We start from the raw sequence: 115,343 nt of genomic DNA on the forward strand, positions 1-115,343 counted from the left end.
CAGCTACAAGTAGCTTTTGTAAAAGTAACATTTTCAACTATATCCAAAGCACAACATCTGACAGTTTTTATGGAGTTACTCCCAATTTTTTACCAATATAACGAATTTAAAAGCTATTTTTGCACGATTTTTAAATGTAATAGGATAATTATATAATGGGTTTTACGGAAGAAATTAAAAGAAGACGTACATTCGGAATTATATCGCACCCCGATGCGGGTAAAACAACGCTTACCGAAAAATTACTGCTTTTCGGGGGTGCTATACAGGAAGCCGGAGCTGTAAAAAGCAATAAAATAAAGAAAGGTGCTACGAGTGACTTTATGGAAATAGAACGCCAAAGGGGTATCTCGGTAGCTACATCGGTACTGGCTTTTAATTATAAAGACAAAAAAATAAACATACTCGATACGCCCGGTCACAAGGATTTTGCCGAGGACACTTTTCGTACCCTAACGGCGGTTGATAGTGTTATTGTGGTTATTGACGTGGCAAAAGGGGTTGAGGAACAAACCGAAAAACTGGTACAGGTATGCCGTATGCGAAACATACCCATGCTGGTATTTATCAATAAGCTTGACCGTGAGGGTAAAGATGCCTTTGACCTGATGGACGAAGTGGAACAGAAATTGGGGCTTACGGTTACGCCACTTAGTTTCCCCATTGGTATGGGCTACGACTTTCAGGGTATTTATAATATTTGGGAAAAGAACATTAACCTTTTTAGTGGCGACAGCCGAAAAAATATTGAAGAAACCATTGCGTTTTCGGATATTGAAAGCCCTGAACTGGAAAAATTGATAGGCACTAAACCTGCACAAACATTGCGTGAGGAACTGGAACTTATCAATGAGGTATATCCTGAATTTGACAGGCAACAGTATCTTGACGGAAAGCTGCAACCGGTATTTTTCGGTTCGGCATTAAATAACTTCGGGGTGCGCGAATTGCTGGATTGTTTTATAGAAATTGCTCCTACTCCGCGACCAAAGGCTTCTGACTCCAGAACGGTATCGCCTGAAGAAGATAAATTTTCAGGATTTGTATTTAAGATTCATGCCAATATGGATCCGAAGCACCGTGACAGGATTGCTTTCGTAAAAATTGTATCAGGTACATTCGAAAGAAATAAACCGTATCTGCACGTAAGGCACAAAAAGAACTTAAAATTTTCCAGCCCTAATGCTTTTTTTGCTGAGAAAAAAGAGATTGTAGATATCTCCTATCCGGGCGATATTGTGGGGCTTCATGATACGGGAAACTTTAAAATTGGCGATACGCTTACCGAAGGAGAGCAAATGAGCTTTAAAGGTATTCCGAGTTTTTCTCCTGAGCATTTCCGTTACATAAATAATGCTGACCCATTGAAAGCCAAACAGCTTGAAAAAGGTATCGACCAGCTTATGGACGAAGGTGTTGCACAGCTATTTACTTTAGAGATGAACAATCGTAAAGTAATTGGTACTGTGGGCGCACTGCAATATGAAGTTATACAGTACAGGCTGGAGCATGAGTATGGCGCAAAATGTTCGTACGAAAACTTCCCTGCCTATAAGGCTTGCTGGGTAAAACCTGACGACCCGAAAAATGAAGAGTTTGCCGAGTTTAAAAGAATAAAACAAAAGTTTATGGCAAAGGATAAATACGGGCAACTGGTGTTTCTGGCTGACTCTGAATTCTCCATACAAATGGCGCAACAAAAATATCCAAGCGTAAAACTGTTCTTTACATCAGAATTTGATTAATTTTTTTATATAAATATAAAAAAAGCTCCGTGCATTGCACGGAGCTTTTGGTTTTATAAAACTATATTACTTAGTTTTTCACTACTTTAAACGATGTCGTTTTGTTATCGCTGGCTGCTCTTACTATGTAAGTACCTGCTGATAGCGTTGACATATTTACCTGTACGTTAGTCCCATTTGTGCTTCTTTCCATTACCATCTGACCCAATACGTTATATATTGTTACTGATGTGATGTTTTCTTTAAACTCTATGTTTAATACATCTTCTACAGGGTTTGGATAGTGGGTAAATTTAGCATCTTCAATTACAGCAGTTCTTAATACTTCATCTACTGTTATTGCCAATGCTTCACTCGCACAATCTCCGCTATTTGAAACAGCATAATAGGTCATTCCGTCTTCAAGTACAGTAGTGGTTTCAATCATTACAGTAAGCTCTGCATCACTAAACCAGATTACGTTAGTACCGTCAACCTCAAGATCAGCGATAGTTTCGCCTGCTGTAAATTCTTGGATAGCCTCACCCACAGGTGTTGTTATATCAGTTACAGTTACATCAACTGCTACTCTTGCACTTTCACAACCATTAAGTGTTTGTGATACGTAATAGGTTCCTGTCATAACAGCAGCATCCACAGCAAGAGCTGTTCCGCCTGTTGCAACATCATACCACATTGGCATCTCACCGTTCACTACTGAAAGGTCGGCTACAGTAGCTGTTCCACAAAAATCAAGAGCTTCTACCGTTGGTACAGATGTTACGCTAAGAACAACGGCAACGGCTGTTCTTGTACTTTCACAACCGTTTACGGTTTGCGAGGCGTAGTATATTGAAGTACCTTGGGCTAATACCATATCATCAGCTACAACTGAACCGCCTGTAGGGGCATCATACCAAGTTATATTGTTTCCTGTTACCTCTATATCCGATACGGTAGCTTGACTACATAATGTTTGTAGTGCATCTGCCGTTGGAGCAACGGGTATTGGGTTTACTGTTACCTCAACCATGGTTCTTTCACTTTCACAACCGTTAACGGTTTGCGATACATAGTACATACCTGTAGCAAGTGCTGCATCCATAGTAAGTGCCTCACCTCCTGTTTCTGTTGTGTACCACATTGGCATTTCTCCGCTTGTTACTGATAGGTCAGCTACAGTAGCCGAACCACAGAATGTAAAATCATCTGCTGTCGGAGCAACAGGTGTTTCATTAATGGTTACTTCTACCATTGTTCTTTCACTTTCACAACCGTTAACAGTTTGTGACACATAATATGTACCTGTTGCAAGGGCTGCGTTTGCAGCAAGTGCCGTTCCGCCGGTTGCAACATCATACCACATTACCATTTCACCGTTTACTACTGAAAGCTCTGCTACAGTAGCCGAACCACAAAATAGTTGTGCCTCTGCTGCCGGAGCTACAGGTGTTTCATTAACGGTTACAGAAACTGCAATTCTTGGGCTTTCGCAACCACCTACTATCTGAGATACATAGTAAAGTCCTGTAGATAATTCAGCATCAACTGCAAGTGTTGTTGTTGTTGTTGCATTAGCATACCATATTGCAGCTCCTTCGGTAGTAGCTGTAAGGTCTGCCGCAGTGGCCGAACCACAGAACATCATTGCGCTTGCTGTTGGAACAGATGGTATAGGGTTTACCGCAACTTCTACGGCTGTTCTTTCACTTTCGCATCCGTTGATTGTTTGAGAAACGTAATAAGTTCCTGTTGCAAGGGCTGTGTTTGCAGCAAGTGCTGTTCCGCCGATTGCAACATCATACCACATTGGCATTTCGCCTGTTACTGCAAGATCTGCCACGATAGCCGAACCACAGAACAGTTGTGCTGCTGCTGTTGGGGCGGCAGGTATCTCATTTACTGTTACCTCAACCACAGCTCTTGGGCTTTCGCAGTTGTTTACTGTTTGTGATACATAATAGGTTCCTGTTGCAAGGGCAGCATCTGTTGCAAGGGCAGTACCGCCTGTAGCAACATCATACCATGTTACGTTTTCTCCTATGTTTACTGTAAGGTCAGCAACAGTTGCTTCACCACAGAATAGTTGTTCATCTGCCAATGGTGCAACGGGTATTTCGTTTACGGTTACTTCAACCATTGTTCTTTCGCTTTCACAACCATTTACAGTTTGTGAAACGTAATAATTTCCTGTTGTAACAACCAAACCGTCAAGAAGAACAGTACCTTCTGTTGCAACATTATACCACTGTAGGTTTTCTCCTGTTGCCATTAGGTCAGCCACAGTAGTTAAACCACAGAATAGTTGAGCATCTGCTACCGGAGCAGCAGGTATTTCGTTTACGGTTACCTCAACCATTGTTCTTTCGCTTTCACAACCGGCTATTGTTTGCGATACATAATACATTCCTGTAGCAAGGGCAGTATCAGTAGCAAGTGCAGTTGTAGTATTTGCGTCAGCATACCATGTAGCTGTTCCTTCTATTGCAACAGCAATATCTGCAATAGTAGCCGAACCACAGAACATTTGTGCATCTGCTACGGGAGCAGCAGGTATTGGGTTTACTGTAACACCAATAGCGGCTGTTTCACTTTCGCAACCATTAATAGTTTGCGATACATAATATAAACCTGTGCTTAGCGCATCAGTACTTGCCAGTGCATTATTAGCTGAATCGTACCAATTAAGGTTATAAGATTCTGTTATAACTTGTACATTATCAATCTCCCAAGCTTTAGCATTGTTTGAACCTGTAGAGGAAGTATATTTAAATGCAACAACAAGGTCTGAACCAATTGCACTTGATACATCTAAATCACCGGAGTTAACCCATGCCCAACCTCCTGAGCTTAATGTTGGGGATAAGGTTTGCCAATCTGTAGTTGCTACATCTCCTGTATAGTTTGTAGTATAGAAAACTTCCAGAGTAGGACCATTATAGTTAGATGCTGTGATGAATTTTAAAGTTGCTCCGATAGCATCATCCGAGATTGCAATCGGATCAGAAACCAACCAGTCTAAGTTGTTTTGCTGAAAACCGTTAAGCATCACATACGGAGCGTTAGATGGGTTTCCGGCACTGCTTATTGCCCATACATTTGCACCTTGAAGGTTAATTACATTCCAGTTATTAAGGTTATTGAAGTTATCTGAGAAAATAGTTTCAAATATACTTGTACCTTCTGCTGATAAATCAGCAACTGTTGCCTCTCCGCAGAAAAATTGTGCGTCAGAGGTTGGTGTAGCAGGAACAGGATTGATTGTAACGGTAGCGGCAACTCTTGGGCTTTCGCAGCCGTTTATAGTTTGTGATGCATAATACGTTCCGCCCGTTATAGCTGCATCCATAGCAAGAGGCATACCTCCTGTGGCAACGTTATACCACTGGATGTTTGTTCCCTCAGCCATAAGATCGGCAACGGTAGAGTTACCACACAGGGCAAGATTTTCAACAACCGGAGAGGCTGTAACATTAAGCACCACAGCTACAGCTGTTCTGGCACTGCTTTCGCAGCCGTTAACAGTTTGAGAAGCGTAGTAAATAGAAGTGCCCGGGTTAAGCGCCATATTAGCCGGAAGTGCAGTACCTCCTGTGGCGGTGGTGTACCATAGCACACCTTCACCTGTTATGTTAATATTGGCAAGTGTAGCGTTATTACAAAATGTTTGTATATCATCAGCAATTACAGGTGCGGCAGGTAGCGGGATGAAGGTAACTTCAACCGGTATTCTCATACTTTCGCAGTCGCCTATACTTTGAGAAGCATAGTATGTACCTTCGGATAGCATTGTATCAGGAGCCAGTTCCGTACCACCTGTCTCGGCAGTGTACCAACTGATACCTTCTCCTGTAGTTACCTGTAAATCGGCAACTACTGAACCTACACAAACAGCTTGATTTTCTGCTGTAGGCAGCTCCACAATAGGAACATTAATTGTTATAGGTGTGGCAACGCTGTTAAGCGCGTCAACAAGGGTAACTTCTATAACTAAATTACCGTAGCTCATGCCGGGCTGAGGATCGAATTGTACATATACGGTTACAGTCTGACCATCCTGAATATCTTCCACATAAAAACTACCTGCATCGTAACTCTCTACAGGAAGACCTTCTGTGCCAAAATTAAACCCATCAACCAAAGTAAGTCCGGGTCCGCCAATGTTGGCTGCAGCAAGGTTGGCATTACCGGTTACCGTGAATGTAAATGAGCCAACGATATCTTGTGGTTCTGCATTTAAACATACCGGAGCAAAGTTAAGGTTAGTACTAACAAGGGTAAGTACCGGATCTTGTATGGTTACTTCTACCGCGGTTCTGTCGCTTTCGCAACCATTTACGGTTTGTGATATATAATAAGTGCCTGCAGTTACAGCAGTATCATCAGTCAGTGCAGTACCGCCTGTAGCCTGTGTGTACCACATTGCGTTCTCTGCATTCCCTTCATTAAGATTTTCAACCGTAGCTATACTTGTTAGTGTTTGAGTAATGTCAACAGTTGGTGCGGCAGGTATATCATTAGCGGTTATTTCAACCGATGTCCTTAAACTTTCACATCCGTCAACGGTTTGAGAAAGGTAATAATTGCCCGTTGTTAAGGCATCACCTGCTGCTAAAGGCATTCCGCCTGTCGCTGTATCATACCAGTTATATACAACATCAGGATATCCGGTAAAAACTATATTTTTAAGAATTTCATAATTCGAAGTTTCACCCGGTACATCACTGCTTACCAATTTAATTTTTATATTACCGCTTGGGTCATTTATCGCTACTGTATAAGGATCAAAACCACTTGGGTCTCCAAGGGTACCCGGTTGAAGATTAACCGTAGTTACAAGACTTTCTACACCATTAACTATTTTTATAACCGATAAAGTACTTCCTATTGTTCCTTGTGACATACCATCAAATGTTATTGATTGGATACCATCAAAAGAAGGTGATATTATATGCGCATCAGCCGGATTAGTTGTAAATAATATTACTTCCTGTCCGGAGCCTATAGCTGTATTTTTAACATTCCATACACCCAGAGTATAAGTATAGTTTCCTGTATTAATACCTGTTGGTGCTCCTGCAAAATTTTCGGGTAATAATGGGCTTTCAGGTGTTTCAGGAAGTAAATCTGCTATAGTGGCAGGTCCACAAAAATCCTGAGCATCTGCCAAAGGCGAAGCGGGCAAACTCCCCATTCCTGTTACAGGAATATTAAGTTCTGCTTCAGAATCACTTCCTTGCCCGGCAAGTACTATATTACCGTTATAATTCTGCATTACTGTTGGGGTAAAGTTAACCCATACTGTAATCTCCTCTCCGTTATAATTTGAGATCGTTAAAGTTTCTTCATAAGTCCCTTCCTGAGTGAGTGAATAAGTGAAACCTTCCAGAGCAGCTACCTGTATTGTAGCGTTAGTGCTAAAGTTATCTCCTGTAAAGGTAAAGTAGCCATTTTCCGGTTGATCCAGACAAACATCGGCAAAAGCTAACGAGGAGCCTTCAAGATTAAAATCAGGAAGTGTAGGCGTTACAACACCACTTACAGCAAGTGTTTTAACATGGCTGTATCCGTTGCCTGAAGGTCCACCTTGAGGATAACGTGGTATATTTATAGTAACTGTGCTATTTTCTGTTACTACCTGTGTGTTCGGAGCAAAGCTAAGTGGGCTTATAGTAGTACCTCCTGAACAGCTACTGCTTGAACCAACATTGGTTTCACTACCATTTATTGTAGAACCATTGTTAACTAATTGAAACTTGAACATATTAGACCCCGCATTACTTCTTACTCCCGTACCGGTTACCGAAGTAATGGTAAACTGGTATCCTGGCAAAGCCTTTAGTACCAATGTAGTTACAGCATTAGCCCCATTCTGGCTTGTGTTGCAAGAGGTCTGTCCGTTATACGAAACTACCTGGATACCCGTAGGTACACCCGATGGTCCGCCAAAAGCATGATTTAGGGTATAGGGAGTTTGCCCTAACATTACACTACCCATCATCACAAAAGCAATGACCAGTAATTTCTTAAATAGTCTTTTTCGTAGAAATTTCATCATAATTTTTTTAATTTAATAATCTGTTGTATTTGAATTAATAAATGCAACCAAAATTACGATTATGAGGTTCCCTCGAAGTTTCCTTGAAATAAAATAAACATTAAGGTATTGTTAATCAACTGGTTTTCATACTATTTTCCAGACCTGAACCCAATATGGAGGCAGTACTAAAGTGTACCCTCCCTTTGGAAATTTATAGTTGGCGGAACCCATTATTGATTGTAACTTTTGCAACGGAAGTGTCGTATCGGTTATAGAAACGACTTGCTGCGACCCTGATAAATTTATCATAACAAATATTTTTTGCCCCCCTCCTTCTCTGGTAAAAGATATTACATTATCACTGGTATTAGATATGTTTTTATAATTGCCTAACGCTATGGCAGGCTGCCTGCGTCTTAATTTTATAAGTTCTTTATAAAAGTCCAGTAATGAGTTAGGCGTTTTTTGCTGCTCTTCCATAGAAAACCCATCATTAGTACTCATTAGGTGTTTATCTTTCCAAGGAGCATTATCCATATACCACAATGCTGTTCCTGTGCTTGTTGTATCGGCATACCATTTATAAGATTGTCTTACGGGGATATTCTCTCCGCTTTCAGCAATTTCTGTTTGCTTGCCATAAGTTCCTATTTCCTGACCGTAGTATAATGAAGGTACACCACCCATAAAAAAGTTTAGTGCTGCCATAGCCTTGAGTTTTCCTGATTCAACTCCTTCTGATGAAGCAAACCTGTCCGTTTGAGAATTTTCCAGAAACACTATTTGTTGCTTACCTTCGGTAATAGCTGCAAATGTGCTGTCAGCAGCAGTTATAATTTTCTTTTTGTCAGAAGCAACTATGGCTTCACGAAGTGGGTTAGCATACACTCTGTCGGCACTGCCCTTTGTCAGGCAATCAAAACCATAGCTGTCTTTATCTGCCTGAAGTGCTATTATCTCCAATTCAGGATTTACTTTTTTAAGTCCCTCTGCTAATGGTTTCCAAAATACTGTTAATTGATTTCCCGACATACCTTTCGAAGTATCTCCATCGCCCATGCCTATAAACCTGAAACCATCTACACCCTCTTTACCCATAGCGTCTTCATGTACATATACTAAATGCGAAAGGGTTTCAAGAAAATATTTTTGCACTTTGGGGTTACTAAGGTTTACAGTAACCACCTGCTCTTGTATTCCTTTATACGCAGTATGTTTTTCCTTATCGTTAAGAAAAACGGGGTTTTTATTTTGTTTATCAGTATAATGGATATAGTCTGAATATTGAGAATCAGGATTATTATATGAATCTTTATACCATATATGGTTACCCGAAATATAGCTAAGCTGTACATCCTGATATATCTTCATCTTCCTTAGATGTACGGCTTTCACTAATGATTTATAATCGTCCCAATTACCATAGGCAGTATCTATCTTTTCCAGGTTATGGGGATAATAGTTATGATAAAAATCTGATTGATATATTGGAGAAAGCACTATGGCAGTTACACCCAGTTTGTAGAGCTCATCCAGTTTTTGCTCTACGCCTTTCAGGTCGCCATGCCTGTCGCCATTACTGTCATAAAAACTTCTTATAAACACTTCATACATTATTTCTTGTGCCGAAGTTTCTATCGAAAAGGAGAATAATAAAAATAAAAGTAGTATCTTTTTCATAGCTTATATTGTAACGTTTTTATTCAAATATAAGGTTATTTCTTTTCTCACATAAAATCATTTATCCACACTATAATAATTACTGTAGATTAAATATTTGTATAAAATGAGGTTTAACGTAAAATGCCTATTGATAATTGCTACTTTTGCAAAAACATAAAAACAATACTTTCTACAAATGCTTATCATAGGAATTGCAGGCGGAACCGGAAGCGGTAAAACTACTGTTGTACACCAGATAATGAATGAACTGCCACTGACAGAGGTAGGGATAATATCTCAAGACTCTTATTATAAGGATAATTCATCACTTAGTTTTGAGGAAAGAGCTAAAACAAACTTTGATCACCCAAGGGCTATCGACTTTGAATTACTGGCAAAACACCTTAAAGAGTTGAAAGCAGGAAAAACAATAGCACAACCTGTATATTCGTTTGTTACACACAACAGGACAGAGGACACCGTGATAACCCACCCCAGGAAAGTAATGATAGTAGAGGGCATACTTATACTTGCCGACCCAAAACTAAGGGAAATGTTTGATATTAAAATATTTGTTCATGCCGACTCTGATGAAAGACTTATAAGAAGGTTAAAGCGTGATATTGCCGAAAGAGGGCGTGATATGGACGAGGTATTAAATCGTTATCAGAGCACCTTGAAACCCATGCACGAACAATTTATAGAACCTACCAAAGCACATGCCGATATTATTATCCCTAATGATAAGTATAACACGGTAGCCATTGATGTAGTAAGAGCAGTGATAAACCAGAGGATATTATAAATAATACAAGAAAAAAGTATTACTTTGTATTAGTTCGTAAATTTACAATATGAGATTCTTAGGCAAATTAACCGAAAAATACCCTTTCCTTAAAATAATAGGGAACAGGTACATACTGGTTATTATTTTCTTTGCCGTATGGATGATTTTTATAGACAACTACTCCCTTTATTTTGAGCATCCCGTTTTGGATAAAGAAATTAATGAACTGGAAGAGAATAAGACTTACTACATTCAGGAAATAAAAAAAGACAGTACCAGTATAAAACAACTGAAAAATCCTGACCAGACTGAAAAATATGCGCGTGAAAAATATTATATGAAACGCGAAAATGAAGATATATATATAATAGAGTTTGAAGAAGACGTACCCGAAGAGGAAACAACCAACAAATCACTCTAAAAAAACTTTTGTGCATGAGTAAACATCTTTTTGACGGATTTGAAAAAGTATCGTCTAAACAATGGAAACAACAAATACAATTTGAATTAAAAGGAGCAGATTATAATGAAACGTTAGTATGGGAAAGTCCTGAAGGTATTAAGGTAAAACCCTTTTATCATAATGACGAATTTATACCTGCTGCACCCGCAGGCACAAAAGCTGCTAATTTCAGTATCTGCCAAAACATTTTTGTTTTTGATATCGACAAATCTATAGCAAGAGCAAACGACACGCTGAATCGTGGAGCCGAAAGCATCCGATTTACCATAGATAATGACAAAACAGATGTAGAAAAACTACTTAACGGCATTACTGCTAAGGAAACTCCCGTTTATATAAGTTTAGGCTTTCTTTCAATCGATTTCGTAAAACGTATTGATGCTGTTGCAAAACAAAAAAATCTAACCATATATGTTCAGCTCGATCCCATTGGTAACCTTGCTAAAGAGGGTAACTGGTTCCATAGTATGGAAAAAGACCTCGATATACTAAATACTGTAGCCATAGCGTGCAGTAATATTAGTTTTCTAAGTATCGACGGAAGCCTATACCAAAATGCAGGAGCCGGCATTGTACAGCAAACAGCATATACCCTTGCCCAAGCCAATGAGTATTTTAATACAATAGCCACCATAAACAAACCTATAGTGCTGCAAGTAGCAATAGGCACCAATTACTTTTTTGAAATTGCAAAACTACGTGCTTTAAGAAAACTATTCAGGCTTATTGCCAATGAATACAACCATACCGAAGATTGCCATATAATAGCTACTCCGTCCAAACGCAACAAAACATTATATGATTATAATGTAAATATGCTGCGCACCACTACCGAGTGTATGAGTGCTATATTGGGTGGTGCAGATGCCGTTGCCAACCTGCCTTATGATGCACTGTACCATAAAGATAATGAGTTTGGTGACAGGATAGCCCGTAACCAATTGTTAGTATTAAAACACGAAAGTTATTTTGATAAGGTAGATAATCCTGCCGATGGCGCATACTATATTGAAGAACTAACACAGCAAATCGCAGAAAAAGCATTGACACTATTTAAAGACATAGAAGCCAACGGCGGATTTTTGCACCAGCTAAAAGAAGGCACTATACAACGAAAAATACAGGAAAGTGCAGCAAAAGAGCAGGAACTGTTTAATAACGGAAAGGAAGTACTGCTGGGTACAAACAAATACCCCAATAAAAACGACAAAATGTACCACGAGTTGGAGTTATATCCGTTTGTAAAAACCGATCCCCGAAAAACACTCATAACGCCTATTATAGAAAAACGTCTTGCGGAACAAATGGAACGTGAAAGGCTTAACGAAGAAGAAAAAACCTGCTGTTAATTATACGAAAGTTATGATGAAAAGAAAAGATATACAACATATTCAACTTAAAGACACCCTAACTAATACTAACGCATCAGGAGTAACAGATAACTTTACGACAGCCGAAGGCATTGAACTGAAAAAACAATACACTCTTGATGATATTAAAAATTTAGAGCATATAGGCTTCGGGGCAGGATTTGCACCCAACCTGCGGGGCCCATATACTACTATGTACGTACGTCGCCCTTGGACAGTAAGACAATATGCGGGTTTCTCGACCGCCGAAGAGAGTAATGCGTTTTACAGACGCAACCTCGAAGCAGGACAAAAAGGACTATCCGTAGCATTTGACCTTGCCACACACCGAGGGTACGACAGCGACCACGAACGTGTAGTGGGCGATGTAGGTAAAGCCGGAGTAGCAATTGACAGTGTAGAAGACATGAAAGTGCTTTTCGACCAGATACCATTAGGTGAAATGTCAGTTTCTATGACTATGAATGGCGCGGTACTCCCCATTATGGCATTCTATATTGTAGCAGCCGAAGAACAGGGCGTAGCACCTGAACAACTTTCGGGAACAATACAAAATGATATTTTAAAGGAGTTTATGGTGCGTAACACCTACATATACCCTCCTACTCCATCTATGAAAATTATAGCTGATATATTTGAATATACCAGTAAAAATATGCCTAAGTTCAACTCCATCAGTATATCGGGGTACCACATGCAGGAAGCCGGGGCTACCGCCGATATTGAACTTGCTTATACCCTTGCCGATGGTTTGGAGTACATCCGCACAGGGCTTGCTGCCGGTATGAAAATAGATGAGTTTGCCCCTCGCCTTTCTTTCTTTTGGGCTATTGGCATGAACCATTTTATGGAAATTGCCAAAATGCGTGCCGGGCGCATGCTTTGGGCAAAACTATTACAGCAATTCAATCCGCAAGATCAAAAATCGCTTGCACTGCGCACCCATTGCCAGACAAGTGGCTGGAGCCTTACGGAGCAAGACCCGTTTAACAACGTGGCACGCACCTGTATAGAAGCTGCTGCTGCTGCCTTTGGCGGAACACAATCATTACATACCAACGCCTTAGACGAGGCAATAGCACTACCAACCGATTTTTCGGCACGTATAGCACGTAACACACAAATATTTTTACAGGAAGAAACCAAAATAACTAAAACGGTTGACCCCTGGGCAGGCAGTTATTATGTAGAAAGCCTAACCAAAGAAATTGCCGATAAGGCATGGGCACTAATTGAAGAAGTTGAAGAACTGGGCGGTATGACCAAAGCTATAGAGGAAGGCATCCCTAAACTGCGTATAGAAGAAGCCGCAGCGCGCAAACAGGCGCGTATAGACAGCGGACAGGATATAATAGTAGGTGTAAACAAATACCGCCTTGAAAAAGAAGACCCGTTGCATATACTGGATGTAGATAACCAAATGGTACGTCGCCAACAAATAGAGCGCTTAGAGCAGATAAAAACAAGCCGTGACAACCAAAAGGTAGCCGAATGTTTAGAAAAATTAACCGAGTCGGCAAAAACAGGCAAAGGGAATTTATTATCTTTAGCAGTAGAGGCTGCACGCCACAGAGCCACACTGGGCGAAATAAGCGATGCACTCGAAACGGTATATGGCAGGTATAAAGCACAAATAAAATCATTTAGCGGTGTGTATAGTAAAGAGATAAAGAACGACGAGAGCTTTGAAAAAGCCAAACAGCTTGCCGATCAATTTGCAAAGCTGGAAGGTCGCCGTCCGCGTATTATGATTGCTAAAATGGGACAGGATGGTCACGACCGAGGTGCAAAAGTAGTAGCTACAGGCTATGCCGATGTAGGTTTTGATGTAGATATAGGTCCGCTATTCCAAACCCCGGCAGAAGCTGCCAAACAAGCGGTAGAAAACGATGTTCACATTCTTGGAGTATCTTCATTAGCTGCGGGGCATAAAACTTTAGTACCACAGGTTATTGAAGAATTGAAAAAATATGGTCGTGAGGATATAATGGTAATTGTGGGAGGGGTTATTCCTGCGCAAGATTATCAATATCTTTTTGATTGTGGTGCCGTTGCTGTATTTGGTCCCGGTACTAAAATAAGCGAGGCAGCCATTAAAATTTTAGAAGTACTGATTAAAGGGTTTGAAGAGTAAACTATAAAGTTTTTACAGTTTCGACACAAACTGAAGCACGAATTAGTATCTATATAAAAGCAGTGTTTTTTGCCATAAAAAATAGTTTTTTGTAAATTTGGAATATTACTAACATTCAAATTTTAAACTTTATGGGAAAAGGAGATGTAAAAACAAAAAGAGGAAAAATTTGGCGTGGCACTCATGGTGTAAGGCGACCTAAAGACAAGAATGCTGACAGCAGTAATTCAAAATCTTCTGATGATTAATTCAGCGTATAATGAAAGGTAGCCACAAGGCTGCCTTTTTTTCATCATAAAATATATTTAGAAATGGAAAAACATCATCTTGAAACTCTTTATCTTACAGGTATTGCTCTTCCGCACAAAACTTCTAATACTAACGGACAGTCGATGAAAGATTGTGGACAGTTATGGCAGGAATTTGAAAAAGGTGGATGGTTTGTAAAAATACCCGAAAGGATTGAAGATAAAGTATATGCAGTTTATTATGACTATGAAGGCGACCATACCCAGCCTTACTCTTATTTTATCGGTTGCAGGGTAGCTCCCGGCGCGCCTGTACCGGAAGGCATGGAGAATATAGTGATACCGCCGCGCGATTTTATAAATTTTACCGCCAAGGGTAAAATGCCCGATTGTGTTGCTAAAGAATGGAAAAACATTTGGGAATCGGGAATGCAAAGAGCCTACAAAGCAGATTTTGAAGTATATGACGAACGCAGTCATGATTGGTACGATGCCGAAGTAGACATCTTTATTGGTGTGTAAAGATAATTTTAAGCCAATGTTTATTTTTTATATAAAAACTAATATATTTGCACTCCTTTACAGATTAGGGAATCGGGATGTAGCGCAGCCTGGTAGCGTACTAGCATGGGGTGCTAGGGGTCGCTGGTTCGAATCCAGTCATCCCGACAACTTATAGAAAAACCATCTAAGAGATTAGGTGGTTTTTTGTTTATTTTACTATATAGATATATTTCTGGAATTTCTCATTTTTATTGAGTTTTCTATAAACTAGAGAGCATAATTCAAAATTCTTTGCACTTTTTTCTAACTGATGTTTTAAAAATTAATTCAATATTTAAATTAACCATAGTGTATTAATTTATCGTTATTAATATTATTACTTATTTAATTAAAAAATAAACCTTTTTAAATAACAATACCTAACGTTGGGTATTGTTATTATTCAATTTATTTATATAAACATAAATTTAAAGTTAATTTATTTAACAATTTCATAATAAATAAAAAATCACCTAAAATATTCGCATTGATTAATTGAACCAGCAACAATAAAAATAATTATACGAAAGTTATATTTTTATTTAATAACCAATTAATTAATTATGGAACATCCGATCACTAGTACACTGTTCAGGTTTGTTAAGCTTAGAAGCCCACAGCTTCAAGATGAAACCAAAAAAAACACAACAAATGTTATTCCCGCATTAGAAGGCTATTTTTTTACCGCTTGGGATAATGCCCCCATAGGGACAATTAAAGCCAGTGCTATGAGGCAAGCTGCCGAGAGCTTTTCTTCTCCTTATGAGTCTGTAAACGATGTTAAGGATATATCTGAGAGTCTATATAATTTCTCTCAATGGTTGGCAAAAAATAAAACCAACTATATCGATACCGACTTAGTTGATGAATATGAAAAGGTTACAAAAGGATTAACTGCGCAAGAGCGGGAAATAATGTGGGATAATTTTTATTATCAAGCCATAACCCAAAAATCCTTCTACGTAAAAGAAGCTCTTTCAGAGATGCTGCTTGCTGATCATGCTTACAGACTGGTTGATACTGATATTGAACACTCTTCAGATTATAACAGAGAAGTGGTGAATGCAAAATTGGTATTACCATCTGAACTTTTTTCAGATTACATTAAAGTAGCGACAGACTCAGAAACATCAACAAAATACCAACCGAATATACCAACGGGCTTTTTAAAGTCGCAAATAATAGTTAGTAGTGCTAAAATGAGGATTGAGAATTACGGTGGACTGATAAAAGAACTAAATCGTTCTGAAAATAAATACCGTGAATCTTATTCAGCTACTTATAGTCAGGCATATAAACAATATGAAGAAGACATAGCACCTACCCTCGAAACATATCGCCAAGACCTTGAAAATGCCAAACAGGCTTATTGTTCGGTTCAGAATCCTGATATTCCTTACGACCCTAAAAACCCTTGCCACCAACCTGCTTATGTTCCTTATCCATCGTTACCGGAATTTTCCTTTTCTCATGAGGATGAGATTACTGCTGTTAAAATGGAGGAGGAATTGACTGAAAAAAGCCTTAATGTACTATTGGATGTTTTAGGGTATGACTTTGAGAATGATACACCGGAGGGAAGAAGCGATTTATTAAAATCCTATCCTACCTATAATAGTATTTATCCTGAAGTAGAATCTGCACGAAGAAGTGCAAGTACAGAACTTGTCGAAAATATTTATCCTCTCAACACCACAGTTAATTTTGCTGGCTATGACTATTCCGTAAATAAGGGTTCTCGAATGAAACCTGACAGCTTTAATTTATGCGCAGCGAGAGTAAATAGGGTGTATAACGCATTTACATTAACCATTGGTGTGCCTGATAACACCTGGCAGGTGCTAAAAATAGTAATAACGGTAACAAAGCCTAGTGATAATACATATCAGGAAACTATTAATGCGCCAGTAGTGACTTATAATAATGGAGTTTTATCATTACAAAGCTTCTATACTTATTCAATTCCTCAAATTGGCGGAGATGATAATGATATTCTTGATTTTGAAATTATTTTCACTAACGGAAGTATAAGAAATATTGAAAATATTGATGCTGAAATGACTTTATGTACTTCAGGTACCGCGCTGGGTACTGATCCTGCGTATAATGAGGTAAATACTAATCCACCTTTTGTACCTAGTAAGTTTGGATTTAGAGATCTCGGGGTGGCAGATTACCTAAAAGTAGAACAAACTGTCCAGTGTTATGTTGAGGGAGAAGTCTCGCATATAGAAAATATTATGGCACGTGAATATAAAGAGCGAGCCACCCGAATGTTGAGGAGAACTGAAGAGACAACAACAGTTAGTAGTGAAACGGAGCAGGAAAGGCTAACTGACACAACGACTACAAACCGCCATGAATTACAATCCGAAATAAGCAGGGTAATCTCTGAATCTAAAGATTTAGGAGCATCCGTAACAGCTAATTATGATGGAGGTGGTAGCTTTTCAGTATCTACAGGGCTTTCTTATGCTACTAATACATCTCAGGAAAATAGTTCCCGGCTTGCAGAAACTACTGCACAGGAAATTACAGAACGTGCTACAGAGAGAATAGTTTCTAAAATTAAAGAAGAACGGATTTCCAAGATTATAGAAGAGTATGAAGAGAACAACAAGCATGGGTTTGATAACCGTTTTGGTAGCCAGCATGTTGTAGGAGTATACCGTTGGGTAGACAAATTATATAAAAACCAGATTTGGAATTACGGTAAGCGTATGATGCTTGAGTTTATGATACCTGATCCTGCTGAATTACATCTTTTAGGAATGGAAGAAGAAGGTGTTCAAAATAATGAAATAGAAAAACCTAGAAATCCCAGAAAACCAAATGATCCTGCTCTTGATCCATATGCAATAATTAATTACGCCTCTTTAACCGAAGAAAAAATTGCTTACTGGACAGGGTATTACAATGTAGAAATAGAACCAAAGCCAGCGAATACTATTAAAGTAGGGGAAGGATTTAAAATTCGAAGTGATTCAAAAGAGAAAGGAGCAGCCGAATCAGACGCTGGAAAAGTAACTATCCCAGAAGGATATAAATCTAAAAAGGCTTATGCTTCTTTTTCAGCAGTAGGAGACGGTAGTACTCCTGCAGCATTCGATCTAAGAATTGGAGGTGTAGGTAGTACAATAGCAGGCGATGGATGGTGGACGCAGGGTGAAATTATGAATGCCTCAATAGAAATCCCTGGATTCAGAGAAGAAGTACCTATTTCATATTTATTAGGTGGTTATACTGCAGGAGATATAAATGTTACTATTGAGTGTGATGTCACTCAAGAGGCAATAGATAATTGGAAAATAAAAACTTTTAATGCACTTATCAATGCATATGAAGAAGCATTAGCCGAATATAACGATAAGTTATCAGCACAACAACCAACCGTAACACAAAAAGAAACAAATCCGGGATTTTATAGGCAGATTGAGAATTTAGTGTTACGTAAAAACTGTATCTCATATCTTATTAGACAGATTGCAGGAGGCTTTGCCTATGGTGCTAATATGACAACAGGTGATTCTTTCGGAAACTTTGAAGTAAACCTTAGCCAAGGGCTGGATAATTACACCAATACGGTTAAATTCTTAGAACAGGCATTTGAATGGGATATAATATCATACAATTTCTATCCTTATTTCTGGGGCAAGCGCGATAACTGGGCTAAAATGTATCAATTTGATAAAAGTGATGATCCGCTCTTCCGTAGCTTTATGCAGGCAGGTATGGCAAGGGTTGTGGTTACAATAAGACCTGGTTTTGAAGAAGCTGCTGCCCTTTACCTGACCACAGGTTTTATATGGAACGGTGGTACAGTACCTACAATTGGAGACCCTCTGTATCTTGACTTGGTAGCTGAAGTAACCAGAGAAGAACCACCTAAAAAAGAAGGCAAAGCATGGATAACAAGGCTACCTACTACACTTACCATACTGCAAGCCGATAGTATTGGCTTGAAGGTAGAAAAAGCATTGCCTTGTAATTGCGGGGAGGAAGATGAATTTGAAGAAGGAACTGTAATACCTTGTAATTCTAACTTTGAAATTACCAATGCACAATTAGGTAATGAAGGGCAAACCGCAAAAATACAATTTATATTTCATGATCTTGACCATTTGAGAGTGGAGGATGGTGATGTTTATGATGTTGGCACTTATGATGATAGAGGTTACTTCCCAAGAATATACGAATCTATGGGGGAAATTATAACCATAAATCGTGATGCCTCATGGCAGCCGGAAGACAGCGTATCAATAGTTTATGAGCAACTTGCCCAGCAGCTTTCAGCTATAAACGGTATAGAAGCTCAACAGCTATTTGTTAATAGCTCTCAGGGACATAACAACCCTGATGGTATTAAGTTTACAATAGATACTGCTGTTATACCTGATTTTATGTTTATCAAAAAAAATTCGGAGGGAGGTTTTGACCCAGACTACGATATGCTAAGAGTTATAACCGGTAACGAAAGTGTTAGGATAATATATGGTGGCTATAATGTAACAGGACGACTGCAGGATAAATCGGGTATTCCGATATACGATTTCGAGTTAAATACTTTATTGCCTATAGCCAAATTTAAAGTATGAGTTTAAAAAGAGAAAATTTAATATGGCAGCCCGATAAGGTGCTGCGATACCTTTTTGGCGAACTTAAACAGAAAATAGAAGTAATATCTCCTGTATATAATATATACCTTTATGGCAGCAGGGCACACACAGCTTACGGCGACTGGGGCACTGCGCTGGACGGTAAAGACTGGGATATACTAATTGTTTGCCGCTTTCCTATTGTTAATACTAAAGTATGGACTACAGATCTTGGTTATTATATAGACCTTAAAGTAACTGATAAAAAGGGAGCGGATACTTTTTTTAAATATCAAAAACACTGGATTGAGATGTATCCGGAAAATAATTTAAAGAACAGTGAGTAATTTTGATGATATTTTTAGTGGAGAAAACCAGCCTTTTCTCAATTCCGGTAGCGAGTTCCTTTCATTCGAAAATTTGGGTTTAGGATCTGTCGGGAATAACAGTTTCGAAGATATACAAGGCTATAGAAGTATCTTGGAGATAAATAACGAGTATACTCTAAACAATTCCCCGTTTGGTAAAAGCAGCTTGTTTTATGAGCCGGACTATGAAGATAAGTATATTGATTTTCCAACATTAATTGAATTTCTTAAAATAGATAAAGATGCTAAGTTTGATTACCGCAATTTTATTGGCACTTCTGAACGATATATTACTAAAAATGTATCTTTTGGGAAAGATGCTATATTTGACCGTATGGCAGGAATATCTACAAGCTATACTATTAAAGAAATATATGAGGCAGAAAAACCTATAACAAATAGATTGGGCTCAAGATATTTACAGTTAGAGGGTAAATTAAATAAAGAAGAAGGCGTTATAAATCTTAAAAAAGATTCAGAAAATGATGTAACTGTTGGGCTTGATTTTGAATTTGACCTTTCCAGAAGGAAAGTTATATACAAGGCTTATTTTTATTATGTTGGCACTACTCGTTATCTAGTAGAGAAAGACAGTAAAGGAGAAATTGCCGTCATTATAAAATCTTCTATTTATGAGGATTTCGAAGAGTTATTAAAATTATGTAATCTTAATAGTAACAGCAATTTTCAAAATAAAGTTAAAAATGCCTTTTTGGAAGCATTAAAGAAAACAGAAGAACTTGATAATAAAGGCTATTACGGAGACTATAATTATGAAAAGTTTTTCAGGTTAAACTGGTTGTACGAGTACATACCAAGATTTGTTGCCGAGGAGCTGGACTTTGCTAATACTTTAAGCAATGTATTTGCCCTGACTGAGTTTGACCATAGGGATAGGCTTGGGAATGATACCACTAGAGGGGTAGCAAAAATATTAACTAAACTAAACCCTGAAACGACGTATGATTACTTTAATAAAAATCCGCAACAGTTAATAGATTTATTTCATGAGTTTGACGACGAAAATGCGATTAAGGAGTTTTGTACTTACTTTACAGGACTTTCCTTCCTTAAGGCAGGGGAAGATATAAACCCGAGGACATTTACCGTTAGTGAAGATGGGAATTCCCATATTGAAACTAATATTTTGTTTGGTGATGAAGAAGGAAAAGTAGAAATTACAAATGAACTTCAACTACCTGTTTTTAGGTTTGATGGTTTAGGAATATTTACGTACTTGTTTGGAGAAGATGTTGAATTAAATAATCCTGACAGCAAATCGAACCAATTCCACCCCCTTGACATCATATACATTAAAAAATTTGATGCAGACCTTAATGAGGTAGAAATTATACCTACCATTGCACTATATGGTAAATACTTAGGCGATAAAAGGGAGTGGAGTGATGTAACAGATGTGGCATTGGCCGTAGTAGATATTATTAGTATTATTACCAGTGGTGGGGCACTCTCGGCAGGAGTGCGCGGGGCAGCACGATTATTTGCTGTAATTGATATTGCCGTTAGCACAATTAACTTAGGCATAACTATACCCGGTGTTAAGGAAGAGCTGAATAAAACAGAAGCCGGCAGGTGGTTTGTTTCTCATTGGGGAGTTCTAAGTTTTTGTTTTAGCGCAGGTACAATTTCTTACTATCTTGCAAAAGGTATTATTAAGCATGCTGCAAAGTTTAAAGAACAGGTAAAAAACAACAAACAACTTACAAAGAAAGTAGATGATTTAGTTCAAGAGAGTGAAAAAGTAATTGATAATGCTGATGAATTAGACTTTTTGGCTAAATGGGGAGATGATGTACCTGTGAGCAGAAAAGGTTATTTAGGTAGTCCTACGCTTAGAAGAAGTAGAATTCAATACTGGTATAAAGAAATTAAGGCATTAAATAAGGAAACCGAATTAGTAATTTTGCCTAAAGAGCATAAATTACTAAAGGGCAATAGAGCAGCATTTAATCCATTTACAAACAAGATATATGTTCAAAAAGGAATGACAGAATATGAGATTTTCCATGAATATAAGCATCTAGAGGAATATACAAAATTAGGTAAAGAAGAATACATAAAAGGCTCAAAAGCTTTAGGAGGAAGTCCTGAGCAGCAACTAATAAGAGAATATAAAAGGGAGAATTATGTTTATCAAGAAATTCTTAAAAGCAACAATAAGTTTAGTCAAAAAGAATTAGACAACGCAAGAAAATATATAAATAAGATTATTAAAGATTGTGAAATGAATGGCATCAACATTGATAAACTTTAAATTTTAAAATCATGAATATAAAAGAAAAATTAATAGATGATATAAAAAAGTTTTTAGAAAAGCATGATTATAGTATTGAAAATCGATTTGAGTTTTATGATAAAGAAACCGAAGAGTTGAGAGATGGTGTTTCAAAAGAAGTATATGTCATATCATTTTCCTTCGCAGACTATATAGAATATGATTCTAAAGGTAATATTGCAGATTATATTGAAGGAAAACGTGCATTTGCTTATTATGATGCTGAGACTTTAAAATTGTTATATATATTAAAAAATAACGGTTATTTAGAAACGGATGGTACGTTTTAATCAGAATAATTTTAACAATATAAAAGCTATCAAATGATAGCTTTTTTTATAAAAAAACACAGCAAGCTCTTTACCTGCTGTACGAAAAGAACTGGAAAAAACAGAAGGCGGGCGATGGTTTTTAACCAACTGGTCTATTATAGATTTATGTTTTAGCGGGGGTACAATTTCTTATTATCTTGCAAAGGGTATTGTTAAGTATAGTAACCAACTTAAGAAAGTTAAAAATAATAAGTTTGTAGAGCAAATTGATGAGTTAGTTGAAGAGAGTAGAAAGGTTGCAGATGAAATTGATGAATTAGACTTTTTAGCTAAATGAGGAGATGATATTCTTGTAAGTAGAAAAGGTTATTTAGGTAGCCCTACGCTTAGAAGGATTAGAATTCAATATTGGTATAAGGAAACTAAGGCATTAAACAAGGAAACTGAATTAGTAATTTTGCCTAAAGAGCATAAATTACTTAAGGGCAATAGAGCAGTATTTAATCCATTTACAAACAAGATATATGTTCAGAAAGGAATGACAGAGTATAAGATTTTTCATGAATATAAGCATCTAGAAGAATACATAAAAGGTTCAAAAGCTTTAGGTGGAAGTCCTGAGCAGCAACTGCTCCATCATATTTTGCATCGGTTACTTTAAATTCGCCATTCTCCTGCTTAGCGATTGCAGCAAAAACTTCGTTCATCTCTTTAGATTTATATAAAAGAAATTAAATATAGATTTTTTTCTTTAAAAATCACCCTCACAAAACATTATGTAAGCATAACACTATAATTATTATCTTTACGATATAACATAATCCTATAAAAGAAATGAACTATACCAATAAAATGCTGCGCGATGGCGCACTTAATGATAAAGTTATTGTAGTAACCGGTGGCGGAAGCGGACTGGGCAAAGCCATGACAAAATATTTTATGGAGCTTGGTGCTAAAGTGGCAATTACATCACGCGACTTGGAGAAATTACAAAATACCGTAAAAGAACTGGAAGAAGAAACAGGCGGAAAGTGCCTTGCTGTGCAATGTGATGTACGCCATTATGATGAAGTTGAAAACATGCTAAAGGCAGTGCTTACTGCTTACGGACGTGTTGATGTATTGCTTAACAATGCTGCGGGTAACTTCATCTCTCCTACCGAGAGGCTTTCGGCTAATGCGTTTGATACTATTATAGACATTGTGCTTAAAGGTTCTAAAAACTGTACACTTGCATTTGGTAAACACTGGATAGATATAAAACAGGAAAACTCCAACATACTTAACATTGTTACTACCTATGCCTGGACAGGTTCGGCATACGTAGTGCCAAGTGCTACCGCCAAAGCAGGCGTGTTGGCAATGACGCGAAGCCTTGCGGTAGAATGGGCAAAATACGGCATACGCACCAATGCTATTGCTCCCGGTCCCTTCCCTACCAAAGGCGCATGGGACAGACTGCTACCGGGTGACCTGAAAGATAAATTTGACCTTGCTAAAAAAGTGCCGCTAAAACGTGTGGGCGACCATCAGGAGCTTGCTAACCTTGCAGCCTATTTGGTTTCTGATTTTTCAGCCTATATAAATGGCGAGGTAATAACTATAGATGGCGGCGAATGGCTGAAAGGTGCAGGGCAGTTTAACCTGCTGGAAGCGATACCCGAAGAGATGTGGGACATGCTTGAGGCAATGATTAAAGCCAAGAAAGACAAATAATTAGCTGTAAACAGCCGCATAATAGCTGATATTTAAAAAAATATCAGCTATTTTTTTTATTCTATTTAGATTTGATATAAATAAATATAATATATTTGCACCGAGAATACTATTTTTAATAAATCTAAATAAATCATTTGTCATGAAGAAAAATTTACTTCTGTTCGCTTCATTATTTACAGGATTATTTGCATCTGCACAAGAGGATTATACAGCAGTAACTATTCCGTTACAACCCTCTTATACCAATCAGGTATTTTTCCAATTTTCAACTAATACACAAACGGCTGCAGCAGTTGATAGCTGGGATTTGGCCTTTTTAAGAATTTCTTCAATGGATATTGGCATTCGCGTTAACGATAGCCGAGGCACACAGGTTTTTGAAGCATCAAACGATGTTAATGACTGGGCTGCCATTGATGTAACTGAAGAGGCTAACTGGACACCACTATACAATTCAGAAACTACATGGTTAACAGGAGCTTTTGACACAGGATCTGCTGATTATGGCTGGGGCAATTATAACCCGGTAAACCACCATGTAACAGGTGCTGTAATTTTTGTACTTAAATATTCAGCAGAATCATACAAAAAGCTGATTATTGAGGATTACTTTGGTGGATATACCATCAAATATGCAACTTGGAACGGTACTGCATGGGGAGATGACGTAACAAGCGTTATCCCTAACGGAACTTCTAATTATACTTTCAATTTCTTTTCGCTTGATACAGATGAAACTGTAACAGTGTCTCCTGAAGATTCTGATTGGGATCTTGCTTTTGGAAGATACTACGGTAACATAGGGACTGATGAAGAGCCTACTATGTATTTGGTAAACGGAGTATTAAACAACTCCACTACAGTAATTGTAGCACAAATGGATGAAACCGCAGTTACTGAAGATGAGCCTACAGCTCCCGCTGAAGAGGCTTATACAGAAGAAATCAATACTATTGGTGACGACTGGAAGACATTTAACATGGAAGCTACCCCTCCTGCTTATGATATTGATCCTGAAACAACATACTATGTAAAACATACTGATGGTAACATTTACAGAGTATATTTTACTTCTTTTGAAGGATCAAGCACAGGTAACCTTAGCTTTAACTACAAGAATATTACAGCAACAGCAGGCTTAGAAGACCTTAACAATAACGTAAGCTTTGGCTTCTACCCTAACCCAACTACTGATAAAAGAATTACATTGATGTATGATCTTAAAAACTCAGTAGCTGAGAAAAATACCGTAAGCATCTACTCTGTAACAGGTGCAAAAGTATTTGAAACAGAAGTTACCAACAACTCCGGTTTTTATACTAAAGAGGTAAACCTGTCATCTTTAACATCAGGTATATACATTGTACAAATGCAATCGGGTAACTATACCGAATCTAAAAAATTAGTGATACGCTAAGGCGATATAACACTTTTTACTATCAAAGCCGGAGGAAATATTCTCCGGCTTTTTTATTTCTTAATGTTAACAAATTCCATTTTCAGAAACCATAAATAGTTGTATTTTTACGGTTCAAAATTTATAAGCGCTAATGGGTAAAATCATCGCTATTGCCAACCAAAAAGGCGGCGTAGGCAAAACAACAACATCAGTAAATTTAGCGGCATCGCTGGGTGTATTGGAAAAAAAAGTACTCTTAATAGATGCTGATCCTCAGGCAAATGCAAGCTCCGGTCTTGGCATTGATGTCGAAGCCGTAACTGTGGGTACTTATCAATTGTTGGAGCATAGCATCACACCCGAAGAAGCAATTGTATCTTGTACGGCTCCTAATGTTTCTGTAATACCGGCACATATAGACCTTGTAGCTATAGAAATAGAGCTTGTAGATAAAGAAAAAAGAGAATATATGCTGAAACAGGCATTAGAGAACATAAAAGACAAGTATGATTATATCCTGATAGATTGCGCACCATCATTAGGGCTGTTAACCCTTAATGCGCTTACGGCAGCCGACTCTGTAATTATACCCATACAATGCGAATATTTTGCACTGGAAGGTTTAGGAAAACTATTAAACACTATAAAAAGTGTACAAAAAATACACAATCCTGCGTTAGATATAGAGGGACTTTTACTAACTATGTATGATGCAAGGCTACGACTGAGCAACCAAGTGGCAGAAGAAGTGCAAAAGCATTTTAGCAATATGGTTTTTAAAACCCTTATACAACGAAATGTAAAGCTAAGCGAAGCGCCAAGCTATGGCGAAAGCATTATAAATTATGACGCTACCAGCAAAGGAGCAAGTAACTATCTGCACCTGGCAGAAGAGATAATAAAGAAAAACAGTACCGTAGGTTTATGACAAAAGCAGTAAAAAAACAAGCACTGGGCAGAGGATTATCAGCATTATTAAAAGATCCTGAAAACGATATTAAATCGGCAGAAGATAAAAATGCAGATAAAGTGGTAGGCAATATTATTGAGCTTGATATTGATGTTATAGAAATAAACCCTTTTCAGCCCAGAACTAACTTTAATGAAGAATCGCTCACCGAGTTAAGCTCTTCTATTAAAGAATTGGGTGTAATACAACCTATTACCGTAAGGAAACTCGATTATAATAAATACCAGCTAATATCAGGAGAGCGACGTCTTCGTGCCTCTAAAATGGCAGGGCTTACACACATACCTGCTTATATAAGGCTGGCTAACGATAATGAATCGTTAGTTATGGCATTGGTTGAAAATATCCAGCGTCATGATCTTGACCCTATCGAGATAGCACTTTCTTACCAGAGACTTATAGATGAAATACAACTTACACAGGAGCAAATGAGCGAGCGTGTAGGCAAAAAACGTTCTACTATAGCCAATTACCTGCGCTTATTAAAACTTGACCCAATAATACAAACCGGTATTCGTGATGGTTTCATAACAATGGGGCATGGCCGTGCTATAATTACTATAGAAGATCACGATGCGCAGGCTGATATCTACCAAAAAATAGTGAGCCAAAATCTTTCGGTAAGAGAAACGGAAGCATTAGTAAAAAACTATCAGGAAAGCCTTAAACCTGCTACGGCAAAACCCGCAGCAAAATCGAATGCTTTTGCAGTAGAAGAAAATCAGCAAAAAGCAATTACTGAATTTTTCGGGGCAAAAGTAGATGTAAAAATAGATACTAAGGGAAAAGGAAAAATAACAATACCTTTCCACTCCGAAGAAGATTTCAACAGGATTATAAAACTTATACAGCGTTAGTGAGAAACAAGCTTTTCATATTCATACTACTTTCAGTATTCTCATCTGCCCCACTATTGGCACAGGACGACGATTTAAAAACCAATATTGTGGTTAAGGATTCCGTTGCGCTGAAACCTTATACTATAGACCCGCTTGCACCCTCTAAGGCCGCCTTCTACTCGGCAGTATTACCGGGGCTTGGGCAGGTGTATAATAAAAAGTACTGGAAAGTACCCGTTGTTTATGGGGCTATGGGGCTTAGTTTGTATTATTATAACTTCAATAATAAAAAATATCACGAATACAGAGATGCCTACCGAGATAAGCTCGCCGGACGTGAAGTAACGGGCGAACTGGCTCCGCTTACCGAAGACAGGCTTATAAGCGGGCAACGCTTTCATCAGCGTAATCGCGACCTCTCTATGCTGATAACCGTAGGGCTTTATGTACTTAATATAGTTGAAGCCAACGTAAATGCACACTTAGGGCAGTTTAACGTAAATGAAAACCTCTCTTTATATCCTAAACTGGATCAAAACGAAATAGATAATAACTATCATATGGGGCTTACCGTCAACTATCAATTTTAGTACATTATGAAAATTGCACTTTTAGGTTATGGGAAAATGGGCAAAGTGATAGAACGTATTGCACAGGAAAGAGGTCATGAAATAGTATTGCGAAAAAAAAGTACTGATTGTTTTGAGGGTTTAGAAAAAGCTGATGTTGCTATAGATTTTAGTGTACCCAGTGCAGCAGTTAGCAATATAACAGCATGTTTTAATAAAAACATCCCCGTAATAAGCGGCACTACCGGATGGCTGGAACATTATGATGAAATGGTACAGCTTTGCGAAACTAAAAAAGGAGCTTTTATATACGGCTCAAATTTTAGTTTGGGAGTCAACATTTTTTTTGAGCTTAATGTACAGCTTGCCAAAATGATGTCGAAACTGGAACAGTACAATGTTTCGATGGAAGAGATACACCACACCCAAAAACTTGATGCACCAAGCGGCACAGCTATAACACTTGCTAACAGTATTATTGCCAACAGCAATTATTCGGGCTGGGCTATTGAAAACAAAAAAGAAAACGATATTTTTATTGATGTAAAAAGGGAGGAAAACGTTCCCGGCACACATACGGTAACTTATAATTCTGATGTTGACAGCATCGAAATTAAGCATACCGCCCACAGTCGCGAAGGTTTTGCTTTGGGTGCCGTTATTGCTTCCGAATGGCTGATTGGTAAACAGGGCGTATTCAGTATGAAAAATGTTTTAGGGTTACATGAGTAACAAATTAGTATAAAAAGATACTTATATAAAAAATACACATAAGAGATGACACTATCAGAATGGTTAATATTTATACTGGCGGTACAAGTAGTACACTTTTTGGGTACATGGAAGTTATACCAAAAAGCGGGCAGAAAACCTTGGGAAGCAGCCGTGCCTATTTATAATGGCGTAGTACTAATGCGTATTATTAACCGACCCCGCTGGTGGGTTTTGTTATTGTTTGTACCTGTTGTAAACCTTATCATGTTTCCTGTAGTATGGGTAGAAACGCTGAGAAGTTTTGGTAAAACCTCCATTACAGATACATTACTGGGCGTTCTTACATTCGGCTTATATATTTATTATATAAACTATAGTGGTAATGCAGATTATCGTCCTGAAAGGGAATTAAAAGCCAAAAGCAAATCGGGCGACACGGTAAGCTCCCTACTCTTTGCCATAGTAGTTGCTACAGTTGTGCATACCTATGTGATGCAACCTTTTACCATACCCACCTCATCGTTAGAGAAAACCCTCCTTGTTGGTGATTTCCTTTTTGTAAGCAAGTTTCATTACGGAGCAAGAACACCTATGACTACCGTAGCTGCACCAATGGTGCACGATACTATACCGTTGGCAAATATAAGATCATATACTAACAAACCGCAGCTACCCTATTTTAGATTTCCCGGATTTGAAGAGGCTGAAAAAAATGATATTGTAGTTTTTAACTGGCCTGTAGATACCGTTCGGTTTTTTAGAGATAAAAACAGTATTGGGGTACGTAAACCCATCGATAAAAAGTCGAACTATGTAAAACGCTGCGTAGGCAGACCGGGCGATACATTGAGTATAAAAAACGGTATAGTGTATATCGATGGTAAACAGCTTATTTTGTCAGATAGAGCAAAACCGCAGCATTTTTATCCTTTAGAGGCAAAAGGAACAATCACTCAAAATTTTCTTGATAAGTATGACATTACCGAAATAAGGTATTATTATACGATTAAGGAAAAACTTTGGGACAACCCTGATGTTAAAAAATACCTGACCAGCGAAGAAGTAGATGCAACGCTTATTGAGCTGCAAAGAGATTCTGTAAACGTAGAGGTTTTTGGATACATTAAGGATGAGTTCTTACAAAAATTGGGCATGAATATGTTGAGGAACAAACTCCAGGTAAATGTTACTGATGATAAAGTAACTGCCCTTAAAGCTGACCCTTTTGTAAAAGAGATAAAGGATACTTATATGTACCCGCCATCGCCGGAGATATTCCCTTACACAAAACCTACATGGAGTGTAGATAATATGGGACCCATATATATACCGCAAGAAGGTAAAACCGTAGCGCTTAATGAAGAAACCCTGCCGTTTTATAAAATGATTATTACCGAATATGAAAATAATGACCTTAAAGTAAACGGTAATGAAATAAGGATAAACGGAGAGGTTGTTGACAGTTATACTTTTAAACAAAACTATTACTGGATGATGGGAGATAACCGTCATAACTCCGAAGATAGCCGCTATTGGGGCTATGTACCTGAAGACCATATTGTGGGTAAACCTGTATTTATATGGCTGAGTCTCGACCAAAACGAACCCTGGAGCAACTTTGGTAAAAAAGTTCGCTGGAACAGGATGTTTACTACTGTAAGCGGTACAGGCGAGCCGGTATCTTACTTTAAGTACTTTATAATTGCTCTTGTAGCTTGGTTTACGTATGATTATTTCAGAAAAAACAAAAAGAAAACGAAAGATAGTTAATCTGTTTTTTTGAAAATTTGGTAATCTGAAGATGTACACATTTTCCTTTGAAAAATTAGAAGTTTGGGTAGAGGCAAAAGCTTTTACAAAGGTTATCTATGAGATTACCAATTCATTTCCTGATTCCGAGAAGTTCGGATTAACTTCACAAATTCGCAGAGCTTCTGTTTCTGTTTGCTCAAATATAGCTGAAGGTTCAGCAAGGCATTCATTTAAAGACAAAGCCCATTTCTCGACAATGGCGTTTAGTTCGGCAATAGAAGTTCTGAACCAATTAATAATTTCATCTGAATTAAATTTAATTATTGAAACCGATTATATAAAGTTAAGAAGTATGCTTGAAAGCATTACCAATAAAATTAATGCTTTAAGAAATTATCAAATCCGCCAAATAACCAAATAATCAATTTCAAGAAATGCACATTCTACTACATCCTACCTACTTCCCTTCTATCAGTCACTTTGTGGCTATGGCAAAGGCAAATGCGGTAACTTTTGAGGTTGAAGACAACTTCCAGAAGCAAACCAACAGGAACAGGATGTATATATATAGTCCAAACGGTATCCAACTGCTCAATATTCCTGTAAAGCACAGCAAAACGGCACATCAAAAATTTAAGGATACTAAAATAGAGCAGGCTTTTGACTGGCGTAAACAGCATTTTAAATCGCTTGAAGCTGCTTACAGGACTTCGCCCTTCTTTGAATATTTTGAAGACGATATACGCCCGTTATTTGAGAAAAAGCATACATATATGATGGATCTTAACTTTGAAGCGATGGAGATTGTTACCGATTGTTTGGGAATGGACTTTTGTTATAATAAAACCACAGAGTATTTTCATGAAGTGAGTAATCTGGACGATTACCGCCATCTAGCTAATGGTAAAAAAGATAGTGGTGTTTTTGAACCTTACACACAAGTTTTCGGAGAAAAGCATGGTTTTATTAACAATCTCAGCGTACTCGATCTGCTTTTTAACGAGGGTCGCCATGCAATGGATTATTTAAAAAGCCAAGTATTGTAGGTTTTATTCTTTCTGTCTCTCCGTTACCGGAGTAATAGCCATACGTGCCATTATAGGAAAATGATCAGAGTTTACTATGGTATCAAAAGTGGTAAATGATTTTATTTCAAAATTATCATCAGAGAACACATAATCTATCCTTGCAGGATAATATTTAAAATTATACGATTTTCCAAACCCGCTGCCTACCTCCTCAAAAACATCATTCATATCTCCTTTCACGCTTCTATATACATAGGAGAAAGCACTGTTGTTAAGATCTCCGCAAATAATAACAGGATATTTACATTCTTTTTTATGCTTTTCTATCAGTTCTGCCTGTAGCTGCTGTTTAGTAAACGCTTCGCTAAGTCGTTTAAAAATAACTTTCGATTTCTCTTCATCTATTGTTTCATGAATATCGGGGCTTATTTTTATAGACTGCATGTGCATGCTGTAAACCCTTATAGTATCATTCCCTTTTTTCAAATCGGCATAGATAACATTGTTGCTGGAATTAGGAAATTTAATATCTCCTTTACTCACTATGGGAAACTTTGAATAAATAGCCTGACCTGTTTTATGAGTGTCCTCGCTTGAAAAAATGTACTTATGTTTATAGTTATTAAAATATACATTATCTAACGGTGCATATTCCTGAAAACACAATACATCGGGATTATGCTTACGCACAAAACTTTTTATACTGTCAGTAATATTTGCATTCGGTACCCATTTGTATAAATTAAACATTCTTACATTATAACTCATCAATGTAAAATCGTCTTGGTGTACGGGTAGCTCCTCCTGAGAAAATTTATAAAACTTACTTATAAATGTAATGCCCAGAAGCAGGACAATGCCCGAAAGCAGCATTTGTTTTTTAAACTGTAGCAACCAATATAAAAAAAACAGGAAATTAAATACCAACATTAACGGCAAGAGCAGTGTAAATACTGATAGTATAGGGAATATATTTGGGGCTAAAAAAGGTAAAATATAAGCCACGAACGTCAACACGGTTAGTACCATATTGAAGAAAAGCATAACTTTATTAAACCAAGAAAGTTTTTTCATTATAACTGCCTTTGCAAGCCCAAAGCTACTTATTTATTTGCCAACTTTAAATAAAAATTCTTTTTCCTCTTTGGTAAGGCTGTCATATCCTGATTTACTTATTTTATCCAGTATATCATCTATCTGCTGCTGCGTAAGATCTTTAGGTTGAGTAGTTGTTTTTTTATTATACGGCGCAGGATTGCGGTGTACTTTTTTAAAAGTATGTTTCTGTTTAGGCTTAAAAATATTTTCAAAAAAAGTAATACTATTAGAAACTCCCTTGCTCAGATCCGTTCCGTTTTGAAGTAACTTTATATAAATATAACCAAACAATGCACCTGCCAAGTGAGCAATGTGCCCGCCTGTATTTTCTACAGAAACATATATTAAATCAGACACTATAAAAAAAGCAGCAATATGCCATAGTTTAATAGTCCCTATAAGAGGCATGCGCACCGGGTAATATGGAGCATATACGGCTGACGCAACAAGTATTGCCATTACTGCTGCCGAAGCGCCTACCATAGGCGCTTTAACCCCTCTTACAAGAGGGAGTAATTCATAACCCAGAATAAACACTAATCCTGCAAATATTGCCGATAGAATATAAAGTCCGAAAAGTTGCTTTTGCGTAAAAAAAGTCAGGAACATCCTGCCTGCAAAAAAAAGCCATAACATATTGAAAAAAACATGCAGAAATCCGCTGTGTAAAAATGCATAGGTAACAAGCGTCCAAGGCTTCCATAGCAAATCAGCAGGATCGGATGATAAACTCAACCAGTTTTGAGTTCCGCCCACAGTCCAGTCTAAAGCAGGTACCAAAATACCTCCCAGCTTTAAAAGGCTGAATACAATAAAAGGAATTATAAACAAGCCTACATTCCAAAAAATAAGCCTTTGGGTTATGCCCCCTATTTTATATTCTGATTTTAAATCGTCTAAAAGTCCCATGACATTAATTCCAACGGTTATTATTAAACTGGTTCTTTTTCCAGTACCACATTATTATAAAACCTACTATTGCTCCGCCAAGGTGGGCAAAATGCGCTATCCCGTCACCGCCACCGCCTCCAAAAATAGATTGTCCTCGCAAACCAAGAAACAAGTCCATTATTAATAATCCCGGTACAAAATATTTTGCTTTAATAGGAATTGGTAAAAATATAAGCATTAATTCGGCATTCGGAAACATAAAAGCAAAGGCAACAATTATACCATACAAAGCTCCTGAAGCACCCAGCATAGGTGTTTGATTCAATACAGCACCGTTAAACAGGCTATCGTAGCTTTCTTGATTTAATGCATTTAATTTTCCTGTTTCTTGAAGTATCGGAATCAACTTATTTTTAAATAATTCGCCATCATAACGGTTGCCAACTACAAAATCAATATTTAATACCTGATGTAATGTTGTGTCAGACAAATTCATACCCGCAGCTCCCTCTAAAATATTTTGCATTTCAAAATAAGTAACTCCTAAATGTAATAAAGCTGCTCCCAAACCACATGAAATATAAAAAAACAAAAACTTCTTAGTCCCCCATTGTTCTTCCAGCGCACTGCCAAACATCCACAAACCAAACATATTAAACAGTATATGGCTAATACCGCCATGCATAAACATATGGGTCAATATTTGCCATACTTTAAAATCATTATTTTGAGGATAATGAAGTGCTAAATACTTATAAGCAACTTCAGCACCTATAATCTGAGTTCCTATAAAAAATATTACATTTATAATAATTAACTGCTTAACAGTTTCGGTTATTCGCATCATATTGCAAATCGTTTATCTAAGTCTTCCACACTTACCGTAATGAAAGTTGGTTTATTAAATGGAGATATACCGGGTTCTTTACAGGCAAACAATGCGTTTACCATATTCTCCTGTTCTTTTTCGCTAAGCAATGTTCCCGTTTTTACCGCAAGGCTGCGTGCCATCGATTTGGCTATGCTGTCTGTTTGGCTAAAACTGCTGTCCGGCACCTCCTGTTGCAGGTCGCTTATCAGCTCTTCCAACAGTATCGATACTTCGCTTTCCGGTACATTTACGGGTAACCCCGAAACCACAATGTGGTCGGTATTCATTTCCGAAAAAACAAAACCTGTATTTTCCAGTGCAGCCTGCATCTCTTTTATTAAATCGAGTTCCGTTTTATTATAATGCAAGATTAACGGAAACAACAACTGCTGGCTTGCTCCCTGCTGTACGGTGATGTTCTTTAAAAACTGCTCATACAATACACGCTGGTGCGCCCGCTTTTGGTCGATAATAACCATGCCCGACTTTATAGGGCTTACTATGTACTTTTTATGTATCTGATACGTTCGGTGTATCGTTTGCTCAACATCACTATCATTAAACAGCGAACCGGTTACTTCATCCTTTTCAAAATCTATGCCTTCCGCTTCCTCGGTAGCCGTTGTCAGTCCGGTATATAAACTTTCCCATGATGCGCTACGGTCGGTTTTACGAAAAGCAGGTAATGAATAATTTGAGGATGAAGCTGCTTGCGATGTTTTTACAGGCTTTTCATCTGCAAACGGGTTAAAGTTCCTATCTACATTTACAGTAGGCAGTACAGCCTCTTTATTTTCGTAGTTGTAAGGTGTATCAAGGTTAGCATCCCTTTCAAAATCGAGTACCGGAGCTACATTAAACTGCCCCAAACTATGTTTTACCGACGAGCGAAGTATGGCATACAGCGCATGCTCATCATCAAACTTTATCTCGGTTTTGGTAGGGTGTATGTTAATATCAATCGTATGGGGCGGTACTTCGAGGTAAATAAAATAACCGGGCTGACAGCCGTCTTTCAACAACCCTTCATAGGCTGCCATAACGGCATGGTGCAAATAACCACTTTTTATAAAACGGTTGTTTACAAAAAAGAACTGCTCGCCCCTGCTCTTCTTGGCAAACTCAGGTTTTATTACAAACCCCTGTATTTGCACAATTTCTGTACTCTCATTTACAGGTACTAATTTCTCATTAGTACGTCCGCCAAATATACCCACAATGCGCTGGCGTTGATTCGTCATGGGCAGGTTAAACATTTCGCTGCCGTTATGGAATAGTGTAAATGCAATATTAGGGTGCGCCAATGCTACACGCTCAAACTCATCTACTATATGGCGGAACTCAACCGTATCTGATTTCAGGAAATTGCGACGTGCGGGGATATTAAAAAACAGATTTTTTACCGCGAACGAAGTCCCTTTGGGTACTACCGCCACATCCTGGCTTACAAATTTGCTGCCTTCTATAACAATGTGTGTGCCCAGCTCTTCCTGCTCCTGCTTGGTTTTCATTTCTACATGGGCAATAGCGGCAATACTTGCCAGTGCCTCCCCCCTGAACCCTTTGGTATGCAGGTCGAATAAATCTTCGGCATGGCGAATTTTACTGGTAGCGTGGCGTTCAAAACACAATCGGGCATCGGTTACGCCCATACCCTTACCGTTGTCTATAACCTGTATAAGGGTTTTACCGGCATCTTTTACAATGAGTTTAATATCGGTACTGCCGGCATCAACTGAATTTTCCAGTAACTCTTTTACTACCGAAGCCGGACGCTGTACTACCTCGCCGGCAGCTATTTGGTTAGCAACATGATCTGGAAGTAATTGAATGATACCGGACATAAATGATGATTGATGATTTTTTTTTAAACGGACATCAAAGTTACGGAAATATTGTGAAATGGGGAAAATACTTGTTTTGCATTATTGCGGGAAATACGTAATTTGATTTAGAGGAAATTTTGTAGGTTTAAAAAAATTAAATAATACTAAAAATGAATCCAAAAGACACATTTAAAGACAATTCTTCACATTCAATAGAATGGGGTGAAGCAACATGGGATAACAGTGAATTCTCAATAAGAAACAGATATGATAATCCAAAGACAGGAAAATTCAATTATGCTGGATCAGCAGAAATTCCATGGGAAGATTTTAAAATGATGATTGAACAAAGTATCACAAGAGGTCATTTTACAGAGCCAGAATTAATTGAAATATTAAAAGAGATTGCTAAAAAATTATAATTAAAAACAAAAAAACCACTCTTTCGAGTGGATTATATATTCATATATTTTGAGCTAATTAAATTATTTTTGCTTTCTACCTATCCTGTGAGCCTTCTTCCGGGCTTTTCTCATGGGGCTTGACTGTGGAACGTATAACCATAACCTTATTCAATACATCAAACCAGTAAGGAGTACCCAGCATTGCAGCAGCGGCTGTTATAAGCCAGCCTAAAATAGAATTCATAACTCTACGCCAGTCAGTAGATGTATCATCAGTAGATTTACTCCAATAATTACTAGGTTTATCCCACCCGATGGGTAACTTTAACTCTTCCATAGCTTTCTGAGCCTGTTCATAACTAAGGGCAGATTGCTCTGTTTGGGCATTTTTATCCAATTTTTCAGCTTTCTCTAATATAAGTTTCCTCGCATTCTCATCATTAGATAGGTACTTCATAATCTTTATGGAATCAATATTTAGCCCTATTGTTACTACTAATGATATTATAAGTATTATCCATTGCGTAGATCGCTTATACCAACCCGAGACCCTATCCATAGCACTGTTATACCAGTTTTCAAGGTTAGCCTGGGTTTTATCAATGTCATCCTGTGCCATATCTAATGCATTCAGCAGTACACGCTCTATTTTAGGGTTTTTTAAATTAGAGATATTTTGGCGTATGCTGTACGTCAATTTTTGAGTTGAAGAGACCTCTCCCCGAACATCTGTGTCAGCTCCTTTAGCGGCAATATCCATAATAGCGCGGGCGAAGTTTTTGGAAGGAATATATGATGGCATATTTTTCCCTCTTACGCCGCTACTTTCTGTATAATCTCCTTTAAACAGTCCGAAGATAAGAGGGTGCTCATAGAGGTTCTTTGCAGTAACTGAGCCCAACAATTCCCTGATACCCTGCTCCAGATAGGCAGCACGGGTTTTCAATATCGATTCGATTCCTTCGCGGATAACCGCGCAAATAGTGCTTACTAAGATAAAGATGACTATTAACCCAATAGCGATTTCAATAGTAACAGATCCAAACATATAGTGTATTATTAATGATTACTAAACAACTGGACATCAAAGAAATATCAAAATAAAATTAGATTAAAAAAGAATGTTAAAATATACCCATCAGTAGGTATATTTCAAAATCGATACACTGTATAAATCTGTTTTGTAGGTATTATATAAAAGTAAAAACCCTTTCATTTCTGAAAGGGTTTTTTGCATTCTGTAACTTTATATTACGCCTGTCCGGCAGGACCAAAACTAAGCGGAAGCGAAGGCTGTTCCGTATCGTTTATTGTGCCATGGGCACTTTCAAAACGACCTATGTTTTCGCCTAACGCTTTTAGCAACCTTTTGGCATGCTGCGGCGTTAATACAATGCGCGATTTTACTTTGGCTTTAGGTGCACCTGGCATCATCGCTACAAAATCGACCACAAACTCTGACGAGGAATGGTTTATTATAGCAAGGTTAGAGTACGTTCCTTCGGCTGTTTTTTCGTCCAGTTCAATATTAATTTGTCCCGGTTGTTGTTTTTGATCACTCATTGTATTTAGTATTTAATAGTTTACTTCCTCTGTTGCAGGAATCAATAAATCATTCATCTCTTCTTTAGAGCCTACTATGATGTTATCATACTCTCTCATACCTGTACCTGCAGGTATTCTGTGTCCTACAATAACATTTTCTTTAAGACCTTCAAGACCGTCCACTTTACCGGCTACCGCAGCTTCGTTAAGTACTTTGGTAGTTTCCTGGAACGATGCCGCAGAGATAAACGACTTGGTTTGTAACGATGCCCTTGTAATACCCTGAAGTATCGGGGTAGCCGTAGCAGGAACAATATCTCTTGCCACTACCTGGTTTTTATCGTTACGTTTCAGTAGTGAATTTTCATCTCTCAACTCACGTGGCGAAATAATTTGCCCCGGTTTAAGATTTTCAGAATCACCTGCATCTTCTACTACTTTCATTCCGTATAACTTATCGTTTTCTACGATAAAGTCGCTGGTATGTATTAACTGGTCTTCAAGGAACAGCGTATCGCCCGGATCTTGTACCTGTACTTTACGCATCATCTGACGGATAACAACCTCAAAGTGTTTATCATTAATCTTCACACCCTGTAGCCTGTACACTTCCTGAATTTCGTTTACAAGATATTGTTGTACTGCAGATGGCCCTTGTATTCTTAATATATCTTCGGGAGTAATAGCTCCGTCAGAAAGTGGCAGACCTGCTTTTACATAGTCATTCTCCTGTACTAATATCTGGTTAGACAGTTTTACAAGATATTTCTTGATTTCACCAAATTTCGACTCGATAATAATCTCACGGTTACCCCTTTTAATTTTACCGAACGAAACTACACCGTCAATTTCTGATACAACAGCAGGATTAGATGGGTTACGTGCTTCAAGAAGCTCTGTAATTCTTGGCAGACCACCGGTAATATCACCCGCTTTGGATGAGCGTCTCGGTATCTTAACAAGTACTTTACCTGCTTTAATTTTCTCGCCGTTATCTACCATAAGGTGGGCTCCCACCGGAAGGTTGTACGAACGGATAAGCTCGTTATCTTTTCCGTAAATCAGTAACGTTGGTATCAGCTTTTTATTTCTTGCTTCTGAGATTACTTTCTCCTGGAATCCGGTTTGCTCGTCAATTTCAACCATATACGATTGTCCTTGCTCGATATCTTCGTAGGCTATCTTACCTGTAAATTCAGATATAATTACACCGTTATACGGGTCCCATTTACATATTATGGTTCCTTGTTCTACAAGCTGTCCGTCTTTTACATAAATGCTCGAACCGTATGGTATATTATGTGTATTTAAAAGTATTCCTGTGTTCTCGTCAACAAGTTTCAACTCTGTAGAACGCGATACAACAATATCTGTTTTGTTACCATCGTTATCTTCGCCCACAACAGTTTTAAGGTCTTCGATTTCAAGCCTACCTTTAAATTTAGTTATAATACTTGATTCTTCAGAGATGTTACCTGCAGTACCCCCAACGTGGAATGTACGAAGTGTAAGCTGTGTACCCGGCTCACCGATAGACTGTGCTGCAATTACACCAACAGCCTCTCCTTTTTGTGTCATTTTACCGGTTGCAAGATTACGCCCGTAACACTTAGCACAAATACCTTTGGTAGCCTCACAAGTTAATGGGGAGCGTACCTCTACTCTTTCTATAGGAGCTGCATTTACTGCTTTTACTTCAGCTTCTGTTATTTGCTCGCCCGCACGTATTATTACTTCGGATGTTAGCGGGTTAACAACATCTTGCAATGTTACACGCCCCAGTATTCTTTCTCCAAGTGATTCTACTATCTCTTCATTTTTCTTTAATGCCGAAACTTCAATACCTCTCAGCGTACCGCAATCTACAGAGTTTACAATAACATCTTGAGATACATCGTGCAGCCTTCTTGTTAAGTAACCGGCATCGGCTGTTTTAAGAGCCGTATCGGCAAGACCTTTACGTGCACCGTGTGTAGAGATAAAGTACTCAAGAATTGAAAGTCCTTCTTTAAAGTTAGAAAGAATCGGGTTTTCAATAATTTCACCACCACCGGCAGTCGATTTTTTAGGCTTAGCCATCAAACCACGCATACCTGTAAGCTGGCGTATCTGCTCTTTACTACCCCTCGCCCCGGAGTCAAGCATCATAAATACCGAGTTAAACCCTTGCTGGTCTTCACGGATATTTTTCATGGCAAGCTCTGTAAGCAGTGCATTGGTAGAAGTCCATACATCAATAACCTGGTTATAACGCTCGTTATTGGTAATAAGACCCATGTTATAATTCATAGAGATAGCTTCAACCTGCTCGTTCGCATCGGCAATAAGCTCTTGCTTTCTTGGCGGGATGATAATATCACCAAGGCTGAAAGATAGTCCTCCGCGGAACGCGAATTTATATCCCATGTCCTTCATACTGTCAAGGAATGCAGCAGTTGTAGGCACATTGGTAACACTTAATATCTTACCTATAATATCTCTTAATGATTTTTTAGTCAGTACCTCATTTATATATCCTGCAGCTTCAGGTACTACCTCGTTAAAGAGTACTCTTCCGGCTGTGGTTTGTATAATTTGATATACCAGCTCACCTTTATCATTAAAATCCTTAGCACGTATTTTTATACGGGCATTAAGGTGTAATTTTTCTTCGTTTATAGCAATATTAACTTCTTCGGCAGAATAGAATGTAAGTCCTTCTCCTTTTATCTTTTCTGTTTCGGTAGAAAGTCGCTCTTTGGTCATATAGTAAAGACCCAATACCATGTCCTGAGATGGTACAGTAATAGGTGCACCATTAGCAGGGTTAAGTATATTGTGCGATGCAAGCATCAATAGCTGCGCCTCGAGTATAGCCTCCGGCCCAAGCGGTAAGTGCACCGCCATTTGGTCACCATCAAAGTCAGCATTAAATGCCGTACATACCAATGGGTGTAACTGTATCGCTTTACCTTCAATAAGTTTTGGCTGGAATGCCTGAATACCCAAACGGTGAAGCGTAGGAGCACGGTTTAGTAATACAGGGTGTCCTTTAATTACGTTTTCCAGGATATCCCATACTACAGGCTCTTTCTTGTCTATAATTTTCTTAGCTGATTTTACTGTTTTTACAATACCACGCTCTATCAATTTACGGATAACGAATGGTTTGTATAGCTCGGCAGCCATATCTTTTGGAAGACCGCACTCAAAAAGTTTCATTTCGGGTCCAACAACAATTACCGAACGCGCAGAATAATCAACACGTTTACCTAACAGGTTTTGACGGAAACGTCCTTGCTTACCTTTTAATGAATCTGATAATGATTTTAGAGGTCTGTTTGATTCTGTTTTAACAGCAGATGCTTTTCTTGTATTATCAAAAAGTGAATCTACAGATTCCTGTAGCATACGCTTCTCGTTACGAAGAATAACCTCAGGAGCTTTTATCTCCATTAATCTTTTAAGACGGTTGTTACGTATAATAACCCTTCTGTAAAGATCATTAAGATCTGATGTTGCAAAACGACCACCATCTAGCGGTACAAGCGGACGAAGTTCCGGCGGTATAACAGGTATTACTTTTAGTATCATCCACTCAGGACGATTCTCTCTGTTCATGTTACTTTCGCGGAACGATTCTACAACCTGAAGTCTTTTTAAAGCTTCCGTTTTACGTTGTTTAGACGTTTCTGTATTAGCACTGTGGCGAAGGTTGTATGACAGCTCGTCAAGATCTATCCTTGCCAAAAGATCCATAATACACTCTGCTCCCATTTTAGCAATAAACTTATTAGGGTCAGTATCATCTAAATATTGATTTTCCTGAGGAAGTGTATCCAGTATGTTCAGGTATTCCTCTTCTGTAAGGAAATCCATTTTACTAAGCGGTTCTCCGTCAAGCCCTTTGGCAATACCTACTTGTATAACTACATACCTTTCATAGTATATAATCATATCCAGCTTTTTAGATGGTAAGCCAAGTATGTAGCCTATTTTGTTTGGCAACGAACGGAAATACCATATGTGTGCAATAGGCACAACAAGGTTAATATGCCCTACCCTGTCACGTCGAACTTTCTTCTCGGTAACTTCTACACCGCATCGGTCACAAACAATTCCTTTGTAACGAATTCTTTTGTACTTACCACAGGCACACTCAAAATCTTTTACCGGACCAAAGATACGCTCGCAGAACAAGCCGTCTCTTTCCGGTTTATGGGTACGATAGTTAATGGTTTCCGGTTTAAGAACCTCACCTCTTGACTCAGCAAGTATAGACTCCGGCGATGCCAGTCCTATAGATATCTTGTTAAATCTTTTAACGGTATTTTTATCTTTTAATCTCGTCATGTGATATAGATCTATCGATTTATTAAAAACACTATAAAAGGGAATGGCACAATAGTGCCACTCCCGTGGAAATTTATTCTTCTAATCTGATGTCAAGCCCAAGTCCTTTCAACTCATGCATTAACACGTTGAAAGACTCCGGTAATCCCGGTTCCGGCATGGTTTCTCCCTTAACGATAGCCTCGTAAGTTTTAGCCCTTCCGATAACGTCATCCGATTTAACAGTAAGGATTTCTCTAAGCGTGCTTGACGCACCATAAGCTTCAAGAGCCCAAACCTCCATCTCTCCGAAACGCTGACCTCCAAACTGTGCTTTACCTCCAAGAGGCTGCTGTGTGATAAGCGAGTACGGACCTATAGAACGTGCGTGCATCTTATCATCAACCATGTGACCCAGTTTCAGCATATAAATTACACCTACTGTAGCTGCCTGGTGGAAACGTTCTCCTGTACCTCCATCATAAAGATAGGTGTGACCGAAGCGAGGAATACCTGCTTCGTCAGTCAACTCATTGATTTCATCAAGTGATGCACCGTCAAAAATAGGGGTAGCAAACTTTCTGCCTAAATTCATACCTGCCCAACCTAACACGGTTTCATATATCTGACCGATGTTCATACGCGATGGTACACCAAGTGGGTTAAGTACAATATCTACAGGTGTTCCGTCTTCAAGGAAAGGCATATCTTCATGACGTACAATTCTTGCAACAATACCTTTGTTACCGTGACGTCCTGCCATTTTATCTCCTACTTTCAGTTTACGTTTTTTAGCAATGTAAACTTTGGCAAGTTTTAATATTCCTGACGGAAGCTCGTCTCCTACCGTAATGGTAAATTTCTCTCTCCTTAATGCTCCCTGAAGATCATTCAGCTTAATTTTATAGTTGTGGATAAGATCATTAACCATAGTATTGGTTTCATCATCTGTAGTCCACTGACCTTTAGTTAAGTGAGCGAAATCTTCAACAGCATAAAGCATTTTTTGGGTAAATTTCTTACCTTTCGGAAGTACTTCTTCTCCAAGATCGTTCATTACACCCTGAGATGTTTTACCATTGATGATATTAAACAACTTGTCTATAAGGCGATCTTTCAATTCATTGAATTTCACCTCAAACTCCATTTCAAGTTTGGTTAAATCATCTTTATCTTTAGTACGCTTACGCTTATCTTTTACAGCGCGAGCAAATAGTTTTTTATCTAATACTACACCGTGTAATGATGGTGATGCTTTTAATGAAGCGTCTTTTACATCACCTGCTTTATCACCAAATATGGCTCTTAGCAGTTTCTCTTCCGGTGTTGGGTCGCTTTCTCCTTTAGGAGTAATTTTACCAATAAGGATATCGCCGGGCTTAACCTCTGCACCAATTCTTATCATACCATTTTCATCAAGGTCTTTAGTAGCTTCCTCGCTTACGTTTGGTATATCGTTGGTTAATTCCTCGTTTCCTAATTTGGTGTCTCTTACTTCAAGCGAGTAGTCATCTACGTGTATTGATGTAAAGATATCATCACGAACTACTTTTTCGGATATTACTATCGCATCCTCAAAGTTATATCCCTTCCATGGCATAAATGCCACTTTTAGGTTACGACCAAGAGCAAGCTCGCCATTTTGTGTAGCATAGCCTTCGCAAAGTACCTGTCCTTTAGTAACCCTGTCGCCTTTTCTTACAATAGGTTTAAGGTTTATACTGGTACTTTGGTTAGTTTTTCTAAACTTGATAAGCTGATATGTTTTCTCATCCGAGTCGAAGCTCACGCTACGTTCACGGTCAGTTCTGTCATACTTAATAGTAATCTTGTTAGCATCTACATACTCAACAGTACCGCTGCCTTCGGCATTAATAAGTACCCTTGAATCTGAAGCTACCTGGCGTTCCAGACCTGTACCTACAATAGGCGCTTCCGGGCGCAATAGTGGTACTGCCTGGCGCATCATGTTCGATCCCATCAATGCACGGTTTGCATCATCATGTTCAAGGAACGGAATGAGCGATGCGGATATTGAGGCAATCTGGTTAGGAGCAACATCAGTATAATGTACTGCTGACGGCTCTACAACGGGGAAGTCACCTTCTTCACGAACAATAACTTTTTCAGACGTAATGGTACCATTATCGTCCATTTCAGTATTGGCCTGTGCTATAAGTTTGCCTTCTTCTTCTTCCGCACTTAAATAAGTAGGTTCAGATTTAAGATCTACCACACCATTTTCTACCTTACGGTAAGGTGTTTCTATAAAGCCCATGCCATTTACCTTTGCATATACACCAAGCGAAGATATCAAACCAATGTTTGGCCCTTCGGGGGTTTCTATAGGACATAAACGACCGTAGTGGGTATAGTGAACGTCACGAACCTCGAAACCTGCACGCTCTCTGGAAAGACCACCGGGACCTAATGCCGATAATCTTCTTTTGTGCGTTATCTCTGCCAATGGATTTGTTTGATCCATAAACTGCGAAAGCTGGTTAGTACCGAAGAATGAGTTGATAACTGACGACAATGTTTTGGCATTGATAAGGTCTATAGGTGTAAACACCTCGTTATCTCTTACGTTCATACGCTCTCTTATGGTTCTTGCCATACGGGCAAGACCTACGCCAAACTGGGCTGATAATTGCTCGCCTACTGTTCTTACACGACGGTTTGACAAGTGGTCGATATCATCAATCTCAGCTTTGGAGTTGATAAGCTCAATAAGGTATTTTACAATGGTAATGATGTCTTCTTTGGTAAGCACTTGCTTTTCCATAGAAATATCAAGACCAAGTTTTTTGTTCATTCTGTAACGACCAACTTCGCCTAGGTTATAACGCTGATCCGAAAAGAACAATTTATCTATAATGCCACGAGCAGTTTCCTCATCAGGCGGTTCTGCATTTCGCAACTGACGGTATATGTGCTCTACAGCTTCTTTTTCTGAGTTTGTAGGGTCTTTTTGTAATGTATTGTGGATAATGGCATAATCTGCCTGGTTGTTATCCTCTTTATGGAGCAGTATCGTTTTTACACTGGAATCAATGATTTCCTCAACATTATCTTTATCAATAATAGTATCCCTGTCCAGTATAATTTCGTTACGCTCTATCGATACAACTTCTCCTGTATCTTCATCAACAAAATCCTCATGCCATGTGTTAAGCACACGAGCAGCGAGTCTTCTGCCAATATATTTTTTAAGACCTGTTTTAGATACTTTTATCTCTTCAGCAAGATCAAATATTTCAAGAATGTCTTTATCTCTTTCAAATCCGATAGCCCTGAATAATGTAGTTACAGGAAGTTTTTTCTTCCTGTCGATGTAAGCATACATCACACTGTTAATATCAGTAGCAAACTCTATCCAAGAACCTTTAAATGGTATAACCCTGGCAGAATACAGTTTTGTTCCATTGGCGTGGAAGGACTGACCGAAGAAAACGCCCGGCGACCTGTGGAGCTGGGATACAACTACACGCTCTGCACCGTTGATAACAAAAGTACCACTCGGAGTCATGTAGGGTATAGTACCCAAATAGACGTCCTGTACAATTGTTTCAAAATCTTCATGCTCAGGATCTGTACAATACAGCTTTAACCTTGCCTTGAGCGGCACGCTGTAAGTAAGCCCCCTGTCAATACACTCTTCAATTGTATAGCGTGGCGGGTCAACAAAATAATCAAGGAACTCCAGTACGAACTGATTTCTTGTATCAGTAATCGGAAAGTTTTCCATGAAGGTGTTATAAAGACCTTCGTTGCCTCTTTCATCTGACTTTGTTTCAAGCTGGAAAAAATCTTTAAACGATTTTACCTGAATGTCGAGAAAATCCGGGTAATCAGGGATGTTTTTTGTTGAGGCAAAATTTAATCTTTCAGTCTGATTTGTTATCATCAATGGACAAAATTTTGATTAAAATAATAATATAGAACCGTACAAAATGTTATTATACGAAAAATGGTTTAGGCCTTTGAGAGTTCTTCTCAAGGCCTAAACCTGGAATTTTTAAACTAAGAGGGCTTATTTAAGCTCAACTACAGCTCCGGCTTCTTCTAAAGATTTTTTAAGGCCTTCAGCCTCATCTTTAGATACACCTTCTTTTACGTTTGCAGGAGCACCGTCTACTAAGTCTTTTGCATCTTTAAGACCAAGACCTGTAAGTTCTTTAACAGCTTTTACTACAGCAAGTTTAGAAGCACCTGCTTCTTTAAGTACTACAGTAAATTCTGTTTGCTCTTCAGCAACAGCAACATCGCCACCACCTACAGCAGGACCGGCAACAGCTACAGCAGCAGCAGCAGGCTCAATACCGTACTCTTCTTTTAATATTGTAGCAAGTTCGTTAACTTCTTTAACTGTTAAGTTAACTAATTGTTCTGCGAATTCTTTTAAATCTGCCATTTTTCTATCGTTTTAAATAGTTTGTAATATATAATTTATTAAGTGCGTACACATTTTTGTATTATATTATCCTTCTCTCTCGGATAATGTTTTAACAAGGCCTGCAATAATGCCTCCACCCGACTTAAGGGCAGATATAACATTTTTAGCAGGAGATTGAAGTATAGTAACAATCTCTCCGATAACCTCGTCTTTTGATTTAAGGTTTATCAATGCATCAAGTTGGTTATCACCAATGAATACCGCTTCGTGGATGTAAGCACCTTTTAAAAGAGGCTTATCAGACTTTTTACGGAACTCTTTAATAACCTTTGCAGGAGCGTTACCGTTCTCTGCAATCATGATGGAAGTGTTTCCTTTAAGTATTGATGGCAATTCGCCATAGTTATTATCAGAAGACCCCATTGCTTTTTCAAGTAATGTGTTTTTAACAACTTCCAACTTAATGTTTGCTTTAAAGCAAGCTCTTCTTAAGTTTGAAGTAGTTTCTGCATCAAGTCCCGAAATATCAGCAACGTAAACTACGTTTGTCTCAGCCAACTGTGCAGTTAAATCTTCAATAACTCTTGATTTTTCTTCTCTGGTCATAATAAATATTTTTAACTACCAATTATACCGCTTTAGGATCTAAAGCAATAGCCGGACTCATGGTACTAGAAAGGTGAATACTCTTTATATAAGTACCTTTTGCAGCAGTTGGTTTTAATTTTAGCAATGTTTGAATAATTTCGTGGGCATTGTCTGTAATCTTATCAGCATCAAAAGATATCTTTCCGATTCCTGCATGAACAATACCGGTTTTATCAACCTTAAAGTCTATCTTACCGGCTTTAACTTCCTGAACAGCTTTTGCTACATCCATAGTTACAGTACCGGTTTTAGGGTTTGGCATCAAGCCACGAGGACCTAATATTCTACCTAAAGGACCTAATTTACCCATAACGCTTGGCATAGTGATGATTACATCAACATCTGTCCATCCGTCTTTTATCTTTTGTAAATACTCGTCCAAACCTACATAATCAGCTCCTGCAGCAGTAGCCTCAGCCTCTTTATCAGGAGTTACAAGTGCAAGTACTTTTGTATCCTTACCTGTACCGTGTGGTAGTGTAACAACACCTCTTACCATTTGATTCGCTTTTCTTGGATCTACACCCAAACGTACTGCGATATCAACAGACTCATCAAATTTTGCCGAAGCAACCTCTTTAATCAAAGCAGAAGCGTCTTTCAAAGAGTATAATTTGTTCTTCTCAATTTTTGAAGCAGCCTCTTTTTGTTTTTTTGTCAATTTTGCCATTTGTCTTTTGTCTTTTTACGATTAAAAAGGAGCATCTCCTGATACTGTTATCCCCATAGACCTTGCTGTACCGGCAACCATGCTCATTGCGCTCTCTATTGTAAAAGCGTTTAGGTCGGCCATTTTGTCTTCAGCAATACCTTTGATTTGATCCCAAGTAACACTTGCTACTTTTTTACGGTTTGGTTGTCCCGAACCTGACTTTAGCTTGGCAGCCTCCAGCAACTGTATTGCAGCAGGTGGCGTTTTAACGACAAAATCGAAAGATTTGTCTTTATACACAGTAATTTGTACTGGTAAAACTTTGCCGGGTTTATCCTGAGTTCTGGCATTAAATTGCTTACAGAACTCCATGATGTTAACTCCAGCAGCCCCCAAAGCAGGTCCAACCGGTGGCGATGGATTCGCAGCACCTCCCTTAACTTGTAGTTTAACTACTTTACTAATTTCTTTAGCCATTTCTTTAAAAGATTTAGCACATCTTCAATTGGAAGCGAATGATGTGATTTATATATGTAACAAAAAATTATACTTTTTCTACCTGCATAAAGCTAAGTTCTAACGGTGTTTTTCTGCCAAAGATTTTCACCATAACTTCCAGCTTACGCTTTTCTTCATTTATTTTTTCAACAGTACCGTTAAAGCCGTTAAAAGGACCATCTATTACTTTTACGGTTTCACCCATTGTAAATGGTATGGACATTGTATCTGTTTTAACAGATAATTCATCTACTTTGCCTAACATTCTGTTTACTTCGGATTGACGTAAAGGAACGGCATCTCCACCTTTTGTCTCTCCCAGAAAACCAATTACACCTGTAATAGATTTTATGATGTGAGGAATCTCGCCTGTTAAATTAGCCTCAACCATTATATAACCCGGAAAATATACCTTGTCCTTTACTATTTTCTTTCCGTCGCGTACCTGTACTACTTTTTCAGTAGGAACAAGCACCTGCGATATATAGTCTGACATTCCCAGTCTGTTAATTTCCGTTTCAATATAGTTTTTAACTTTATTTTCCTGACCGCTGACCGCTCTTACTACATACCATTTATTCACACTGTTATCAGTCATCTCAAAAAAATTATTTATTTAAAAAACTATAAATATTCGCTACAAGAACCTCGAAACCGCGGTCTATACCAAAAGTCATTAAAGAGAATACTATCGAAAAAACAGCCACAATAATGGTTAGGCGTTGTACTTCTGCCCATTCAGGCCAAGTTACATTAACCTTCAACTCTGTAAATGCCTCTGATATATAATTAGTAACCTTCATTGTATTACGTTTTTTTTTGCACGGGTGGAGAGATTCGAACTCCCATCAACGGTTTTGGAGACCGCTATTCTACCCTTGAACTACACCCGTTTGTTATTAAAAGCCAGCCGATACTTTGGCACCGGATGGCTTTTATTTTATTTATCTAAATCCTGAATTAGTCAAGAATTTCAGTTACCTGACCGGCACCTACTGTACGACCTCCTTCACGGATAGCAAAACGAAGACCTACGCTTAGTGCGATTGGGCTAAGTAGTTGCACCTCGATAGTAAGGTTATCTCCAGGCATAACCATCTCTACTCCTGCAGGAAGAGAAATAGTACCTGTTACGTCAGTTGTACGAACGTAAAACTGAGGACGGTAGTTATTATGGAATGGAGTGTGACGTCCGCCTTCTTCTTTCTTAAGGATATATACCTCTGCTTTGAAATGAGCGTGCGGTTTAACTGATCCCGGTTTGATAATTACCATACCACGACGGATATCTTCTTTTGCAATACCTCTTAAAAGGATACCTGCATTATCTCCTGCCTCACCTCTGTCAAGGATTTGACGGAACATTTCGATACCTGTTATAGTAGAAGTTAGCTTTTCAGCTCCCATACCAATAATTTCAACTGCATCACCTGTATTAGCAATACCTGTTTCGATACGACCTGTAGCAACAGTTCCACGACCAGTAATTGTAAATACATCTTCTACAGGCATAAGGAATGGTTTCTCGATATCACGAGCAGGTAGTTCAATCCAAGTATCAACAGCAGCCATTAATTCTAATACTGTATCAACCCATTTTGGCTCACCGTTAAGTGCTCCAAGAGCTGAACCTTGAATAACCGGTCCGTTATCTCCATCATACTGGTAGAAAGAAAGTAAATCTCTGATTTCCATCTCAACTAGCTCAAGAAGCTCAGCATCATCAACCATATCTACTTTATTCATAAATACAACCATTCTAGGCACACCTACCTGGCGACCTAAAAGGATGTGCTCACGAGTTTGTGGCATAGGACCATCAGTAGCCGCAACTACAAGGATAGCACCGTCCATTTGCGCAGCACCTGTAACCATGTTCTTTACGTAATCCGCGTGACCTGGACAGTCAACGTGAGCGTAGTGACGGTTAGCAGTTGCATACTCTACGTGAGATGTATTAATGGTAATACCCCTTTCTTTTTCTTCAGGAGCATTATCAATTTGATCAAATGATCTTGCTTCAGAAAAACCTGCATCAGCCAAAACTTTAGTAATAGCTGCTGTAAGTGTTGTTTTTCCGTGATCCACGTGTCCAATAGTACCAATATTCAAGTGGGGTTTGGAACGATCAAAAGTTTCCTTTGCCATGATTTAATAATTTAATCTTAGTTATATAATTAGTGTTCAAATTTTTCTAAACTTGAGCCAATGACGGGATTTGAACCCGTGACCTCTTCCTTACCAAGGAAGCACTCTACCCCTGAGCTACACCGGCCTAAATACCTTAAGCTTTCGCTTAAAATTGTGGGGAGAGCAGGATTCGAACCTGCGAAGACATAGTCAGCAGATTTACAGTCTGCCCTCGTTGGCCGCTTGAGTATCTCCCCTTACCTTTATTTTCAGTTGCTTTCAAAAAAAAAATTGAGCCGATGGAGGGACTCGAACCCACGACCTGCTGATTACAAATCAGCTGCTCTAGCCAGCTGAGCTACACCGGCAACTTACAATAAAAAAAGCCCGCTATTTCTAACGGACTGCAAATGTATATAATTTATTCTTTAATCAAAACATTTTTAATGAAATTTTTATCATTAAGCGTTTGCTCTTACTTTCTCTTTTCTCTTTACCAGTAAACGTTCCATAGAGTCGGCTGCAAGTTCTACTGCTTCCTCAAATGTTTTACACTGTTTTTTAACTATAAATTCATTACCGGGTACATTAATTTTTATCTCTGCTATTTTATTCGTTTTAGCGTTAGTATTATCTAACTTAAAAAAAACATCTGAGTAAACAACTTTGTCGTAGTATTTTTCAAGCTTATCTAATCGAGCTTGCACAAAGCCAACCAATTTTCGATCGACATTAAAATTAACCGCATGAACATTTACTTTCATAATCAATACTTATTTATGGTTAAACACTATAAATTATTTCGGTTACGCGGATGCGCCTCCCCATACACTTTTTTAAGTTCAGCCAAACTGCTGTGTGTATAAACTTGGGTAGATGCTAAACTGGCATGACCTAATAATTCTTTTACTGAATTTAGATCGGCTCCGTTATTAAGAAGGTGTGTGGCAAAGGTGTGCCTCAAAATATGAGGACTCTTTTTAACCTTACCGGAGACAACACTAAAGTAACAATTTATTAACCTATAAACAAAAGATTCGCTTAATTTATTTCCACGATTATTTAAAATTAATATTTCGGGGGCTGTTATTGTTTCGAGTTGTTTTCGCTTTTCAAGATATTCCGTTATAAGCTGAGCGGTACACCCCAGCACGGGCAATATGCGCTCTTTATTGCGCTTACCCAATACGCGCAACGTTTTAGTGCCTGAGTCATAACTATTCCATTTAAGCCCTATAAGTTCGGCTCGGCGTATGCCTGTAGTATAAAATAGATCTACAATAAGCCTGTTGCGCACTCCTTCAAAATCATCAGGATATTCTATTTTGTCAACAACATCCTGTAACTCTTTTTCAGAAAAAGGGACTTGCACTTTTTTCTCTGTTTTGAGCGACTTGTGTTGCTGTAATGGATTTACTGTTATTTGCCTGGAACGTAGAAGAAATTTATAAAAGGACTTTAAAGATGATACTTTCCTGTTTACCGATGTATTGGATATATCTTGCTCTACCAGAAAAACTATCCAGCTTCTTATCTGGCTGTAGTTAACAGTTTCGAGCACAGCATCGGTATCATGTTCTTTTATAAATTTTTCGAAAGAGGCAACATCATCACTATATGCCCTGACGGTAAGCAGGGAATAATTTTTTTCCTTCAGCAGGTAGTCGGCATATGCTTGTTTAGAATTGATCATAAAAAAACCGTTACCTGCAAAATTAAACTTTTACAGGTAACGGTTAGTATTATTGATCCTTAAAATTAAGGATTAGTTTTCTTCTGCGTCTCTTAATCCTTGGATATAAGATGCTTTTTGAATTTGAGCCCTTCTTACTACAGATGGTTTCGTAAATTGCTGACGGCTTCTTAGCTGACGTACAACTCCTGTTTTGTCAAACTTTCTTTTATAGCGCTTTAATGCTCTATCTATGTTCTCGCCGTCTTTAATTGGTATAATTAACATATATAACACCTCCTCTCGTTAAGGGTGCAAATATACAAAGCTGTCTTAACCTGGCAAATATTTATTGCATTTATTTTACAGACCATACGGTATAGCTGTTTGGCGGTGCTTGTATTTTAACCCAAGAGTCGCCCTGAGTAGTAGGCTCCCACCCTGAGTTGCCTGTAAAATCTTTAATTACGGTGTTAGACCAGTTAGTATCTACCCAACGCTCCTGCCAGGAGTTACTGATGTTTATATACACAATAAGCCCGGGGCTGCCATTACGGCGTGCCACATACTCATCATTATCTGCATATAGGTAGCTCGTGCCTCCTGATGCTTTATTGTTGTGTATCCATATCAGGTTATTTAGTTTATTTTTATCCAGCCATTCCTCATAATCTCTATAAAAAACACAGGGGTAGCCTTCATGGGTTAATATATAGGCATAGGCTAACAGTTTGTTGTTGTATATCTCATCTGTATCATGGTTTGCCACAAAGGTTACGGCTCTGTATGAGTTACGCTTTAGCAGCATATCGCCATTAAGTTGGGTAAGGTCGTTATTACCAAAAGCATCGCGCATTTTATAGTAACATGCAAAATCAAAAGCACTGGCTTCCGCCTGTCCTGTCCACCAGTCCAGTGTGGCAGCATTACCGTCCCAGTACTCCCCTACGGCAAAACCGCCTGCGGCATTTTTAAAGTTTTTAACTACCCAAGGCTCAAAGCCTTTTACATAATCAAAACGCCAACCGTCGAAACCCATTACATTCTTATAATATTTAGCAATAGAGTTACTGTTATTATAAAGCCAGTTTTGCACATATACTTTATCATGGCACAGGTCGGGGAATCCTCCGAAAGACCCCGAATCATAGGCATGCACATCATTAGGATGGAAATCATAATACGAACGGGTAAATAAGCCTGATGCAGGCTGAAAATCAGTATATGTGCTTCCGCTTGTAAAAGGGTTGTACTGCGATGCCCCGCCACTGTTATGGTTAATAACAATATCGGCTATAACGCTAAGGTCGTTATTATGAGCCGTACTGATTAACGACTGGATTTCGCTAAGCGAGCCGAAACGGGTTTCGGTGCTGCCCATTTGGTTATAACTCCCAAAATCATAATAATCAAAAGGGTCATATCCCATAGAGAACGGACCATTTTGTGCTTTGGTAGCAGGCGGTAGCCAAATAGCATCAATACCGGCACTTGCCCACGAGGGGACTTTACCGGAAACGGTGTTCCACCAGGTACCTCCGGCGGGTACATCCCAATAAAAAGCCTGCATCATTACCTTTGATCCGATAGAGCGACCTGCGGTTTCAGGTTGTGAAGTTTCAGAAGGTAATTTGTTTTGTTGTTCGCCCTCATAAAGGGCATCTGAATCTTTACTGCACCCCGATAACAATAGGGCTGCGATAAGCATTGTAAATATACATTTCATAATTAATAATGTTTTAGTTTATGAAATATATAAAATAATAACATAAAAATTAACACATTACAAAAACAAGCAAAACTATAACGTTGTAATGTTAATAACTTGTAAAAAAAAGAGCAACTTAATATAAGTTGCTCTTTTTCAGTTATTTAATTTTTAAATATCCTATTCTTTTAATAGATTACGGGATATAACCAGTTTCTGTATCTCTGTAGTACCTTCGCCTATGGTACATAGTTTAGAGTCTCTGTAAAATTTCTCAACAGGGTAATCTTTGGTATAACCATATCCGCCATGTATTTGTACCGCTTCATTAGAAACACGTACACATACTTCAGACGAATACATTTTACTCATTGCTCCTGCAACGGTCATTTTCCTGTTGTTATTTTTAAGATAAGCTGCTTTGTGCAACAGTAGCTCTGAAGCTTCTATTTCGGTAGCCATATCGGCAAGTTTAAAAGCAATCCCTTGGAAGTTGCTTATGGGCTGCCCAAACTGGTAACGTTCTTTAGAATATTTCAGGGATGCTTCATAAGCTCCTTTGGCAATACCTAATGACAAGGCCCCGATAGAGATACGACCGCCATCTAATATTTTCATTGCTTGTATAAAACCATCGCCTACTTCGCCAAGCCTGTTAGCATCAGGAATACGGCAATTATCAAATATAAGCTCGGCTGTTTCGCTGGCGCGCATACCCAGTTTATCTTCTTTTTTACCGCTGGTAAAGCCTTCCATACCCTTCTCGAAAACAAAAGCAGTCATTCCGCGAGAGTCTCCTTTTTCGCCTGTACGAACTATAACTACTGCAACATCTCCTGATTTTGCATGTGTTATAAAGTTTTTAGCTCCGTTTACTATCCAGTGGTCGCCATCTTTTACAGCGGTAGTGTTCATTCCTCCTGCATCAGATCCTGTGTTGTGCTCTGTTAACCCCCAAGCGCCAATATGTTCGGCTGTAGCCAATTTAGGTATCCATTTCTTTTTTTGTTCTTCGTTACCAAAAGTAAGAATATGGTTAGTGCAAAGGGAGTTGTGTGCCGCAACCGATAGTCCGATAGACGGATCTACTTTTGATATTTCTTCTACTATAGTAATATATTCATGGTAGCCTAAGCCCGAACCGCCTAATTCTTCCGGAACAAGAACTCCCATAAAGCCCATTTCGCCTAATTTTTTGAATAAATCTACGGGAAAATACTGAGTATCATCCCACTCTCTCATAAATGGACGGATGTGCTGTTCTGCAAAATCCCTGATTGACTGTGCAATCATTGCCTGTGTTTCGCTATAATCGAAGTTCATTTTCTGATTGTTATTTTAGAATTCCAAATATAAGGCAATTATTTTTTCTTTTTCAACAGGAAAACCATTAATTTTTGTTAATTCTTCAATATTATTAATCTTTCCCTGCGCCTCTCTTTTGGCAATGATATTGGCTGCAATGGTTTTATCAAAGTAAGGAAAAGAACTTAGTTTATTTAAGGATGCCGTATTAATATTTATGGTAATAACTTGTGGCTGCCCCATAACGGCAAAGCGCTTTTTAAGCTCATTGTTAGTACCGGGAGAGTAGTCCCTGAAATCGAAATCGTCCATTTGCTCCATACTCACGTATGCCCCAAGCTGTTCTCTTCGTTCTAATATCCGTTTTGAATATACAGGACCAATACCGTAAATAGCCGTTAGCTGGTCGGCGGTAGCTTTATTAATATCCAGTACTGTTGCGTTATTTTTGTTATTAACCCAATCAGGAAACTTAAAGTATGGCGATATGGCTTTTAGTAAACTATCGGATACTTTTGTGACTGCCTGAAATTCTTCGGCACTATTTACATACTTATTTTTTGACCTGAAATCCCTAATACGTTGTAACTCTTTTGGCGATAAGCCTATGAGTTGTGCTTTATAGTCGGATATATAATTAGGATTAAAAGGGTAAATTTCTACAGTTTTATTTTGCCTTTCTGTTACCCAATCGGGGAATTTAAAATAAGGTGCTATCTTTTTTAAGCGGCTGTCAGATATTCTTGTAACCTCCTGAAAATCTCTAGCACTATTTATATATTTATTCGTTTTCCGAAATTTGCGAATGCGTGCCAATTCTTGTTTTGATAACCCTATAAGCTTTGCTTTATAATCTGATATATAGTTTGGGTTAAAAGGGTAAATCTTAGTATTCTTACTGCCCTTTTTGTTTTTAACCCAACTGGGGAATTTGAAATAAGGCGCTATGCTCTCTAAAAGACTATCCGATACTTTTGTGACTTCCTGAAATTCCTCAGCACTGTTTACATACTTTTTTGTTTCGCGAAACTTATGCAGCCTATCTATTTCGGCACTACTCATGCCTAATACATAACCTTTATAATCGGTAATATAATTAGGGTTAAAAGGGTATATTTTATATGCTGACTTTGCCTGTCGGGCTTTCAGGGTGTCAATTTCAGTTTGCAAGGCAAGCCACTCTTGTTGCTCGGCAGACTGCTCGGTCTCATTTTGCCAGTTGCGGGAAGTAACAACAAAATAAGCAACTTGTGCAATAATGATAAGGAGTAACAATGCTACAATGCCTTTTCGCTGCCCTTTGGTATAATGAAAGAAAAAACGGAATGGCTGCATTGCGGTATATTTTTATAAATCGAATACTGAGCTTCGTTTTGTATAAACCATATCTTTAAGTCGCAGCCAAAAAGCCAGTGTAAGATATACGCCAAACCAGAGCCCTACGGTTACAAACGATATATAGATGAAAAACAAACGTACATTGGTAGCCCGCATACCCAATCTGTCGGCAAGGCGCGATGACACGTGAAAGCCGTTGCGCTCAAAAAAATGACGTATTTTGGTTACTAATGACATTGTTTGGTTTTATTCTATAAATTAAGTTCTCAAATTTACACAATCCTGTTTAGGGTACATCAAAAAAATTACTTTTTCAGCAATTCCAGCCCTATACCGCATTGCATACAGCGTTTGTGGTTACAGTATTCATTTTTAAGCTGTAATAAAGCCTGTGTATCATAAGCGGAAGTAACGGGCATTTTAAACTGCCTGAATTTCTCTATAATCGAATTCTTTTCAGGGGGCAGTTGTTGCAGTAATTGCAACAGTTCTTCGCTCGTTTCCTCTCCCCTGCTTTTGGCATAGGCAAATCTAAACGGGATTATGGTGTTTATAATAACAAGGTCGATAAACGATTTGGTAAGTGCTTTTCGTTTTTTCGGGCTTGCTTTATCAAACGTATAATGGGTTTGCCAATAAGGCGATACCATTACCGAAAATATTTTATAAATATCCTCTATCGAGTTAGAAGCTATAATTTTTGAAAACAGGTTTTGATGGTTATGATACAGTTGTGCCAACTGCGAAAGGCGAATAGTGGGGAAATTGTCCGGGCGATGCCTAAAAAATTCCGGCTTATTGATGTGTGCCGGTTCCAAACGATGTTTAGTAATTATATAGCTGTATCTTGCCATGAGGTCTTTCGGGTAAACATCTTCATACTTCTCATCCAGAAGTCCTGCCCTGCCCAATAGCAACGCCTCTATATTTTCGGCTTCAAAACTTTCTTTACGCACTACGCTAAAAGGCAATGATTTTGCAAGAGCATAAAATGTTTCCCCGTTAGTATTCAGCCCAAAGTTTTTAGCAAGGAAACAAAACAGCACCGCCTCCCAGTCGCCATTGGTTGCCGCCGCAAGTTGCAATATGGGTAATGCTTTACGTTCTAACCTTTCAAAAAACAAACGCTCTTTCCAGTTTTCCAATACAAAACTATTCAGCGTTTCGAGTTCCTTTTCGCAATAAATCCAGGTTTTAGCAGATATGAGTGCATTGTAATTATTGAGTACGGGAGCTTCTACATAATTTTTTAATTCTAAAACAGGTATCTCGGTAGCATCGCTACGCATTACCTCTGTATCATGTTCCCACACTACGTGTAGTATTACGTTATCATAAGCAGCATCACGCTCATGGCTGTGCAAATACCAGTCGGACGACTTGATGTGTATCTCTACATTGCCCGCCCAAGTCTGTTCGCCAATGCGCAATTGTGCATTAAAAAAATCAGGCCCTGATTGTTGCAGGTATTGCCCTGAGTTGATAATCTCTATAGGTTCGCCCTGTACAGTGGTTAAGTGCTGTATGTTGAATTTTTTAAACTGCCAGATGTGGTGTAGAAAGTCTTCTTTCATTTTGCTGTCGGATTGCAGCTAAAATAAAAAAATTTATAAAACAAGACAGAAATTTATAACCGTAATTGCATTTGATTATTATGCAGCATATACAACTTGGCACACGCCCGCGCATCTGATAATGCCTCGTGGTGGTTTAAGGCTATACCATGCCTGTCGCTGCACGCTTTCAGGTTGGCAGGCTTGTAGCCCTTAGCACGGTATATACGGCAGGTACATTCCCATCTGTCAGCTATTTCAAGTTCATCATAATACAAACCATACCAACGCATGGTTTTGGCGAGTACATTTCGGTCAAAAGCTTCATTATGGGCTACAAGCTTCCTCCCGAACAAACGCTTGTGAATTTCCGGATATAAATCGTCAAACATGGGTTTATCCAATGTTTCAACAGGTTTTATGCCATGTACCATTATATTCCTGTACCAGTATTCATTATCGGGTGGCTGAATAAGGGTGTAGTACTCCTCTGTAATAATGCCGTCATTTACGGTTACTATACCTACAGCGCAGGCACTGTGCGGATGCCCTGTTGCAGTTTCGAAATCTATAGCTGTAAAATTCATCTAAACAAAAAAAGAGCCTTTTCGGCTCTTTAAATATAAGGAATTATTATTTATTTGATAGCACCGATAATATCGTGTTTGGTAATAATGTGGTGTTTACCATCACCTAAATCTACCAATACTGCCTGATTATCTTTGTTTATCAGTTTTGATACTTCATCGATAGAAGCATTGGCATTTACTATAGGGTATGGTGCGCCCATTATATCTTTTATCGGTTTTTCGGCAATGTCTTTATCCTCTACATAGCTCCTGAACAGATCGGTTTCGTCTATCGACCCTACAAAGCCTGTGGTATCTATAACCGGAATTTGTGATATTTTATATTTACGCAGGCGTTCTATAGCATGCGATACTAATTCTTCCGTGCGCACCACTACCAATGGTTTATCAGCATGGTCTTTAATAAGGTCTTGCGCTTTAGTAATCTCTTCATCAAGAAAGCCACGCTCACGCATCCAGTCATCATTAAACATTTTGCCCACATAACGGCTACCGCTATCGTGGAATAATACCACAACTACATCATCAGGTTTAAAATGGTCTTTTAGTTGTAATAAACCTTTTACGGCTGCCCCGGCAGAGTTACCTACAAAGATGCCTTCTTCCAATGCCAGCCTGCGTGTATATACGGCAGCATCTTTATCAGTTACTTTAGTAAAGCCGTCTATCAACGAAAAGTCAACATTTTTAGGCAATATATCCTCACCAATACCTTCGGTTATATAGGAGTAAATTTCATTTTCGTCGAAAATACCTGTTTCATGATATTTTTTAAATACCGAACCATACGTATCTATACCCCATATTTTGATATTAGGGTTTTTCTCTTTCAGGTACTTTGCAACGCCTGATATGGTTCCGCCTGTACCTACGCCTACTACAAAATGCGTTATTTTGCCTTCGGTTTGTTCCCAAATTTCGGGACCTGTCTGCTCGTAGTGGGCTATAGCGTTAGATGGGTTATCATATTGGTTTACATACCAAGCGTTCGGCGTTTCTGTAGCCAAACGTTTTGATACGGAATAGTACGAACGCGGGTCGGTAGGCTCTACATCGGTTGGGCACACCACAACCTTAGCTCCTACTGCCCTTAATATATCCATTTTTTCTTTTGACTGCTTGTCGGAAATTACGCAAATAAGTTTATAGCCTTTTACAATAGCGGTGAGTGCAAGCCCCATACCGGTATTGCCCGATGTACCTTCTATAATAGTTCCGCCGGGTTGTAGCCTGCCATCAGCCTCTGCATCTTCTATCATTTTAACCGCCATCCTGTCTTTAACAGAGTTACCGGGATTAAAAGTTTCTACTTTTGCCAATACCAAAGCCTCTACATCCTGTGTAACTTTATTAAGTTGTACAAGGGGTGTGTTACCTATGGTTTCCAGTATATTTTTTGCGTATTTCATTTGTAACCTTTATTGTCTTTATAAATAATTGTGCAAAGATATTATATCTTGTGTAAAGAAAATAGTTAATTGATACTCCTTAACGCTTAGGTAAAGAAATCCCATATTACACCGAACCTGATTGTAAAATCGCGATAAGGCTGGTTGGGTGCAGCATAATAGTCATAACCTGTAAAGTTTGAATTAAAATGTTCTGCTTTAAAAAACACTCTGAAGGTTTGTATTTTAGCATTGATAAAGAAGTCGATTAACGGGTAATCGCCTATCTTCTTTTTTTCCTGTATGTAAAATTCGCCGATAAGCGGGTTATAATCATTAGCATAATAGGATGTAAAGTACTGAAATGTAAAACCTGTTTGCAGGTACAGTGCCTTTTTAAAAAAATGATCGGAAAAATATAACGTATTCCTTGTCACAAACTCCGGCACATTCAATATCTTATGTGACTGATCGACTTGCTGGTACAACACGGTGTTATCTAAAGCCAGCTTCCAAAACTTAAATTCTTTATTTACTTTTAAGGATAAATAGTTAATAGTATTATCATATTGTTCAGGCTTAACCAAAAGGCTATCAATATCTGCAGGATTGGTATTATCGGCTTCGTTAAAAAAGTACAAATGATCTTTAAGAATACTGTACTGTAGTGATGCTGATACCCATTTTGTTTTTGCTTCTACTTCAAAATTATTTATTTTTTCATTTTTTAAATCCTTTTCATACCAATTATAGTTTTCGTAATCACTTTGAAAAAGCCTGAAATTAAGATTAGGCAGCTTGTTCATGTTTTGATAGCGTAACGAAACACTGTTTTTTTCATCAAAAGTATATCGTGCTGATGCATCGATATTTGCTAATGACTGGTCGGTAATCGAATTGGATAGTAAAACACTCCCTTTCCACTTATCTTTTTGGTAGCTGTAGCGAGCGCCATAGGTGTTAATCCTATCACTTAATGAATTGGGTATTGCAATTCCACCTTCAGGGTTAAGAACAATACTATTGTAGTAATAGTTATAGTTATAATCTTCTATATAAAACTCAATATCGCCTATTGTTTTATTAGAATAAGCCGCTCCAAACATATTATACATTCTGTTATATCTGGTTTTATCATAAATAGATGATGTAAGTGCGCGCCCAAAACGAGCGGATGGAGTTGGTTGCGTATATTCAAAAAGCTTATGCTCATAATTGAATCTATGGTGCAGCACTATACTGTTAGGATTACTTTTATTAAGCCGGAAAGTATGATCTATAAAATAACGATTCCCTTTTAGTAATGAGTAGGCATCATTAAAGTAGACTTCCAGCCGAGCACGCTCGTCAAAAGGAGGCTCACTACTTTCAAAATCTGCTGTATTTACAATACCTCCGTTTTCCTGATTGGAAAAATCCTGTGCCGTCATATGCAGTTTAAGTATATAACGCCTGTCAGTAGTATTATAACTGGTAATGAGCCTGAAATTTCCGTTACTGGATAACGAGTTGATATATTTGCCAATAGAACGCAAGCCTTTATAGCCAACAGTAAGGTTTAAATTATCAGATGTATTTACGGTAACAGAAGCATCGAGTATTTGCCCCTGCTCTAAAACCGAACGATAAAACAAATCTGTAAAGGGAGTAGCTACATGATAGTAGTTTATGTCTTCAACCTCCATGTAGGCAAAATGCTTTGCTCTAAAACCAAATTCCGGAAAAGGGGTATAGTCATTCAAGCCATAATCAAGCGTATTGTAAGTTTGCCCAATATTATGGAATGGCAATAACCCGAAAATATCCTTACAAAGGTAATTCTCGGCATATTCGTTTTGTATTGTTAATGAGGTATCAACATAAGTAGTATCCCGCTCAATACTAATAATTTTATACATATCAATAGTAGCAATACTATCCGAAACTGTTGGAACTGCAGTTGTCCTATTATTACGAGATACACTGGTGGTATCTTTAGCCCTTAGGGAGTCCCTTTTTTGTAATACCTGGCTAAAGACCATAAAGGGCAGAAAAAAGAAAAAACAACCTAAAATAAACTTCTTATACATGAATAGCCTTATAATTCATCGCAAAGATAATTTTTTATACATTAAAGTGCATAAAAAAGCCCGCTTATATAAGCGGGCTTTGATTTGTAAAATAATTCTTACTGTTTAGTCATCTCAAGAGTTATAACGTTGGTAACTGCTTCGGCAGGTTCACCAGCAACTAAGAAAAATCTAAGATTAATTTTAGAATCACAAGAGTCAAATGTACTGCTTGTGTTATCCTCATTAGGGAAAAATGTAGCAAAATCGTTACTAACAAAAATATCACCTGCTCCTGAATCCGTAAAAAGGTAATTTCCAGAAAAATTAGGAAAAGAGATATTTGCATTTGAACTAACCGCATCTAAAAATATATGCGTTTCAGAATTCGCATCTTGACCAAACACATTAGAAACAACTAATTCATTTGGCTCTTCGCCTGCAACCACTACAGTTTGATATTCAGAATCACCATCTTGTATAGCACTATATGTACCAATAAAAGAGTCTCTACCCTTTCCAATCACTACGGCATGAGTTGTTGGTCTTAGACCATCATCTAAACCTATCTGAACATTATCCCTGCTTGTAGAAGCTAAAGTTACAGTAAATTCTATACATGATGTTAAAGCTGAATCTGGCAGTGTAAAAACAATATCTCCCGTAAGTTGACCTGAAGGTATATTCATTTCTCCACTATAGTCAACAATACCTTCAGTACTACCGCTAACATCCGTAACTGTATAAGCAACATCTAGACCGCTTGTATTTACAGCAGAATGTAACATTACAGGAACTCTAAACTCCGTAGTTAATCCTGTTACAACATAAGTAGTTCCTTGGGTTTCGAATTGTACCCAGCCACTTTCAGTATCTGCTCCGAACTTATCTTCGTTCGGATCGTGATAATCACAACTTACAAAAGCAATGGTTACAAAGCTTAACAGAAGTGCTAATATATTTTTTTTCATAAACTTGGTTTAAAATTAATTTACTTTCGTTAGTCTTATTGTTGTCTGTCTAGCAGCATCAGCACAACTAGCATCCGGGTCTTCCGTAACAGTAATATCAATTACACTACCATCATTAACATATGTAGCATTACTCAATCCAGGAAGGATTTTCAAGGTAGCTTCAGTACAACCTATACCTAAGTCAATTTCTCTGGACAGAGATGTTTCGCCACAAGTAAGTGTAAATCTAAACTCATTTTCAAGACCTGAAACAGCTGCAGAATAAATATCCGCAGCAAAATAACGCTCAAAGTCCGAATCTCCCACTTGAAGCTGTACAATAGAATTGTCTTCAAAAATGAATACATTACCTGGATTAATAGGCATTCCTGCTGTCAATTGATTAACTCTATAGTCTCCTGTGAAATCACCATCAAGAGGGCAAACCTCTACAATAGACACAGTGATATTCTCAACGTCTGTGTATTCATCAGTTCTGTTACTGATTCTAAACACTAGTTTGTCAGGATTCGTATCAACAAGATTATTATCAACACCTGTTATCGTCATAAACCCTTGGTACTTTCCTGCCGGTATGGTGATTGATGTAGGCAGTGTATAGGTTTCAGGTATAGCATCTGTCTCCTCTTCCACAATCTCGATCTGATAAGTTCTGTCTACAGACGAAACTGTACTTGAATTCAAGGTAACTTCAACACTTCCTGTATCATCAATTCTTACCGGTAAAGTATAACTTGATGCTGAAAAGCTAAGAAAAGTATCATTGCTCTCAGCGCCATTGTAAACAACGGGCTCAACGTCCCCACAGGATACAACCATAAGTGAAGACAATAATAATAAAGATTTGAATATATTTTTCATTTGCATTTTTTTTTAATAATTAGGATTCTGTTGAATCGTATTATTTGCGTTAAGTTCGCTATTTGGTATAGGCATTGTGAATAAGTAGCTTGTAGGAGCTAAATCACATGGTGCCTCAAAAGAACCACAATCACGAGAATCTCTATTGATACCTACGTTAATTTCTGCACCAATTCTCTTGATATCTAAATATCTATGCCCTTCATAACATAGCTCTTTACGTCTTTCTACCATTATATCAGCCAATGCTACATTAAGATTGGCATAATTAGGAAGGGCAGGAGTACCCGCAATTCTGGCATCTCTTAAAGATCTAACACTTTGAGCAGCTCCTGTAAGGTTACCTTGTCTTGCCTGAACCTCAGCTTTTATTAGCAACATTTCTGAAGACCTGAACAGTTTACAGTGGTTTGATAACAGACCGTTACTACTACCCGGATATTTATTTATTAATATTACTCTATTAGCTCCAGATAATACACTACTATTATCGACAAATACCTGTTTTCTAACATCGTCATCAGCGTATAGATCAAATAGCTCATTAGACATTTCAAAGAAAGGACTACCTGAAATATTTGTTTCATTAGCATAGAACATACCCGCAATATTATTATCAGAAACACCTCTAAACAGAGTGAAAACATCCTCATCAACTGTTGATAGATTAGCATCACTCCAAAAGCCTGAATATGCTTCAAAATCAGTGATAATAGGATGGTCTTCTAATATTGAATCAGCAATTGCCTCTATTGAAGCATAATCAGATGTATTACCTTGGAAAAGTAAGACTCTTGCTCTTAAGAATTGGATTGCATTCTGAGTGATATAAAAATTATCTGTCGCCGTAGGATTTACAAGTGCCTGGGCATCATTTATATCATTTAAAATAAACTCAAAACATTCACCTACTGTATTTCTTGGATAAACTTCACCTAGAGGTGGTACAAAATCCATTATAATCACACCTGGAGAATCCGGAGCTTTATAATCCACGACAAAATATTGCATTAATTCAAAATGACATAAAGCTCTTAATGCAATTAACTGTCCTTTTATATGATCAGCACGGGCAATATCAGCTTCAGAAGCATTTTCTAATACTCTGTCGATATTTCTTAATACCCTGTTAGCAAAGTTGATTGTTCCATATCTGCTATTCCATATTGAATTAGGAAAACCTGTATTAGTGTTTACAGTAAAACCGTAAACTTCACTACCCTGATTATTATTTTGAATACCTCTTTTTATATTATCAGTAATAACTGCATTTAATAAAAATGAGTTACCCACACCATTACTCGCAGCATCGGGTGCATAGGTAGCATATACTCCGTTGAGACCCGTTTGGAGATCATCAACATTTCTATATGCGGCTTCTTCACTCAGTTCTCCATCCTGAATGATATCCGTTGCATCTTCACATGAAGTGAAAGATACGAACAAAGCCAATAAACATAGATTGAATATTTTTTTCATATTTGTTTTTTTTTAAAAATTAATTACAGCTCCAAAAGTGTAAATTTTTGGTGTAGGATAGTTACCTCTGTCAGTAGTCCTGAAGCCTCCTTCAGCATCCCAACCTCTCCAAGAACTAAAAGTGATAAGATTTTCACCTTGAACATATAGTCTAAGACCGGAAATTGGAAGCTCTCCCAACTGCTCTTTACTAAACGAATAACCGAAAAGAATGTTTCTTAGCCTTAAGAATGATGCGTCTTCAAGATATCTATCGCTCTGGTTAATATAAGTAACTGCACCTATTGGGCTTCCTACTCTTGGAACGTCAGTAATATCTCCCGGCTGTTGCCAAGCTCTTGTCAAAGATGTTGTTCTGTTTCCATCGTCATTTACTGATGAAGTTTCTTCTAACTGAGCATAATCAAGATTGTTTCTATAAACGTCAGCAAAATAACTCCATTGTGTGTTAAATTCAAAACCTTTATATCTTATGCTACTCCCAAAACCTCCCTGCCATACAGGATAAATAGATTTACCGGTTGAAACCCTGTCATTTTCAGGATCTAAAGTCTCTGTTAAACCTCCATCCTGAGTATAGAATAACGGGTTACCATTTGATGGGTTAACTCCGGCATATCTAACGAGATAGAAAGTACCAATAGCTTCGCCTTCGATTAAAGCATTTGATCCTCCTTGGTTAAATATTCCATCATAACTTTCAGGAAGGTCGCGAATTTCGTTTTTGTTATAAGAAGTATTTGCGTTAACAGATATATTCCAATCTGCATCATCATACACTACGTATTTAAGTGTAATTTCAAGACCTTCATTTTGCATAGCCCCAATGTTGGCATCAATACTTGTAGTACCATTAACTGGAGACACAGGAGTTGTCTGGAAAAGATCAGTAGTTAACTTTCTGTAAACATCTACACTACCAGATAATTTATTATTCCAAACTCCAAAATCAACACCTATATTTGTCTGCTCAGTTTGTTCCCATCTTAAATCAACGTTACCAAACTGTGCAGGCACCGTAGACACTGTATTATTATATCCTGAGCCCGCAGTATATAAACTTCTTGTTAGACTAAGAGCGGAATACTGAGCATTGTTTATCCTCTGATTACCGGAAGTACCATATGATGCTCTTAGTTTAAGTTCATTCACAGTGGCACCTTGCATAAAATCTTCACCGTCAATATTCCAACGTCCACCTACAGACCAAAAAGTACCCCATTTATTATCATCGATAAACCTGAAAGAAGCATCTCTTCTTACTGTAGCTGTAATACCGTATTTGCCCTTATAATCATAATCAGCATTCGCAAAGTATGAGAACAAGCCTTCCTGTACTTTGAAAGAACCAACAGTAGGAATATATGGTTGAGCAAGCTGGTTATTAGGATCATTATCAAACTCTTCCTCTACAGTACCGTCAATAAATGCGGCACCTACACCAACAAGCCTTGGATCAAGTCCAAACTGAGTAAAGTTTATTCCTTCAAAATGGGCTTTATTATACTCTGTAAAAAGGGTAAAATCAATTGTGTGATCAGTAAAAGTTTTATTATAATTTAAACTTACAAGAGAATTGAATCTAAAATCTCTTGTCGCTGACTCTGATTGAGTACCTCCAAATTCAGCCCTCTGATCTGTTTGAAAAGGACCTAGTAAACTTTCCGGATGTAATATTTCTTTTGTATTGAATGCCGAATAATCTACACCCAACTGAATTCCTGCAGTCACGTTATCCATAAACTGGTAATTTGCATTGAATCCTGCAAGAATTTTAACTTCATCCTCAATATCTGTATTCATTTGTGATGAATTCAACAACACGATAGGAACTTTCTCAACAGTAATAGCATCAGGATCGCCTGGAGTTAAACCTCCATCTCTGGTTATTGAACCATCAGGATTATAAGGGTTTAAATAAGGAAGACCTCTCAGCGCAGCTGTAAATGGTGCAAAAAATACAGCATTGCTACCTGCTCCGTCTATACCACTTGAACGAGAGAAATTAACGTTCATATTCAACCCATAAGTAAATTTATCATTATCTGTCTTACCTGAAAAATTATTTCTTACAGTAAAACGTTTAAGGCTAGTGTTTATAAATACACCCTCCTGCTCAAAATAACTTATAGAGGTAAAATTATTAGTATTTTCAGAACCTGAAGTTATAGCTAAGTCATGAGATTTAGTAACTCCTTTTCTAAAGAAAACATCTGTCCAATAAGTATTAGTTTGTCTCGATAACGCATCTATTTCTTCGTCAGTCAGCGTTGCTCCGTAACCCTGTCCATATTGTTTCTGAAGATTTAAGAATTGTCTCGAGTCCATCAATTCAATATTCAAAGGTTGCAATTCTGTGTAACCGAACTGAGAAGTATATCTAAACTGTGTTTTTTGATTAAAACTCCCTCTCTTTGTTGTTATAACAATCACACCGTTAGCACCTCTGTTACCATAAATTGAAGTAGCAGCAGCATCTTTAAGCACCCTGAAAGTAGCAATATCATTCTGATTAATACTCCTAAATCCATCTTCATCAACAGGAATACCATCTACTACAAAAAGCGGCTCAACATTACCATTAATAGTACCAACACCACGAAGGATAATAGTACTATCTGCTCCGGGCTGACCTGAACCAGTTGCTATATTAAGACCTGCAATCTGACCTTGAAGACTTTGTAAAACAGAGGCATTTGCTCTATCCTCTATAGCTTCTATAGTTAAGGTTGTTACTGCACTAGAGTTTTTTCTAACAGTAGTACTACGATAAGCATCCTTAATTACTACATCGAGCTCTTTAGCTCCAAGCACGACGTTAATAACATTAGAACTCTCTACAGTAACACTTTCTGACTGAGAGCCTGCATAAGAGAATATTAAAACATCACCCGTATTCACATTAATGGAATATTTTCCATCAATATCTGTTTGCGCGCTACGCTGTGTCCCTTTTATAAGAACACTGGCACCTGGCAATGGACCTACATTGTCCGAAACGGTACCTGTCACGGTTCTCTCTTGCGCAAAAGAGAAACCAAATGAAAACGCCAATAAAAGCGTCATAATCCAAGTAAACTTCGATCTCATACTTTATTAATTTGAGTTAGTTAACCGCAAACTTCTTAATAATTTATTAATAAAACAAATATTACTTCGGAATAATAATGTTAAATTAAAGAAATTAAATTATCCTGAAATTATAAGTATTACAATAAAGATTCAAAAAAATCAAAAAGGTTGCGTAGAATAGAAATTAAATTTTTAAACATTATCTGCTTTAATACAACAAACTATATTAAATTGACATATTTTTATTGTAGCCAATAGTAATTCTAATAACTAAAAAATTCGGGGTAAAAACCCCGAATTTTTTAGTTATTTAGATATTATAAATATTTTTTATTACTTAATTGTAACCTTCTTAGTTGTAGTCAAACCATCAGAATTCATATTGAATATATATATCCCTTTAGAGAGGTCTGAAACTTGAATTACATCCATAAATTCGTCATAATGCTTTACAATTCTGCCTTGAAGGTCATAAATTGTAATTGAAGTTTTTGAAAGATTACCATTAAAAGAATCTGATATGGAAATATTCAGTATATCATTTGCAGGATTAGGCCATACGGTAAACCCTGAAAGATTGTTATCTTTAATTCCTGCCGCTTCATCTATACCTGAAATTATTATCGAAAAATCTTGACTACCACCAACTAATGATCCCTTGTTAGTCACAGTTATCGTGTATATCTCTCCTGCAGGAGGTATAAAGTTTTCACCATCAACGGTAGGCAACTCTACCTTCTCAATATTATCTACTTTATTATCTGCTTTCTGAACAAGTCCTGTAAGTAAACCTGTATTCAGCCTCCATGGCATATAATCCGTACCATCTTTACTTATTCTAAGATCAAGATCATTAACAAGTACAGGAGTATTATCATCTATGGTACCGGAAGTATTTGGGGTACCTGGACGGTCAGTCCATGAAATAGTAGCCTTTAACGGGTTAATTCCATCTGTAACCACCTGCCTGGTATAAGTTTCACCTTGGTTCAAAGTGGTCTCTAAAACAACTGAAGACACCCCATTACCCGAAATAACAGCAGCACCTGCTTCTGCATTCATTAGTCCCCATCCAAATTTAAAATCAGGCCCAAATGCCTCTCCGGCTTCATCTGCAGTATGAGCCATTATACCTCTTAATGTAGCAGAGAGCATAAAATCATCATTAACATTATTATAATGCTGTTGTAATAAAAGTAAAGCTCCTGCAACACCCGGAGAAGCCATTGATGTTCCATTTATTGAATTATATGCTGTATTAGATGTACCCCAAGTAGATAGTACGCCTACTCCTTTTGAAGAAATATCCGGCTTAACCCTCCTATCATCAGTAGGACCCCAGTTACTAAAATCACTCATAATAACACTTGAAGGACCATTATAATTAAACACTTCATTTATTGCTGCAACAACAACAACATTTTTAGACACCCCCATTTGCGTAAGTAAATCCATACCTGATTTTGAAGGATTCATAGCAGGATCTGCATTTCTGTCATTACCTGCAGCAACTACGGGTTGATAATAAGGAGCATTGTATACTATATTATCCCAAGAATAACTCTCTCCTATATAAGCCCCAAAAATATATGTTACCGGTACTGAAGCCAATCCATAAGAGTGATTTGATACAAGTAATCCTTGAGCTGCCTGAGCTGCCATCTCGCCGGTGTCATTATTCCAATCATTTGCCCACAAATCTGCTTCGGGAGCCATTCCTTTAGCCGACGAATTACCAACACCTGATCCAATCATAGTACCCGCCACATGTGTGGCATGGTTTCCTATTTCGTTAGCAGAGTCCATCTGATTAGCACGCCCTGTAAGATCTTGATGAAATTTTCTAACAGCATCATCATCCCATATACCGATAAGCATATCTTGACCATCTAAACTCAACCCTGCGGAACCACCTGAATTAATCCTGTCAACTCTGGAAGTTCTTGCAGATCCCGTATTATAAGTCATATAATAAACAGGCTCTCCTTCAATTACCTTCATAATCTCTTTCACTGTACCATCTTTATCGACAAACTTAATAGGCATGCCTTTTAATTTTGCCAACGCAACAGCTTCTTCTTTCTCTTTCCTGTTTTTTTCAGTAAGCTCAGTCTCTATTTTTTTGAGCTCAACCAAATCATAATGCTTTATAATCTCAGCTCTTTGTTCCGGGGTTTGTGCAAAAACAGTAAAGCTACTGCCTAAAGCCAAAGTCAGAACAAAAAATTTCACAGTATTCTTTTTCATTTCTTAATTAATTAATAGTTAATAGCGTATTTAGTGAGAAAAATTTAATTAATAATATTTTCCTACTATAAAGGTTAGCAAAAATATAAATTAAAATCATTCTACGTATGTTAATTTTTTATTTTAATACTTGATATCTATATATTTGTACGGTATTTAATCGTAATCAGTTTTATGTTATTGCCAAATCATTCAGGAATTTACTACGAAACAGGTACTGACGAAGCCGGAAGAGGTTGTCTTGCCGGTCCCGTTACTGCCGCTGCAGTTATACTTGCTAAAGATTTTGAGATGGAATTACTAAACGATTCCAAACAATTAAACGAAAAAACCCGAAATTTATTAAAACCCATTATTGAGAAAAAAGCCGTATGTTACTGTGTCACAAATATCGAGCCTAAAATAATTGATAAGATAAATATTTTAAATGCATCAATTAAGGCAATGCAGGAATGTATAATAAAACTTAACCCCAAACCTTCCTATATTATAGTAGACGGCAATCGCTTTAAAGCTATTAACGATATACCTTTTAGCTGTATTGTAAAAGGCGATAGTAAATATAGCAGTATAGCAGCAGCCTCAGTACTTGCAAAAACATACAGGGATGAGTACATGGATAAAATTCATGAAGAGTACCCTATGTACAACTGGAAGAAAAACAAGGGATACCCCACTAAAGAGCATCGGGAAGCCATAAGGAAATATGGTATTACAAAATACCACCGCAAGTCTTTCAGGCTATTGCCTGAGCAACTGGAACTGGATTTTAAATATCATGAAAATATTTAAATCCCGTTTGCTGATGCATTTGCATTAATAAGCACCTCTGCTTCAAAAAGGGTGGCAAAGTGTTTTACTATTTTTTCTTTAACCTCATCTTCATTCACTTTATCTACACCAAGCTCTACATTTAAAGAGGTAACCCCTTTATCTTTTATACCGCACGGAATAATGTTATCAAAATAACCAAGATTAGCATTTACATTAAAGGCAAAACCATGCATGGTAACCCAACGGGAAGCCCTTATGCCCATAGCGCATATTTTTCGGGCAAACGGGGTTCCTGCATCCAGCCATACGCCTGTTTCTCCCTCGCTTCTCGTTCCGGCAAGCCCGTACTCTGCCATCGTTAGTATAATTACTTCTTCAAGCAATCGGAGGTATTTATGGATATCTGTAAAAAAATTATCCAAATCTAAAATAGGATATCCTACTATTTGCCCCGGACCGTGGTAGGTAATATCCCCACCCCGGTTTATTTTATAAAATACAGCTCTCTTTTCGGCAAGCTGTTTTTCATTAAGCAACAGGTTTTCTATATCGCCGCTTTTGCCAAGCGTATATACATGCGGATGTTCGACATATAAAAAATAGTTAGGCGTTACAACATTAGTTTCTTCCCTCCTGTTTTTTATTTTTATATCGAGAATATCTTTAAAAAGCATTTCCTGCCTGTCCCAAGCCTCTTTAAAATCCATCTCTCCAAGCTCCAGAAGCTGTACTTTCTTATTCATTATGTATATCCTTTATTTAATGCACAAAATTACAAAACTTTTACATAGCACCCCTACAATAAACCTGCTGAAAGTAAATTAACCGGATTGCTTATTTACTAATTATCATTATCTTTGCGAGCTTAAAAAACCTATATAAATCATGCAGCTTTCAGAACAAGAAATCATTCGTAGAGAAAAACTGGATGCGCTGAGAAAACTCGGCATAAATCCATATCCCGCCAACCTTTTTCCTGTAACGCATACCAGTAAACAGGTAAAGAATGATTTTGCTGAAGGTAAGAAGGTTGTTATTGCCGGTCGCCTGATGTCATTCCGCATACAAGGTAAAGCATCGTTTGCAGAATTACAGGACAGCGAAGGACGCATTCAGGTATATATTAACCGAGACGAAATATGCCCCGATGAGGATAAAACCCTATATAACGAAGTTTTTAAAAAACTACTCGATCTTGGTGACTTTATAGGGGTAGAAGGCGAACTTTTTACTACAAAGGTAGGAGAGAAATCAGTACGGGTAAACAATTTTACCGTACTGAGCAAAACGCTTCGCCCATTACCACTTCCAAAAACAGATGCTGAAGGCAATGTGCATGACGGCTTTACTGATGAAGAGCTGCGCTACCGCATGCGCTATGTAGATCTTGTGGTAAACCCGCAGGTTAAAGAAGTTTTTGTAAAGAGAACAAAACTCTTTAATGCCATGCGAAACTTTTTTAACGAGAAAGGTTACTTTGAAGTAGAAACACCAATATTGCAGCCCATAGCAGGTGGCGCGGCAGCACGCCCGTTTGTAACACACCATAACTCGCTGGATATGCCATTATATATGCGTATTGCTAATGAACTGTACCTGAAAAGGCTTATAGTAGGCGGGTTTGACGGTGTATATGAATTCTCGAAAAACTTCCGTAATGAGGGTATGGACAGGACGCATAATCCTGAATTTACCGCTATGGAAATATATGTAGCCTACAAAGACTACAATTGGATGATGGAGTTTACCGAAAGCCTGCTGGAGCATTGCGCCATATCCGTTAACGGTACTACCGAGACTACCTTTGGCAAACATAAAGTAGATTTTAAAGCACCGTATGCAAGGGTAACTATGACGGATGCTATAAAGCAATATACAGGGTTTGACATTACAGGTAAAACCGAAGAAGAACTATTTGAAGCTGCCAAAGGCATGGGTATCGATGTAAATGATACTATGGGTAAAGGTAAGCTGATAGATGAGATATTTGGTGAGAAATGCGAAGGCAACTTTATACAGCCTACTTTTATAACCGATTATCCTAAAGAGATGAGCCCGCTATGTAAAGAACACCGCGATAACCCTGAACTTACCGAGCGTTTTGAGCTTATGGTGTGCGGTAAGGAGATTGCCAATGCGTATAGCGAACTTAACGACCCTATAGACCAAAGGGAGCGTTTTGAAGCTCAGTTAAAGCTAAGTGAGCGTGGTGATGACGAAGCAGGGCAATTTATAGATTTTGATTTCCTTCGCGCGTTAGAATATGGCATGCCGCCAACTTCAGGGCTTGGTATAGGTATGGACAGGCTTATTATGTTCCTGACCAACAACCAGTCGATACAAGAAGTATTGTTCTTCCCGCAAATGCGTCCCGAGAAAAAACAAATACAGCTTGATGATGATGCCAAAGAATTATTAGAAATCATAAAAAGGTATGACAGGGCATCACTGGTTCAGATAAAAGAGACTGCCAATATGAGTAATAAAAAATGGGATAAGGCTCTTAAAACTTTAACCGGAAACGGTATTGTAAAAGTGGTAAAAACAGATGACTCTTTAGAAATACACATGGCATAAACTAATGTCGTTTTATACTAAAAAAGCTGCCCCGATGAAGGGCAGCTTTTTTATTTTGTTTTTTTATTTCTTGATAATCCTTTTGGTATAAACCTTATTCTGGTTTTTAATTTCTACAAAATAAATTCCGCTCTTTAAATCGGCAATATCAATCTCTTTTTTATTAAGTAATGAAGTATCGCCATATACAATCTGCCCCAACGTATTAAATATTTTAATTTCAAAACCGCCATTGCTGTTTTCTAACGAAATTGTAAGTTTCTCGTCAGCAGGGTTAGGAAACAGGCGTAGCTGCTGCCCGTTTAGCGAATATTCTTTATTGCTCAGCAAGTTCGTATTAATATATGCTATTGCCGCCTCCATATCAGGCAGAGGACCAATGGGTTCAAAAATAGTATCAACACCCTGAGAAATGCCCGTTTGCACTAAAACATCTCTTATTTCCTGGCTTGTTAAATATTCTCCGCTTCTGTCATAATAATACGATTGCAAAACTGCCGCGCAGGAAGCAACAATAGGCGTTGCCGAGCTTGTTCCGCTAAACAAGGTATAATACTGATTAAAATCGTTTCCTATGGCATAAAGATCTCCGTAACCCGTAGTTATAACATTTTGTCCCCATGCCTGTACATTTACCCTGCTGCCATAGGTGCTAAAATAAAGACGGTCGTGGTTGGTATCATAAGATCCTGCGCCTACTATAATTGCACCGCTGTCTCCCCTGTTGGTATATGAATTAAACATTGCTGAGTCCAAATTTTGGCTTCCGTTTCCTGCCGCTGCCACTATAACTATTCCGGCATCAGTAGCTGCTTTGGTTAAATCCCATACCACATTGTTATATTCGGCAGGCACAAAATCATTCTCAGTAAATGCCGATGCCTGCATTTCATACATTATAATATCGCCTGCTACTGAATTGTTTATAGCCTGCGTTATGGCGTACATCCGGTTATACCCGTTTTCTTCTGTCCATTCAGGAAACAAAATCACTTCATCCACTTCGTGAGCCATACCCGAAATACCGTATTCGCCATTATCTGCATATATAACCCCGATAGATGCCGTTCCGTGTTCGGTATAAGCTGATGATACTTCCGAAAAAACTGTCATATCATCGGCCAAAGATGTATTTGTTGCGTTAAGCTCTTCGTGGTTAACGTTTACACCATATTCTATGTCGCGCACTCTTATTCCTTCTCCCGCATAACCTATATCCCATGCATATTGCATGTTTACTCCCGGATTACTTTGTATATATCCTTGCGAAAAGAAATAACTGGGGGTAACAGGAAGGATGTCGCCCGGAGGAGGCGGTGGCAACTGTGTATTTGCTTTAACAGCATACTCAATCTCGTCAAACAAAGACAATTCCTCTAACGATTTGTTCAGTAACGCTTCATTTTCGTAAAAAAGGGTAATGTTGTAAATTCTGTTCAGTTTTTCTACGGAATCACTATTTCCTCTCAGTTTTTGCGATTGCTTTTTCAGATATTCAAACTGATTCTCAGGTATTTTTACAGCTTTTGCTATTGAAGCATTATTTGCTGTTAAAAAAGATTGAAACACATCAGTAGCATGAAACTGAGAATCTTTAAAACAAACATAAACTGTACATTTTTCGGTGGGCTGTGTTTGCGAAAAAGCCTCAGCAACGAAAAGAAAGAGAGCTAATAATACTAGTTTTGATTTCATAACAATGTTTTTATACAAATCTGTAAAAATATTAATATTATTTAAATCGATGCTATCTGTTAGCATCTCTTTTTCAGTTCTTTATTTTTAATACCTTTTAAAAAATAATTGTTTCAGCATATTGTATCATGATATTCCGCTTTTTTTGAGAATTGCTACAAACTATAATTAATATTAACCGACCAGCGGTAATTAGCCTCTACTTTACCCCCTGTAAGGTTTTGACTTACGGGCAACATTGCATTAACTCCTGCCGAAAAACTACCATAGCCCGCCTCTATTCCTGCTTTACCAAAAAGGATATTACCTTCGGTATCAGGCAATGTTTCACCAAATTGTTTGTTGGCTTCATAAATTTCTCCTGCCAGTCCTATTTGCGGTACTAATGTATATTTCGGCTTTTCAATAACATAAAATAATGTAGCAGCATAATTCCACTGATTACCAAACCTATAGTTATCATTATTTTCTGTTTTAAAAGTATAATTTATCATTGCGTTAAGCCCTAAACTTTTATGCTTCACTATGTATTCAGCAGCCAGTAAATAATCCCAACTGCCTGTGCCCACCTGAAAACTGGGGTTAACACTGCCATTATTTGCACTGTTATATTCACCCGTAGGCATTTTTATGCCTGCTCCTGCCTGTAGTGTATGATAGTATGCAGCCGTATCCTTTTTAGTTTGGTAAACGGTATATAAACCCAGAACGGTAATATCGCCCAATCCGTTTATTTCCTGATGTCCTGTTGTGAGTTCACGGTTGTGCGAATGATAAGGCACTAACGCCGATACCTGAAAGTTTTTAAATACAGGAATACGCGCCCAAAGCTGCAGGGTATTAAAATTCTCATCTATCCATGGCGAATTGTTAAACACCCCGTCACGACTGGTATAGCTTTGATAAAAATAACGCACCCCAACAAAGTTTTGGTTCAGCATCGAGCTGAAACCCATTCCTCCGCCACTTGCCGAACAGCCGCAAGCATCGCAATCATCAAAGCGATAGAGATATTGTTTAAAATCGGGTGGTGGCGTACCGGCTCTCATAAACTGAGATACCAACAGTATAAATAACATGATGTATTTTTTCATGGTAAATTATGTTTTATAGTAAAATAGTGGATTATTGATAAACTCTTCATCCGTAAGGGTATTCAAAAACGCAATAAGTGCTTGTTTTTCTTCTTCCGATAGCGGTATGCCCACTGCCCCACTATTGTGCAACAAAGGATCGATAGTCTCGGTATAAATCATACCCGACGTATAAAAATTAAGCACTGATTGTAGTGACCCAAAGCGACCGTCGTGCATGTAGGGTTTAGTCAAAGCCACATTGCGAAGGCTGGGTACTTTAAATTTATACCGGTCAGCAGCAAATCCGGTTACTGTTTCGCGCCCTAAATCGTTCAGGTTAGGGTTGGGCGGTAACCCGTTATTACGGAAACTGTTATCGGTAAACAAGTCGGTGGCGTGACACGAGGCACATTTTTGCTGAAAAGTAGTTAATCCTTGTAATTCCTGCTGTGTCATCGCTCCTCCGGGTTCATTTCTCACATATTTATCATAGCGTGAATTTGCCGAAATCATCATAGTCATAAACTGCCCTAACGCTTTCAGTATATTACCCGACGTGACTCCGCTACCATCAAAGGCTTTGTTAAATTGCTGTACATAATCAGCATCTTGCTTTAATTTCTCGGCAATACGCTCCAGTGTTTCATCCATTTCCTTGGGGTTGTGTATGGGCACTATGGAAAGCATTTCGATACTGTTAGAGGCTCCGTCATAAAAATATTCAGATTGGAAAGCCATATTTTGTACCGAAGGTGCATTACGTGTACCCTCTTGGTCATAAATGCCGTGACTAAAGGTATGCCCATGATGGGTAAATGCCGAAGCCTGCTCATGGCAAAAGGAACAGGATATTGTATTATTTGCCGACAGGCGGGCATCATAAAACAGTTTTCTGCCTAGTTCAAACCCTTCCTGAGTAGGATAGTTTTGCGAAATATCCTGAACGGGAACAGGGAAATTTGCAGGAACACGAAATTCCATTTTGGTATCAGTTACTGCTTCATAATCATTATCCTTACTGCACGATACGAGTGTTACTGCCACGAATGCGGCAATGGTTGTTTTTCTCATAATTAAAACGAGTTATAAGGGACTGCCTCAAAAGTGTCGTTCTGAACGAAATGAATAATCCTACTCCATTAAAAACAAGAGATTCTTCCTTCGTCAGGATGACAAAAAATGCTTTTTTTAGTACTCTTGAGACAGCCCCTTAATTATTGTAACTATTCGTGAGTATGTCCTGATGCGTTATGCACGTGATCTATAGCAAACATTTTTGTAGAGTTGTCGGCTATTTTTATAAGGTTCTCACCTCCCATTATGGCAGTACTTGTGCCTGCTTCGTTACTATTATCATACAAGGATATTTTAGTATCGCCATCAAGCAACACATTAGCATCTGCTATAAAATGAATGCTTGGTGTTTCGTTTTCTCTTACACGCGCTGTAGTGGGTAATTGCAGGGTAACTTCTCTATAGTTATCCGTAGCGGTATTACTGCCCTGATGTACCTGAAATGCTTTATCTCCCTCGGATTGAGTGGTAGTATATGTTCCTTCAAAATTAATAAAGCGGTAGCCCGTACTCCATGTCCAGGTTAAATCATTGGCAGCAGCCAAATCCCAAAAACTTTGCTGGGCGGTTTCGCCTTGCAGGTATCGCTGGGCATCTACCCCTATACCAAATTTTATGGTTTTATAATCGCCCGCCGGGAAATTTTCTAAATGAATGGTTTTCAGTCCATTTTCTTCGCTGATAACAAAGTAGCTCTCTTCTTTAGGATAAACTACTTCGTTACCATCAGCATCGGTCAGTACAAAGTTGCTTACTATATAGTTAAGACGGTTTACGGTTAAACTTTCGTTGTTAGCGTTGGTATAAGTATTGCCGAGTATAAGGGCATCGCCCGCCATACCGTTATCAAAGTAAAGCTCTACTTCGCCGTAGGTACCTGCTATCACTTCATTAGTATCATCATCATTACTGCAAGAAAGGGTAAAGAAAGTAATTGCCGACAATGCAGCCAGTTTTATATATTGAAATTTCATTTTGTTTTTATTATTTAAGTTAATTTAAAAATACAGCACATAGTTTTGCATGAGCACACAACAGCGTTGCAGCCCGCACAAAAATGCGCACACAGTTGTTGCAAAGCATCTATATGCTCTGCGGAAAAGAATTGAGATTAACTTAAATAAAAATGGGAGGGTGAAAAACAGATACTACAGCCAAATGCGAATAGAAGTTAGCGTATGCCGGTGATTGAACAAAATGAGCAACGGGAGCATCACTCTTAAAGGTAAAAGCAAAAACCGACTGGTAAAAAAGCACTTCTGTTTCCTGATGCAGTGATTTTTTTTCAGATATCGGTTTCTCGTCTTCCGATGCCTTGGCAAGCTCTTTCACAAGGTGGCACTTACCGTTACAATTCAGTTCCGGCACAGCCTTGTTTTCGCATAGTTCATTGGCTATATATTCATAATTAATAATGTAGTCAAAAACAGGTAAAACCGGTTTTATCAACAATAATAATGCGACTATGAACAATGCTTTTTTCACACTGCAAAAATACCTCACAAAAGCTTTAAAAAAAAATAATATGATATAAATTAAACCTTACATTTTGTTTAATGTCTTATAACTATAAACTTTAAAAAAATAACAGTATGAAAACATGGATTTTAGCAACAGTTATGATGATCGGGCTATCTGCAATGGCACAACCGGGAGAGAGAAACAGAGAGCGACTGACTCCTGAACAAAGAGTAGAACTACAGGTAAAAAAAATGACTCTGGAATTAGACCTTAATGACAAGCAACAACAGGAAGTAAAGCAACTGCTTACTAAAAAGAGTAAAGAACATGAAGAGGCAATAGCGCAACACAAAGCCAAAAAAGAAAAAGGAGAAAAGCTTACCGCAGATGAACGCTATGCCATGCAAAGCAACAGGCTTGATGAGCAAATTGAAATGAAAGGAGAAATGAAAAAGATACTTACTCCTGAGCAATATGAGAAATTTGAAGCAAAGCAGGAGAAAAGGCAAGAAAAAATAACAAAAAGAGGTGAAAATCTTAAAAAACGCGATAGAGAGTAATTTTTAATATAAATATCTTTTATGTATGCGTTTTATCACTCAGAGCAAAGAAAATTATAGCACCTATCTAAAAGATAAGCAGCATATTCTATTTAAAAATATCTGTAACAAATTTAAAATTGCTTTTTCTAAAACTACTGAAACTAAAGCTACTATTTTTAGAATGTGAGTATAAAGATTAACGTTAAGATAATATTGATAAACAATATTTGGTAATATGTATTCGTTCAAATAAAAACCATTTAATTATTTATATTATGAAAATTACTAAAATTCTAATTGTGGCTTTCAGCCTAATTCTGTTCTCATGTAGCAAAGAAGAAAATGATGTAACCGGCACTTCTGAAGCTGAATTCATGCTTAAAAGTGGCGGTCTTACACAAACAGAAGTTGACCAGTTAAAATCTGACTGTTTCACTTTCAGTACTAGTTCTGCATTTCTTAATATGCGAGCAAAAGCAAAAGCATTTGCTGAAAAATTGAATTATAATGGAGACCCTAATCTATCATATCCATCGTCCCGACGCGATTTAGAAAGCTGGCTTGATGTTAATTTGAGCATAACGCAATTTATAACTGTACAAGAAGGTCTTGATATGTATGATGATTTAGAAAATTTATCTGGAATTTTTTATACCGCCAATGATAGTTTTTTCAAAACTTTGCCTAGAGCTACGGGTGCACAACTTCAAGTTATTCTTGAACCGATAGAGCCAGAGTTACCTCCGGTAGAAACCAATTCAGCCTGTGATCAAGATTGTGTTGAACAAGGATTGAATTATGTCGATTTTGCAGTTAGTAATTATAATAACACAGTGGCTTTTGCAAACGGGTCAGATGAATTGATAGGTATTGCAGAGTCTAATTTAAGCAGTTCAATACAGTTCGCGGCTTATCTTACAACGAGTTGTTTTGAAGAATGTGATGCACAGTAATTATAAAAAGAAAAGCCCCTAACACTGGGGCTTTTCTTTTGGTAAATAATTTTTCTAAATTCTTACCATGCTTAAAATGGTAGCCTGCCTAAAATTTTGTTTATCCTCTGCGAATACTGTACTTCCACATAAAACTCACAATAGTATAAAGTACAGTAGATAAATTACTCCCTCTTGTGTAACTGCTTATATATGCTTTCTAATCTTCTGAGCAATATTATAAATTTGAAGCAAAGCAGATGAAAAGACAATAAAAAATAACAAAAAGAGGCTAAAATCTTAAAAAACGCTATAGAGAGTAATTTTTTAATGTTAAAGTTTTGTGTTGTTTTAAATTTTAATTAGATTTGAATCTATAAACACTAAACAAATATTGGTTTACTATGAAAAAAATAATTGCTCTTTTTGCTATGATGCTTGCTTTTGGCTATACTGCCAATGCACAGCAGAGAAAAGCTGCAGCTCCTGTACAACAGGCAAGCGCAGACGAAACCGCTATTCAACAAGCTGCGGTAAAGGATGTTAAGGCATTAGCCGAGTTTATAGAACTTACTACTGATCAAAAAACAGCTTTTAAAGATCTATTCGCACACAAACACCGTACTCTTGCTGACAAAAATTTAAGCCAAGAACGTAAGGATATTCTCGCGGAGCAGATAGAAATGAAAATCAAAGCTACAGTATCTCCTGACCAAGTTGGGAAACTGGATGATAATCCTAAATTAATGAAAATACTTACTCATTAATAGTTTAACAAAACAATAAGAAAAAGCTCCCGAAATTCGGGAGCTTTTTTTATGTAAGGCTGTTTGCAACTTTACCAACAGCTTCTATAGTATAATCAATATCTTCATACGTAAGTGCATCGGTAATAAACCACGTTTCGTATGCCGATGGCGCAATGTAAACCCCTTCCTGCAAAAGCCCGTGAAAGAACTTTTTGAAAGTTTCATTATCTCCGTTTGCCGCAGTGCTAAAATCAGTAACAGGCGTTGCATCAAAGTGTACCGATATCATAGAGCCTAAACGGTTAATCGTGTAAATCACACCTGCACTGTCAAGTTTTTCCCTAATACCTTTTTCCAGATAAGCCGTTTTTTCATCCAACCTTTGGTATATGGCATTATCCGCCTCTAATGCTTTTAGCATTTCAAGTCCGGCAGCCATAGCCAACGGGTTACCCGATAGCGTACCCGCCTGATATACGGGTCCTGATGGCGCAAGATAATCCATAATTTCATGACGTCCGGCAAAAGCTCCCACAGGCAGCCCTCCGCCTATAACTTTACCAAAAGTTATAATATCGGCTTTTACGCCAAATAGTTCCTGCGCTCCGCCTTTTGCCAAGCGGAAACCCGTCATAACCTCATCAAATATTAATAACGTTCCATAGGCATCACAAAGTTCGCGCAATCCTTGTAAAAATCCCTCCGCAGGAGGTATGCACCCCATATTACCTGCTACAGGTTCTATAATTATAGCTGCTATATTGTTAAGGTTTGCCTCAAATAGTGCTGCTACATTATCCAAATCGTTATACTTAGCCAATAATGTATCCTGTGCAGTACCCTGTGTTACACCGGGACTGTTGGGTGTGCCGAAAGTAACCGCACCGCTACCCGCCTGTATCAGGAAAGAATCAGAGTGACCATGATAGCAGCCTGCAAATTTTATTATTTTATCGCGCTTGGTATAGCCGCGTGCTAAGCGCACAGCACTCATACAAGCCTCTGTTCCCGAATTTACAAAACGTATTTTATCAATATTCGGTACCATTGCTATGGCAAGTTTTGCAATTTCGGTTTCCAACGCAGTAGGTGTGCCAAATGATGTACCTTTTTTTGCACGTGCTATAACAGCATTTACAACAGGTTCATAGGCGTGCCCTAATATCATAGGTCCCCATGAGTTTATATAATCTATAAACCTGTTATCATCTTCATCATAAAGATAAGCACCTTTGGCTTCTTTTATAAAAATGGGGGTTCCGCCTACGGCTTTAAATGCACGCACGGGAGAGTTGACACCACCGGGTATTACCTGTGATGCTTCGGCAAACAGGCTACTGCTTCTTTGATATAACATTTTATTTTACTTTTAATATCTGACCTATCGAAAGGGCGTTATCGGTAAGCCCGTTAAGCTGTTTTAGCTCATCTACGCTCAAATTATATTTTCGGGATATGGAGTATAAGGTATCTCCCTGCTCTACTCTGTATGAACTTGCTCCTATAGAGGTTTGAGTTACCTGATTGTCATTTTCAATCGTGTTTGGTTTGGGGGTATATTTATTGCCTAATACTTCAGCGTCATACCTGTCAAGCTCATAACGTTCTATAATTCCTATCAGCTTATCAGGATATTTAGGGTCGGTAGCATAGCCTGCTGCTTTAAGCCCGTGTGCCCATGCTTTGTAATCGTCTTTATCTAATTTAAATAGCGATGCATATCTGCCACGCGTGGTTAAAAATAAAGAGTGGTCGTTATACGATTCGGCAGGGTCATTATACTTCCTGAAACACTCCTGCGCTGCATCATCGTCATGATATACGGCTTCGCCTTCCCAACCGGTATGGCATTTTATACCAAAATGATTGTTGGCGGTAACACACAATGTGCCTCTGCCCGCACCGGACTCTAATATACCTTGTGCCAATGTAATACTGGCGGGTATGCCGTGATTGCGCATATTATCTTTAGCTATATCTTCAAAATCAAGCACATATTGTTTTACAACATCAGCATATACTACCGTTTTTGAAGTCGATTCGAGTACTTCCTGCTTCTTTTTTCCTTTATTGGAGTTTGCAGTTGCAGTATTTCGTTTAGTAGCTATTTTGGTTTTTCGTGAAGTGTTTGTTTTGGCAGTGCTGTTTTTCCTTCTGCTGCTGTAGGATGAACCACAGCTAACCAGTAAACTTAAAACTACAAGTGCTAAAATCTTTTTTATCATCTATCTCCGATTTTAATTATGGGGAGTTTCTTTCTGGCTAACTCCCTGTTCATTCCTGAAATTCCCTGCAATCCGCCGGTGTGGATTAATAAAATATGAGCATTATCAGGAAAAAAATTATTGTTAATTAAATCTATAACGCCAAAAACCATCTTTCCCGTATATATAGGGTCAAGCGGAATGCCGGTTTTTTCAAAAAAATCATTTATAAACTCAATTAATTCGGCATTTACTTTAGCATATCCACCAAAATGATAATTTTCAATAAGCTGCCAGTTGTCCCGCTTCGCAAATTTAATAATATCTGCTGATAATCCTGCATTTTTAAGGGCAGGAAATCCCAAAACTTGTTGATGTGGCTGTGCTGTATTTATAATTCCCGAAATAGTACCTCCTGTACCTACTGCGCAGGCTATATGGGAAAATTTTTCATCATCTGCCGTGAGTATCTCCTCGCAGCCTTTTACAGCAAGCAGGTTAGTACCTCCTTCGGGCATGAGATAAAAATCGCCAAATGTTTCAGTGAGTGATTTTATGTACTCAGGGTTGCCTTTATCTCTGTAGGTCTCGCGGGTTATGAAATGGAATTGCATTCCGCACGCTGCGGCAAAAATCAATGTAGGGTTATCATCTGTCTTACCTTTAATCTCTTCACCCCTTATTACGCCTATGGTTTTTATACCGTATTCTTTGCCTGCGGCGGCTGTTGCGGCAATATGGTTAGAATATGCACCGCCAAAAGTAAGTATTTGTGTAGCACCCTGCTTTTGTGCTTCGAGTAGGTTGTATTTTAATTTCCTGAATTTGTTACCCGATATGTGAGGGTGCAGTAAATCTTCCCGTTTTATGGTAAGCTTTATACTTTTAGGAAATTGCAGCGGTACAGACTGATTCATTTTTATTATTCTCTAATAGCAAAAATACTATAATATTATCCTAAAAGATATACTTGGCAGTAACATTTACTCCCCATAATCGTGTATAATAGCAACACCATTTTTTTGTAACTTTGCCCATAAGAATGAGGACTACCATGAATGATATAGAACAGTTTGAAAGCAGCCCCTTTTACGTAAAAATTTCTTTTCATAAAGTTTTAGAAAGCCTTGAGGAAATTGCTGCATCGGATATTGACTACAGGTCGGACTATGCCAAGGCATTACTGCGCCATGCAGAACCTTTTCCCGAACTGCGTGATGGGATTACTGATCCAAAACTGCTTGAGAAACACAAAGCCTTAATTAAAAATTTGTTGGCAGACTTATTTCCTACTGGGCTTACCAAAAACGAAATTAAGGCGGCTACTATACCTTTTTATAACATTACTTTTAACTATACCGAAAGGCTGCGCAGCATTATGGATAATGCGGGAACGGATTTCGATATGAGTATAAGGGACTTTAGCGACCATGAGTTTTATGTAATGGGGTGTTGTCTTATACTTAATAGTTATTATGGCTATCATTTTGATTTCAGCCGACCTCTTTTTTATGATATTCCTGATGCCGAAGGTATTATGAAGCATTACAGGATTTTATATAACGCTGATTTTGTTGAAATTTTACCTACCGAGAAGTCAGTAAAAATAACGGAAGAGGATGTAAAAATCCTGATGGACAACTTTAATAACATTAACTTGTGGAAAGAGAAGTTTCCTGAGGGAAGTTGGATATTAAAAGGTTTCGGTATAGTATCACTTTTTGATGCTACTACAGAGAGTGCCATATCTAACTTGAAAACAAACTTGCTGAAATCAGATGATCTTGATAAAAAGGATATTAAGGCAAACCAAGAAGATATATTTCGCTCCATATACAAAATACCTGACCTTAAAATTGGGTTTACCGAAGTAAATGTAGAGGAAAACGTATTTAAAGCAGCACCCTTCGGTCATATAAAAAGCTATATACTAAAAGATAAAGCAGAGATTAACTGCAACGCTGTATTTTGCGGCAATTCTTTAAAAAACATGACTACAGAACATAACTACTTTGTTATATCCGATGTAGAAAATTACGTATGCAGCAAGAGTACTTCTGATTCTGATTTTGCAGAACATTTATTGTCACAAGGGATAAAAAGCTGCATTTTGGCTCCACTCATAAAAAATGATACCCTTATGGGGATTATAGAGTTGGTATCGTCTAAACCCGGTGAGCTTAATAGTATAAATGCTAATAAACTAGCATACATATTACCATTTCTTACAGACAGGATAGACAGCTATTATTCTGAATTACAAAACCAGATAGATGCTATTATACAAAAGGAATATACTGCGATACACCACAGCGTTTACTGGAAGTTTCGTGAAGAAGCATTGCGACACATAAATAACCGGGATAATAAAAACAACACTTATAAAGAAATTGTTTTTAAGGAAATTTATCCGCTTTACGGACAGATAGATGTAAAAGGTTCTTCTACTGCACGAAACAAATCAACAGAGCAAGACCTTGTTAAACAAATAGAAAAACTGCTGTCGCTTTTCCGATATATTGCCGCAGTTGAAAAATTACCGCTTATAGCACAGCATATTTATGAGCTTGAGAGTATGGAAGAGCGCATTAAAAAAGATTTGCAAGCCGACTCCGAAGCGATGATTCAAAATTATATAAAGCACGAAATACATCCACTCCTGGAACATTTTGATACGGTAAAACCGGAGGTACACCAACGTATCGAGGATTATTTTAAAACGTTGGACAGCAAAGTGAAGATGGTATATGACCACAGGAAAGACTTTGACGAGGCCCTTTCCATAATCAACAAGCATCTTGCCGAAATACTGGACAGAAAGCAGGCAGAAGCCCAAAAATTTTACCCGCACTATTACGAGCGTTTTAAAACGGATGGCGTAGAACACAATCTTTATATAGGCGCTTCCATCGCGCCAAAACAGCCTTACAGCCCGCTATATCTCGAAAACTTAAGGTTATGGCAAATACAGGCTATGTGCGAAATGGAAAACGAATATTACAAGCTAAGCCCCGCCCTGCCATATCAACTGGATGTAACCTCGTTAATATTAGTATTCAGCACCCCCATATCCATACGCTTCCGGATGGACGAAAAGCGTTTTGATGTAGATGGCACTTATAATGCTCGCTATGAGGTGGTAAAAAAACGTATAGACAAATCGAACATAAAAGGCACCAACGAGCGTATTACCGAAAAAGGAAAAATAACCATTGTATATTCGCAAAAACAGGAAGAAGCAGAATACAGGCGTTATATAAAATTTTTACAACACCAAAATCTTATCGGCAGTGTTATAGAACAGTTTGAGGTAGAGGATTTACAGGGTGTTACAGGGCTTAAAGCGCTGCGTGTACCTATTATATACAACATTAATGAAACCCCCGATACAACTTACAGCTATGATGATTTACTAAAGGAACTGACAGACGTAGAGACAAGAAACAACGATACTATTTAAATACGGCTGAAAGCATATATAAATACACCTACCGAAATAATAATACCAATCATAAAAATATTATACGTGATACGCAATAGTTTATATTTTCTGTTGAGTACCAACCCTAAATAGTAAAGATCTTTTATCATCGAATCATACAGGTATTTCCTGTCTTTCATCATTTCATTTACCGCCCAGTCATATTCCGATAGCGGCATTTTATAAAAATTACCGAAAAACAAAAGGTTTACTTTCCTGTTGTTTATATCCTCTCTTGTAAATGTGCCTTGGGTAACCTTAGGTCGGGTGGAAAGTATTGCAAAAATTATACTTACTACACTAAATAGTATTAATATAAGTGTAGGTATAATAAGGTGTTTATTATTGGGGCTATCTAATTTCGGGATAAGGGTTGTTAAGGCTACAGAAATAATAATCGCATTTACCGATATCATTATGTTTGCTTTACTATCCGCTATTTCGCTAAGGCGCGTATGGTTATTAAGCGTTACCCGAAACATAGTATCAATACCCCTTTCAGGGCGCGACAGTTGTTCCAGTTTTTTTGTGTTTATCTTCTCTTTGGAGTCTTTCTTTTTTTTAGGTTTTTGCAAATCATTTATAGTAGCCTGCAACAGGGCTATGTTATTTTCTTTTATGGGCTGCAACTCTCTTTTGGCATAATCAGTATAAAACCGATGCTTGTACATCAGTATATTTCTGTTTGTTATTGCCCATTCCAAATCGGTAAATACTTTTTCGTGGGTAATGCGCCACTCCTCGCGCAGCAGTTCGGCAAGGTCAATATAATTTTTAGTGGCAAAGTGAGAACAATCAGCATCTTTAATAATATTTTCAAGAGGCGTTACGGGGGTTGCCCCAATTTTTGTAACACGTATAAGACTGCATACCAAAGCTGTTTTTTCGGCAGGATAACCTTGTTCTGTCAAAAACTGCTCTGCAATAGCACAGCTTGTTTCTTCATGATCAATATCTCCTTCTACATAACCCGCATCATGAAGCCATGCCGCTACCAGTAAAATCTCTGTATCTCCCTCATCAACATTCTCTTTATCAGCCAATACTATGGTAGCATTTACTACTCGTAAAGTATGGTTGAAATTATGATAAATATAATCCGCAGATAGTTTATCTTTGAATAAATTGAACACATAATCTTCAGCTTTTTTAACAGTAATCATCATACAAAAAATTAACTATACCAAATTATGAAATTCTTTTGGACTAAGGCAAATAAGTATATAATAGTTTTTTGTATAAGCCTCCTGCTAACATCCTGTGCCACACACTATCCTCAGTATGGCAAAGCAGCGAGCAAAACTAACAGTAACACGATAATAGCCGACTCGACCCTGCACCATCGTTTTTACCTTATAGGCGATGCCGGATATGCCGAAAAGCCAAATGCACAGGCTTTACTGAAAGCAGTGAACAAAAAACTGAGTACCGAAGGTAAAAACACCTCTGTATTATACCTTGGCGATAATATATACCCACTGGGTATGCCTCCAAAAGAGAAAAAAGAAGAACGCAGAAAAGCAGAAAATAGTTTGGACAACCAAATGAAACTTGCAAAAAGTTTTAACGGTAAAGTTTACTTTATACCCGGTAACCACGACTGGTATTACGGACTGGAAGGACTGGAAAGAGAAAATGATTACATAGAAGACAAGCTAAAAGACAACAAGTCGTTTATACCCGGCAAAGGCTGCGGAATAGACAACATAAGGATAAACGACAGTATAACGCTTATTGTTATAGACAGCCAATGGTATATAGAGGACTGGAACAAGTACCCCACCATAAATAATGATTGCGATATAAAAACACGCGAAGCAATGTTTACAGAACTGGAAGACTTGCTTAACGACAATCAGGAAAACCTGATTTTACTTGCCATACACCATCCATTAATGAGCAATGGTTCGCACGGAGGGCAATTTTCGATAAAAAAACAACTGTTCCCTCTGGAAACCAATATACCCCTGCCAATACTCGGTTCGTTTATAAACCTTGCCCGTAAAACATCAGGATTAAGCACGCAGGACAGGCAAAACAAAATATACAGTACCCTTGTTAACCGTATAAAAACACTTATACAAGGCAAAAACAATATTATAGTAGCTTCGGGGCACGACCATAACCTGCAATACATAAATCATGATAATATCCATCAGGTAATAAGCGGTGCAGGCTCTAAAACAGAAGCGGCACGCGCCATATACCCCAACGATTTTTCGTATGGCGGTACTGGCTATGCCATGGTCGATTTTTTTAAAGATGGTAAAGCAAAAATAAGCTATTATGCCACCAACACACAGGGCGAAGAAAAGCTGTTTGAAACCAGCATCAACTTAAAACCCAAAACAATTATTGAGGACTACCCTACTGATTTTCCGGCAACAGTGCAAACATCGATTTATACGCCTGAAATGACTGAAAAAAGCAAGGCTTATAAGTTTTTATTCGGAGACCATTACAGACCCTACTACAGCAAACTGCTCACCGTAAATACGGTAAGGATAGATACACTTTACGGAGGGCTAACTCCTGTTAAGGCAGGCGGCGGACACCAATCAAAATCATTACGACTGGCAGACAAAAACGGTAAGGAATATGTAATGCGCGGTCTTAAAAAAAGTGCTACCCGTTTTTTACAATCCGTTGCATTTAAAACAAAATATATGGGCAACTCTTTTGAAAACACGTTTGCCGAAAGTTTCCTTTTAGATTTTTATACCACGGCGCATCCGTACACCCCTTTTATATTAGACAATTTGGCAGAAACAGCAGGTATATATCACACCAATCCAAAACTGTATTATGTACCCAAGCAAGACAGCCTTGTAAAGTATAATATAGATTATGGAGATGAACTGTATATGATAGAAGAGCACCCGGGCAAGGAGCATTATGACCTGGCAAGTTTTGGCAAACCTGATGATATTGAAAGTACAGATAACATGCTTGAGGATTTAAGAAAAGATAAAAAATATACGGTTGATGAACGGGCATATATAAGAGCAAGGCTTTTTGATATGCTTATAGGCGACTGGGACAGGCATGAAGACCAATGGCGATGGGCTAAATTTAAGGAAAAAGACTCTGTACTGTATAGACCGATACCACGCGACCACGACCAGGCATTTACTATGTATGACGGCGCACTACTCTCGATAGTAATGAATATACCGGCATTACGCCATATGAAAAGCTACAAGAGCAAGATAGATAATGTAAAGTGGATGAACCGTGAAGCCTATCCGCTTGATCTTGCTTTGACCAACAATTCAACCTTAGAAGTATGGTTGCAGGAAGCTGACTTTTTACAATCTAAACTTACGGATGATGTTATAGATGCTGCTTTTAAAGAACTTCCTGATGAGGTACAGGATATTACCACAGAAGAAATTAAAATGAAACTGAGAAGACGAAGGGATGACTTGCAAAAATATGCTATCGAATATCACAACACACTCCTCAAAACGGTATTGCTTACCGGTACTGATGACAAAGAAAAATTTGTAATTACCCGCTTGCCTGATGGCGATACAAAAATAGAAATATACAGCCTGAAAAAGGATAAACAAACCCTTATGCAATCGCACCTGTACAACAGAAAAAAAACAAAAGAAATATGGATATACGGCTTGGATGATGATGATGAGTTTGAAGTAAAAGGCAAACCCGAAAAACCCATAAAGTTAAGACTCATGGGCGGACAAAACCATGACATATATACTATAGAAAATGGCAGAAGGGTGAATGTATATGACTTTGAAGGGAAAGAAAACACTTTTAGCACCGATAAAAAAGCAAGACTTGTATTGCTTGACGATTATGAAACCAACAGTTATGATATGCACAAACCGCGTTATAATGTTATTGCAGGATATCCTTCGGCAGGATATAACCCTGATGATGGTTTAAAACTGGGTGCGCTGGCTAACTATACCATAAACAACTTTAACAGAAGACCGTATTCGCAAAAACATTCCTTTCAGGCAGATTATTTTTTTGCTACCTCTGGGTTTGAATTGCAGTATAAAGGAATATTTGTAAACGTTGCCAGCGAATGGAACATTGCACTTGATGTGCGATATACAAGCCCTACCTACAGCATTAATTATTTTGGCTATGGTAATGAAACGCCCAACTATGATGATAATCTTGGCATGAATTACAACAGGGTAAAATTGCAAAACTTCAGTGTATCGCCTTCCATATTTAAAAATAACAGAAACGGCAGTACCCTATCAGTTCAATCGGTTTTTGAAACAATTGAGATTGAAGAGTCCAACGGTCGGTTTATAAATGCTCCCGGAGTAGTTCCCGAACGACTTTTTGAACACAGGTTGTATGGAAGTATAAATACTAAATACAGTTATGAAAATTATGACAGACCCTCGCTGCCCACCTTGGGTATGGCGTTTTGGTTATCGTTAAACTGGACGACAAGTTTTGACCAGTTCGACAGAAATTTTGCCGGAACAGAGGCTTTCATAGATTTTGTACATAAAATAACATCTGACGACCGCCTTGTTTTCGAGTCCAGAGCTAAGGCAAAAGTATTATTTAACAATAACTTCGAAATATATCAGGCAGCTACTTTGGGTGGCGGCAATGACTTGAGAGGGTACAGACGCGAGCGTTATACAGGGAAACAATCGGTTTATCACAGTTCTGACCTAAGGCTTACGCTGGCACGCTGGAAAAGCAGCTTTATCCCTATGAGTTATGGTGTTTTTGGCGGATATGACTATGGTCGTGTATGGATTGAGAATGAAAATTCGGACAAATGGCATCAAAGCGTTGGTGGCGGGTTTTGGTTAAACGGCGTTGATACCGTTACTGCAAAAATATTTTACTTTTATGGCTCTGACGGAGGGCGTATTGCTGCCGGGTTACAATTTGGGCTTTAAGTCGGATATTTTCAGCTCATATAAAAAGGCTTTACCTTTCTTCTCCTTTTCATCAACTATAAACAGTGTATTTTCATCTGTAAAGCAGATGCCTTCTTTTTGAGTGTAGTGGTCTATTTCATATTCCTGCATCATATCCTGATTAAATCCTTTTTCGGTAAAATCTTGTAACAACCATATTTTATCGCCCGACAGTAACACGGCTGTTGTACCGTCGGGGCTTACATCTGCTGCGGTTATGGCACATTTTCTGTACACGTCACAACTGTTCAGGGTAGCCAGCAATTCTGCTTTATGCCTGCCTTTGGTATTAGGTATTTTATATACATTAAAACTCCCGTCAAAACCCGCACTCCTGTTTTTCGTAAAAAGATAAAAGTTTCCTTGCAACTCAAAAAAAGCTTCTGCATCATAAAAGCGTTTTGATTTTTTTGGCGGAAATTTATCCTGTTCAGGATAATAAAATGAAACTTTATACTCTGCAACGGCTTCCTCTTTGTCGAGGTCATTTTTATTAACCTTATATATAGCCAGGTCTTCCCTATCATTATCGTTGTTGCCAAAATCGCCTATATACAAGTTACCTCTTTCATCCGATGTAATATCTTCCCAATCTGTATTTTCAGCATTTTTTACAGTAATGGCATGCTCTGTTTTTCCATCTTTGCCCAGCCCGTATATTTTGTTTTTATTACCGCTGTCCTCAATAACCCAAAGCCACTTGCTGCCTGCTGTATATTCTATTCCCGAAATTTCATCTTTATCCAATTCGCCAATTACTTTTATATACTTTCCGCTGTCAGAACATGAAAGGAGCAGGACCAAAAAAGACAACACTAAATTTTTCATGTATACTTTAGTTAATACTTTAAAAGTACAACAAAAAAGAAAACCACCGAATTAACGATGGTTTTACACTACTAAAAAACTAAAAAAATTAGAATAATGGGGCATCATACCATTGAGAAAAGGATGAACATGCCGGAGAATATCCTTTAACGGTAGATATCTCAATCCTCCATTTATAACATATCGAAGGTATTTGTGAAGGATTAATAATAATATCAGGAATATTAGAAGTATCAATTACTGAGTAGGGTAAAGTAATAATGGTTGGGTTACCAATATTGCTGTTCAAGTCTTCACAATCTTCTATTGGCTGGAGGTGCAGGGCTACAGTATAGGGTTTGTTAGGATTTATAAAGCCTGAGTTTACCTGTGTGCCAAAATGAACTACAGGATTACCGAGACCATTTGAAATATCTATGCTTATCGAGCCTATAACCCAATCTAAACACTTACCAGGATCCTTGATGTTTTTCTGATAATTTTTCTTGGCACCATTTGTCAACACACTCTGCTCGTCTGTTATAGCGGTATCATCGGTACTGCAAGAAGCAAAAAGGAATGCAGCTAATAAAAATGTACAAATTATTTTCATCTTATAAATGTGTGGTATTGAAACAAATCTAATAATGACATCACACAACCATTAAATAAATATTAAAAAAACGTTAAGCGCAGTGTTTTCATCGACAAGATGCACTGTATGTCCTCTGCTGTATAATTTTAATGTGAAAAATAGGTTAAATCATAAAAAAATTGTAACTTTAGGTAATTCAAAATCAAACGGTTATGAAAAACACTACTTTTAATCATTGGGAGTCAGAAACCCCCGATGTAAACGACAGTAAAGCAGCATTAAATTATTATGGCGATATTATGCCGTATGAAGATCCTGCAATCGTTAATCCTGATGAGCTTGCAACCTTCCCAAAACAGGTTACAAAAAATAATGTACATCACAATCACCACCACCATCATCCATTACACATTAAAACAACACCTGTTCGGGACGGAAGAAACATAACACGTACTGACAACCATCCTGAAAGGAATGGTTTTATCTGACAAACAAAAAATATCAAAAAAAAGCAGGAGGTACTCATCGGTACCTCCTGCTTTTTTTTAGAGCAATTAGAAAATTACAGTAGAAAGCTATAAAATCATATCATTTTTTGACATTATAATACAGAAGGCAAACTTCGTTTTTAATTACATTTACTTTTTTAACTACATAAAATGCATTATTTACAAAAAATAACACTTCTTTTTATAGCATCTGCTATCTCATTATCTTGTATTAAAAAGGATAATTCCGAAAAAGTAACCTACGTTGTAAAAGGTCGTACAGAAAAACAAGGCGATAAAATTATACTTATTGGTTCGGCTTCATCAGTATCATTTGGCTTTAGTGGCGAGAAATGTATCTTACACTTAGAGGCTCAGGATACTTTTGAACATCATAACTACGTTTCACTGGTACTCGATGGGAAATATATTGGGAGGCAACGTATAGAGAATGGTGCAGGAACATACCCTGTAACCGTAAAAAGTAACGCCAACGACAGCCACACATTAACTGTATATAAAGCTACGGAAGCAGCCAATGGCAATATTATTTTTTCGGGTGCTGATGCTGAACTTATGGCCAGCCAAATAGTTCCTAAGAAAAAAATTGAATTTATTGGCGACTCCATTACTTGCGGTATGGGCAATGACACTGAAGAAATACCTTGCGACACCGCCGAATGGTATGACCAGCACAACGCCTACTTTGCTTATGGCCCTGTGGCAGCACGAAAGCTCGATGTTGACTTTATGCTTAGCTCTGTTTCGGGCATTGGCATGTACCGCAACTGGAACGACGAGCATAAAGATGAAGCAATTATGCCTGATGTATATGAACATCTTTACCTTAAAAGAGAAAACACAAAACCTTACGATTTCAGTTTTAACCCAAGCGTTACTTGTATAGCACTGGGTACTAACGATTTTTCTGATGGTGATGGCAAAAAACCCCGTTTACCATTTAATGAAGATAAATATGTAAATAACTATATCGCCTTTATAAAAATGCTGTATAGCCATAACCCTGATACACAAATAGTATTACTGGACAGCCCTATGGTAAATGGCAAAAAACTGGAAACTTTCCATAAATGCCTTAACCGCGTAAAAAACGCTTTTAAAGACGATAAAAAGCATAAAGCAATTAAAATATTCCATTTTAATTCGGTTACGCCACATGGTTGCGGTTATCATCCTGATATTGATGACCATGCAGCTATGGCATCACAACTGGCTCCCTTCTTAAAAAATATTTTAAATGAAGAATAGTAATTTTTATTTATTTGTAATAATTACCCTGCTTATAACGGGTAATGCTATGGCAAATATAACCTTGCCCGCTTTTTTTGCAGACAATATGGTACTGCAACGCAACACCACTATAAAAATATGGGGCTGGGCAAACCCAAAAGAAGAAATAAAACTAACTGCAAGCTGGGCTAAAGATACCTACACCACTACAGGCAATAATGAAGCTTATTGGGAAATAGAAATACCAACCACCAATGCCGGAGGCCCATATACCATAAACATAAAAGGGTATAATCAAGTAACATTAAATAATGTAATGCTGGGCGAAGTATGGTTGTGTTCAGGGCAGTCGAATATGGAGTGGACTCCCAGTGCGGGTATAGACAATGCCAAAGCCGAAATTGCCGCTGCCAATTATCCTAACATACGCCTCTTTACAGTAGGCAAAATGAGCAGCCAATATCCTCAACTTGATGTGAAAGGAAACTGGCAGGTATGCACACCCGAAACCATGCAATACTTTAGCGCAGTAGGCTATTTCTTTGCCAAAACCCTAAAAGACGAGCTTAAAAATGTACCCATAGGCATTATTAATTCCAGTTGGGGCGCAACTGCTGCCGAAGTATGGATGCCTGCTGCTTATATAGCTAAAGACCCTGTACTTACCGAGGCAGCTACAAAAATCCCTGCTGAATCTGGATGGTGTCCTGTAAAACCCGGATATACCTATAATGCTATGATATACCCTTTAGCAGGTTATAAACTGGCAGGGGTGCTTTGGTATCAGGGCGAAACCAACACAGGTTCATCTGTTTATAATAAAACACTTGGCGGTCTTATAAATGCCTGGAGAGAAGCATGGCAAGACAACTTTCCGTTTTACTATGTACAAATTGCACCATTTAACTATGAAGGCGGAAGCTATCAAGGTGTAAATGTGCGCGATGCACAACGCAGGTTATTAAACGAATCAACCAACACAGGAATGGTGGTTATAAGCGATGTAAGTAGTACAGATGATATTCACCCCCGTAATAAAAAACCTGTTGGAGAACGCTTGGCAAATTTAGCTTTAAGCGAGCATTATAAAATAGACAAAGGCATTGTTAACAGTCCGTTGTTTAAAAATGCTGAGGTAGCCGGTAAAAAAATTACCGTACACTTTAACTATGCCGACGGGCTTTACTGCAAAAGTAAAACTTCTGTCCTGTTTGAAGTAGCGGGCGAAGACGGTGTTTTTTATCCTGCTACAGCAAAAATAAAAGGCAATACAGTAATTGTAACAAGTAAAAAAGTAAAAAAACCTGCACAGGTACGCTACGCATGGCATAACACGGCACAGGCAGACATCTTCAATAAAGCCAACCTACCCGCCTCGTCGTTTACGGCACAAATAAAATAGAAATATGAAACAAACATTTTTGCTACTGGCTATGCTGACATTAGGTTCGGCACAAGCGCAAAAAAATAAACCAATGAATAAAGAACAGGAAATAGAGCAAAAAGTAGATGCTCTTTTAGCTAAAATGACCCTCGAAGAAAAAGTAGGGCAAATGAATCAGTACAATGGCTTTTGGGATGTTACGGGCCCTTCGCCAAAAGAGGGCAATGCAGCATTAAAATATGAACACCTCCGTAAAGGCTGGGTAGGCTCTATGCTTACCGTGCGCGGTGTAAAAGAAGTGCGTGCCGTGCAAAAAATTGCGGTTGAAGAAACCCGACTGGGCATTCCGCTTATCATTGGTTTTGATGTAATACACGGTTATAAAACATTAAGCCCTATACCGCTTGCCGAAGCTGCAAGCTGGGATATGGAAGCTATACAACAATCAGCAACTACGGCAGCTTCTGAGGCTGCTGCAAGCGGTATTAACTGGACTTTTGGTCCTAACGTAGATATATCGCGCGATGCCCGTTGGGGGCGGGTAATGGAAGGCGCAGGCGAAGACCCGTTTTTAGGCAGTAAAGTAGCCGAAGCCCGCGTAAAAGGCTTTCAGGGCAGTAACCGCAGTGACCTGGCATCACCGCTTACTATTGCTGCCTGCGCCAAACATTTTGCTGGTTATGGCTTTGCCGAAGCAGGTCGCGACTATAACACTGTAGATATGGGCAATGCCACATTATACAATACTGTACTCCCTCCGTTCAAAGCAGCTAAAGAAGCGGGAGTACGAACGTTTATGAACTCTTTTAATATACTAAACGGTGTGCCCGCAACAGGTAACAGCTTTTTACAGCGCGACATCCTGAAAGGGAAATGGGGTTTTGACGGCTTTGTTATTACCGACTGGGCATCTGTCAGAGAGATGATTACACACGGTTTTGCGGAAGACAGAGCCGAAGCCACAGTAAAAGCAGTAAATGCAGGCGCTGATATGGATATGGAATCGTATGCTTATGTAAATGAACTTGTACAATTGGTAAACGAAGGCAAGGTTGATATTGCTCTGGTAGATGATGCCGTGCGCCGCATATTGCGTGTTAAATATGAATTAGGACTATTTGACGACCCATACAAATACTGCGACGAAAAGCGCGAAAAAGCTACCATTGGCAGTAAAGCCAATAACGAAGCGGTATTGGATATGGCTAAAAAATCTATCGTGCTGTTAAAGAATGATAATCAATTATTGCCTCTAAAAAAGAAAGGGCAAAAAATAGCCTTGATTGGTGCGCTTGCCGCCAATAAAAACAGCCCCTTGGGTAGCTGGAGGATAGCCTCTGATGATAATACCGCAATATCGGTATTAGAAGGTATGCAGCAGTATAAAGGTAACGAGCTGGTATATGAAAAAGGTGCTGACTTAACCATAGGTAAAACTACTTTCCTTGATGAATTAGTATTTAATACTGCCGACAGAAGCGGTTTTGAAGCGGCTAAAAAAGCTGCCAAAGAAGCTGATGTAGTAGTAATGGTATTGGGCGAGCACGGTTTCCAGAGTGGTGAAGGACGCAGCCGTACCCACCTTGACCTGCCGGGACTGCAACAAGAACTTTTAGAAGAAATATATAAAATAAACCCAAATATAGTTTTGGTATTAAATAATGGTCGTCCGTTGGCACTGCCTTGGGCAGCCGAAAACATCCCTGCCATTGTAGAGGCTTGGCATTTGGGCACGCAAACCGGTAATGCGGTAGCACAAGTATTGTATGGCGATTATAACCCAAGCGGTAAGCTCCCAATGAGTTTTCCGCGTAATGTGGGGCAAGTGCCTATCTATTACAACCAACATAGCACAGGCAGACCTATTGATAGTGATAACAACGTGTTTTGGTCACATTACAGCGATGCAGAGAAAACACCGCAGTTTGCTTTTGGGCATGGGCTTAGTTATACTACTTTTAAGTATGGCACTGTACAACTTAATAAAAAAGAGTACAGCAAAGGCGAACCTGTAAAAGTAAGTGTTGATATTACCAACACAGGTAATTATGATGGTAAAGAGGTTGTACAGCTTTATATAAGAGATATTGCAGCCAGCCTGTCGCGCCCTGTAAAAGAGCTAAAGGGCTTTGAAATGGTTTCGCTTAAGAAAGGGGAAACCAAAACCGTAACTTTTACATTAACTGATAAAGAGCTTGGGTTTTACAACAACGAGGGAGAATACTTGGTAGAGCCCGGAACATTCAAAGTATTTGTAGGTACAAGCTCTGACAATGTACAAGAAACAACTTTTAAATTAAGGTAGCTTTTTTTCACGCATCTATTTTACTTCAAAAAGCATTGAATAATAATATTCAATGCTTTTTTATTTTCCTTATTCTGACGAAGGAAGAATCTCTTATTTTTCAAATGATCGAGATGTTTCACTCCATTTTATTTCGTTCAGTATGATACTTTTAAACCAGTCCCTTTTTTACTCCTTTACTTACCTTAAATTTAAGTTTTATACAACCAAAGAGCTTCTGTTATATATAAAAAGAAACCCCGTACGCACTCGTACAGGGTTCCGCCCAAAATTACAAAACTAACTCAACTTAATCTTTTATTTATTTAGTCGTTTTAAGTAGGCACGGGTTTTTAAACCGCTCTCTTTAATATCTTTATCTTTCCAGTTCCCTGTAGATTTTGCCGATGTTTTCAGCACACTGCATGTCTCATCTTTATCGGATACCGACCATGTTATCCAGCTCAACCCCCTATCTTCCATCCAGTTTATCCAGTTGTCCCATTCGGCTTCATCCAGAGGTCCGTCGCCTGTGGCTTCCATACCGGCACTTTCTGATATAAACACGGGTAGTCCTTTTGCCAATGCGGCATCAGTACGATCTCGAAGGTATTTATCATGTGTAGCTGCATAAAAGTGTACGGTGTACATTAGGTTATCAAAACCTGTAATAGGGTCTTCGGCAGGCAGGTTAATATCCTGATCCCAATGCGGGCAACCTACCAGTATTATATTATCAGGGTCGTTTTTACGAATTACTTTTATTACTTCTTCGCTATAGGCTTTTACATCTGCCCAGCTTTCAGCGTCAGGCTCATTAAATACCTCATAGATAACATTAGGCGTATCGCCATATTCTTTTGACATTTCGTCAAAAAAAGTCTTAGCTTCTTTCAGGTGTATGTTGTGGCTATGAAAATCGATTATCACATAAATACCCGCATCAATAGCACCATCAACTACGGCTTTAATTTTAGCCTTGCTGTCCTTTGGATTGTTTTTGTAGCAACGTTCGTCTAAATCAACTCCCATTGCTGCTCGGACGATATTTACATTCCAATCGTCTCTCAGCCATTGTACGGCTTGCTTATTGTAAAATCGTGGCCAGAAATTATGCCAGCCAAAACTCATACCGCGCAGCATTACATGCGCTCCGCTTTTATCTGTCAGTTGTGTTCCTTTTACACTTAGTTGCCCATGCTCTTTTACAGGTTGTGTATAACCTATGGCGGTAAGCAATAGTGCAGCAAGGGTTATTTTAAACTGTTGTACCATAATTATTTATTTTTTGTAAGCCTTAAAGCTACTACATCATGAGGGGCTACTTCGGTTTTAAATGCTTTTTTAGTAGTTCCTGCTTTTTTAGTATTCCAAATATCCTGAATAGTATAAACTGTATTACCAAAATTAGCTTCAAGATTGTTTAAATCATCTTTTATGATATGCTTTGCCCAATCAAAATTTATTTTCTTTTCGGCATCACTGCGGTTCAGGAATGTTACCGCCCAATCGCCATCGCTTAAAGGTTTTACCCAAACTTCAAGCCCGTCTTCTGCAGAATATCTAAAACCTTGTATGCCCAATTTATCCTGATTAATGGCTATCATATCTTTATTGGTAAGTATTTCAAGCGTTTCTTTGCTCATGCTCCTGAAATCGTTTCCGGCAATAAGCGGAGATGCCATAAGGCTCCATAGGGTAAAATGCGAACGGTCTTCGGCAGCAGTCATACCATTACCTACTTCCAGCATATCAAAATCATTCCAATGGTCGGGTCCTGAATACTTGCGGATGCCTTTACGCATCTCTATAATCTTCATAAAACCCCATGACGACCAGTTTTCCGGATGTTTAAACTCACAGTCAAAGCAAGGATATATATCACCTGATATCCTCCAAAGGTTACCTACAGGCTCTCCCCATTCCCAAGGGTTGTTATCTCCCCATTCGCAAAGGCTGAAAACAATAGGTCTGCCTGCTGTTTTTAGCGCATTGCTCATTGTTGTATAAGCTTCTTTTGCTGTTATCTCTTCGGTGTTACACCAGTCATATTTAAGAAAATCAATGCCCAGCGATGCATAAAATCGTGCATCTTGGTATTCATATCCGCGAGTACCGGGATATCCGGCACAGGTTTTTGTACCTGCGCAGTTGTATAACCCAAACTTTAATCCTTTTGAGTGTACATAATCTATAAGGGCTTTCATTCCGTTGGGGAATTTTTCAGGGTCAGGCACCAAGTTACCCTCTGCATCTCTTTCACGTGTCATCCATCCGTCATCTAACACGATGTAGGTATATCCGGCATCTTTCATTCCGGAGGCTACCATTATATCGGCTGTTTGTTTTACCAACTCTTCATCTATGTTCGTTTCAAAAGTATTCCATGAGTTCCAGCCCATAGGCGGTGTCATAGCAAGCCCTTCAAATTTTGTTGGTTCTTGCTTGTAAACATTACCCTGTGCCAAAAGAGTGAATACAGGAATTAAACAAAAAAAGGTGCTTATAATTTTTTTCATGGGTTGTTATTCACGGAGTTTATCCGTTGCGTATTATTTATCTCTTGTTATTCATGCTCATTAAAATGAAGCTCATATAATAATCTCAAAGTATTATAATACTATATTTAAAAGTATCATTCCCCGATGGTTTTTCGGGGAATGATACTTATTGTTCTTTTTATTAATCTACTGTAAAACCTATATTATCAAAATAATAGTTGTGGGCTTCTCCTGTAAATTCCTGGAATGATATATTTTGTAATGCTTCGGGCATACCTCCTAATTCTTCCCAAGTATAAGTGTATTCTGTCCACTCAGTACCTGTCTCGAAAGAAAAGTTATCATCTCCCCAGTTTGCACCATTGAAAATAAGTACTAATTTACCTGCATCGTCAGAACGAACTGAGAAACGGATACCTGTATATTGGGAGATTTGGTCATCCCAAGCCCAGTTGCCTTGTATGTTATCCCAACCCGGTATTTCTTTTTTGATAAATGTGGTTCCCTGTGCTGCTTTGGACAAATCAGTTATATACTCATGGTTGTTCCAGGCTTCTATATCCCATGGCGCATAAAAGGCATCATCATAAATAGCTGTTCCTACTGCTGTACCCCACTCCGAATCGCCGGAGATTGTTGTTACTGTTAAATACTTTAAGTCCGAATCCGGCGGCATTATTGCAACAATCTCGGTTAAAGTACTGGAAACTATTTGTGCCTCTACTCCTCCAACAGTTACTATGGGGTTTAAGAAGTACGAACCGTAAATTGTGATTTCTTCGCCTGCTGCTGCGTTTACAGGATTAAAACTTAAAACCTCAGGAGCCGGTGGGGCTACTACAAAACTATAAACGGCAGTACCGCCCGTAGTAACTACTTTTAGCTCATCAACAGTATCTGCATAGGGCGTATTTCTGTCAATAGTCACTAAAATTACATTATCTGTAACCAGTGTTGGGTTAAAATAGGTATCTGTTTCGTTGAAATATATTTTTTGAGTTCCGGTAAAGCCTTTACCCCTTATGATATACATATTATCGGCATATCCCTGCTCTACCAGAGAATCGTTTTGAGCAAGGCTGACACTTTCAATAACAGGCTGTCCGCCCGTTGCTCCATCATCATCACTACATGATGCGAATAATGCTATTGCGAATACTGTAAGTACACCCAATAATGCTTTTAATTTAATTTTTTTCATACTAATTAATTTTTAAAAATTATTCAAATGTATAAGGTACGGGTGGTTCCAATAGTAAAGGGTTTTTAGCCACATCATTGTCAGGATAGGGTAAGTAAAAATCAGACTCATCCGGCGTAAAATACTCTTCAGTAAACATATTACCTCTGTTTTGCGCTCCCATAATAGCTATTGCCTGTGCTCTTGGCAATCTTCCTAAGTCAAACCAATAATCACCTTCAAAACAAAGCTCGCGTCTTCTTTCAGTAAACAACTCGTCAAATGTAATACTTGTTACGGCTGATAATCCTGCTCTTGTTCTTACTGCATTGAATGATGCAAGTGCAGCAGCGTCTGATGTGCTGCCACTTCCTGCCATAACAGCTTCGGCATGGATAAGTAATAAATCAGCATAACGCATTATGTAGGTATTGTTTTCCATCATTGCCCATGCATCTACAGGTCCGGTTTCATTACCGTTTACTATACCAATGCAGTATTTTTTAATGGCTGCACCTGCACCTTGCCCACCAATATCTTCGGCTGCCGGTACTGTAAAGCCTACTGCGGGTGTAGTTGCACCGTCTAATAATACTTTAATGTTAGGATAGTCATCTCCGGGAAGCATTATCGTTTCTTTTCGTCTTACATCGCCTGCTTCATACAGGTCAAGCACGTCTTGAGATGGTGCAAATACACCTCCGTAACTGGCATTTGATGTAGTTACCAATGCATTACTTATACCAAACTGTGTATTACAGTTGTTGGCAGAACCATAGTTACCGTCTGTTACCCATTGTAATGCAAATATTGATTCTTCATTATTATTGTTAGGATAAGTAAACAAATCTCCAAATGATTTGGTAGGAAGCTGGTCGCCGCCAAGTAGCTTAAATTCGTTACTGTTTATAACCTCTTCCGCCATTTGTCTGGCTTCTGTATATTTTTTCTCATACAGGTACACTTTTGCAAGCATTGCTTTTGCAGATCCTTTTGATACGCGTGCATTACCGGCATAGTTGGCTGTTCTTACTTTATCATATAACAGTTCTATTGCTTTTTGGTAATCGCTTTCTATTAACTGATATATATCTTCTATTCTATTAGTATTGATTATAGGATTATCAACAAAATCAAGGTTGTTTTCTATAATAGGCACATTACCCCAAAGTCTTACTAAGTAAAAATAGGCTGTAGCTCTCATAAAATAAGCCTCTCCAATGGTATTATTAAGTACTGCTTCATCTATATCCCCACTCACACGGTCGGGAAGGAAATTAATAATAGAGTTTGCCTGACTTACATTTGCCCAAAGTGATCTCCATCCTTGCGCAAGCTCACCATCACTACCGTTAAGTGAAAAGTTACGCATGGCATTTACGTCGCTGGAATTAGTGTACATATTGCCCGAACCTACCTCGGCAACGGCATAGAAAAACTTATTATTGAACTGAAACCATGTACGGGAGTACATACCGTTTGTAGCTGACTCTACCTGCGCATTAGAGGTATAGTAAGCATCCAAACTGATTTGGTCTTCCGGCGGACGATTCGTGAAATCTTCGGAGCATGAGGTAAAAACTGTACATATTAATGCCAGTGTCAGCATTTTATATGTGTAAAGGAATTTATTCATTTTCATTTTTTTTATTTTTAAAATTCTACATTAATACCAACTGAATATGTCCTTGGTGTAGGATACCTTCCGTTGTCAATACCTGTTAGCAACTGGTTTTGGTTAAACGAACCTACTTCCGGATCGTATCCGCTATAGTCTGTTAATGTAAGTAAGTTCTGTACACTTCCGTAAATTCTTACTCTCGACATCTTTATTTTGGATATAAGGTCGCTTGGTAAGCTGTAACCCAAAGTAAGGTTTTGTATTCTTAGGTAAGATCCGTCTTCTATAAATCGAGTAGAAATTTGATTGTTAGCGGCGCTCACACTTGCTACCGGTCTTGGTATATCTGTATTCGTATTATCAGGAGTCCAGTAGTTTATTGCATCTACTAACGCGTTTTGATATAAACCTGAGTTTGCAGTACCGTTTCTGTAAGTAAGGTTCATAATATCGTTACCGTAAGAACCTTGCATAAAGATGGAAAGATCGAAGTTTTTATACTTAAAGTTATTAGTAAAACCAAAAGTAAAGTCAGGGTGAGGGTTACCTATAAACGTCCTGTCATTAGCATCTATAACTCCGTCTTCATTAACATCTCTATATTTAACATCTCCTAAATAGGTTTGTCCGGCAGCCTGCCCTACGCTGCTTCCAAATTGTATCGGGGCACTGTTCAACTCATCAATATCATTAAAAATACCTTCTGCGATATATCCGTAAAACATACCTATTGGCGAACCTACTTGGGTATTAGTCACATCATACGATATAAAACCATTAATGTTTACAGGCTGCACCAAGTTTAATCCGTCCTGTATTCCTGTCAACTCATTTGTATACTTTGATACTACAAGGGTAGAGTTCCAAGAAAAATCGCCTGTGCCTTTTGTACTGTAATTTAAAGTTATATCAACACCTTTGTTTTCCATCTCTCCAATATTTGAGTAAGGTGCATCTTGTCCTCCGTACTGACCTCCGCCACCTGTAAGGTAATCCGGGAATGGTACCTGGAATAAAAAGTCTTCTGATACTTTTTTATAAAAATCAAGATTAACTGCCAGGCGTGAGTCTAACACTGTAAAGTCGATACCAAGATTGGTCTGTTTCATAGACTCCCAGGTTAAATTAGGGTTTGGAAAGTTTGATGGTAAAAATCCTGAGCCTATTCCTGAGTTTTGTTGTCCTAAAAGAGCGCTATACTGATTATTTGGTATTTGTTGGTTACCTGTCTCACCATAACCTAATCTGAATTTAATATTATCTACATATTTACGGGTGTTTTCCATAAAACTCTCGTTAGATAATTTCCATGATAGGGCTACCGCAGGGAAGTAACCCCATTGATTGTCGGTAGTAGGGTCAAACTTAGAAGAACGGTCGCCACGATATGAGGCTGATAGTCCATACTTATTATCAAAATCATAAATAACACGACCAAAGAAAGAGTATAAAGAAGCACTGCCTTTATAGCTGCTTACTGTACTTTGCGAAGGGTCGGCAAGGTTTAACCCATATACCGAGTTAGTTTGAAAACCTGTTGCTGTAGCATATATACCTTCCCAATGGTTATCATTAGCCTCTTGCCCTACAAGTACCGTAAACGTATGTTTATTAATTGTTTTATCGTAAGTGAGCAGGTTTTTTAAGTTTACAGAGTACCAGTTTTGCCTTCTCTCAATAAGGTCTGCCGACTGGTTTACCTGTACACCCCAGTTATATGCCGGTGTAAAATCGGTATGTTCAGAAAACTCCGTATTAGCACCAAGCTCTACTCTGTATTTTAATCCTTTTATTATTTCTGCTTCTGCAAAAACATTTCCTAAAAAGTTCTTTCTTACCAACTTATTATCTTTAGAAAGTACCTCAGCCACAGGGTTAAAATAATTTACGTTTTGACTGTTATCTGTTGGTCCTGCAAAAGAACCATCCGGGTTTCTTACCGGTATATCAGGTGCTTGCAGTAAGGTATTGGCTATAACTCCCTGAAAACTCTGGTTTACGGTAAGTTTCTCGTTGGTAACACCTGCATTCATATTAGCACCAACCTTTAACCAGTTTTTAACTTTAGAGTCAAGGTTTAAGCGCATAGTATATCTTTTGTAGCCTGAACCCAGCAATACACCCTCTTGGTCAAGAAAACCTCCTGAAAGATAGTATGATGTAGTTTCGCTGCCTCCTGAGAAGGAAAGCTGGTGACTTGTTGAAACTGCTGTTCTGTACACCTCGTCCTGCCAATCCGTACCATTGCCAAGTAATTCAGGATTAGCAAATTCAGGACGAAGCTGGTCTTCTTCAACACCAAAAAGCAAGCTTAACTCGTTTTGATATTGTGCATACTGACGTAGGTTTAGCACATCCAGCTTTTTGTAAATGCTTTGTGCAGAAGTGTATCCTTCATAACGTAGTTTTCCGTCGCCTTTTTTACCTGATTTTGTTGTTATGATAATAACCCCGTTAGCACCTCTGGAACCATAAATTGCGGTTGCCGAAGCATCTTTAAGGATATCTATAGACTGGATATCATTAGGGTTTATCATAGATAACGGGCTCACAGCGTTATTACCTGCTCCTCCGCTTGATGAAAAATCGTTACTGCCTAACGGTCTTCCGCTCATTGATTTTCCTGTAGCATCACCAGATACCGGCACACCGTCTATAACATAAAGTGGCTCATTAGTACCCGAAATAGAGGTGGTACCACGAACCCTTATAGATACTGCGCTACCGGGTTGACCCGAGTTATTACTAACCGAAACTCCCGCTGCTTTACCCTGTATCATTTGGTCAACAGTAGTTTGCTTCAGGTTCTCTATATCTTTAGTACGTATGGAAGATACGGCGCTGTTTACATCGTCTTTCTTTTGACTTCCGTAACCTATTAAAATTACCTCATCCAAAACCTCTACGTTTTCTGCAAGGGTTACATTTATAATTTCTCTGCCGTTTATGGCTATTTCCTGAGTGGCAAAACCAATGAAAGTATAAACAAGCGTAGCATCAGTTGGTGCATTGATAGTATATTTTCCATCAATATCAGTAGATACTACCGTAGCAGTACCTTTTATAGTAACGTTTACTCCCGGTACAGTCATACCCTTACTGTCAGATACAACCCCGGTCACTATACTTTGTGCCTGCACAGAGGTTATCCCGAAAAGAAACAGGAGGTAAAACAGGGTCTTTCCCCGTGTTATCCAAGAAGTGAAATAATGTAGTGTATTCCCCATAATAAATTTGTGTTTGTTAGTTACTAATTCCTAAATAAATGAAGGATTAAATTTTACAATCAACAATTTTAAAGTTCATTTATTGACAATAACAAATTTATAGGAGATGTTAAGTGTTTGTTAATATTATTTTATCATTTATTGATAATATTTTCTCTAACGTTTTCGGAGATATTATTTTACCCACTAATTTTTCACAAAAAACATACAGTAAAGCACTGAATAATGGGGAATTTATTTATTTCCTGTTATAATTTAACCCCATACCGCAGTTGTATTTTTTTTACACTTATATCTTATAAAAATCGTTTCATACCATAGAATTCTTCTCTATATTGGCTCGGGGTAGTATTTTTTATACTCTTAAATATCCTGTTGAAGTTTGCAATATTATTAAAGCCGGACTTAAATGCTATTTCGGAAATACTAAGGTCTTTCTCTACCAGCCATCGTGCCGCATACCCCACCCTTATATCATTAAGGTAATTTACAAATGTTTTTCCTGTACGTTTTTTTATAAAACGGTTAAATGATACAGGGCTCATACTTGCTACGTCAGACACTTCGTCTAATGTTATTTTTTCAGAAAAATTTTTCTGTATATGCTCATACACCAGTTTCATTTTATCATCATCCTCAAAAGTGTCATAATCTACCGTATAGGTAGATAACAACTGCTGGTTGCGAGAGTTTGCCATATCGTGCAGTATCGATATTATTTCAAGAAAATAATCCATGCCGTCCAGTTTAGATATGCGCACAAGCCTGTCGGCAAGCTCGGCACCAATCTTTTTAGAAAACAATATTCCGTGATTAGATCGGTTAAACATATCTTTTATAGGCATCATTATACGCCGTGATAACAACGATTCGTTAAACAAGTCGTTATGAAACTGTATCGTTATTTCATGTATCTTTTTATTCTTACAATTATTAAGCTCCCAACCATGATACAGGTTAGGCCCTACCAGTACAAGTTCAATATCGTCTATCTCCTCAATATGGTCGCCCACTATTCGTTTCACTCCTTTTCCGTTAAGTATAAAGTTAATCTCATACTCCGGATGGTAGTGTATCGGGAAATCAAAACTATCTTTTACCCTGTCAAAAACAAGGAAACTATCTCCTTTAGTTAAAGGCGGTATCTCTCTGTGAAATTTACTGGTACTCATTTTTGTTTTTTGTTTGCAATTATATGATATAATATTGATAAAATAATATTAAGTTAAATTTAAGAGTAAATTTATCTTTGGCATTATCAAAAAAGTGTTTATAAAATTACACACTTAAAAATTAATCGTAAAATTATTTGCAGAATTCACAACCGCAGTGCTTTCTCTATAAACCACATACAATTAATATGAAAAAAAACATACTTGTGTTTTTATTAGCACTATCGCTTTTTGTTAGCTGTAAAGAAGCTACAAAAGACGATGAACAGAAAAAAGAAGCAACCTCAACCGAAATAGTACCTATTGATAAAAACGCTACCAAAGAGACTGTTTTATTATATAAAAACTTATTTAAATTACGCGACAAAGGCTATATGTTTGGCCATCAGGACGACTTAGCCTATGGTGTAAACTGGAAGTATGAAGAAGGCAGAAGCGATGTAAAAGATGTAACCGGCGACTACCCCGCAGTATATGGTTGGGACATAGGTAGAATTGAAGACAAAGCTGAGAAAAACCTTGATGGTGTTCCTTTCAACAAAATGCGCGAGTTTATAAAACAAGTATATGACAGAGGGGGTGTAAACACCATAAGCTGGCATGTAAACAACCCACTTACCGGTGGCGATGCCTGGGATAATGCCCCCGGCACGGTAGCATCTGTACTGCCCGGTGGCGAAAAACACGAAGTATATAAAGGCTGGCTGGATAACGCAGCAGAGTTTTTCCTGTCGTTAAAAGGGAGCGACGGTAAACTTGTACCCATACTATACCGCCCCTACCACGAGTTTACAGGCGACTGGTTTTGGTGGTGCAAAAATACTACCAATGCAGAGCAATTTAAACAGCTTTGGGAGTTTACAGTCAAGTATTTTGAAGAAAAAGGTGTGCATAACCTTATATATATCTACAACACGTCGGATGCTAACGTTGCCAATAAAGCAGAGTTTATGGAGTATTATCCCGGCGATGCCTGGGCAGATATGGTAAGCTATGACATATATCAGGGTGGCGAAGGTGATGAAAAAATGGATAAATTTGTTAAGGATACCAAAAGACTAACTGCTATTATAGATGAGGTGGCTCAAGAACATAACAAACTTTCGGCTATTGCCGAAACGGGTTATGAGCAAATACCTTATGAAAAATGGTGGACAGAAACATTGGCAAAATCAATAGGCAATCATAAAATATCATTTGTATTGGTATGGAGAAATCATGGTTGGAACGAATGGATGAACCCACCAAAAATGCACTATTATGCACCTTATGAAGGGCATCCGTCAGTTCCTGATTTTAAAGACTTTTACAACCTTAGCAACACGCTGTTTCAAAGCGATGTAACCCAATTTAATTTATATAAATAAGCGGATTTATATCCAAACCCAGATATGAGATTAACTACCATAGACCTCACAATAATTGCGCTGTACTTTTTAATGATGATAGTAATTGGTATTATCATGAAAAACCGCGCTAAGCGCAGTAAAGACAGCTACCTTATGGGAGGCAAAAAGCTGCCTTGGTATATGCTTGGGCTTAGTGATGCCAGTGATATGTTCGATATAAGCGGTACCATGCTGTTGGTAAGCATGGCTTTTTTATATGGTTTTAAAAGTATATGGATACCCTGGATGTGGCCCGTGTTCAACCAGGTATTCCTCATGGTTTTCCTTAGTAAGTGGTTACGCCGAAGTAATGCAACCACAGGTGCCGAATGGCTGGGAACACGTTTTGGGCTAAACGATAAAGGCGTAAAGCAAAGCCACGCCATAGTGGTGGTTTTTGCACTCATGCTGTGTATAGGCTATATGGCATATGCCTTTGTGGGAGTTGGGGAGTTTTTAGAGATATTCATTCCTTATGAAACCGTAAAAGGAGTAATACCATTCCTCGATCAGAATGTAGAACGATTTACGGCAGGCACACAACAATTTGAAGATGCTTTATACAGTGCCAAGCATTTAACAGCACAGTTTTACGGAGTATGTATTTGTATTATAGCAACATTTTACAGTATAGTGGGCGGTATGCACGGTATAGTGCTTGCCGATTTTATAAAATATATGATAATGATAGTATGTTCCCTATTTGTAGGTACTATTGCCATGACCCATTTAGCAGACTCCGGCTTAATTGTTACTGATATGATGCCTGTAGGATGGGACAACCCATTGTTTGGTTTGGAACTGGGGCTGGATTGGAATAATATACTGGAAGATGCCAGCGTAAAATTAAAAAAGGATGGCTATCAGTTATTCTCAGCCGTAGTAGGTATGATGTTCTTTTCCGGAGTATTAAAAAGCCTTGCAGGTCCTGCGCCTAACTACGACTGTCAAAAAATATTAAGTACTCGATCGCCGGAAGAAGCCAGTAAAATGAGTGGGTTTATTTCAATCATACTACTGCCTATCCGTTATTTCATGACCATGGGACTGTGTATATTAGGAATACTTTACTTTAAAGACCTTGCCCTTAGTCAAACAGACATAGGCGTAAACTTCGAAAGTATAATGCCTGCGGTTATCAACAAGTACTTACCTGTTGGCTTAGTAGGACTTGTATTAGCAGGATTCTTAGGCGCATTTATGAGTAACTTCTCCGGGACGCTTAATGCCGGTCAGGCCTATATAGTAAACGATATATATCTGAAGTTCCTTAAACCGGATGCGGAAAGAAAAGAGATAATAACCATGAGCTACCTGTCAGGCGCTTTAATGGTTGTACTTGGTGTTGGGCTTGGTTTGCTCATAAGAGATGTAAATATGATATTCAACATCATCACCGCAGGGCTGTACGGTGGCTTTGTATGTGCTAATGTATTAAAGTGGTACTGGTGGCGATTTAATGCCAACGGTTTCTTTTGGGGAATGCTTGCCGGTATAATAGCCAGTGCCATACCCCCTGCCCTTACCGTTACCGGAGTTACAGACTATTTTGAAGGCACACGAATGCTGTACTACTTCCCTGTGTTTATAGTAATACAGTTTATAGCCTGTGTACTGGGCTCCTATGCTGCGCCTCCCACTAATCAGGAAACACTCATCAGTTTTTATAAAACCGTAAGACCGTGGGGCTTTTGGAAACCCGTACACGAGGCAGCTTTAGCCGAAGATCCCGGCTTAGAAAAAAACAAAAACTTTGGTATAAATATGTTTAATGTGGGTATGGGCATTACCGGGCAAATATTGCTTACCCTGCTACCAATGTACTTTATATTATCAAAATGGACAGGTTTCGGTGTCGTTCTGGCATTGCTTGCCGTAATATTTATTGTAATGAGAAAAACTTGGTGGAAACGACTAACGGATTATTAACAGAAGAGATTTAAGAATTTTTAATATTATTTAGAGATGGGTAGCGAGATGACATTAGCAAACCTGGTAAGAATACCAAATTATGATACTTTGGCAGCAAACCACAGGGAACTGATAGCTAAAAAAAATGAACCGATAGCAGCAACTAACGGTATATATACAAGATATAAAAATCCAATAATAACCGCTGCACACACCCCTGTAGAGTGGCGTTATGACCTGAATGTAAAAACCAACCCGTTTGGTATGGAGCGTATAGGTATGAATGCCGCTTTTAATGCAGGCGCTATAAAGTGGAATGGTAAATATATTATAGCGGTTCGCGTAGAAGGAGTTGACAGAAAATCGTTTTTTGCCATTGCCGAAAGCCCTAATGGTATAGATAACTTCGAGTTTTGGGAAAAACCATGTGTAATTCCTCAGCTGGAAGAGCCGGACACTAATGTATATGACATGAGGCTTACCCAGCATGAAGACGGCTGGATATATGGCGTGTTTTGTACTGAGCGTAAAGACCCGCAGGCTCCCGCAGGCGACACCAGTGCTGCCGTAGCTAATGCAGGTATAGTGCGTACTAAAGATTTGGTTAACTGGGAGCGTTTACCCGATTTAATATCAAACACAGGACAGCAACGCAATGTAGTATTGCACCCTGAATTTGTAAATGGCAAATATGCCATGTACACCCGCCCTCAGGATGGTTTTATTGATGTAGGCAGCGGTGGCGGTATTGGGCTTGGTTATATAGATGATATGGCGAACCCGATTGTAGCTGATGAAAAAATTATTTTTGGTAAAGAATACCATACCATATATGAGCTTAAAAACGGCTTAGGTCCTGCGCCTATAAAAACCGAAAAAGGCTGGTTACACCAAGCACATGGCGTACGCAATACCGCAGCAGGATTACGTTATACCATATACCTTTTTATGACCGATTTAGAAGATATTACTAAAGTTACCCACAAACCGGGGGGGTATTTCCTTGCCCCCGAAAATGAAGAGCGCGTGGGCGATGTATCAAATGTACTGTTTGGTAATGGCTGGATAGCAGATAATGACGGTACAGTATATATTTACTATGCATCATCCGACACCCGCATGCATGTGGCAGTATCTACTGTTGATAAACTGGTAGATTATTGTATCAATACACCCGAAGACACTTTTACATCGGCAGGATCGGTACAAACCATTATAAAGCAGGTAGAAAACAACAAAAAACTAGTATAATGGGTAACCTGAAACCTGATATGTACAGCGAGTTACTTTCTGTTTTAGACTATTGGAGTAACAATACCGTTGATATGAAAAACGGAGGTTTTATTGGCACTATCGATTATAATGAAATTAAAGATTATTCAGCAGATAAAGGTTCCGTGTTAAATGCCCGCATACTGTGGGCATTTTCGGCCTCATACCCTATTACTAAAAATGCCAAACATTTTGCCATTGCCGAAAGGGCTTATAATTACATACTTGATAATTTTTATGACTCGGAATATGACGGTATTTTTTGGAGTGTAAAGTATGATGGCACACCAAAAGACACTAAAAATCAAATATATGCTTTAGCATTTGTTATATATGGTTTGGCAGAATATTATAGTATTTCTCAAAATGAAGATGCTTTACAATTAGCCATAAATCTTTACAGGAAAATAGAAGAGCATAGCTATGACACTCAATACAAAGGCTATTTTGAAGCCTTTACCCGCGACTGGCAGCCTATTGAAGATTTACGCCTGAGCGAGAAGGATGCTAACGAGAAGAAAACCATGAATACCCACCTGCATATTGTGGAAGGATATGCCAACCTGTATAAAGTATGGAAAGACGAAGGGTTGAGAAAAAGTATTCAAGAGCTTTTAACTACTATTGATGAATACTTTATTGATAGTGAAACAGGACATTTAAGACTGTTTTTTAGCGAAGACTGGGTAGAAAAGAAAGATGTTATTTCCTACGGGCACGATATTGAAGCAGCTTGGCTACTATTATGGTGCGCCCAAACTATTACTGATGAATTACTTATAAATAAATATAAAGAACATGCCATCAGCTTAACCAAAGGTGCGGAAGAGGGATTGGATACAGATGGCGGACTTTGGTATGAACTTGACCTACATACCCATAAAATGATTGCTGAAAAACACTGGTGGCCGCAATCAGAGTTTTTAATAGGTATGGTAAATGCTTGGCAGCTCACAGGAGATACATCTTACCTGGAGAAAGCAGAAAAGAACTGGAAGTTTATACAAAATTATATTCTGGATAAAGAAAACGGAGAATGGATTTGGGGAGTAAATAAAGACTACTCAAAAATTGAAAAAGACAAGGCCGGATTTTGGAAATGTCCTTATCATAACTCCCGTGCCTGTATAGAGTTGATACAACGTATTTAGTAGTATCACTTTTCGTATCACTTTCCTTTTTAACTTAAAATTGATATTATGAAAATGAATTTTATTAAAATAGCCGTAATGGCAGTTATCTTACCTGTTTTAAGTTGTTCAAAAGATGATGGGTATGCCGGTATAACGACTACCGACCCTGTTACTGAAGAACCTACAGAGGATGTACTAACCCCCGAAAATGTTCGTAGCTATATGGCAGACCCTAATGCTACCGATGAAACCGTTGCGCTTTTTTACAACCTGAAAAAGCTACAAAAAACAAAATACCTGATAGGGCAACAAGATGCTTTTGCGGGTTTTTATAATAATACAGGAGGAGAGTCGGATATTAAAAAAGCTACAGGGCATGACCCGGCACTGTTAGGTTCTGATTTTATGTTTATTACTGACGACCAGAATACCGGAGAACCATCAAACTGGTTTTATCAGCAAGAACAACAAATAACTGCCCATGCCATAGAAGCCTATGATAAGGGAATGGTAAATATATTCGCTTGGCATATAAGAGAACCTTATGAAGGAGAGCATTTTTACACCTCGGAAATGACAGATTTCCAGAAACAAAATGCATTTGCCAGTATATTACCCGGTGGCGAAAATCATGACTATTAC

At 38.2% G+C, this 115,343-nt stretch carries 89 protein-coding genes and 5 tRNA genes (1 of these 94 cut by a window edge); 38 read left to right on the plus strand and 56 right to left on the minus strand.

Annotated elements, in window-relative coordinates; all coding sequences use genetic code 11:
- Positions 1 to 155 precede the first annotated feature (155 nt).
- On the plus strand, positions 156 to 1,745 hold the full coding sequence (locus E0W68_RS03850) for a peptide chain release factor 3 (protein ID WP_135218094.1): 1,590 nt from the start codon (positions 156 to 158) through the stop codon (positions 1,743 to 1,745).
- Positions 1,746 to 1,815: 70 nt separating this feature from the next.
- Here E0W68_RS03850 and E0W68_RS03855 read toward each other — a convergent pair whose 3' ends face one another.
- Together E0W68_RS03855 and E0W68_RS03860 are read right to left on the minus strand one after the other, a co-directional pair.
- Positions 1,816 to 7,782: an Ig-like domain-containing protein gene (locus E0W68_RS03855; protein ID WP_135218095.1), complete on the minus strand. Its 5,967-nt coding sequence runs from the start codon at positions 7,780 to 7,782 to the stop codon at positions 1,816 to 1,818.
- 126 nt (positions 7,783 to 7,908) lie between these two features.
- Positions 7,909 to 9,444 carry an alpha-amylase family glycosyl hydrolase gene (locus E0W68_RS03860; RefSeq protein ID WP_135218096.1) on the minus strand — a complete coding sequence of 512 codons (1,536 nt, stop codon included), beginning with the start codon at positions 9,442 to 9,444 and terminating at the stop codon, positions 7,909 to 7,911.
- Positions 9,445 to 9,622: 178 nt separating this feature from the next.
- On the opposite strand from E0W68_RS03860, the gene udk reads away from it, so the two are divergent.
- The 11 genes from udk (at position 9,623) to E0W68_RS03915 (ending at position 22,520) form a co-directional block, all read left to right on the plus strand.
- Positions 9,623 to 10,231, plus strand: coding sequence for a uridine kinase (gene udk / locus E0W68_RS03865; protein WP_135218097.1), 609 nt, complete (start codon positions 9,623 to 9,625; stop codon positions 10,229 to 10,231).
- 49 nt (positions 10,232 to 10,280) lie between these two features.
- The gene (locus tag E0W68_RS03870; protein ID WP_135218098.1) at positions 10,281 to 10,634 is read left to right on the plus strand and encodes an FtsB family cell division protein; all 354 of its coding nucleotides are present in this window, start codon (positions 10,281 to 10,283) and stop codon (positions 10,632 to 10,634) included.
- A gap of 14 nt (positions 10,635 to 10,648) precedes the next feature.
- Positions 10,649 to 12,025 carry a methylmalonyl-CoA mutase subunit beta gene (locus E0W68_RS03875; protein ID WP_135218099.1) on the plus strand — a complete coding sequence of 459 codons (1,377 nt, stop codon included), beginning with the start codon at positions 10,649 to 10,651 and terminating at the stop codon, positions 12,023 to 12,025.
- Between the two features lie 16 nt (positions 12,026 to 12,041).
- Positions 12,042 to 14,180 (plus strand): methylmalonyl-CoA mutase, encoded by a 2,139-nt coding sequence (scpA, locus tag E0W68_RS03880; protein ID WP_135218251.1) that lies wholly within the window; start codon positions 12,042 to 12,044, stop codon positions 14,178 to 14,180.
- 131 nt (positions 14,181 to 14,311) lie between these two features.
- A complete protein-coding gene (locus tag E0W68_RS03885) occupies positions 14,312 to 14,428 on the plus strand; it encodes a 30S ribosomal protein THX (RefSeq protein WP_135218100.1) in 117 nt (38 codons plus the stop codon).
- A gap of 63 nt (positions 14,429 to 14,491) precedes the next feature.
- Positions 14,492 to 14,950, plus strand: coding sequence for a GyrI-like domain-containing protein (locus E0W68_RS03890; RefSeq protein WP_135218101.1), 459 nt, complete (start codon positions 14,492 to 14,494; stop codon positions 14,948 to 14,950).
- 73 nt (positions 14,951 to 15,023) lie between these two features.
- Positions 15,024 to 15,097, plus strand: a tRNA-Pro gene (locus E0W68_RS03895).
- Between the two features lie 437 nt (positions 15,098 to 15,534).
- Complete coding sequence (locus tag E0W68_RS03900; protein WP_135218102.1) at positions 15,535 to 19,566, plus strand: hypothetical protein; 4,032 nt, start codon at positions 15,535 to 15,537, stop codon at positions 19,564 to 19,566.
- Positions 19,563 to 19,913: a nucleotidyltransferase family protein gene (locus E0W68_RS03905; RefSeq protein WP_135218103.1), complete on the plus strand. Its 351-nt coding sequence runs from the start codon at positions 19,563 to 19,565 to the stop codon at positions 19,911 to 19,913. Before E0W68_RS03900 ends, E0W68_RS03905 begins: the two co-directional genes overlap by 4 nt.
- A complete protein-coding gene (locus tag E0W68_RS03910; RefSeq protein WP_135218104.1) occupies positions 19,906 to 22,209 on the plus strand; it encodes a zincin-like metallopeptidase toxin domain-containing protein in 2,304 nt (767 codons plus the stop codon). The genes E0W68_RS03905 and E0W68_RS03910 overlap by 8 nt, the downstream gene beginning before the upstream one ends.
- Before the next feature lie 11 nt (positions 22,210 to 22,220).
- Positions 22,221 to 22,520 carry a hypothetical protein gene (locus E0W68_RS03915; protein WP_135218105.1) on the plus strand — a complete coding sequence of 100 codons (300 nt, stop codon included), beginning with the start codon at positions 22,221 to 22,223 and terminating at the stop codon, positions 22,518 to 22,520.
- A 491-nt stretch (positions 22,521 to 23,011) separates the two neighbouring features.
- On the opposite strand, the gene E0W68_RS03920 is transcribed toward E0W68_RS03915, so the two are convergent.
- Positions 23,012 to 23,209 carry a hypothetical protein gene (locus E0W68_RS03920; RefSeq protein WP_135218106.1) on the minus strand — a complete coding sequence of 66 codons (198 nt, stop codon included), beginning with the start codon at positions 23,207 to 23,209 and terminating at the stop codon, positions 23,012 to 23,014.
- Positions 23,210 to 23,336: 127 nt separating this feature from the next.
- On the opposite strand from E0W68_RS03920, the gene E0W68_RS03925 reads away from it, so the two are divergent.
- The 9 genes from E0W68_RS03925 (at position 23,337) to E0W68_RS03965 (ending at position 31,510) form a co-directional block, all read left to right on the plus strand.
- Positions 23,337 to 24,218, plus strand: coding sequence for an SDR family oxidoreductase (locus E0W68_RS03925; protein WP_162845796.1), 882 nt, complete (start codon positions 23,337 to 23,339; stop codon positions 24,216 to 24,218).
- 142 nt (positions 24,219 to 24,360) lie between these two features.
- A complete protein-coding gene (locus E0W68_RS03930) occupies positions 24,361 to 25,638 on the plus strand; it encodes a T9SS type A sorting domain-containing protein (RefSeq protein WP_135218107.1) in 1,278 nt (425 codons plus the stop codon).
- Positions 25,639 to 25,771: 133 nt separating this feature from the next.
- Positions 25,772 to 26,548, plus strand: coding sequence for a ParA family protein (locus E0W68_RS03935; protein ID WP_135218108.1), 777 nt, complete (start codon positions 25,772 to 25,774; stop codon positions 26,546 to 26,548).
- Complete coding sequence (locus E0W68_RS03940; protein ID WP_135218109.1) at positions 26,545 to 27,447, plus strand: ParB/RepB/Spo0J family partition protein; 903 nt, start codon at positions 26,545 to 26,547, stop codon at positions 27,445 to 27,447. The genes E0W68_RS03935 and E0W68_RS03940 overlap by 4 nt, the downstream gene beginning before the upstream one ends.
- Positions 27,447 to 28,019, plus strand: coding sequence for a DUF5683 domain-containing protein (locus E0W68_RS03945; protein ID WP_135218110.1), 573 nt, complete (start codon positions 27,447 to 27,449; stop codon positions 28,017 to 28,019). Before E0W68_RS03940 ends, E0W68_RS03945 begins: the two co-directional genes overlap by 1 nt.
- 6 nt (positions 28,020 to 28,025) lie before the next feature.
- The gene (gene dapB, locus E0W68_RS03950; protein ID WP_135218111.1) at positions 28,026 to 28,730 is read left to right on the plus strand and encodes a 4-hydroxy-tetrahydrodipicolinate reductase; all 705 of its coding nucleotides are present in this window, start codon (positions 28,026 to 28,028) and stop codon (positions 28,728 to 28,730) included.
- Between the two features lie 45 nt (positions 28,731 to 28,775).
- Entirely contained in the window at positions 28,776 to 30,482 is a 1,707-nt protein-coding gene (gene lepB / locus E0W68_RS03955; RefSeq protein WP_135218112.1) for a signal peptidase I, read from the plus strand.
- Between the two features lie 31 nt (positions 30,483 to 30,513).
- Complete coding sequence (locus E0W68_RS03960) at positions 30,514 to 30,885, plus strand: four helix bundle protein (protein WP_135218113.1); 372 nt, start codon at positions 30,514 to 30,516, stop codon at positions 30,883 to 30,885.
- Positions 30,886 to 30,898: 13 nt separating this feature from the next.
- The gene (locus E0W68_RS03965; RefSeq protein WP_135218114.1) at positions 30,899 to 31,510 is read left to right on the plus strand and encodes a WbqC family protein; all 612 of its coding nucleotides are present in this window, start codon (positions 30,899 to 30,901) and stop codon (positions 31,508 to 31,510) included.
- 3 nt (positions 31,511 to 31,513) lie between these two features.
- On the opposite strand, the gene E0W68_RS03970 is transcribed toward E0W68_RS03965, so the two are convergent.
- From E0W68_RS03970 to mutL, 4 genes are read right to left on the minus strand one after another with little or no spacing between them, the layout of a single operon-like run.
- Positions 31,514 to 32,566: an endonuclease/exonuclease/phosphatase family protein gene (locus E0W68_RS03970; protein WP_135218115.1), complete on the minus strand. Its 1,053-nt coding sequence runs from the start codon at positions 32,564 to 32,566 to the stop codon at positions 31,514 to 31,516.
- A 33-nt stretch (positions 32,567 to 32,599) separates the two neighbouring features.
- Positions 32,600 to 33,499, minus strand: a complete 900-nt coding sequence (locus E0W68_RS03975) for a rhomboid family protein (RefSeq protein WP_135218116.1) — start codon at positions 33,497 to 33,499, stop codon at positions 32,600 to 32,602.
- Positions 33,500 to 33,503: 4 nt separating this feature from the next.
- Complete coding sequence (locus tag E0W68_RS03980) at positions 33,504 to 34,328, minus strand: rhomboid family intramembrane serine protease (protein WP_135218117.1); 825 nt, start codon at positions 34,326 to 34,328, stop codon at positions 33,504 to 33,506.
- The gene (gene mutL / locus E0W68_RS03985) at positions 34,325 to 36,196 is read right to left on the minus strand and encodes a DNA mismatch repair endonuclease MutL (protein ID WP_135218118.1); all 1,872 of its coding nucleotides are present in this window, start codon (positions 36,194 to 36,196) and stop codon (positions 34,325 to 34,327) included. Before mutL ends, E0W68_RS03980 begins: the two co-directional genes overlap by 4 nt.
- 152 nt (positions 36,197 to 36,348) lie before the next feature.
- Between mutL and E0W68_RS03990 the strand changes: the two genes are divergently transcribed.
- Complete coding sequence (locus E0W68_RS03990) at positions 36,349 to 36,600, plus strand: hypothetical protein (RefSeq protein WP_135218119.1); 252 nt, start codon at positions 36,349 to 36,351, stop codon at positions 36,598 to 36,600.
- A 76-nt stretch (positions 36,601 to 36,676) separates the two neighbouring features.
- On the opposite strand, the gene E0W68_RS03995 is transcribed toward E0W68_RS03990, so the two are convergent.
- From E0W68_RS03995 to E0W68_RS04145, 31 genes are all read right to left on the minus strand, one after another.
- The gene (locus tag E0W68_RS03995) at positions 36,677 to 37,630 is read right to left on the minus strand and encodes a hypothetical protein (RefSeq protein WP_135218120.1); all 954 of its coding nucleotides are present in this window, start codon (positions 37,628 to 37,630) and stop codon (positions 36,677 to 36,679) included.
- Between the two features lie 203 nt (positions 37,631 to 37,833).
- Positions 37,834 to 38,145 (minus strand): DUF3467 domain-containing protein, encoded by a 312-nt coding sequence (locus tag E0W68_RS04000; RefSeq protein ID WP_135218121.1) that lies wholly within the window; start codon positions 38,143 to 38,145, stop codon positions 37,834 to 37,836.
- Between the two features lie 12 nt (positions 38,146 to 38,157).
- Positions 38,158 to 42,459: a DNA-directed RNA polymerase subunit beta' gene (gene rpoC, locus E0W68_RS04005; RefSeq protein ID WP_135218122.1), complete on the minus strand. Its 4,302-nt coding sequence runs from the start codon at positions 42,457 to 42,459 to the stop codon at positions 38,158 to 38,160.
- 73 nt (positions 42,460 to 42,532) lie between these two features.
- Entirely contained in the window at positions 42,533 to 46,345 is a 3,813-nt protein-coding gene (rpoB, locus tag E0W68_RS04010) for a DNA-directed RNA polymerase subunit beta (RefSeq protein WP_135218123.1), read from the minus strand.
- Between the two features lie 126 nt (positions 46,346 to 46,471).
- Positions 46,472 to 46,852, minus strand: coding sequence for a 50S ribosomal protein L7/L12 (gene rplL / locus E0W68_RS04015; RefSeq protein ID WP_135218124.1), 381 nt, complete (start codon positions 46,850 to 46,852; stop codon positions 46,472 to 46,474).
- Positions 46,853 to 46,918: 66 nt separating this feature from the next.
- A complete protein-coding gene (rplJ, locus tag E0W68_RS04020; RefSeq protein WP_135218125.1) occupies positions 46,919 to 47,440 on the minus strand; it encodes a 50S ribosomal protein L10 in 522 nt (173 codons plus the stop codon).
- Between the two features lie 22 nt (positions 47,441 to 47,462).
- The gene (gene rplA, locus E0W68_RS04025; protein ID WP_135218126.1) at positions 47,463 to 48,152 is read right to left on the minus strand and encodes a 50S ribosomal protein L1; all 690 of its coding nucleotides are present in this window, start codon (positions 48,150 to 48,152) and stop codon (positions 47,463 to 47,465) included.
- A 21-nt stretch (positions 48,153 to 48,173) separates the two neighbouring features.
- Entirely contained in the window at positions 48,174 to 48,611 is a 438-nt protein-coding gene (rplK, locus tag E0W68_RS04030; RefSeq protein ID WP_135218127.1) for a 50S ribosomal protein L11, read from the minus strand.
- A 67-nt stretch (positions 48,612 to 48,678) separates the two neighbouring features.
- A complete protein-coding gene (nusG, locus tag E0W68_RS04035; protein ID WP_135218128.1) occupies positions 48,679 to 49,230 on the minus strand; it encodes a transcription termination/antitermination protein NusG in 552 nt (183 codons plus the stop codon).
- Between the two features lie 10 nt (positions 49,231 to 49,240).
- Complete coding sequence (gene secE / locus E0W68_RS04040; RefSeq protein ID WP_135218129.1) at positions 49,241 to 49,435, minus strand: preprotein translocase subunit SecE; 195 nt, start codon at positions 49,433 to 49,435, stop codon at positions 49,241 to 49,243.
- 19 nt (positions 49,436 to 49,454) lie between these two features.
- A tRNA-Trp gene (locus E0W68_RS04045) sits at positions 49,455 to 49,525 on the minus strand.
- Positions 49,526 to 49,592: 67 nt separating this feature from the next.
- Positions 49,593 to 50,780, minus strand: a complete 1,188-nt coding sequence (gene tuf, locus E0W68_RS04050; RefSeq protein ID WP_135218130.1) for an elongation factor Tu — start codon at positions 50,778 to 50,780, stop codon at positions 49,593 to 49,595.
- 55 nt (positions 50,781 to 50,835) lie between these two features.
- Positions 50,836 to 50,907: transfer RNA gene (locus E0W68_RS04055), tRNA-Thr, on the minus strand.
- A 30-nt stretch (positions 50,908 to 50,937) separates the two neighbouring features.
- Positions 50,938 to 51,019 (minus strand) — tRNA-Tyr (locus E0W68_RS04060).
- Positions 51,020 to 51,056: 37 nt separating this feature from the next.
- A tRNA-Thr gene (locus E0W68_RS04065) sits at positions 51,057 to 51,130 on the minus strand.
- A 93-nt stretch (positions 51,131 to 51,223) separates the two neighbouring features.
- A complete protein-coding gene (hpf, locus tag E0W68_RS04070) occupies positions 51,224 to 51,526 on the minus strand; it encodes a ribosome hibernation-promoting factor, HPF/YfiA family (protein ID WP_135218131.1) in 303 nt (100 codons plus the stop codon).
- A 26-nt stretch (positions 51,527 to 51,552) separates the two neighbouring features.
- Positions 51,553 to 52,455, minus strand: a complete 903-nt coding sequence (locus E0W68_RS04075) for a tyrosine-type recombinase/integrase (RefSeq protein WP_135218132.1) — start codon at positions 52,453 to 52,455, stop codon at positions 51,553 to 51,555.
- 72 nt (positions 52,456 to 52,527) lie between these two features.
- Positions 52,528 to 52,722: a 30S ribosomal protein S21 gene (rpsU, locus tag E0W68_RS04080; RefSeq protein ID WP_135218133.1), complete on the minus strand. Its 195-nt coding sequence runs from the start codon at positions 52,720 to 52,722 to the stop codon at positions 52,528 to 52,530.
- 70 nt (positions 52,723 to 52,792) lie between these two features.
- Entirely contained in the window at positions 52,793 to 54,160 is a 1,368-nt protein-coding gene (locus E0W68_RS04085; protein WP_135218134.1) for an alpha-amylase, read from the minus strand.
- A gap of 162 nt (positions 54,161 to 54,322) precedes the next feature.
- Positions 54,323 to 55,465, minus strand: a complete 1,143-nt coding sequence (locus E0W68_RS04090) for an acyl-CoA dehydrogenase family protein (protein WP_135218135.1) — start codon at positions 55,463 to 55,465, stop codon at positions 54,323 to 54,325.
- Positions 55,466 to 55,480: 15 nt separating this feature from the next.
- Positions 55,481 to 56,782, minus strand: a complete 1,302-nt coding sequence (locus E0W68_RS04095; protein ID WP_135218136.1) for a helix-hairpin-helix domain-containing protein — start codon at positions 56,780 to 56,782, stop codon at positions 55,481 to 55,483.
- Positions 56,783 to 56,794: 12 nt separating this feature from the next.
- Entirely contained in the window at positions 56,795 to 57,022 is a 228-nt protein-coding gene (locus E0W68_RS04100; RefSeq protein ID WP_135218137.1) for a PspC domain-containing protein, read from the minus strand.
- Positions 57,023 to 57,090: 68 nt separating this feature from the next.
- A complete protein-coding gene (locus E0W68_RS04105) occupies positions 57,091 to 58,359 on the minus strand; it encodes a DUF2851 family protein (protein WP_135218138.1) in 1,269 nt (422 codons plus the stop codon).
- Between the two features lie 53 nt (positions 58,360 to 58,412).
- On the minus strand, positions 58,413 to 58,925 hold the full coding sequence (locus tag E0W68_RS04110; protein WP_135218139.1) for a 3'-5' exonuclease: 513 nt from the start codon (positions 58,923 to 58,925) through the stop codon (positions 58,413 to 58,415).
- A gap of 50 nt (positions 58,926 to 58,975) precedes the next feature.
- A complete protein-coding gene (locus tag E0W68_RS04115; RefSeq protein WP_135218140.1) occupies positions 58,976 to 60,337 on the minus strand; it encodes a pyridoxal-phosphate dependent enzyme in 1,362 nt (453 codons plus the stop codon).
- An 86-nt stretch (positions 60,338 to 60,423) separates the two neighbouring features.
- Entirely contained in the window at positions 60,424 to 62,214 is a 1,791-nt protein-coding gene (locus tag E0W68_RS04120) for a putative porin (protein ID WP_225990327.1), read from the minus strand.
- 269 nt (positions 62,215 to 62,483) lie between these two features.
- A complete protein-coding gene (locus E0W68_RS04125) occupies positions 62,484 to 63,335 on the minus strand; it encodes a hypothetical protein (RefSeq protein ID WP_135218142.1) in 852 nt (283 codons plus the stop codon).
- Positions 63,336 to 63,350: 15 nt separating this feature from the next.
- The gene (locus tag E0W68_RS04130; protein ID WP_135218143.1) at positions 63,351 to 64,199 is read right to left on the minus strand and encodes a hypothetical protein; all 849 of its coding nucleotides are present in this window, start codon (positions 64,197 to 64,199) and stop codon (positions 63,351 to 63,353) included.
- 12 nt (positions 64,200 to 64,211) lie between these two features.
- Positions 64,212 to 65,678, minus strand: coding sequence for a RagB/SusD family nutrient uptake outer membrane protein (locus E0W68_RS04135; RefSeq protein WP_135218144.1), 1,467 nt, complete (start codon positions 65,676 to 65,678; stop codon positions 64,212 to 64,214).
- Positions 65,679 to 65,690: 12 nt separating this feature from the next.
- Positions 65,691 to 68,768: a SusC/RagA family TonB-linked outer membrane protein gene (locus E0W68_RS04140; RefSeq protein WP_135218145.1), complete on the minus strand. Its 3,078-nt coding sequence runs from the start codon at positions 68,766 to 68,768 to the stop codon at positions 65,691 to 65,693.
- A gap of 315 nt (positions 68,769 to 69,083) precedes the next feature.
- Positions 69,084 to 70,982 carry a S8 family serine peptidase gene (locus E0W68_RS04145; protein ID WP_162845797.1) on the minus strand — a complete coding sequence of 633 codons (1,899 nt, stop codon included), beginning with the start codon at positions 70,980 to 70,982 and terminating at the stop codon, positions 69,084 to 69,086.
- Between the two features lie 189 nt (positions 70,983 to 71,171).
- Here E0W68_RS04145 and E0W68_RS04150 point away from each other — a divergent pair, with 189 nt between their 5' ends.
- The gene (locus E0W68_RS04150) at positions 71,172 to 71,789 is read left to right on the plus strand and encodes a ribonuclease HII (protein WP_135218147.1); all 618 of its coding nucleotides are present in this window, start codon (positions 71,172 to 71,174) and stop codon (positions 71,787 to 71,789) included.
- Here the strand turns inward: E0W68_RS04150 and lipB are convergent.
- Positions 71,786 to 72,514, minus strand: a complete 729-nt coding sequence (gene lipB / locus E0W68_RS04155; protein ID WP_135218148.1) for a lipoyl(octanoyl) transferase LipB — start codon at positions 72,512 to 72,514, stop codon at positions 71,786 to 71,788. The two genes, E0W68_RS04150 and lipB, sit on opposite strands and share 4 nt — an antisense overlap.
- A gap of 142 nt (positions 72,515 to 72,656) precedes the next feature.
- Here lipB and lysS point away from each other — a divergent pair, with 142 nt between their 5' ends.
- Complete coding sequence (gene lysS, locus E0W68_RS04160) at positions 72,657 to 74,348, plus strand: lysine--tRNA ligase (protein ID WP_135218149.1); 1,692 nt, start codon at positions 72,657 to 72,659, stop codon at positions 74,346 to 74,348.
- 63 nt (positions 74,349 to 74,411) lie between these two features.
- On the opposite strand, the gene E0W68_RS04165 is transcribed toward lysS, so the two are convergent.
- The 5 genes from E0W68_RS04165 to E0W68_RS04185 form a co-directional block, all read right to left on the minus strand.
- Positions 74,412 to 76,043: a S8/S53 family peptidase gene (locus tag E0W68_RS04165; RefSeq protein ID WP_162845798.1), complete on the minus strand. Its 1,632-nt coding sequence runs from the start codon at positions 76,041 to 76,043 to the stop codon at positions 74,412 to 74,414.
- Positions 76,044 to 76,198: 155 nt separating this feature from the next.
- Positions 76,199 to 77,137 carry a transporter family protein gene (locus E0W68_RS04170; RefSeq protein WP_135218151.1) on the minus strand — a complete coding sequence of 313 codons (939 nt, stop codon included), beginning with the start codon at positions 77,135 to 77,137 and terminating at the stop codon, positions 76,199 to 76,201.
- Between the two features lie 6 nt (positions 77,138 to 77,143).
- Entirely contained in the window at positions 77,144 to 78,190 is a 1,047-nt protein-coding gene (locus tag E0W68_RS04175) for a cytochrome-c peroxidase (RefSeq protein ID WP_135218152.1), read from the minus strand.
- A gap of 152 nt (positions 78,191 to 78,342) precedes the next feature.
- Positions 78,343 to 79,167 (minus strand): MbnP family protein, encoded by an 825-nt coding sequence (locus tag E0W68_RS04180; RefSeq protein ID WP_135218153.1) that lies wholly within the window; start codon positions 79,165 to 79,167, stop codon positions 78,343 to 78,345.
- A gap of 142 nt (positions 79,168 to 79,309) precedes the next feature.
- A complete protein-coding gene (locus E0W68_RS04185; RefSeq protein ID WP_235831822.1) occupies positions 79,310 to 79,678 on the minus strand; it encodes a hypothetical protein in 369 nt (122 codons plus the stop codon).
- Positions 79,679 to 79,785: 107 nt separating this feature from the next.
- Here E0W68_RS04185 and E0W68_RS04190 point away from each other — a divergent pair, with 107 nt between their 5' ends.
- From E0W68_RS04190 to E0W68_RS04200, 3 genes are all read left to right on the plus strand, one after another.
- Complete coding sequence (locus E0W68_RS04190) at positions 79,786 to 80,214, plus strand: hypothetical protein (protein ID WP_135218154.1); 429 nt, start codon at positions 79,786 to 79,788, stop codon at positions 80,212 to 80,214.
- Positions 80,215 to 80,471: 257 nt separating this feature from the next.
- On the plus strand, positions 80,472 to 81,149 hold the full coding sequence (locus tag E0W68_RS04195) for a hypothetical protein (RefSeq protein ID WP_135218155.1): 678 nt from the start codon (positions 80,472 to 80,474) through the stop codon (positions 81,147 to 81,149).
- A 383-nt stretch (positions 81,150 to 81,532) separates the two neighbouring features.
- Entirely contained in the window at positions 81,533 to 81,895 is a 363-nt protein-coding gene (locus E0W68_RS04200) for a hypothetical protein (protein WP_135218156.1), read from the plus strand.
- Between the two features lie 49 nt (positions 81,896 to 81,944).
- On the opposite strand, the gene hemL is transcribed toward E0W68_RS04200, so the two are convergent.
- From hemL to E0W68_RS04215, 3 genes are read right to left on the minus strand one after another with little or no spacing between them, the layout of a single operon-like run.
- Complete coding sequence (hemL, locus tag E0W68_RS04205; RefSeq protein WP_135218157.1) at positions 81,945 to 83,234, minus strand: glutamate-1-semialdehyde 2,1-aminomutase; 1,290 nt, start codon at positions 83,232 to 83,234, stop codon at positions 81,945 to 81,947.
- A gap of 1 nt (position 83,235) precedes the next feature.
- Positions 83,236 to 84,102, minus strand: coding sequence for a glucosaminidase domain-containing protein (locus tag E0W68_RS04210; RefSeq protein ID WP_135218158.1), 867 nt, complete (start codon positions 84,100 to 84,102; stop codon positions 83,236 to 83,238).
- Complete coding sequence (locus tag E0W68_RS04215; RefSeq protein ID WP_135218159.1) at positions 84,099 to 84,998, minus strand: 1-aminocyclopropane-1-carboxylate deaminase/D-cysteine desulfhydrase; 900 nt, start codon at positions 84,996 to 84,998, stop codon at positions 84,099 to 84,101. Before E0W68_RS04215 ends, E0W68_RS04210 begins: the two co-directional genes overlap by 4 nt.
- Positions 84,999 to 85,123: 125 nt before the next feature.
- Between E0W68_RS04215 and E0W68_RS04220 the strand changes: the two genes are divergently transcribed.
- Positions 85,124 to 87,541, plus strand: a complete 2,418-nt coding sequence (locus E0W68_RS04220; RefSeq protein ID WP_235831823.1) for a GAF domain-containing protein — start codon at positions 85,124 to 85,126, stop codon at positions 87,539 to 87,541.
- Here the strand turns inward: E0W68_RS04220 and E0W68_RS04225 are convergent.
- Entirely contained in the window at positions 87,538 to 88,725 is a 1,188-nt protein-coding gene (locus tag E0W68_RS04225) for a Pycsar system effector family protein (RefSeq protein ID WP_135218255.1), read from the minus strand. The genes E0W68_RS04220 and E0W68_RS04225 overlap by 4 nt on opposite strands.
- A gap of 27 nt (positions 88,726 to 88,752) precedes the next feature.
- On the opposite strand from E0W68_RS04225, the gene E0W68_RS04230 reads away from it, so the two are divergent.
- Positions 88,753 to 92,466, plus strand: coding sequence for a metallophosphoesterase (locus E0W68_RS04230; RefSeq protein ID WP_135218160.1), 3,714 nt, complete (start codon positions 88,753 to 88,755; stop codon positions 92,464 to 92,466).
- On the opposite strand, the gene E0W68_RS04235 is transcribed toward E0W68_RS04230, so the two are convergent.
- Complete coding sequence (locus E0W68_RS04235) at positions 92,449 to 93,315, minus strand: hypothetical protein (protein ID WP_135218161.1); 867 nt, start codon at positions 93,313 to 93,315, stop codon at positions 92,449 to 92,451. The two genes, E0W68_RS04230 and E0W68_RS04235, sit on opposite strands and share 18 nt — an antisense overlap.
- 88 nt (positions 93,316 to 93,403) lie before the next feature.
- Positions 93,404 to 93,907: a hypothetical protein gene (locus E0W68_RS04240; protein ID WP_135218162.1), complete on the minus strand. Its 504-nt coding sequence runs from the start codon at positions 93,905 to 93,907 to the stop codon at positions 93,404 to 93,406.
- A gap of 194 nt (positions 93,908 to 94,101) precedes the next feature.
- Between E0W68_RS04240 and E0W68_RS04245 the strand changes: the two genes are divergently transcribed.
- From E0W68_RS04245 to bglX, 4 genes are all read left to right on the plus strand, one after another.
- Positions 94,102 to 94,377, plus strand: a complete 276-nt coding sequence (locus E0W68_RS04245) for a hypothetical protein (protein ID WP_135218163.1) — start codon at positions 94,102 to 94,104, stop codon at positions 94,375 to 94,377.
- 171 nt (positions 94,378 to 94,548) lie between these two features.
- On the plus strand, positions 94,549 to 95,646 hold the full coding sequence (locus E0W68_RS04250) for an SGNH/GDSL hydrolase family protein (protein ID WP_135218164.1): 1,098 nt from the start codon (positions 94,549 to 94,551) through the stop codon (positions 95,644 to 95,646).
- Positions 95,636 to 97,030: a sialate O-acetylesterase gene (locus tag E0W68_RS04255; protein WP_135218165.1), complete on the plus strand. Its 1,395-nt coding sequence runs from the start codon at positions 95,636 to 95,638 to the stop codon at positions 97,028 to 97,030. Before E0W68_RS04250 ends, E0W68_RS04255 begins: the two co-directional genes overlap by 11 nt.
- A gap of 4 nt (positions 97,031 to 97,034) precedes the next feature.
- A complete protein-coding gene (gene bglX / locus E0W68_RS04260) occupies positions 97,035 to 99,317 on the plus strand; it encodes a beta-glucosidase BglX (protein WP_135218166.1) in 2,283 nt (760 codons plus the stop codon).
- Positions 99,318 to 99,614: 297 nt separating this feature from the next.
- Here bglX and E0W68_RS04265 read toward each other — a convergent pair whose 3' ends face one another.
- The 6 genes from E0W68_RS04265 to E0W68_RS04290 all read right to left on the minus strand — a co-directional run bounded on the left by E0W68_RS04265 (position 99,615) and on the right by E0W68_RS04290 (position 108,997).
- Positions 99,615 to 100,571 carry a glycoside hydrolase family 5 protein gene (locus E0W68_RS04265; protein WP_135218167.1) on the minus strand — a complete coding sequence of 319 codons (957 nt, stop codon included), beginning with the start codon at positions 100,569 to 100,571 and terminating at the stop codon, positions 99,615 to 99,617.
- Positions 100,572 to 100,573: 2 nt separating this feature from the next.
- Positions 100,574 to 101,815, minus strand: coding sequence for a glycoside hydrolase family 27 protein (locus tag E0W68_RS04270; RefSeq protein ID WP_135218168.1), 1,242 nt, complete (start codon positions 101,813 to 101,815; stop codon positions 100,574 to 100,576).
- 163 nt (positions 101,816 to 101,978) lie between these two features.
- The gene (locus E0W68_RS04275; protein WP_135218169.1) at positions 101,979 to 102,998 is read right to left on the minus strand and encodes an IPT/TIG domain-containing protein; all 1,020 of its coding nucleotides are present in this window, start codon (positions 102,996 to 102,998) and stop codon (positions 101,979 to 101,981) included.
- Between the two features lie 19 nt (positions 102,999 to 103,017).
- Positions 103,018 to 104,613, minus strand: a complete 1,596-nt coding sequence (locus E0W68_RS04280; protein WP_225990326.1) for a RagB/SusD family nutrient uptake outer membrane protein — start codon at positions 104,611 to 104,613, stop codon at positions 103,018 to 103,020.
- Between the two features lie 17 nt (positions 104,614 to 104,630).
- Positions 104,631 to 107,825 (minus strand): SusC/RagA family TonB-linked outer membrane protein, encoded by a 3,195-nt coding sequence (locus E0W68_RS04285; RefSeq protein ID WP_135218171.1) that lies wholly within the window; start codon positions 107,823 to 107,825, stop codon positions 104,631 to 104,633.
- Positions 107,826 to 108,121: 296 nt separating this feature from the next.
- A complete protein-coding gene (locus tag E0W68_RS04290) occupies positions 108,122 to 108,997 on the minus strand; it encodes an AraC family transcriptional regulator (protein WP_135218172.1) in 876 nt (291 codons plus the stop codon).
- A 188-nt stretch (positions 108,998 to 109,185) separates the two neighbouring features.
- Here E0W68_RS04290 and E0W68_RS04295 point away from each other — a divergent pair, with 188 nt between their 5' ends.
- The 5 genes in view from E0W68_RS04295 to E0W68_RS04315 are tightly spaced (at most 48 nt apart) and all read left to right on the plus strand, a layout consistent with a single transcriptional unit that may run on beyond the window.
- Positions 109,186 to 110,364, plus strand: a complete 1,179-nt coding sequence (locus E0W68_RS04295) for a glycoside hydrolase family 26 protein (protein ID WP_135218173.1) — start codon at positions 109,186 to 109,188, stop codon at positions 110,362 to 110,364.
- A gap of 24 nt (positions 110,365 to 110,388) precedes the next feature.
- Positions 110,389 to 112,314: a sodium:solute symporter family protein gene (locus E0W68_RS04300; RefSeq protein WP_135218174.1), complete on the plus strand. Its 1,926-nt coding sequence runs from the start codon at positions 110,389 to 110,391 to the stop codon at positions 112,312 to 112,314.
- 36 nt (positions 112,315 to 112,350) lie between these two features.
- A complete protein-coding gene (locus E0W68_RS04305; RefSeq protein ID WP_449404226.1) occupies positions 112,351 to 113,547 on the plus strand; it encodes a glycoside hydrolase family 130 protein in 1,197 nt (398 codons plus the stop codon).
- Entirely contained in the window at positions 113,547 to 114,719 is a 1,173-nt protein-coding gene (locus E0W68_RS04310; RefSeq protein WP_135218175.1) for an AGE family epimerase/isomerase, read from the plus strand. The genes E0W68_RS04305 and E0W68_RS04310 overlap by 1 nt, the downstream gene beginning before the upstream one ends.
- Before the next feature lie 48 nt (positions 114,720 to 114,767).
- Positions 114,768 to 115,343 carry the 5' end (the start) of a glycoside hydrolase family 26 protein gene (locus E0W68_RS04315; RefSeq protein WP_135218176.1) on the plus strand. The gene runs 660 nt beyond the window's last position, so 576 of the gene's 1,236 nt are visible here — the first part of the coding sequence; it begins with the start codon at positions 114,768 to 114,770; the stop codon falls past the right edge of the window.

The sequence above is a fragment of the Flavobacterium salilacus subsp. salilacus genome, from assembly GCF_004634195.1.
Classification (GTDB): Bacteria; Bacteroidota; Bacteroidia; order Flavobacteriales; family Flavobacteriaceae; genus Flavobacterium; species Flavobacterium salilacus.

Bases quoted from the DNA above. Each gene is read 5' to 3' on its own strand.
- hpf (WP_135218131.1), bottom strand. From the start codon at position 51,526: ATGAAAGTAAATGTTCATGCGGTTAATTTTAATGTCGATCGAAAATTG.
- E0W68_RS04165 (WP_162845798.1), bottom strand. From the start codon at position 76,043: ATGAAATCAAAACTAGTATTATTAGCTCTCTTTCTTTTCGTTGCTGAG.
- rpsU (WP_135218133.1), bottom strand. From the start codon at position 52,722: ATGTTAATTATACCAATTAAAGACGGCGAGAACATAGATAGAGCATTA.
- E0W68_RS04090 (WP_135218135.1), bottom strand. From the start codon at position 55,465: ATGAACTTCGATTATAGCGAAACACAGGCAATGATTGCACAGTCAATC.
- E0W68_RS04180 (WP_135218153.1), bottom strand. From the start codon at position 79,167: ATGAAATTTCAATATATAAAACTGGCTGCATTGTCGGCAATTACTTTC.
- hemL (WP_135218157.1), bottom strand. From the start codon at position 83,234: ATGTTATATCAAAGAAGCAGTAGCCTGTTTGCCGAAGCATCACAGGTA.
- rplK (WP_135218127.1), bottom strand. From the start codon at position 48,611: ATGGCTAAAGAAATTAGTAAAGTAGTTAAACTACAAGTTAAGGGAGGT.
- E0W68_RS04265 (WP_135218167.1), bottom strand. From the start codon at position 100,571: ATGGTACAACAGTTTAAAATAACCCTTGCTGCACTATTGCTTACCGCC.
- E0W68_RS03935 (WP_135218108.1), top strand. From the start codon at position 25,772: ATGGGTAAAATCATCGCTATTGCCAACCAAAAAGGCGGCGTAGGCAAA.
- E0W68_RS04220 (WP_235831823.1), top strand. From the start codon at position 85,124: ATGAGGACTACCATGAATGATATAGAACAGTTTGAAAGCAGCCCCTTT.
- udk (WP_135218097.1), top strand. From the start codon at position 9,623: ATGCTTATCATAGGAATTGCAGGCGGAACCGGAAGCGGTAAAACTACT.
- lepB (WP_135218112.1), top strand. From the start codon at position 28,776: ATGACACTATCAGAATGGTTAATATTTATACTGGCGGTACAAGTAGTA.
- E0W68_RS04200 (WP_135218156.1), top strand. From the start codon at position 81,533: ATGAAAAAAATAATTGCTCTTTTTGCTATGATGCTTGCTTTTGGCTAT.
- E0W68_RS04000 (WP_135218121.1), bottom strand. From the start codon at position 38,145: ATGAGTGATCAAAAACAACAACCGGGACAAATTAATATTGAACTGGAC.
- E0W68_RS03870 (WP_135218098.1), top strand. From the start codon at position 10,281: ATGAGATTCTTAGGCAAATTAACCGAAAAATACCCTTTCCTTAAAATA.
- E0W68_RS03900 (WP_135218102.1), top strand. From the start codon at position 15,535: ATGGAACATCCGATCACTAGTACACTGTTCAGGTTTGTTAAGCTTAGA.
- scpA (WP_135218251.1), top strand. From the start codon at position 12,042: ATGAAAAGAAAAGATATACAACATATTCAACTTAAAGACACCCTAACT.
- E0W68_RS04125 (WP_135218142.1), bottom strand. From the start codon at position 63,335: ATGAAAAAAAATATATTAGCACTTCTGTTAAGCTTTGTAACCATTGCT.
- E0W68_RS04110 (WP_135218139.1), bottom strand. From the start codon at position 58,925: ATGAATTTTACAGCTATAGATTTCGAAACTGCAACAGGGCATCCGCAC.
- E0W68_RS04300 (WP_135218174.1), top strand. From the start codon at position 110,389: ATGAGATTAACTACCATAGACCTCACAATAATTGCGCTGTACTTTTTA.
- tuf (WP_135218130.1), bottom strand. From the start codon at position 50,780: ATGGCAAAGGAAACTTTTGATCGTTCCAAACCCCACTTGAATATTGGT.
- rplA (WP_135218126.1), bottom strand. From the start codon at position 48,152: ATGGCAAAATTGACAAAAAAACAAAAAGAGGCTGCTTCAAAAATTGAG.
- E0W68_RS04175 (WP_135218152.1), bottom strand. From the start codon at position 78,190: ATGAGAAAAACAACCATTGCCGCATTCGTGGCAGTAACACTCGTATCG.
- E0W68_RS03970 (WP_135218115.1), bottom strand. From the start codon at position 32,566: ATGAAAAAACTTTCTTGGTTTAATAAAGTTATGCTTTTCTTCAATATG.
- E0W68_RS04270 (WP_135218168.1), bottom strand. From the start codon at position 101,815: ATGAAAAAAATTATAAGCACCTTTTTTTGTTTAATTCCTGTATTCACT.
- E0W68_RS04130 (WP_135218143.1), bottom strand. From the start codon at position 64,199: ATGAAAAATATATTCAAATCTTTATTATTATTGTCTTCACTTATGGTT.
- E0W68_RS04190 (WP_135218154.1), top strand. From the start codon at position 79,786: ATGAAAACATGGATTTTAGCAACAGTTATGATGATCGGGCTATCTGCA.
- dapB (WP_135218111.1), top strand. From the start codon at position 28,026: ATGAAAATTGCACTTTTAGGTTATGGGAAAATGGGCAAAGTGATAGAA.
- lipB (WP_135218148.1), bottom strand. From the start codon at position 72,514: ATGAATAAGAAAGTACAGCTTCTGGAGCTTGGAGAGATGGATTTTAAA.
- E0W68_RS04215 (WP_135218159.1), bottom strand. From the start codon at position 84,998: ATGAATCAGTCTGTACCGCTGCAATTTCCTAAAAGTATAAAGCTTACC.
- E0W68_RS03915 (WP_135218105.1), top strand. From the start codon at position 22,221: ATGAATATAAAAGAAAAATTAATAGATGATATAAAAAAGTTTTTAGAA.
- E0W68_RS04150 (WP_135218147.1), top strand. From the start codon at position 71,172: ATGTTATTGCCAAATCATTCAGGAATTTACTACGAAACAGGTACTGAC.
- lysS (WP_135218149.1), top strand. From the start codon at position 72,657: ATGCAGCTTTCAGAACAAGAAATCATTCGTAGAGAAAAACTGGATGCG.
- E0W68_RS03995 (WP_135218120.1), bottom strand. From the start codon at position 37,630: ATGTTTGGATCTGTTACTATTGAAATCGCTATTGGGTTAATAGTCATC.
- secE (WP_135218129.1), bottom strand. From the start codon at position 49,435: ATGAAGGTTACTAATTATATATCAGAGGCATTTACAGAGTTGAAGGTT.
- E0W68_RS04095 (WP_135218136.1), bottom strand. From the start codon at position 56,782: ATGCAGCCATTCCGTTTTTTCTTTCATTATACCAAAGGGCAGCGAAAA.
- E0W68_RS04285 (WP_135218171.1), bottom strand. From the start codon at position 107,825: ATGGGGAATACACTACATTATTTCACTTCTTGGATAACACGGGGAAAG.
- E0W68_RS04085 (WP_135218134.1), bottom strand. From the start codon at position 54,160: ATGAAATGTATATTTACAATGCTTATCGCAGCCCTATTGTTATCGGGG.
- E0W68_RS04230 (WP_135218160.1), top strand. From the start codon at position 88,753: ATGAAATTCTTTTGGACTAAGGCAAATAAGTATATAATAGTTTTTTGT.
- E0W68_RS04195 (WP_135218155.1), top strand. From the start codon at position 80,472: ATGAAAATTACTAAAATTCTAATTGTGGCTTTCAGCCTAATTCTGTTC.
- rpoB (WP_135218123.1), bottom strand. From the start codon at position 46,345: ATGATAACAAATCAGACTGAAAGATTAAATTTTGCCTCAACAAAAAAC.
- E0W68_RS04210 (WP_135218158.1), bottom strand. From the start codon at position 84,102: ATGATAAAAAAGATTTTAGCACTTGTAGTTTTAAGTTTACTGGTTAGC.
- E0W68_RS04255 (WP_135218165.1), top strand. From the start codon at position 95,636: ATGAAGAATAGTAATTTTTATTTATTTGTAATAATTACCCTGCTTATA.
- E0W68_RS04100 (WP_135218137.1), bottom strand. From the start codon at position 57,022: ATGTCATTAGTAACCAAAATACGTCATTTTTTTGAGCGCAACGGCTTT.
- nusG (WP_135218128.1), bottom strand. From the start codon at position 49,230: ATGACTGATAACAGTGTGAATAAATGGTATGTAGTAAGAGCGGTCAGC.
- E0W68_RS03925 (WP_162845796.1), top strand. From the start codon at position 23,337: ATGAACTATACCAATAAAATGCTGCGCGATGGCGCACTTAATGATAAA.
- E0W68_RS03980 (WP_135218117.1), bottom strand. From the start codon at position 34,328: ATGATGCGAATAACCGAAACTGTTAAGCAGTTAATTATTATAAATGTA.
- E0W68_RS04225 (WP_135218255.1), bottom strand. From the start codon at position 88,725: ATGATTACTGTTAAAAAAGCTGAAGATTATGTGTTCAATTTATTCAAA.
- E0W68_RS03850 (WP_135218094.1), top strand. From the start codon at position 156: ATGGGTTTTACGGAAGAAATTAAAAGAAGACGTACATTCGGAATTATA.
- E0W68_RS03890 (WP_135218101.1), top strand. From the start codon at position 14,492: ATGGAAAAACATCATCTTGAAACTCTTTATCTTACAGGTATTGCTCTT.
- E0W68_RS04170 (WP_135218151.1), bottom strand. From the start codon at position 77,137: ATGAAAAAATACATCATGTTATTTATACTGTTGGTATCTCAGTTTATG.
- E0W68_RS03930 (WP_135218107.1), top strand. From the start codon at position 24,361: ATGAAGAAAAATTTACTTCTGTTCGCTTCATTATTTACAGGATTATTT.
- E0W68_RS04075 (WP_135218132.1), bottom strand. From the start codon at position 52,455: ATGATCAATTCTAAACAAGCATATGCCGACTACCTGCTGAAGGAAAAA.
- E0W68_RS03875 (WP_135218099.1), top strand. From the start codon at position 10,649: ATGAGTAAACATCTTTTTGACGGATTTGAAAAAGTATCGTCTAAACAA.
- E0W68_RS03885 (WP_135218100.1), top strand. From the start codon at position 14,312: ATGGGAAAAGGAGATGTAAAAACAAAAAGAGGAAAAATTTGGCGTGGC.
- E0W68_RS03860 (WP_135218096.1), bottom strand. From the start codon at position 9,444: ATGAAAAAGATACTACTTTTATTTTTATTATTCTCCTTTTCGATAGAA.
- E0W68_RS04290 (WP_135218172.1), bottom strand. From the start codon at position 108,997: ATGAGTACCAGTAAATTTCACAGAGAGATACCGCCTTTAACTAAAGGA.
- E0W68_RS04115 (WP_135218140.1), bottom strand. From the start codon at position 60,337: ATGAAATACGCAAAAAATATACTGGAAACCATAGGTAACACACCCCTT.
- E0W68_RS04235 (WP_135218161.1), bottom strand. From the start codon at position 93,315: ATGAAAAATTTAGTGTTGTCTTTTTTGGTCCTGCTCCTTTCATGTTCT.
- E0W68_RS04310 (WP_135218175.1), top strand. From the start codon at position 113,547: ATGGGTAACCTGAAACCTGATATGTACAGCGAGTTACTTTCTGTTTTA.
- E0W68_RS04105 (WP_135218138.1), bottom strand. From the start codon at position 58,359: ATGAAAGAAGACTTTCTACACCACATCTGGCAGTTTAAAAAATTCAAC.
- E0W68_RS04140 (WP_135218145.1), bottom strand. From the start codon at position 68,768: ATGAGATCGAAGTTTACTTGGATTATGACGCTTTTATTGGCGTTTTCA.
- E0W68_RS04240 (WP_135218162.1), bottom strand. From the start codon at position 93,907: ATGAAAATAATTTGTACATTTTTATTAGCTGCATTCCTTTTTGCTTCT.
- rpoC (WP_135218122.1), bottom strand. From the start codon at position 42,459: ATGACGAGATTAAAAGATAAAAATACCGTTAAAAGATTTAACAAGATA.
- E0W68_RS03905 (WP_135218103.1), top strand. From the start codon at position 19,563: ATGAGTTTAAAAAGAGAAAATTTAATATGGCAGCCCGATAAGGTGCTG.
- E0W68_RS03940 (WP_135218109.1), top strand. From the start codon at position 26,545: ATGACAAAAGCAGTAAAAAAACAAGCACTGGGCAGAGGATTATCAGCA.
- E0W68_RS03975 (WP_135218116.1), bottom strand. From the start codon at position 33,499: ATGGGACTTTTAGACGATTTAAAATCAGAATATAAAATAGGGGGCATA.
- rplJ (WP_135218125.1), bottom strand. From the start codon at position 47,440: ATGACCAGAGAAGAAAAATCAAGAGTTATTGAAGATTTAACTGCACAG.
- E0W68_RS03920 (WP_135218106.1), bottom strand. From the start codon at position 23,209: ATGAACGAAGTTTTTGCTGCAATCGCTAAGCAGGAGAATGGCGAATTT.
- E0W68_RS04250 (WP_135218164.1), top strand. From the start codon at position 94,549: ATGCATTATTTACAAAAAATAACACTTCTTTTTATAGCATCTGCTATC.
- E0W68_RS03855 (WP_135218095.1), bottom strand. From the start codon at position 7,782: ATGATGAAATTTCTACGAAAAAGACTATTTAAGAAATTACTGGTCATT.
- E0W68_RS04280 (WP_225990326.1), bottom strand. From the start codon at position 104,613: ATGAATAAATTCCTTTACACATATAAAATGCTGACACTGGCATTAATA.
- E0W68_RS04245 (WP_135218163.1), top strand. From the start codon at position 94,102: ATGAAAAACACTACTTTTAATCATTGGGAGTCAGAAACCCCCGATGTA.
- E0W68_RS03990 (WP_135218119.1), top strand. From the start codon at position 36,349: ATGAATCCAAAAGACACATTTAAAGACAATTCTTCACATTCAATAGAA.
- E0W68_RS04275 (WP_135218169.1), bottom strand. From the start codon at position 102,998: ATGAAAAAAATTAAATTAAAAGCATTATTGGGTGTACTTACAGTATTC.
- mutL (WP_135218118.1), bottom strand. From the start codon at position 36,196: ATGTCCGGTATCATTCAATTACTTCCAGATCATGTTGCTAACCAAATA.
- E0W68_RS03965 (WP_135218114.1), top strand. From the start codon at position 30,899: ATGCACATTCTACTACATCCTACCTACTTCCCTTCTATCAGTCACTTT.
- rplL (WP_135218124.1), bottom strand. From the start codon at position 46,852: ATGGCAGATTTAAAAGAATTCGCAGAACAATTAGTTAACTTAACAGTT.
- E0W68_RS04120 (WP_225990327.1), bottom strand. From the start codon at position 62,214: ATGTATAAAATTATTAGTATTGAGCGGGATACTACTTATGTTGATACC.
- bglX (WP_135218166.1), top strand. From the start codon at position 97,035: ATGAAACAAACATTTTTGCTACTGGCTATGCTGACATTAGGTTCGGCA.
- E0W68_RS04305 (WP_449404226.1), top strand. From the start codon at position 112,351: ATGGGTAGCGAGATGACATTAGCAAACCTGGTAAGAATACCAAATTAT.
- E0W68_RS04135 (WP_135218144.1), bottom strand. From the start codon at position 65,678: ATGAAAAAAATATTCAATCTATGTTTATTGGCTTTGTTCGTATCTTTC.
- E0W68_RS04295 (WP_135218173.1), top strand. From the start codon at position 109,186: ATGAAAAAAAACATACTTGTGTTTTTATTAGCACTATCGCTTTTTGTT.
- E0W68_RS03960 (WP_135218113.1), top strand. From the start codon at position 30,514: ATGTACACATTTTCCTTTGAAAAATTAGAAGTTTGGGTAGAGGCAAAA.